The following is a 111,641-nucleotide window of genomic DNA, read 5'->3' on the forward strand; positions in this document are numbered from 1 at the left end:
CTGGTGCAGACGACGGAAAAGATCAGCCAGATCGTCAAGCTCATCAATGACATTGCCGCCCAGACCAACCTTCTGGCGCTCAATGCCACCATCGAGGCAGCGCGTGCCGGTGATGCGGGCAAGGGCTTTGCGGTCGTTGCCACGGAGGTGAAGTCGCTGGCCAACCAGACCGCTTCGGCCACGGAAGAGATCGCCACGCAGATCCAGGCGATGCAGGCCGTCTCCAATCAGGCCGCCATGGCCATCGGCAGCATCGCAGATGTCATCGGCCAGATGAGCCACATCTCAACCGACATCTCCGCTGCCGTGACCCAGCAGAGCGGCGCAACCACCGAGATTTCGCGCTCGGTGCATGAAGTGGCAACCGGCACGCAGAATGTCTCGGAAACCCTGAGCCATGTGTCACGCGGTGCCAACGAAACCGGCGAGAGCGCGCAGGTGCTGCTTGATGTCGCCACCCAGCTGACCCAGCAGACCGGCAACCTGCGCCAGCGCATCGACGCCTTCTTCGCCGAGATCCGCGCCGCCTGAGACAGGCACAGGCAAGACATGAAAAGGGCGGCCTCACCGGGCCGCCCTTTTTTGATTCAGACCACCGCCAGATCGCGGCTGAGGCCGGAGAGGATCTCGCAGCCGGTTGCCGTCACCACCGCCACTTCCTCCAGCCGGATGCCGAAGCGCCCGGGCAGATAGATGCCGGGCTCGATGGTGAAGACCATCCCCTCCTCCAGCATCAGATTGCTGGTGCTGGTGATATAGGGCTGCTCATGCACCTCGGTGCCAAGGCCGTGGCCGGTGCGGTGGGTGAAAAACTCCCCGTAGCCGGCATCCATGATCACCTGACGCGCCGCCAGATCAACGCTGCGGGCGGGCACGCCCGGACGGGCCGAGGCGATGGCCGCCTGAACGGCGGCATCGACCACCTCATGCACCTCCCGGTATCCGGCCGGCGGCTCGCCGAGGCTTGCCATACGGGTGATGTCGGAATTGTAGCCGTCCTTGAGGCCGCCAATGTCCACCAGCACCACATCGCCGCGCTTCAGCCGTGCCTCGCCGGAGTGATGGTGCGGATAGGCACTGTTCGGGCCGATGGCGAGGATGGCAAAGGTGGGCTGCGCACCGTTGGCGGCAAAGGCAGCCTGCACGGCCTTGGCCAGTTCGCTCTCGCTCACGCCTTCGGCCAAGGCCGCACGGGCAGCGGCCTGGGCAAAGTCGGCAATCTTGGCGTTTTCCTTCAAGAGCGCGATTTCTTCGGCGCTCTTGACCATGCGCAGTGCGCCAACGGTGGCGGAGGCAAAGCTGCGGGCGGCGCGCGGCAGCGCATCCACCAGCATCAGCGCGTGGTCGGCACGCATGGTCTCATCCAGCGCAAAACTGCCGGCCTTGGGCGCGGCAAAAGCCAGTGCTTCGGCCAGGGCCTTGTCCGGGCCGGTGTCGTCCTTCCACTCGAAGAAGGGCAGATCCGTGTGCTGGCGGCTGTCTTCGGCATTGAGGGCCGGCATCAGGAAGCAGGCCTGCTTCTGGCCGATGAGGCACAGCGAGGCGCGCTCGTCCGCTGCCGGGACAAAGCCCAGCAGCCAGCGCAGATGCGCGCCGGGCGCCAGCGCCACCAGATCGGTGCCTGTATCTGCCATCTTGCGGCGCAGGCGCGCCAGACGCTCTGCGGCCTGCGGCTTTGCGGATCCTTGCGTCATTCACGCCTCCATCGGCACGCGGGCCATGGCGTCCAGCAGAGCAGCGCGGTGCTCTTCCACCAGCGCCTCCAGCTTCGCCACCCGCTCGGGCGTGAAATGCCCCTCAGCATCCAGAATATTGACCGTGCCCACGACCATTCCGCCATCCGGCACGGGAATGTTCATCGCCGAATGGCAGCCGAGCTGGTTGATGAGGGCATGATCGGAAAAGTAGACCGCAAATTCCGGCGTGGTGTTGGCGATAAAGCTCTTCTGTTCGCCCAGCACGAGATCGGTCCAGCCATCCGAACGCATCGGCTTGGTGCCGGACGCCGGGTATTCGGCCGGATGCGAGGTATAGGCGCGGCGGCTGAGGCCTGCCTTGCGGTCGAGAACCGTCACCGTGAACAGGCGCGCGCCCACGGCGGTGCGGGCAGCCTCATGCAGGGCGGCAAAGACGGTATCGGGGGATGAGGTCATGATGGACTTCCGGGGCGTTGGGATGAGAGAGGATTGAGGAGCGGTGGTGGTGTGGCTGGTGGAACCCTCCCGCCCCTCCATCGTCATCCCGGACGCGCCTGCGCGATCCGGGACCGGTGAGCCGGGGTGGAAGTTGTTTCAAGGAGATACAGCCGGCAGGCCTTGGCTCACCGGTCCCGGATCTCCGCTTCGCTCTCGTCCGGGATGACGATGGAAAGGCTTTTCCGGTGGCCCGGAAGGCAGCACAGCCGCCCTCCGGAATATCTTTCAGGCAGACTGCCTCAGTTCTTGGTCACGAGACGGTAGTAGACGAAATCGGACGTGGCGCCGTTGACGTAGCCCTGCACCTTGCCGTTCATGGCGACCTGCTTGACGGCCTGGAACATGATCACGTAGGGCGATTCCGCCTGCATGGCCTGCTGCAGTTCGCCATACATTTCGAGGCGCTTTTCCGGCGACTTTTCGGTCAGCGCGGCCATGGTCTTCTCGTTGATCTCCTGCGGCGGCATCCAGGCATTGCGCCAGGTGGTCGTCGAAGCATATTTGTCGTCCGAATTGTCCGCGTTGTAGGCGAAGGCCTTGGCGTTGGAATGCGGGTCCATGAAGTCCGGGCCCCAGTAGAGCAGCATGCCCTGATGGGTGCGGGCGCGGTACTTGGTGATCACCTGCGCGCCGGTGCCGGGGATGATCTCGAAGTTGATGTCCGCCGGAGCGAAGGACGACTGCAGCGCCTGCGCCATGTCGGTGAAGGGGCTGGAGTTGATCACATCAAGCTGGATCGTCAGCGGCAGCGTGACACCGCCGTCGGCGAGGATCTGCTTTGCCTTTTCCAGATCATACTTGAACGGCGTGTCATTGACCGCGCCGGGAAAGCCTTCCGGCCAGAAAGCCTGATGCACCATCATCTGACCCTTCAGGAAGGTGCTGGCCATGCCGTCATAATCGACGAGATAGCGGGCAGCCTCCCACAGCGCCTTGTTGGTCAGGGCCTCGGTCTTCTGGTTGAAGGAAATCCAGTGAACGGCGGCCTGCGGATAGGTTTCGACCTTGATGTCGGACTTGCCTTCGAGACCCGACACCTGATCCGGCGTCAGGTTCTTGGCCATGTCCACATCGCCGGATTCCAGCAGCAGGCGCTGGGTGGCGGCTTCCGCCACATGGCGGATGACCACCTGCTTCATGGCCGGTGCGCCGCCCCAGTAATCCGGGTTGGCCTCCAGCGACAGCATTTCGGAAGGCCGGTAGGCGCGCAGCTTGAACGGGCCGGTGCCGGCGGAGTTCTTGTTCAGCCAGGCATTGCCCAGATCGTCATTTTCCTGATGGGACATGACCGTTTCCATGTCGACCACGGAGGCAACACGGGCGGCCAGAACGTTGAGCACGAAAAGCGGCGAGAAGTCACCGGCATAGCGGACGGTGATCTTGCTGCCGTCCACGGTCACCATCTCTTCGATGTTTTCCGGGGTCCAGCCGAGATTGGCGAGAATGAAGGCGGGCGCCTTGTTGAGCACCAGCACGCGCTTCCACGAGCCCAGCACATCCTCGCCACGCAGCGGATTGCCGGAGTGGAACTTCACGCCATCCCGCAGCGTGAAGACGATGGTCTTGTTATCCGCGTCGATGGCCCATTCGCTGGCAAGGCCCGGCGCCAGCGCCGTGGTGTCCGTTGCGTCGTAATGGACGAGCTGGTTGTAGACGTTGACGACATATTCGCCGGAGGAAAACTCATAGGCGGTCGCCGGATCGATGGTGACGATGTCATCGATGTTCTGCGCGACGACGAGGGCCGTGCCCGGTGTTGCGGACTGGGCCGGCAGCGCGGTCAGCGTGGTCAGGGCCGTCAGCGACAACAGACCGGCGGCAAACGCGGTTCTGAAAAGCTTCATTGTCTTCTCCTGAAGGAAGGCAGGTTTGTCTTGGCCGCAGGCATGCCCCCCTACGGCTGTTCGGGGGTTCGGCCAATGAGCCGGGGCGTGTTGCCGGTCCACAAGATGCGGACGGGCCGGTCTCCGGCATTGGCGAAGGAATGGGGCGTGTCGCCCATGAAATGCAGGCTGTCTCCGGCGTTGAGCGTGAAGACCGCTTCGCCCAGCGTCTGGCGTAGCGTGCCTTCCAGCACGACGATCAGTTCCTCGCCCGTATGAGATGTCTGTTCCGAGGCATAGCCAACCGGGATGTGGACGATGACCGACGACAGCGTGCCGCCCGGCAGCACCGTGTTGAGCCGCTCGTAGGACAAGGCCCCCTCGCCCAGCGAGAACAGCTCGCGCTCCCCCGCCCGCGTGACGCTGTTGGCGGGCCGGGGCGTCGCCACGAACCAGTCAATCTCGACGCCCAGCGCATCGGCAATGGCGGCCAGCGTACCCAGCGAGGGCGTCGCCTTGCCGCGCTCGACCTGTGACAGGAAGCCGATGGAAATACCGGCTTGATCAGCCAACTGCTGTAGGGTCAGATCCCCCTTGCGCCGCAACTCGCGGATGCGGCCGCCAAAATGCGGCGTTGGCGCAGCGGTTGCGGCGGCTTGCATCTCCCCGGCGTCCTTGAGGGCGTTGCTCATCACGGATCTCCAAAATTTCTTTGACGCTAGTAAAAAAATTTTGCTACGTCAAAAGAAGTTTAACTGGCAAGGAAAACGCCGTGAGCAACGCCACCCTGACCGGCCGCCGGGGCGCCCTTCCTGCCCGGCTCGCTTCCCTGCTGTGGTTTGCCGCCACGATTGCGCTGACCTTTCTCGGCCTGCTCGCCATCACCTTTGTCATCGGCCGCGTCGTGCCGATTGACCCGGTGCTGGCTGTCGTCGGCGACCGGGCACCGAAGGAAGTCTATGATGCGGTGCGCCTGCAGATGGGCATCGATGATCCGCTGCCCGTCCAGTTCGTCCGCTATGTGGGCGATGTGCTGCAGGGCGATCTCGGCCGGGCGGTGACGACCTCCAATCCGGTGATCGAGGATCTGGCGCGGGTGTTCCCCGCCACCTTCGAGATGGCGACGCTCGGCATCATCATCGGTGTCGCCGTTGGCGTGCCGCTGGGTGTGTGGGCCGCCGCGCGGCAGGGCAGCGTCATCGACCAGATCATCCGCGTCATCGGCCTTGCCGGCTATGCCATCCCTGCCTTCTGGCTTGGGCTTGTCGGTCTCGTGCTGTTTTACGCCAAGCTCAAGTGGGTTGGCGGGCCGGGACGGATCGACATCTTCCTTGATGGCATGGTGACGCCGCGCACCGGGCTGCTGCTGGTGGACAGTCTGATCGACCGCGACATGGACAGCTTCAGAAGCGCCTTCGCCCACATCATCCTGCCGGCCACCATCCTCGGCTTCTTCGCCCTCGCCTATATCGCCCGCATGACCCGCTCCTTCATGCTGGAGCAGCTGGGGCAGGAATTCATCACCACCGCCCGCGTCAAGGGCGCGCCGGAGCGGGTGGTGATCTGGCGCCACGCCTTCCGCCCGATCCGCGTGCAGCTGATCACCGTCATCGGACTGTCCTATGCCGGGCTGCTGGAGGGCTCGGTGATGATCGAAACCGTCTTTTCCTGGCCGGGCATCGGCAACTACCTCACCAACGCCCTGCTCAATGCCGACATGAACGCGGTGCTGGGCGCGACGCTGGTGATCGGCGCCGTCTTCATCTGCATCAACAAGCTGTCTGATGCGCTTTATCTCCTTCTCGACCCGAGGGCCCGCGCATGAGCTCGACCCGCGACTGGCTGCTGGACGAAACGCCCGCCACCCGCCTGCAGGCCCAGCTGGGCCAGGCCTACCGCACCTTGCGCGCGCTCTTGCGCAATCCGCTGACGGTGGTGGGGCTGGTGATCATCCTCACCCTGCTGCTGACGGCCGCCTTCGCGCCATGGATCGCACCCTACAGCCCGATTGAAGGCCAGCTGACCGAACGCCTGCTGCCTCCCTCCGCCGCGCACTGGATGGGCACGGACGAGTTGGGCCGCGACATTTTCAGCCGTGTTGTCCATGGCGCCCGCATCACGCTGTTCATCGTGCTGCTGGTGGCGATCATTTCCGCGCCGCTCGGCCTCATCATCGGCGCCGTCTCCGGCTATTTCGGCGGCGTGGCGGACCGGATCATCATGGGGCTCACGGATATTTTCCTCTCCATGCCCCGGCTGATCCTCGCCCTTGCCTTTGTTGCCGCCCTCGGGCCCGGCATCGAGAATGCGGTGATTGCCATCGCCATCACCGCCTGGCCGGTCTACGCCCGCCTTGCCCGCGCCGAAACACTGACCATCCGCAAGGCCGAATTCATCGCCGCCGTGCGGATGCAGGGCGCGAGCCATGGCCGCATCATCCTGCGTCACATCCTGCCGCTGTGCATGTCCTCCACCATTGTCCGCGTCACGCTGGATATGGCGGGGATCATCCTGACGGCCGCAGGCCTCGGCTTCCTCGGCCTTGGGGCGCAGCCGCCGCTGCCCGAATGGGGGGCGATGATCTCCCGCGGGCGGGCTTTCATTCTGGATCAGTGGTGGGTGGCCACCATGCCCGGCTTTGCCATCGTCATCGTCAGCCTCGGCTTCTGCCTCTTCGGCGACGGTCTGCGTGACGTGCTTGATCCGCGCCAGCGCACGAAATGAGGGACCGGTCATGAGCACGCTTCTCGACGTTCAGAACCTCAAGGTCCGTTTCCCCACCGAGCGCGGCGAGGTGGAGGTGGTCAAGGGCATCAGCTTCTCGCTGGGCCGCGAGCGCCTTGGCATCGTGGGGGAATCCGGCTCCGGCAAGTCCATGACCGGCCGGTCGATCATGGGCCTGATCGGCCATCCGGGCCGCGTCACCGCAGACCGGATGATGTTTGACGGCATTGACCTTACGAAAACCGGTGAGGCCGGATACCGGCGCCTGCGCGGGGCGCGCATGTCCATGGTGATGCAGGACCCGAAGTTCTCGCTGAACCCTGTGATGCGCATCGGCGAGCAGATCGGCGAAGCCCTCGCCTTCCATACCCGGATGAACGCAAAGGCGCGCAAAGCCAAGGTTCTGGAAGCGCTGGAAGCGGTGCGGATCAATGATCCGGAGCGGGTCTATGGGCTCTATCCGCATGAAGTTTCGGGCGGCATGGGCCAGCGGGTGATGATCGCCATGATGGTGATCCTGGAGCCGGACCTGATGATTGCCGACGAGCCGACCTCGGCGCTGGATGTCTCCGTCCGGGCGCAGGTGCTGGAAATCATGGACGATCTCGTCCGCCGCCGGGGCATGGGCCTGATGCTGATCAGCCACGACCTCAACATGGTCTCGCACTGGTGCGACCGCATCCTCGTCATGTTCAACGGCGAAATCGTCGAGGAGTGCGCCGCAGGCAAGCTGCAGGAGGCGAAACACCCCTACACGCAGGGGCTCATCGCCTCCCTGCCCCGCCTCAACGAGACCCGCGAGCGCCTGCCCGTGCTCGACCGCGCGGCACTGGAGAAACTCAAATGATCGGCGTTGAAGGCCTCACGGTTGTCTATGGCGCCACGGCGGTGGTGCGGGATGTCAGCTTTTCCGTCGCCACCGGCGAGAGTTTTGCGCTGGTGGGGGAATCGGGCTCCGGCAAGTCCACCATCCTGAAGGCGCTGGCGGGACAGGTGGACAACTGGTCCGGCGCGCTGACGCTGAGCGGCCTGCCGCTCGGCCACAAGCGCACCAAGGCGATGATGCGCCATGTGCAGATGGTGTTTCAGGACCCCTACGGCTCGCTGCATCCGCGCAAAACGGTGGATGACACCTTGAGCGAACCGCTGGCAATCCATGGGCTTGGTGACCGGGACCAGCGGGTGCTCTCCATGCTGGATGCGGTCGGCCTTGCCCGAAAGTTCCGCTTCCGCCTGCCGCATCAGCTCTCCGGCGGCCAGCGCCAGCGTGTGGCTATCGCCCGCGCCCTGATGCTGGAGCCGGAGCTGCTGCTGCTTGATGAACCCACGTCTGCACTCGACGTGTCCGTGCAGGCGGAAATCCTCAACCTGCTGAAGTCCCTGCGCGAGGAGCGCGGCCTCACCTATCTGCTCGTCACCCACGATCTGCCGGTGGTCTCCTTCCTCTGCGACCGGCTGGGTGTGCTGCGCCATGGCCAGCTGGAGGAAATCGCGCCGGTCTCTGCGCTGAAGGCGGGCGCTCTGACCAGTGCCTATGGCCGCGAACTGGTGGAGCGCAGCGAGGCTTTCTTCGCCGAGATCCGTGCAGCCTGAAACACGCTGCAGACCTGAACGTAAAAGGGCGGCCCGATCAGCCGCCCTTTTTGTTTTCGGAGCCGCCGGAAACCGGCATCAGGCGCCCATCGGCACGCGGGCCATGGCTTCCAGCAAGGCAACCCGGTGCTCTTCGACCAAGGCCTCCCGAAGATTGCGAAAGGGTGTTTCCCGGGGGACGCCGAAGGCAAGCACTTGCAGAACGTTAAGCTTTTTTGGGAAGATTGGCGGGCGAAGGCCGAATTGCCCAGCGTCCGCATCCATGATCTGAACCACACCTTCGCATCGCTGCAAGTTTCCGGCGGCATGACGCTGCCGATGATCGGCAAGCTCCTCTGCCACTTGCAAATTCAGACAACGCAACGCTACGCCCACCTGCTCGACGAACCTCTCCGCGCCAAGGTGGAACATGTGGATCAACTCCTGAACCCCACATTGGAGTATACGCGACTAGCAGAGTTGAAGTCACATCTTACAATGGAGCTCTGCATTGGTTATGCGTTTCGTTGCCGCCGCAGCCCGTGAAGTCGGAGATATGCTGGATCACGCGCAATGTCGGGACAGGCCGCGATACACTCACCAAGTAGCCCAGCGAGATCATTCGGAACAGGAAATAGCGTCGGGTCGATCAGTGCATTGGTCAGCTTCACGAAGGCCAGCGGATGCAGGCGAACGAGCTCGCCGTGCCGGTTCTCCAGCCGCAGAGAATGCGAAATCTGGTACAGTTGGTAAGGGACTATCACATCAAGAATTGCATCGACGGCTTCCGGGAACGCGTCACCGCATTCAAGCGCCATCAGGACGAGATTCTGACTCGTACTCTTGGAGCGCAGGCGAACATCAAGTGGCCAGATTTGCCGGAACAGCGGCCCAACCAATGTTCGCCAGCGTGCTGGCTTGTCGGGGACGTCAACATCAGCATCTTCGTCTTCAGCATTCCCGCCTCCAGCCTTCTCCATCATGCGCCAGAAATTCCATGAAACATTCCGACGCGCGGAGGCAGGCCCAACGGTGAGAGCACGGCGGACTTCTGCGGTGGTGAGGTTGTACTCAGGTGATTCCCCACGCTGGTGCCAAATGGCGACACTGAGCAAATTCGACATCAGCCCTTCGAGTTCATTGTCGGAGAGGTCCTGGCGTTCGAAAGCTGCCAACACTGCGGGCTTGAGCGCATTGAACAGACGCGCCGAGCCAACGCCGCCATGCGCAAAGGAACGCCACAATGATAACGCTTCGGGATGGTCCCAATTGAGACGTGGCTGTAGGCTCATTTCAGTCCATGCAGGATCGATCGCTTCAAGATAGGCTAGCGAACGGGCGAGATAGACACGCGCCAAGAGGCCCGGCCTTCCAGGTGCATTAGCAAGCCGATCAAAGCGAGGCTTGAGCTCAGCATCAAGCCCGCTGTGCCTTTGTGGTTTCGATGTAGTGAGAGCATCCAGCAAGGACCAAGCCAACATACCGCCGGGCCTATTCAGCGATTCCGTTAGAAGGTCGTCGTCGCGCTCCACCTCGGCCGCGCCGTTTTGAGGTGCATAGGCTCGATCGGCGAAGAGATCCCAAAGCGGCAAGAACCGGGGACCGCCGGGCAGATCCGGCACCGACAAGGCCTCTCGTTGCCGCTGCAACCAGGAGGCTGCTGCAGGCAGTAAATCGATAAGCGAGGCTTGGGGCATCCTCAACATCAGATCGGCGAGCGCGAATTGAAAAGGGACGTCGCCCTTGTCATTCGCGGCCCATAGCAGGCTGCGCCACGCCTCTGCGTCCCACTGCCCGTCGTCCGCATCGAGCCGAAGCCCGCGCAGGGCACGCTCCGGATCGGCGGAACAAAACACACGCCAAACATCACCTTGTTCGAAGTGCCTTTCGCGCTGTAGGCGCATCGCCTCCTTCACCAACGCCTCGTCGGCAACATCCGCAAGCAGCTCGGGCTGTCCGTCCGGACCTGAACGCATTTCATGCCAGAAATGGAAATCGTCACGGTCCCCTGCGCTCGGCCTCCAAGTCGGATGTCGCGCAGAAATCTCCCCAATTGCCTGCTGACTCTCAGCTGTCAGCGCCCCACCCGCGAGCTCAATGCGCTTCAAACGTCTGAAAATCGACGAGTCTTGTATGGAGCGCCACTCCTCCTCATTCTCGAAGGCGTCGGCGGAATAGAGATCGCGCGGTGCGCCTTGACGAATCCGGGTTTCGATGGCCAGCCGGTCAGGATTGCCGAAATGCGCCCACCGTGTGGCGAGCAGGCGCATGATTTCCACGCGCGCGTTGCCCCAGAACACTTCATCGTCGAGTTTGATCACGGCAGCCGCTGCCTCTGCAGGCGTGAACGCTGCGTGCTCATGCGCAAACAGTGAAAGCCGGCGGACCAGCAGAAACGGCGAATCCGCCCACGGTTGAACCAGCGCGCGAGCCCGATTGGCATCGCGAGCAACCAAACGATGCCAGACATCCGCCAGCGCCCGTGTGATGGGGTAGAACCCCGATCGGTGAGCGTTCTGCGGATGCCGTGCGACGGAAGGCACGTCGAAATTTGTCGCATCCCAGCCATCTAGAAGGCCAACATCTTGAGCTTCTTCGAGCGCATCCAGCAGCGCCCTGTCCAGCGTACGGAAAAGCGCGATTTCCTGATCGGCATCTTGCGGCCAGGCGGCCAGGATCTCATCGGCCGGCGGGTGTTTGGCAGAATCAAACTCAAAATGTAGCAGATCGTGAAGAGCCTCCGGAGCATCAACGTCACGTACTTCCTCGGCCCAGCGAAACGCCTTTCTGATTTGCAGCCGCGGACGCAGAATCCGGCTTATGAGACGGCGCGCCTCAAAGTCCGCTTCGCCACGCTTTATGTTCGGTGCGATGAGAAACCAGCTGTCGTCGAGAAAGTCGGCGCGCGTCGTCCGTTTGCCGGCAAGCAAAAGCCGCCACGCTCTCGCACGCAGAGGCGTTAGAGCCGCCCGCTCGCGTTCCAGCGCGCGGTTAATATGCCAGCGTGCCTGCTCGTCGAGCGTAGGGAGCCCCGCACAGGCTCTAATCATTGAGGGGTCGTTGATGCGTTTTGCGATCCATTCGCCCGGCAGCAACCTATCTCGATCGAATACGCGCTTTTCGACAAGGACAGGTAGCCATTCCGCAGCTGGCGATAGATCGCCGAGCAACTGACAGGCGTCGCCATGCCCCAGCAGCGCCACGCACTCCTGAAGGGGGCCCTCGGATACGGCGGAGGGAGTCTCCGCCAGAATGGGACGCAGTTGCCCGCTGCGCCACTCAGTGGGGTCTTCCGCGTAATTCCGCCACTCCCGGAGGGAATCATAAAGTGCCGAGTGATCGTCGCCTGCAGCCCTATACAGAATCGGTTCGACCGCCTTCGCGGCCCAGAGCGCCCGAACCAGCTCTTCATTTCCGGGTTCTGAAGAAGCGAAGGCATAGACCTTCTGCAAATCGGGAAATCGCTCGCGGTCAGCCTCCAGAGCTTCGAGCAAATACCGCATGGGAGGGTCGTCAGCTTGATAGCCGACCAGCACAACGGTGTACGCCCGCACCAGATCGTAAATGTAACGAGAGGCCCATCCGGTGCGCAGATAAGCGTCGCCAAACTCTGCACTGGTCAGAACCAGGTCCGTGTCGATCGCGTGAAGCTCGGGTCGAGGATCGCCCAGCCTCCCGTGAAGATGCAATACGCCAGCACACCCAGCAACCTTTGGTTGCGGAATCGCCACACCAGCATGACTGGCCATAGCAGATCGATTTTTCTCAAACCACGCTCTTTCAAACAACGTGTCAAAGTTGGTTGTAAGAATCCGGTTGCGCCCTTCTGCGTCTCGCGACAGTTCCAGCAAAGCTAAATGATTGGCGAGATCGACATTGTCGGGTGGCGTCAGAACATCTCGGACGGCGGACCTAATACGATCTCGCATACCGCGGTTTCGAGGCGCGTCCGATGCCACCAGCCGCCGCTCTAGGCATCGAAGTACTCGGTCATATTGGCCCTCCAGCGCTCCCCCTTCGCGCATCCCCTCCCGTTCCGCTGGATGCAGATTCCAATCTTCGCCCAAGCTCTTATACACGCCTTCAACGAGGCCCCTAAACAGCGGCAAGCCGACGCTGCGCGACACGCCAGCGCCGCACACGAAGATGGTCTGACCCTTTTCTTGAGCCAGAACCAGATCAAGGGGAATTTCTGGGCCGTTCTCAGCAAATCGCATAATCCAGCACCCTATACACGCTTCATCCCCCTCCAGATCGCCGGAACTTTCCACCTCATCGCCCGCTCGTCGGGCGGCGGGAAACTCTCCCGGCCTGTGAACCAACCTTTCATATCGCGCAGCAGTTCGCCCTGACTAGCAGGCATTCCGTGATCATGCACGCGCCAGCGTGTGGCCATCGCCCGCGCCCTGATGCTGGAGCCGGAGCTGCTGCTGCTGGATGAGCCGACCTCGGCGCTCGACGTGTCGGTGCAGGCGGAAATCCTCAACCTGCTGAAGTCCCTGCGCGAGGAGCGCGGCCTCACCTATCTGCTCGTCACCCACGATCTGCCGGTGGTCTCCTTCCTCTGCGACCGGCTGGGTGTGCTGCGCCATGGCCAGCTGGAGGAAATCGCGCCGGTCTCTGCGCTGAAGGCGGGCGCTCTGACCAGTGCCTATGGCCGCGAACTGGTGGAGCGGAGCGAGGCGTTCTGAGAAGCTTCCTCTGATATTGGACTAGTGGAGCCCTGAAACTCCGCCCGGTAGCGGGATGGCGGGACGGTCATGATCCGGCGGAAATGCAGGCGGAAGGTTTCCGGCGCGCCGAAGCCGCAACGGGCGGCGATGACATCGATGCTCTCGCTGCTTGCCTCCAGCAGATGGCAGGCATGCCGGATTCGGGCGCGGATCAGCCAGTCAATCGGGGCCAGACCCGTGGCATCGCGGAAGCGGCGGCTGAGGGTGCGCAGGCTGCAGCAGGCGGCATCCGCCATGCGCTGCAAGTCCCACTCCTGATCCAGCTCCCGCTCGATCCGCTCCAGCAGGGGCGCCAGCGAGCCTTGAGGAAAACGGGCAACGGGCCTTGGCACGAACTGCGCCTGCCCGCCCTCCCGCTGCGCCGGAACCACAAGGCTGCGGGCCAGCGCATTGGCCGCCTGCCAGCCGAAATCCCGGCGGACCAGCGACAGGGACAGATCGATGCCAGCCGCAGACCCTGCCGCCGTCAGCACGGTGCCATCTTCCACGAACAGCACGTCCTCGACGATGTCAGAGGCAGGCGCGACACGGCGCAGGTCCGGAATGTAGCGCCAGTGCGTCGTCGCCCTGCGGCCGTCCAGCAATCCCGCCGCCGCCAGCAGAAAGGCACCGCTGCAGAAGGTGACCAGCCGCGCACCGCGTGCATGCGCTTTCTGAAGCCTGTCCTTGAGGCCGGGCGGCAGCCGGTGATCCCGCCCCGGCCAGCCGGGCACGAGGATGATATCCGCCTCATCAATGAGACTCACCGGTTCGTCCGCCCGCACCGAAACGCCGCCGCTGGCCGAGACAGTCTCCATCTCCACCGCGACTGCGGCAAAACGGTACCACGGCCCCTCAACCTCGGGCTTTTTCGAGGCAAAGACCTCCGTGCAGATGGAGAATTCAAAAAGGCTCAGCCCCTCATAGACCAGCGCCACCGCCAGCGGCGCCTGCTGTGCTGCCTTGCGGCTGATGGCCTGCGCCTGAACACCCATAATGCCCATGATGCCCTCTTTGATCACATGGCATGATCCTACCGGACAATGGCATTCAGGCCAATGGTGACGAAACGGATTTCCGGCAATCTTCAGCCCATCCCAGCCCGGCCCTGCCGCAGTCAGACGCGCCGGAGAAACACGAGGATGAGACGATGCCCAGTTCCGTGACCCAGTTTCCCGCCGCCCCTTCCGCCGAGGCTCTGGCCCATTTCGAGGCACGGCTTGGCTTTGAGACCGATTGCTGGGACGTGCATCACGCCCTTGCCACGGGACAGCAGGACTTCGTGCTGCTGGATGTGCGCAGCCCCGCGCTGTACGAAAGCGGCCATCTGCCGGGCGCGCTCAACCTGCCCCATGGCAAGATGACGGAGCGGCGGATGGCGGAGTTTCCGGAAGGCTCGCTCTTCGTCGTCTATTGCGCCGGGCCGCATTGCAACGGCGCCAACAAGGCCGCCGTCCGCCTCGCCCGGCTCGGCCTGCCCGTCAAGGAACTCATCGGCGGCGTCACCGGCTGGCTGGACGAGGGCTTTGCCCTTGCAAAGGGCATGGAGCCGGGCAGCGTTGCGGAGCTGGAGGGGACGGTGGCTTGAGGCCTACAGGCTCTCACACCGCCTGTGCGGTCAGGCGGCCTGAGCGTTTTTCGTCGGCCAGAACGAGGAAGGAACCGGCAAGGATGAGGGCCGCACCGGGCCAGAGGTAGCCTTCCGGTGCGAAGCCGAAGGCGAGCCAGCCGGCGAGGATGTTGAGCGGCAGTTTCAGGTGATCGAAGGGCTGTACGAAGGCGGCATCTGCGCGGGCATAGGCCAGCGTCAGCAGATAATTGGCGCTGACGGTGAAGAGCCCGGCGCCCAGCGCCAGACCAATGCCCCAGCCCTGCGGCAGCACCGTGCCGCCGTCGGCCAGCGCCATCAGCGCGTTGGCGGGCGTCAGCAGCATCAGGAGGAAGAGGGTCACCGTTTCCGGCTCTTCCTCACCGGTCAGGCGCTTGGTGACAAGCGACGCCCCGCCCCACAGGGCAGCCGCCAGAACCGGCAGAAGGCTGGCCAGAACGAAGTCCTCCGACCAGGGCGCCAGCAAGATCATGCCGCCGGCAAAGCCGGTGAGCGTTGCCAGCCAGCGCAACGGGCTGACGGCCTCTCCCAGGAACAGCCGCGCCCCGGCGATGACGAAGAAGGGCGAGGTCATCACCAGCGCAATGGCCTGCCAGATCGGCACATGGGCCAGACCGAAGGCCCAGGCCTGCACCCCGCCAACGGCCAGCACCACACGCAGGGCATGCAGGCCGGGACGGCGCATGGTGAAGCGCCTCAACCCGCCGCGCAGCACCAGCGGCAGAGCGAAGAGGAAGGCGACGAAGTATTGCCAGAAGGCCGCACTTGAGGCGGGCAGCCCGTGCAGCATCGTCGCGCCCTGCAGGCACAGATTGACGATGGCAAAGGATGCTCCTGCCCCCACCATGCAGGCGGCGGCCGCAAGCGGCTGGCGTGAATAGGTATTTGCGGACATGCACGGCGCTCCAACGCTGTCGTCATGTCCCCGGGGACAATCATGCACATGGCAAGCCGCACCCGTTGCGGCGGGTGGGCCGGCTGGCGCACAAGCTCTCTTTCATCCGGACTATACCGTCGGCTCCGGCATCGCACCGGATCTGCTGACCCTCTCCGGCAAGCCGGAGAGGCGCTCGCGGGCTCCGGGCAGGAACGATCCTGCCTGATACCGCCGGTGGGGAATTGCACCCCGCCCCGAGAACTTCTGTGCCAAGGCATAGACCCGCCTGCCCTGTTGACGCAAGAGGGCAGATCAGGATTTTTCAGTCAGACTGAAAGCCAGCTGCCGATATCAGCTGGCTCGGCGGCGATCAGCGCGGGCTTTTCCGCCTCCAGCTCCTCGCGCGAGCCATAGCCCCAGAGCACGCCGATGCTGCGCAACCCGTTGGCATTGGCGCCGATCAGGTCGTGCTTGCGGTCCCCGATCATGACACACTGCCCGGCCTCGCGCCCCTCCTCAGCCAGGAGATAGGCGATCAGCTCCGCCTTGGCCGAACGGGTGCCGTCCAGCTCCGAGCCATAAACGCGGACGAAATCCGGCATCAGGCCGAAATGCTCGACGATCTTGCCCGCATAGGCATGGGGCTTGGAGGTGGCGACATAGAGGGTGAAACCGGCCGCCGCCAGCTGGCGGGTCAACGGCTCAATGCCGGTGATCAGCTCGTTCTCGAAAAGGCCGGTGGCCGTGTAGCGCTCGCGGTAGAGCGCCACGGCCCGGTCCAGGAGCGCCCTGTCACTGCTGTTGAGCAGAACAGCAAAGCTGTCCCACAGCGGCGGGCCGATGCACCAGCCGAGTTCTTCGGCTGGCGGCACAACGGCGCCCAGGGCTGCGAGGGCATGCTGGATGGACCGCGTGATCCCGGTGAAAGGATCGGTGAGGGTTCCGTCCAGATCGAACAGGACCGTATCGATCCCGCCAGAGGACTGCGTCATTCAAACTCCATGATCACGGCATCCACCGCCAGGCTGTCGCCGGGCTTGGCCTTGATCGAGGAGATAACACAGTCACGTTCGGCGCGAAGCACGTTTTCCATCTTCATGGCTTCGACGATGGCCAGCTGCTCACCAGCCTTCACCTCCTGCCCTTCGGTGACGGCGATGGAGACGACGAGGCCCGGCATCGGGCACAGCAGCAGGCAGGAGGTGTCCGGCGGCAGCTTTTCCGGCATCAGCGCATCCAGCTCCGCCGTGCGCGGGGTCATGACGCGGGCGATGACGGAGAATCCCTGCCAGTCGAGCCGGTAGCCGCTGCGCACCGGGCGCACCTGCACCGTGACGCGCTTGCCGCCCACCGTGCCGTTCCACAACGCATCCCCCGGTACCCAGCTGGAGGTGACCGTCACCGGCGTGCCCTCGCCCACGGCAATGTCCATCTCGATGGGCGTGCCGGGGTAGCCTTCGGTGAGGCGCACGGGGATATAGGCCTTGCCGACCTTCACGGTCCAGGCTTCGCGCACCGCACCAGAATGCGGGCGCAGGCGGCCCGGCAGATGGTCCAGCCGCTCGCGCCGCAGGGTTTCCATGGTCAGCGCCACGGCAGCCAGCGTCTCCAGTGCGGCCGCATCCGGCTCCGCCGGGGCAAAGCCTTCGGGATATTCTTCGGCGATGAAGCCGGTGGAGAGGGTGCCTGCGCGCCAGCGCGGATGGTTCATCAGCGAGGTCAGGAAGGGCACGTTGTGCTGGATGCCATCCACATAGAAGGCATCAAGCGCTTCGGACATGGCCGCGATCGCCCCGGCCCGGTCCGGCGCATGGGTGACCAGTTTGGCGATCATCGGGTCATAGAACATGGAGATTTCCGAGCCCTCGACCACGCCCGTGTCGTTGCGCACGGTCACGCCATCGCTCATTTTTTCCTCCGGCGGGCTGTAGCGCACCAGCCGGCCGATGGAGGGCAGGAAATTGCGGTACGGGTCTTCCGCATAGATGCGGCTTTCCACGGCCCAGCCGTTCAGCTTCACATCGGACTGGCTGATGGAGAGCTTTTCTCCGGCGGCAACGCGGATCATCTGCTCGACCAGATCGATGCCGGTGATCAGTTCGGTCACCGGATGCTCCACCTGCAGGCGGGTGTTCATTTCCAGGAAGAAGAAGCTCTTGTCCTGCCCGGCGACGAATTCCACCGTGCCGGCACTGTCGTAGTTCACAGCCTTGGCAAGGGCCACCGCCTGCTCGCCCATGGCGCGGCGGGTGGCCTCGTCCAAGAGCGGCGACGGGGCTTCCTCGATGACCTTCTGGTTGCGGCGCTGGATGGAGCATTCGCGCTCGCCCAGATAGATCACGTTGCCATGCTTGTCGCCCAGCACCTGAATTTCGATGTGGCGCGGGTTCTGGATGAATTTCTCGATGAACACCCGGTCATCGCCGAAGGAGGATGCGGCTTCCGACTTGGAGCGGGCAAAGCCCTCATGCACTTCACCGGCGTTCCAGGCGATGCGCATGCCCTTGCCGCCGCCACCGGCGGAGGCCTTGATCATCACCGGATAGCCGATTTCCTCCGCGATCTGCACGGCCTCTTCGGGAGACTCGATCACCCCCAGATAGCCCGGCACGGTGCTGACCCTGGCCGCATTGGCGAATTTCTTGGATTCGATCTTGTCACCCATGGCCTCGATCGCCTTGGGGTTGGGGCCGATGAAGACGATGCCTTCCGCTGCCAGCGCTGCCGGGAAGGCGGCGCGCTCGGACAGGAAGCCATAGCCCGGATGCACGGCCTTGGCGCCGGTCTGCTTGCAGGCGGCGATGATCTTGTCCATCACCAGATAGGATTCGGAGGCCGCAGCCGGGCCGATATGCACTGCCTCGTCGGCCATTTCCACATGCAGAGCGTCCCGGTCGGCGTCGGAATAGACGGCTACGGTCCTGATGCCCATGCGCTTCGCGGTCTTGATGACCCGGCAGGCGATCTCGCCCCGGTTTGCGATCAGGATCTTTGAAAACATGCCTCGCCTGCTCCCGCGTCCATCTGGCCCGTTCCGTCGCGTGATGAACGGTTTGCCAGCGATATTTGTCAGCCTTCCTTGGGTTTTAGGCGGGCTGTACCTGCGGCGCAATATCACCAAAGGATGAGCCGGTGCAGCATTGCCAGCCGGCAGGCATCTGCGGCCTCAAAGCCCGGCGCTGGATTTTCCCCGGCCAATCGCCTATCACCCGCTGGCCTGCCGCCCTTATCTGCCGCGGCGCCAGCCTGTGAGCCCTCCATGGATGCCATTCACCTCGAAGATCTTGCCTTCTACGCCTATCACGGGCTCTACGAGGAGGAGATGCGCCTGGGCCAGAGGTTCATCGTCGACATGAGCTGCTGGCTCGATCTCGGGCCCGCCAGCCGCGAAGACGAGTATGACCTTACGGTCTGCTATGGCATGCTGGTGAAGACCATCGAAGGCGTGGTGCTGAACAACCGCTTCAATCTCATCGAGCGCCTGGCCGGGGCGATCATCGAGGCGGTTCTGGCGGCCGACAGCCGGATCGAAAAGGTGCGGGTGCGGGTGCACAAGCCGGGTGCGCCTCTTCCCATTGCACAGGGGCGCGCCAGTGTCGAGCTGGAGCGCACACGCGATCGTTAAGGCGTGCGGGCTGCCCTGCCCTTGCCGCCCGTCTGCGGGAACCTAGGTTCCACCGGGCCGTTATATCTCAAACCGGCAGGTGTTTCCCCGGACTTGCCGCTTCCCTTGAGGGAGCAGAAGGATCGGGTGCGTCTTGATGGAGATGATGATGTCTGGATTCATGCGACATGCGGCCCTTGCGCTGACGGTCCTCGCAGCTGGCACGAGCGTTGCCGCAGCAAGGCCCGACCTGCGGCAGATGACCTGCGCCGAAGCTCAGCAGACCGTGCTGCGCAATGGTGCCGTGGTCTTCACCACCGGGCCTTACACCTATGACCGTTTCGTCGCCAATCACTCCTATTGCGACCGCTGGGAAGAGGCGGTGCCGGTGACCGCTGCCACGCGCGACACGCCGCAGTGCCCGGTGGCCTACAAATGCCAGGAACCGGCCTTCAACAACCGCTTCGGCTGGGATGACTGATCTGCCTTCACACCCGTGACCGGGCAAGGCGCAGGATCAGGCCCATGTCCATGTGGCGGGCCAGATGCCCGGCCAGTTCATCCAGCACTGCGTCAATGGACGCCGTGTAGGAGACTTCCGCTGCCGCCCCGAGGCCTGACAGCCAGGCGGCGCGGAACGCGTCTCCCGTGAAAAGCCCGTGCAGATAGGTGCCCAGCACCCGGCCATCGGCACTCTGCGCCCCATCGTGCCGCAAGCCGCCTGCGCTGTCCTCAAGGCTCAGAACCGGCCTTGCACAATCCGGGCCTGAGGTCTCTCCAAGGTGGATCTCATAGCCGGAGATAGGCACGCCCGTAGGCAGGAAGGTGCCTTTCGCCTCGCGGAGTTTCTTGTCCGCCGTCAGCACCGTTTGCACATCGAGGAAACCGAGCCCCTCAACCGTGCCCGCCCGGCCCTCGATCCCGTCCGGATCGGCAATGGTGCGGCCCAGCATCTGATAGCCGCCGCAAAGCCCGATGATCCGCCCGCCGCGCCGGTGATGGGCGGCAAGGTCGATGTCCCAGCCCTGCGCCCGCAGGAAAGCCAGATCGCCCATGGTGGACTTGGTGCCGGGCAGCAGCACCACATCCGCATCCCCCGGCAGCGGCTGGCCGGGCTGCACCAGCACCAGCGTCACCCCCGGCTCCTGCCGCAGAGGGTCGAGATCATCGAAATTGGCAATGCGGGCGAGAACCGGCACGGCGATCTTCACCGGCCCGTTGCCGAGACCATCCTCAAGACCCAGCGCATCTTCGGCCGGCAGCAGCCCGGCGTTTGCAAACCACGGCACCACCCCGGCTGAGGCCCAGCCCGTGCGGCGGACGATCTCGCCAAGGCCATCATCGAACAGCGACGGATCACCCCGGAAGCGGTTGATGAAAAAGGCACGGATGCGGGCGCGCTCCTGTGGCTCCAGCACCGCATGGGTGCCGACCAGCGAGGCAATCACCCCGCCCCGGTCGATATCCCCGCACAGAAGCACCGGCAGGTCAGCGGCTTGTGCAAAGCCCATGTTGGCAATGTCGCCCTGGCGCAGATTGATCTCCGCCGGGCTGCCTGCCCCTTCCACCAGCACCAGATCCGCCTCTAGCGACAGAAGAGCGAAACTTTCAAGCACCTTCGGCAGCAGCTCGGCCTTGCGCGAGCCATATTCACGCGCCCGCATGGTGCCGAAGCGGCGGCCCTGCACGATCACCTGAGCGCCCGTATCCGTCTCCGGCTTCAGCAGCACCGGGTTCATGTGCACGGTGGCCGGCATCCGGCAGGCCATGGCCTGCAACGCCTGCGCCCGGCCAATCTCGCCGCCATCAACTGTGACAGCAGCATTGTTCGACATGTTCTGCGGCTTGAAGGGGGCAACCGTCAGGCCCTGATTGGCAAAATGACGGCACAGGCCCGCGACGATCAGGCTCTTGCCCACATTCGATCCCGTGCCCTGCACCATCAGGGCGGGCTTGCGCGGCAGTCCTGTCACGTCAGATCCTTTGCGAGGCGCAGGAAGTGCATGCCGCCCTGCTCGAAGCTCTCTCCGTCTTCGCGATATCCCAGGGCGAGATAAAATGTCTTCGCCGTCTGTGTGCTGTTCAGCCGTATTCGGGTGTGGCCCAAGTCCCGGACCCACGTTTCAAGCTCCAGCATCAGCGCGCGGGAGTAGCCCTTGAAGCGGTGCTCGGGATGTACATAATTCAGATGGATCTCCCCTGCGCCAGAAGCCAGCGCAACCGCCGCGACCCCGCCTGCTCCGTCTTCAGCGACGAGGAACCCCTCAGCCTGATCCATCCAGCGGACCATGTTCTCGGCCGTCTTGTTGGCAATCCATGGCGTGTATTTGTCAGGATCGCCGCCATGATCCGCATGGCAAAGCTCGACGATGGACCGGCGCAGGCACTCCGCAACCGCTTCGGCTTCTTCCGGACGAGGACGGCGAATAACGGGCATGGTTTCTCCTAATATTCCACCCCCGCCTGCGGCTTCACGCCGGAGCGGAAGGGGTGTTTCACCTGCTCCATCTCGGTGACGAGATCGGCCACCTCGATCAGCTCATCCTTGGCGTTGCGGCCGGTGATGACGACATGGACGTCTTCCGGCTTCTCATCCTTCAGAAACGCCACCACCTCGGCAATGTCGAGATAATCGTAGCGCAGCACGATGTTCAACTCGTCGCAGAGCACCATCCGGTAGTCACCGCTGGTGATCATCTCCTTGGCCGCATCCCAGGCTTCCTGCGCCGCGGCGATGTCGCGCTGGCGGTCCTGCGTTTCCCAGGTGAAGCCCTCACCCATGCGCTTGACGGTGACGAGATCGGCAAAGCGCTCCAGCGCATGGGTTTCGCCCGTGTCGAGGCGGCCCTTGACGAACTGCACCACACCGACCCGGTGGCCATGACCGAGGGAGCGGAACACCATGCCGAAGCCTGCGGTGGACTTGCCCTTGCCCTTGCCGGTGTGGACGATGGTCAGACCCTTCTCGATGGTCTTGGTGGCCATGATCTTGTCGCGCGCCGCCTTCTTCTTGCGCATCTTCTCGGCATGGCGGGCGTTCAGGTCTTCTTCGGTCTGAATCTCGGTGTCGGTCTCGGTCACGGCGGTCAGGCCCTCATGGCTTGGGATGTGAGCTGGCTGGAGAGGCCAGCATGGACGGAGTTGCGGCGCGGCGTCCAGAGCCCGCGCCGGATCGCTTCGTCAAAACGCTGGAGAATGTCCTCATAGGCGGCAGGATTGGCACGGGCCAGAAACTCCCGCACGGCGGCATCCTCGATATAGGCGGTGTAAAGCTGATCGAAATGATGCTCGCGCACTGCCCTTGTCGTCGCGGCGAAGGCAAAGAGATAATCCAGCGTCGCGGCGATCTCGAAGGCGCCCTTGTAGCCGTGGCGCATGACCCCGGCGATCCACTTCGGGTTCGCCGCCCGGCCGCGCACCACGCGGGAAATCTCCTCCGACAGCGCCCGCACCACCGGCCGCTCGGGCCGCGAATGATCGGTGTGATAGCTGACGGGCGCCTCCCCCGTCAGCGCCTCGACCGTTGCCGCAAGCCCGCCCTCGAACTGGTAGTAGTCGTCGCTGTCGAGCAGGTCATGCTCGCGGTTGTCCTGATTGTGCAGCACCAGATCGACGCCGCGCAGGCGCGTCTCGAAGCGCTCGCGCACCGACTCGCCTTTCGCCCCGCCGCCGTAGGCATAGGAGCCCCAGGCGAGGAAGGCATCGGCGAAATCCTGACGCCCCTGCCAGATCCCCTCATCCATCAGCGCCTGAAGACCGGCACCATAGGCGCCCGGCATGGAGCCGAACACACGGATGGAAGCCTCGGCAAAGGCATCGTCCCGGGCAAGGCCCCTCGCCTGCAGCTCCGCCCGCTCGGCCCGCACCCGCGCCGCCATCGGATTGGCGCTTTCCGGCTCGTCGAGCGCCGCCACCGCCCGCACCGCACTGGTGAACAGGTCCATCTGATGCGGGAAGGCATCGCGGAAGAAACCGGAGATGCGCAGCGTCACGTCGATGCGCGGACGGCGCAGCTCCGACAGGGGGATGATTTCAAAGCCGGTGACACGGCCCGAGCCCGGCTCCCACACCGGCCTTGCGCCGATCAGCGCCAGCGCCTGCGCAATGTCGTCACCACCGGTGCGCATGTTGGCCGTGCCCCAGCAGGTCAGCACCAGCGCCTTGGGCCACTCGCCCTCATCCTGAAAGTAGCGCAGCGCCACTTCCGCCGCCGAAGCCTGACCCAGCCGCCAGGCAATCTCGGTCGGTACGGCGCGCACATCGACCGAATAGAAATTCCGTCCCGTCGGCAGCACATCCGGCCGCCCCCGCGTCGGCGCGCCGGAAGGGCCCGGCGGCACGAAACGGCCATCCAGCGCCGCCAGAACCGCCGCTGTTTCCGCAGATCCGGAGGCGGCGACGGCAGGCCTCAAAGTGGATTCAATCTCCTGAAGAACAGACGATGTTGCAGCCAGTTCCGGACATTTCATTTCCCCGGAGACAAGCCTGACCGCCAGAAGCTCCAACCGCTCCACCGTGTCACCACAAGAGCGCCACAGGGCATCGGACACGCCCGCCAGAAGCTCCGGCTTCAGCCCGGCCCAGGGCATTGAGAAATCGCAGGACAGCGGATCGAACTCCGGCACATCGGCAAGCAGATCACGCGCCAGCGCCCGGATCAGGCTTTCATCCTGAGGCCTGCTTCCACGCGGCACGCGCACCAGCGCCACCAGCAGATCATGCAACAGCCGCCCTTGCGGGCTCTCGCCCAGCACATGCAACCCGTCGCGGATCTGCAATTCCTTGAGGTCACACAGATGCGCATCCAGCCGCGCCAGACGGGTCGTCTCGCACATGTCCGGCGTCAGGCCGATATCCGCATCAAGCCCGTGAACGGAGGCAAGCTCCAGAATGTCCCGCGTCAGCACCTTCTGCCGGCGCGGATCGACGCCGCTGGCGAGGTAATATTCGTCGAGCAGATTTTCCATTTCATTGGCAACGCCATAATTTTCGGCCCGCGTCAGTGGCGGCGTCAGGTGATCGACAATAACGGCGGAAGCCCGGCGCTTGGCCTGCATGCCCTCACCCGGATCATTGACAATGAAAGGATAGATGTTCGGTACCGGTCCCAGCACCGCTTCCGGGTAGCATTCTTCGGACAGCGCCAGCGCCTTGCCCGGCAGCCATTCCAGATTGCCATGCTTGCCGAGATGGACGACGGCATCGATACCGGCCACCTCGCGCAGCCAGATATAAAAGGCAAAGTAGTTGTGCGGCGGCACCAGATCCGGATCGTGATAGGTCGCCTTGGGGTCGATGTTATAACCGCGTGCGGGCTGAATGCCGGCATAGACGCTGCCAAAGCGGGTCAGCGGCAGTTCGAAAGCGCCATCGCGCACAGCCGGATCATTCTCCGGCCCGCCCCAGCGCGCGGTCACCTGCGCCTGCACCGCCTCTGGCAGGGACGCAAAGGCCTTGCGGTAATCCGCAAGCGCAAAGCGCACATCCACCCGGCGCCCGGCGCGCCCATGGATATCATTGGTCACGCCCGCCGTCAGATGGGCCATCAGCATTTCAGAAGTAACCGGCGCATCAACTGGGACGTCATAACCCGCATCCCGCAGGTCCGCGATCAGCGCCGCGCAGGAGGCGGGCGTATCCAGCCCCACACCATTGGCAATGCGCCCGTCGCTGTTGGGATAATTCGCCAGCACCAGCGCGACCTTGCGCGCGGCAGCGGGCTTGCCGCCCAGCTTCGCCCAGTTTGCCGCAAGAGCGGCCACATAGGCCATGCGGCTCTCTTCGGGCCTGAAGAGCACGGGGCGGAACTGGGTGGCGGGATCAAGGATGCCTTCTTCCTTGAAGGAGACCGCCCGCGTCATCAACCGCCCGTCCAGCTCCGGCAGCACCACATGCATGGCCAGATCGCGCACGGAAAGGCCCTGCGTGCTATCGGCCCAGCCCGCACGGGACGAAGAGGAGAACACCACCTGCAGCACCGGGCGGCCCGGCGCATCCAGCGGCGACGGCTGATGCACGCGTCCGCCACTGGAAACGGCAAAGGCCGTCGCATTCAGCACCACGGCAGGCGGCAGCGCCTCGAACAGGGCCGACAGCACCGCAGCCGATTCCGCATCCTTCAGCGAGGCTACGAAGACGGGCAGCACGTTGAGCCCCTGCCCCTCCAGATGACGGCAGAGCGCCTCGGCAGGCGCCGTCTCGCCCGCCTGCACCAGCGCCCGGTAGAAGACCAGCGCCGCCACCGGCCTTGCCGGATCTGCGAAGCGGGCCGTCAGGTCATCGAGCCCCGGTGCGGTGTGGCCGGGCAGGAAGATGCCCGCACGCGGCAGCGGCGCAGGCAGAGGCGGTTCCTGATCCTTGCCAATGAGATGAGCGCAAAACCTCAGCGCATTGCGGTAATTCTCTGCGCCGCCTTCAATGCAGTAGCGCCAAAGCCGCCGCACGGCGTCCACCGGCACGGTGGAGAGAGCGGCCAGATCCTCATCCCACTTGTCGCAGCCCGCAAAGACGGCCAGCTGCAGCCCGCTGCGGTTGACTTCCTCCCGCAGCCGGTCCAGCCCATAGGACCAGTAGCCCGCCCCGCCCAGCAGCCGCAGCACAACAAGCTTTGAACCGGCCAGCGTCTTTTCCGCATAGAGATCGACGGAATAGGGATGGGTCAGCGCCAGAATGCTGGCCAGCCGCAGTGACACCTCCCCGCCAAGGGAGGCATGCGCGGCGGCAAAAGCCGAGAGTTCCGTATCGGCCGCCGACAGGAACACCAGATCCGCCGGGTCCTGCGCGAGGTCCACGGCATCGCCGCCGTCATCAATTCGCCGGGTTTGACTTGCGAGGATATGCATCTGGCACGCCTTCAATAGGCTCAGACTGGGTGTGCCTGTCCCCGCGTCCCGCCCCTTGCGCTTGATGCGTCAGGAGCGGGGCGGCGGGGGTCCACACCGCGAAGGATCAGGCCGCGCGGCCTGCCTGCAGGGAAGCGAGTGCGTCCGTGACGGCGGCGAGATCCAGCCCCTTGAGGCCGATCACCACCAGCTTGCCGGGCGCCTTGGCGCCAGCGGCAAACCAGGCCTCGACACGCGGCCCAACCGCCTGCACCAGCGCAGGCGCGGCCTTGCCGGAGACCGTCACCGCGCCCTTGATGCGCAGCACGCCCTTCAGCGCCATCGCCTGCTTCACCACCGCCTCAACGTCCTTCAGCGAGGCAAACTCGGGCGCTGTGACCACGTAGCTCTCGAAGTCGTCGTGATGGTGATCATGATCATCATGGTCATGGTCATGGTCATGGTCATGGTCATGGTCATCATCGTGATCGTGGTCATCATCATGATGGTGGTGATGATGCGCACGGCGGGCAGCCAGATCATCCTCGGCAGCAGAGGAGCGGCCCAGCAGCACGTCGATGGGCAGCGAGCCCTTTTCAGCGGCAATGATCTCCACCCCGGCGCGGACATCTTCGGCGATATGCTCACGGATATGCTCCAATGCGTGGTCATCCACCAGATCAGCCTTGTTCAGCACCACCAGATCGGCGCAGGCGAGCTGATCGTGGAAAAGCTCTTCAACCGGATTGTCATGATCCAGCGTTTCGTCGGCAGTGCGCTGCGCGGCAAGGGCTTCCTCGTCCAGCACGATCCGCCCTTCGGCGAGAGCTGCCGCATCCAGCACGGTGACAACACCATCCACCGTCACCCGCGTCTTGACGCTGGGCCAGGTGAAGGCCCGCACCAGCGGCTGGGGCAGCGCGAGGCCCGAGGTCTCGATGACGATGTGATCCGGCGGCGTCTCGCGTGCCAGCAGCATTTCCATCGCAGGCAGGAAATCATCGGCCACGGTGCAGCAGATGCAGCCGTTGGTCAGCTCCACCACATCATCGGCAGAGCAGGAAGGGTCGGCGCAGCCATCCAGCAGCGAGCCGTCAAAACCCATGTCGCCGAACTCGTTGACGATCAGCGCAATACGCCGCCCCCCCGCGTTGGTCAGGAGATTGCGGATGAGGGTCGTCTTGCCCGCGCCCAGAAAGCCGGTGATGATGGTGGCCGGGATCTTGGCCACGGCAGGGGTCTGAAAATCGGTCATAGGGAGATATCCGGTTGGGAGGAAGGCTTGAGCACGAGCGGCAGACCGGCGGCCACGAAGACCACCCGGGTGCAGACGGCAGCAAGCTCCTGATTGAGACGGCCCTGCGCATCGCGGAACTGACGCGCCATGGCGTTGTCCGGCACGATGCCGAGGCCCACTTCATTCGAAACGAAAACAACAGGCGCAGGCAGATTGGGCACAAGCGCGCAAAGCGCCTGCGTGGCGGCAGCAAGGTCTGCCCCGGCCATCATCAGATTGGTGAGCCAGAGCGTCAGGCAATCGACCAGCACCGCCCGTCCGGGCAGGGCTTCGCGCCGGAGCACGTCCGTCAGATCCGCGCCGATGCCGCCCTTATCCTCGATGGTGCGCCAGTCCGCCCCGCGGCGGGCGCGGTGCAGGCCGATGCGGGCTTCCATTTCCCCGTCCCATGCGGCGGATGTCGCCACATAGACAGGCTCAAGCCCGCTTCCGAGGATCAGCTGCTCTGCATATCTGCTTTTGCCGGAGCGTGCGCCCCCCGTCACCAGAACGGAAGATGCGGCCCCCAGCCCTTCAGCCTGCGCCATGGTCAACGGCTGGCTTGCGGCATGGCAGCGTCGGGCTCTCTTGCGGACGCGCGGGCGCAATGCGCCCTGCCATCCGCCCGGTCTGGGGGAGTAGAAATCATGTCAGGTCCTCCGGTCCGCCCACCCGGCGGCCTTGGGGTTGCACCACATCAGGCCGGTCTCCTGGCTCGCGGGTCTTCACCTTGCCGCGCCTTCCCGCAAGGACTTCCTTGCAGTGGCATGAGGCGGCAAGATTCTCCGCTGACAGTTGCGGGGGCAGCTGCGGCTTTGGAGCCCCGGATTGAGTCGCTCCGCACCGCATTCCCGTTTCATCCCCTTGGGCTTGGCCCGCCGGGGAACCTGATCCTCTCCTTGTAACGGCTTGGCGGCACCTCAGCAAGGACGCCCTTTGGGCACCTCTGCGGCGCAATCGCCGCCCCCTTATCCCGGGCAATGGGTGCAAGCACCGGCACGGATGGGTTATCCACTGGCCCAAGCCGTTGAAAGACCGCAGATTTCCGCCAAAGCCGCCCCTGTGGAAAACTTTCTTGAAGAAAGGGCTTGGCAAATGCTCAAGGCCTTTGTTATACGCCTCTCACCGACGGCGGCGCACACAGCCGCCACCGCAAAGGGCACTGCCCTTCTGGTGATCCGCGATAGCTCAGTTGGTAGAGCGTTCGACTGTTAATCGAATGGTCGCAGGTTCGAGTCCTGCTCGCGGAGCCAACCTTTTCTCTTCCCTGGATAAAATCCAAGGCTTGCCAGCAACGGCAAGGCTTTTTGCGTTTGTGCGGCAGACTGCGCCTCACGCGGGCTTGCGGTGGAGCAGCCAGAGGAAATACGGCCCGCCGATGAAGGAGGCGAGGATGCCGGCGGGGATCTCGTAGGGAAAATCGAGCGTGCGGCCCAGCCAGTCGGCGCTGACCATCAGCGCTGCGCCGATCGCTGTAGCACAGACGATCCGCAGCAGCGCACGCCCCGGCGCCACAGAGGCCGCAATATGGGGCGCGATCAGGCCGATGAAGCTCAACGGGCCGGTGATCAGCGTTGCGGCGGCCGTCAGCAGGGCCGAGAACGCCAGAAGCACGGTGCGCGAGCGGCGGGGCGAAAGGCCCAGCGCGCGGGCTGTTGTGTCGCCCAGCGGCAGAATGTCGAGCCAACGCCCCATCAGCGGCAGCACCAGCAGCACAACGAGCAGGATGCCGGAAGCGGCAAGGGCCGTCAGTCCGGCGGCGCGGTAGGTCGGCCCCATGGACCAGGCCAGCACGAAGACCGCGCGCGGATCACCGCTGGCCAGAATGAAGGATATGAGCGCGGCGGCAAACGTGCCGATGGCAATCCCGGCCAGCAGCACCGGCCCCGGTGCGTGGCCGGACTTGCGGGTGATGGCCAGCACGAAGAGGAAGGCGAGCACCGCCCCGCCCGCTCCGCCCCCCAGCAGCAGGAGCGGAGAGAAGGAGCCGGTCAAAAGCAGCACCCCGGTGATGCCGAGCCCTGCCCCGGAACTGACGCCCAGCCCCTCGGGACTGGCGAGCGGATTGCCGGTCATCGCCTGAATGAGCCCGCCTGCCAGCGCCAGCATGGCCCCGGCGGCAGCAGATGCCAGCACCCGCGGCCAGCGCCCTGCCACCATCTCTCCGGCTGACAGGGCGCCCGGATGCAGCTGGCTGGTGAGGGAAAAGACCGTGAGCGCGGCAAGACAGGCCAGAGCCAGCAGCAGGACGAGGCGCTGACGGCTGGCGGCCGGAACGGATGGCGCCGGCATGTGTGAACCGCCGATGCGGGTGCTCGCAGGCATGCGGCGCAGGAGCACCAGCAGCAGAACGGCTCCGGCCATCGCCGTGGCTGTTCCCGTGGGCACTTCGGCAATCATGCCGGACAGCGCCAGCACCATGCTGTCGGCAAGCAGCAGCAGCGCCGCGCCGATGATGGGCGCAGAGACAAAACGCCCGGCAAAACTCCGGACACCGGCAAGTGCCGCCAGATGCGGCGCGGCAAGGCCAACGAAGGCAATCACGCCTACCCGCACCACCACCAGCGCGGAGAGACAGCAGGCCAGCGACAGGGCAACAAGCCGGATCGTGCGGATGGAGAGGCCCAGGCTGCGGGCGCTGGCATCATCGAGCCCGGCAACCGTCAGCGGCCTGAGCAGCAGCGCCAGCAGCGGTACGCAGACCGCAAGCCTGACGGACAGGGCCGAGGCATCGGAAAAATCATTCTGCACCAGCGAGCCGCTGGCCCAGATGAAGACCGAGCGCAGGTATTCATGCTGGAACAGGGCCAGCACAACGGAAGCCGATCCGGCAAAGAAGCTGACGATCATGCCGCACAAGAGCAGGGTCACCGGCGAAAAACCGTGCCGGGAGGCAAGCATCCCCACCAGCGCCAGTGCAGCAAAGCCGCCCGCCAGCCCCGCCGCCTCGCGCTGCCACATGGCGAGTGCGGGCACGAGCAGCGTTGCCGCCATGATGCCAAGCTGTGCACCGGAAAGAAGACCAAGGGTTGCCGGTTCCGCCAGCGGGTTCTTCAGTACCTGCTGAAACACCACTCCCGCCAGCGCCAGGGCGGCCCCGGCCAGCACCGCCACAGCAAGGCGCGGCAGCAGCGCATAATGCAGATAGATTTCCCCGAAGACAGCCGGGTCCGGATCAAGCAGCGCCGCGCCCAGCGCAGACAGGGGCACATGGGCGCTGTAGGACAAAAGGGTCAGGACGGCGGCAGGCACCAGCAGCGCCGCAAGAAGCAAGGGAAGACGAAGCGTCATGAGGTCTGCAGGGCCTTGGTGACAATACCGGCAAAACGCAGGGCGGACGGCAAAGCTCCGAAGACCCAGACCGGTGGAATGCTGACAACGCGCCCTGCCCGCACCGCCGGGATGGCCCGCCACAACCCGCTGGCGGCGAGCGCTTCCGGCGGACCAGGCTCGATGATGACGATGCGTGCTTCCGGGTTGGCGGCAATCGCGTCGAGGCCTGCGGTCGAGAAGCCCCAATGACTGCCGCTGTGCTGCCAGGCGGATGGCAGGCCGAGACGGCCCAGCACGTCATGAAAGAGACTGCCGGGGCCGTAGATATCGGCGAGCCGGTCACTGGCGAATTTCAGGATCAGCAGAGGGCGGCCATCATAGGACTGAAGCTCGTTCCGCAAGGCTGTGAACTGGAACTCGGCCTGTTCCAGATAGGCGCGCCCCGCTTCCTGAAGCTGCAGGCGGGCGGCAATCGCCTCAAGTCCCTCTTCAGCCCGTTTCAGCGGCTGGCGCTCCGGCGTGTAAAGCGGCAGGGACAGCACGGGCGCCACAGGCTCCAGCATGGCCGCCGGAACGCCATAGCCGGTCTGGGTGACAATCAGGTCCGGCCGGAAGACCCTGAGCTGTTCCATATTGGGCCAGGAGCGCAGGCCCAGATCCATGGTGCCCTCCGCCAGCGCCGGGCTGACGACACGCGCGCCATAGAGCGGGGCTTCCGCCACCGCGGCAGGTGCCACGCCCAGCGCCAGCAACGTTTCGGCCCAGGCCCAGTCCAGCACGGCGATGCGCGGCAGCTCCTCCCCTGCCCGGCCGGTCCGGCCCTGAAACGGCAGGGAGGCAAACCCAAGCAACGCGGCGGCAAATTGCCGCCGCGTCAGAGCATTGGTTCCAGATGTCCTCCGCTCCGGCATTACCAGCTGTATTTCAGCGTGGCATAGACCGTGCGGCCCTCGCCCCAGTAGCAGCCCGTCGTGCTGAGACAAGTGGAGACATACTTCTTGTCGAAGATGTTGCTGACATTGAGCGAGGTCTTCAGCCCGGCGAGCTTCGGATCCACCTTGCCGAAGTCATAGCGCAGCGCCGCATCAAACAGGGTGTAGTCCGGCACATCGAAGGCGTTGGCGTTGTCGCCGAATGTCTGCCCCATGTAGCGGGCGCCGCCGCCGAAGCTGAGCCCGCCCCAGACCTGATCGGACTGGACGGTGTAGTCCAGCCAGAGCGATGCCTGGTGCTCGGGCACGAAGGCCAGACGCTTGCCCTTGTTGCTGGTGCCGCTGGAGGTGGCATTGTCGCGGGTGATCTCGCTGTCCGTATAGGCATAGGAACCCGTGAGCGAAAGGCCGGAGGCGAGCTCGGCCTTGCCTTCCAGCTCGATGCCGCGCATGCGCACCTCACCGGTCTGCACGCGGAAGCTCGTGTTGACCGGATCAGGCGTGAGCACGTTCTGCTGCGTCAGCTGATAGACCGACAGGGTGATGAAGCTGTTCATGCCATTGGGCTGGAACTTGATACCAGCTTCGAACTGTTCACCCGTGGTCGGGTTGAAGGGTGAACCGCTGCGGTCCGTGCCGCTAGCCGGGTTGAACGAGGTGGAGTAGCTGGCATAGGGCGACAGGCCATTGTCGAAATTGTAGACGAGGCCCGCCCGCCAGGTGAACTTGCCGTCCTGCTGGTTCACCGGGGTGTTGGTTGTGGCTGTCCGGGTGCGCGTGTCAGTGTTGGCCCAGTCATAGCGCCCGCCCAGCGACAGGACGAAGTTGTTCCACTCGATCTGGTCCTGCGCATAAAGCCCTGCCTGCGAGCGCTGCTGGTCGATCCAGGTCGCCGTCGCAGGGCGGGAGATGCTGGTTGCCCCATAGACCGGATTATAGGCGTTGAAGGGCGTATAGATCACCGAAAGCGCCGATTCTTCAAACGAGCTGTCCTCGAAGGAGTAATCGAAGCCGAACAGCATCGTGTGCTTCGCACTGCCGGTGCTGAACCGCGCAATGGCGTTGTTGTCGACCGTGAAGAGGTTCGAGGTTTCCGGGAAGGCCCAGGCATAGCGCAGCAGCGAGGATGGGTTGCAGCTGGCCGCAGACAGGCAGAAGGCCTGCACGCGCTGTGTATCGGTATCGACGAAGCCATAGCGCAGGTTCTGCCTGAACGACCATGTGTCGTTGAACTCATGGCTGAATTCATAGCCGATGAAGGCCTGCTCGTTTTCGAACTTGTCATAGCCCGGTTCGCCGACGAAGGCGTTGCGCGGCAGGGCGGAATAGGTGCCGGTGTACAGCGTGCCATTGGCAGGCAGAGCCGGAGCACCGCCGCCGCCGGGGGAGTCGATCTTCTGGTATTCGCCCAGGACCGTCAGTGTCGTGGCATCGAACAGCTTGAAGGTGAAGGACGGGGCGATGTAGCCCTTCTTCTCTTCCACGTGGTCATACTGGGTGTCGCTGAGGCGCCCCACGCCGACGATGCGGTAGAGCACGGCACCGTCCTGATCGAGCTTTCCGCCAAAATCGAAGGCGGTCTGGAACCGGTTGTGGCTGCCATATTGCAGCTCGACTTCCCGGATTTCCTCGTTCCGGGGCCGCTTGCTGACCATGTTCAGCATGCCGCCGGGCTGGCCCTGACCATAGAGAACCGAGGCAGGCCCCTTCAGCACTTCGGCGCGCTCCAGCCCATAGGGCTCGATCCTCGGCTGGGAATAGCCGCGTGCACCGAAAGGCAGGCGCAGGCCGTCCTTGTAGCGCCCCGGCGTGAAGCCACGCACCGTCAGCCAGTCATGGCGCACATCCGTATCGGCGTACTGAGCGACAACGCCCGGCGTGTAGCGCATCGCCTGCGTGATGGTCGCAGCGCCCTTCTCCGCCATCTCGTCACGGGTCACGACATTGACGGCTTGCGGCGTGTCCCTGAGTGACGTTCCGGTCTTGGTCGCCGTCGCGCTCTGGGTGGCGACGATGCCATTGACCGGGCCCCAGGCATTTTCGCCCTCGATGGTCACCGTCTGCAGCTGTGTCGCGCCATCCACCGTGGCGCCCGTGGCAGCGGCTGCGGCCGGATCAACAATGGTCACCGTGTTGGCGGCGGTAAAGCGGTAGGACAGGCCGGTTCCAGCCAAAATCCGGTTGAGCGCTTCGGAGGGCGTCAGCGTGCCGGAAACGCCCGGCGACGTCTTTCCCTGCACGAGAGCTGCCGGATAGAGCACCTGCAGATTGGAGCGGTCGCCAAAACGGGAAATCGCCGTGCCCAGCGGGCCTGCCGGAACGGAGTAACTGACAGTGGCCGCCTGCTGCGCCGCTGCCGGGCCGGTGTAGATCACACTTGCGGTGAAAACCGCCGTTGACGCCAGAAGCGCCAACCCCAAACCGCTCATCCGCGCTGCCCGCGCCCCGGATGCCCTTTGCCCAAACTGCTTTGCCATGACCCCTGTCCAACTCTTGCATTTGCATTTTGTCCGGGCGCGAACGCACCCGTCTGATGCAAGGACGGTTTCAAAGGCCAGACACCTCACCCCCAAAGTGGAAAATAATTATCAGGTTTCTTTTCCCGCTGTGTCCACCCGGTCAGACCGGGTGCAACACGACCAGCCAGGGCGAGATCTGGAAGCTTCTCACCGGCAGCGTCTGGCGGATCGCCTCCAGAACGCCGTCCGGATTGCGGATGTCGAAGATGCCGCTGACACGCATGTTCAGAAGGCGGCTGTCCGTCACCCGGATCGTGCCGGAGCGGTAACGGTTCACATCTGCCAGCACCTGCCGCAGCGGCCTGTCTTCAAAGATCAGCTTGCCGCGCCGCCAGGCGATTTCCGCTTCCATGTCGACGGGCCGGATCTGGCCCAGATGCACATCGTCATAGGTGACAAGCTCGCCCGCCTTCACGACGGTATCCGACTTGTCCGGCCCAACCACCGAAACGGCGCTTTCCTCCACCGAAACCGTGACAGCACCGCTCCATTCATGAACAACGAAACGGGTGCCCAGTGCGGTTGTGGAACCGGCGGCCGCCAGCACGGTAAAGGGGCGGCCGGGATCTTTGGCCACATCGAAGAAGGCGCGCCCGCGCAGCAGACGGATGCTGCGAAGGGTATCGCTGAAATCCAGCGCAATGGCGGTATCTGCATCAAGGTCCACCCGGCTGCCGTCCTCAAGCATCAGGCTGCGCTGTTCGCCGGTGCCGGTGAAGTGATCGCTCGTCAGGAAGTCCGGCGGACCGGCAACCGCCACCACACCGGCGGCAGCCAGCGCTGCGGCACCGGCGAACAGGAACGCACGGCGCGAGGCAAAGCCCTTCCGGGCGGAGGCCGGAACCATGGCCCCGGACATGTCCAAGGCCTCGCGCGGATCCGCAATCCGGCCGAGATCCTGCCAGATGCCGCCGAGCCGCGCATATTCGGCCCGGTGCAGCGGATCGGCGGCCATCCAGCTTGCATGGCCGGCGCGGTCCCCCTCTCCCGCGTCACCGGAGTTGAGACGGACGAACCAGCTCAGAGCCTCATCGCGAGCTCTCTGCTGTCTGTCTGTATTCGTTGAACCCATCATGGCCACCGGCTGTTTCCCCGTGCGCGGCCGCACGGCACGCCCTTGCGCGCATATCCTTCCCATAGACGGATTCGGTAGCGCCTCACCTCACCCATATCGCGCATCTTTTTGCCGGATTCAGTCAATGAGTGTACCCATCCGGTCGCGCAGATGCGCAAGCGCCTTCATGATCAGCTTCTCGACAGCACTTTTCGTGATGCCCAGTTCAGCGGCAATCTGCGTGTGGGTCAGACCATCGAACTTGTGCATCAGGAGCACCTGCTTCTGGCGCGGCGGCAGCTCAGCTATGGCTTCCTGCAGGCGCACGAGGCGCTGGCGGTAGTCGGTGATCTGCTCCGGCGAAGCGCTGTCATCCACGGCAGCGGCCAGTTCCTCGCTGGGCGCATAGCCCACCGCAGAGCGCTGCCCGCGCAGCCGGTCGGTTGCAACATTGTTCGCCATGCGGAAGAGATAGGACCGCGGATTGCGGATGTCGCTCTCGGCGGGAATCGCTTCAAGCCGCAGATAGGTATCCTGCATCACATCCTGCGGATCGAGATCACGGCCGAAGCGGCGCGAGAGATGGCGCGACAGCTCCGTGTAACTGGACACGAAGCAGTCAAGCATACTCTTCTTCTTGTCTTCGGCCATGCAGGAACCAATCGGGGCAGGAACCAGTCAGGAGCTTCGCCGCTCACGCACAGGCCCGAACGGACAGAAATCTCTCACGGCAGCGTTTGGGGTTATTCCCGCTGCCGTGTTCCGTCTTTAGCAAAAGTCTACTTTAAAAATCCAGTTTTATAAGCAGCTGCATGGGAACTGTTGAGCAGACCTGCCGGGAAAGCCCGCAAGGCCGGTTTTCAGCCCCTTCAGCCATCCTTCCGCTGCGTTTCTGCCCCCTGCCCTGCGGCCTGCAGGATCCGCGCGCGCAGCCAGCGCAGGGCCGGGTCCCTGTCGCGGCTCTTGTGCCAGATCTGAACGTAAGGCACGGGCGGCAGCGGAATGGGCGCCGGCAGAATGATCAGATGATCGTCCAGAACAAGGTCCCGCAGGCTGCCTCTGGCGACCGTGAGAATGAGGTCCGTACCCGCGATCAGCTCCGGTGCGACGCCCCAGTGCGGCAGCACCAGCGCCAGCCGGCGGGTGTGGCCGGAACGGGCCAGCGTTTCGTCCACCTCGTTGATGGTGTCATCACGCATGGCGACCATGGCATGAGGCCGCGAGAAATATGCCGCAGCATCTAACGGCTTTCCCTCCAGCGTCCGCCGGTCCAGCAGGCAGGCATAGTCATCGTTGATGATCAGCTCCGACCTGACCTGCGGCGGCAGAACGGGAAACACCCCGAGCCCGAGATCCAGATCACCATCGCAGACACCAGCCGCCATGGCTTCACGGCTGAACTGGCTGATCGCAAGATCGATGCCCGGCGCATGCTGCCGCAGATCGCGCACCAGATGCGGCAGCAGCATGGCCCCGCCATAATCCGACATGGACAGGCGGAACCGGTGGCGGGTGCCTTGCGGGTCGAAACCCTGCGGCCCCAGCACGCCGCGCACCCCGGCCAGCGCATCGGCCAACGGCTGGGCGATTTCCAGCGCCCGGATGGTCGGAACAAGGCCGCCGCCCTGGCGCACCAGCAGCGGATCCCCCAGCAGCTCCCGCAACCGCGCAAGGGCGTGGCTGACGGCGGGCTGGCTCATGTTCAGCCGGGCGGCGGCGCGCGAAACATGGCGCTCCGTCAGAAGCGCATCCAGCACCACCAGAAGATTGAGATCAACCGACCTCAGATTATGCAGCTGATGCATGTCTATCCGCCTGATACGAATTTCACATTCGCAAGGACTATATCTAAACCGGGGCCGAAGTTCATCAGAAAGGACAGTCCGATGCAGTTTCCAGCCCCCTTCACCCTTCTTGGCGCCGCCCTTCTGGCAGGGGCAGTCGTCCCCTTCCAGGCCGGAGCCAATGCCGCGATGGGCCGTGCCCTCGGCCATCCCCTCTGGGCCACGGTGGTATCGCTTGGTGTGAGCATGCTCTGCGTCATTCCGGTGATGCTGGCCATGAAGGTTCCGTTCCCCAGCCTTGGCAACCTTGCCGGACAGCCCAAATGGATCTGGACCGGCGGCCTTGCCGGGGTCATCTACATCACGGCCGCAATTCTGGTTGCACCGAAACTTGGGGCCGCCGGTTTCATGACCGCCGTGATTGCCGGGCAGCTCGCCGCCTCGCTTCTGGTCGATGCCTATGGTCTCATGGGCTTCAGCGCCCGCGATATTTCGCCCTCGCGCCTCATCGGCATCCTGCTCGTGGTGGCCGGAGTTGCGCTGATACAGAGTACCTCTTTCCTGAAGGTCACGCCTGTATCCGGCAGCGGAAGCTGACACAGAAGAGCGGCCGCAATCACCGGGTACTCACCTGAGGCTTAGTATGAACGCGTTCAATAAAAATTCAGTCAACATGGTTTTCCGATTGACCACCTACCGGCCCAACTGTAAACGCGTTTATTGAACTAATTCATTAAACGCGATCAGGTAACATCATGCCAAGACCCGCAATGACTGATGAAGAGCTTGCTGCCGTTCAGGCCCGCATTCTGGCTGAAACCGCACGCATCGTTGCTGCCGAGGGCTATGCCGCCCTGTCCATGCGCAAGCTGGCCGAAGGCCTCAACCTGACGGCAGGAGCGCTCTACCGCTACTTCCCGACGAAGCAGCATCTGATGATCGCCTATTGCTCCAGTGCAATCGAGACGCTGAACGAGCGGACCTTTGCCATTCATGGCATGGACCTTCCCTCGGTCGAAATCCTGCGCAAACTGATCATGGCCTATTCAGAATTTGCCCTGGAAGATACCGACAGGTTCCGGCTCATGTTCCTTGATCTGGAGATGAGCCACCAGATGGAAATCGCCTTTGCTGACGATAAGCTGACCGGCTACGAACTGCTGAAAGCACGGATGGCGATCGCAATGGAGGAGGGAGCCATCCGCCGCATGGATCCGGGCCATGCAACCCATCTCCTTTGGAGTGCGGTGCATGGTGCCGTCGTGCTGCTGCTCAACGTGAAGGACCTGGATCTTGGCGATCCGTGCAGCCTGATCCGTGATGCAGCCGAGATGGCCCTGCGCGGCCTTGCCCCGGACAGCGCAGGTGCCGAAACCCGCGAGACACGGGCAGCCTGACGCCATCAGGGCCTGGCTGCGGCACTGCGGTCAGATCTTGTAGTACTCACGGTACCATTTCACGAATTTTGCCACGCCTTCGCGCACGCCCGTGCGGGGGCGGTAGCCGGTGAGCGTCTGCAACAGGCTGGCATCGGCCCAGGTGGCGGGCACATCACCGGCCTGCATCGGCATCAGCTTGCGCTCCGCCGTGCGGCCGGTCGCCTCCTCAATGGCGGCGATGAACTCGGTCAACTGCACGCTTTCCGAATTGCCGATGTTGACGACGCGCCAGGGAGCGACCGGCGACAGGCTGTCGCCTTCCGGAACGCCTGCGCCCTCTTCGGGCCGCACCGGGGCTGCATCGATCAGGAGGCGGATACCCTCCACCAGATCCTCCACATAGGTGAAGTCCCGGCTCATGTCGCCGTAGTTATAGACCTCGATCGGATTGCCTTCGAGGATCGACTTGGTGAACTTGAACAGCGCCATGTCCGGGCGCCCCCAGGGGCCATAGACCGTGAAGAAACGGAACATGGTGATGGGCGTGCCATAGAGATGGGCATAGGAATGAGCCATCACCTCGCAGGCCTTCTTGGTCGCCGCATAGAATGACATCTGGTGATCGGCCTTCACCGTCTCCTGAAACGGCATGTCCGTGTTGGCGCCATAGGCCGAAGAGGTGGAGGCGATCAGCAGGTGCTGCGGCGGAAAGGCTCTCGCGGCTTCCAGCATCTCGAATGTGCCGGCAATGTTGCTGTCGAGATAGGAGCGCGGCGCCTCGATGGAGTAACGCACACCCGCCTGGGCGGCCAGATGCACGACAACATCCGGGCGGTTGGCCTCGAACAGCGAGCGCACCAGGTCCCCATCCTCGACGCGGCCTGTGACGGCGGTGAAGTGCTCGTTCTGCAGCAGCATCTGGTGACGGCGCTCCTTGAGCCGCACGTCGTAGTAATCCGTCATGGCATCGAGGCCAATAACGCGGAACCCCTCTTCCAGCAGCCGGGTGCAGAGAAAATATCCGATGAAGCCGGCCGAACCCGTCACGAGCGCAGTACGCATGATTGAAACCCTTTGAAGAAAAAGCTGAAAGCAGCAGCAAAATATGCAGCGCCGGAGCCGTCATAGCATCCGGACAGCCCAGAGCCAAGGATTAGCACCGCCGGACCGGCCAGTCCAAAAGCAGAAAGCGCCAGCCTTGCAGCCAGCGCTTTCCGTAGTGTTCAATTCCCTTGCCCGGTCAGGCGACGGCGCGGGCCAGTGCGCAGCGCGACCACAGGGCATTCAGCGCGCCGACCAGATGGTCGATATCGGCATCCGAATGGAACGGCGTCGGCGTGATGCGCAGCCGCTCGGTGCCCTTCGGCACGGTCGGGTAATTGATCGGCTGGACATAGATGCCGTAGTTGTCGAGCAGGATGTCCGAGATCCACTTGCACTTGGACGCATTGCCGACCATCACCGGAACGATGTGGCTGGGATTGTCCATATGCGGGATGCCGCGGCGGTCCAGCAGGCTGCGCAGACGGGCCACGCGGTCCTGATGCGCCTCACGCTCGGCCGTGCTCTGCTTCAGATGACGGATCGAAGCCGTGGCGCCAGCGGCCAGTGACGGCGGCAGCGCGGTGGTGAAGATGAAGCCGGACGCGAAGGAGCGCACGAAGTCGCAGAGCTGGCGCGAGCCGGTGATATAACCGCCCATCACGCCAAAGGCCTTGCCAAGCGTGCCTTCGATCACCGTCAGACGGTCCATCAGACCTTCGCGCTCGGCAATGCCGCCGCCGCGCGGGCCGTAGAGACCGACCGCATGCACCTCATCCAGATAGGTCATCGCGCCATAGCGCTCGGCCACGTCGCAGATTTCCTTGATGGGGGCGATGTCGCCGTCCATCGAATAGACGCTCTCGAAGGCAACGAGCTTGGGGGCCGCCGGATCATCGGCGGCAAGCTTGCGCTCCAGATCTTCCGGGCTGTTGTGCTTCCACACGCGCTTTTCGGCGCGGCTGTGGCGGATGCCCTCGATCATCGAGGCATGGTTCAGCGCATCGGAATAAACGATGCAGCCGGGGATCTTCGAGGCCAGCGTACCGAGGGCTGCCCAGTTGGACACATAGCCCGAGGTGAAGATGAGCGCCGATTCCTTGCCATGCAGATCTGCGAGCTCATGTTCAAGCTGGACATGGTAGTGGTTGGTGCCCGAGATGTTGCGTGTGCCGCCAGCGCCCGCACCGCAGCTGTCGATCGCATCCTTCATGGCGGTAACCACATCCGGATGCTGGCCCATGCCAAGATAATCGTTGGAGCACCACACGGTCACTTCGTGGGTGGAGCCATCTTCGCGGAAACGGGTCGCCTTGGGAAACTCGCCTGAATGACGCTTCAGATCAGCGAATACGCGATAGTTGCCGTCCTCCCGCAAGCCGTCCAGCGCCTGCGCAAAGAAGCTCTCGAAGTCCATGGCGTATTCCCTCTTCTTCTCAAGCAGACGCATTCCACGTCCGCCATTGGCGTCCTGCAAGCCCTTGTGTCCGGAGCCGGTCATCATCTGGCCAGCCCTCCCAGGCGGATCTGATAAGGGGAAGTTGCCCCGCCCCACTCACGCGTCCTGTGATCCGAAGCCTGACAGCCTCGAGACCTTGCACCATGTAGCGCAAGGTAGCGCCCTAACACATAGTTTAAAATGCCGCAGGCTGTCATTATTCTAATTCCGGGTTACAGAATTCTTTTTAGGAGAAGAGCCCGGCCGGTCAACTCTGAGACACCTGCCCCGCCGCCCTCTCTTCCGGCGATTGTTCCGGAACCTTAGCCTCCCGCCCGCGTTAACACTTTGATCTGGGACAAGCCGGGCATCACGGCAAGTTGATGCTCACGTCTTTTCCCGGCCAGAAATAACAGCACCGCTGAAAACAGGAGCAAAATCAAGGAACTGAGCCAGACCGGAAGCATGAAGCCCCGGCCGCAGCCAATCAGGAAAGATCAGAAACCACGTCATTTTGTGATTCGGATAACATCTATCTTAAGGGAAATGGCGTAATAATGGCTGCATCACAGCAACCGGATGAGCAAGGCACCTGTCAAAAAGACGAGGTGTACTTCAGACCTTAAAAAACCGGTGCCGTGATCTGTGTTCAGACGTGACTGTCATGCCGAGGGAGGCAAAAATGACGCATCGTCTCATGAAGAAAGCCATCATTCCGGCAGTTGCCATCATGCTTTCTGCCGCCCCGCTCGCGCTTGCCGCCCCCAAGTCGGAACGGCATCTGCTGCCCGAGGACAACCTCTCCGTCACGCTCGCCAGCCTTGGCGCCGGGCCTGCGGCCGGTGAGGACACCTCCATCTGGGTTGGACCGGTCGACATTCAGGGCCGCAAGGTCATCTGGGTCGAACTGATCGACTCCGAGGGCGAAGTCATCTACGCGTCAGAAGTCGCGCAGAACGAAACCCATCTCCTTCCCGATGGCCGCGCCATCGTCGTGAGCCCGCTCAATGCGCCGGAAGGCACGCTTGCCGTGGCCAAGGACGAATCGCGTGTCCCTTCGGAAACCGGCCAGATGATCACCCGCCGCGTGGTGGATGATGAGGAAGGCAAGACTGCCGTCGAACTGGTCCAGACACCGCCGCAGCAGCCGTCCATTCTGCTGCAGCTGGCAAAGGCCGGCGAATCCGTGTGGCACGGCATCGTTGCCTTCTTCCAGGGCGCAGCCGACTCGGTCCGCGTTGCCTGGAACTGGATCGTGGATACGGTTGCCGTCTGATACCAACGCCCAATGAGCTTGTTTCATTGAAGATTGGTCACGTCCCTGCGCGCAGGGGCAAGCCTTCGCGTCATGCGCCAGCATCGCCAGATCTGGCGTGAGGGCTGAGGTCAGCCACTGGCCCTGCCGGATCCTCTCCGGCAGGCAGCATGATCAGAACAGCGGCGGCTTGGGCCGCGGGGCGGGTACGGTGCCCATTGCACCCTCAGCTTGTTCGCCGGTGCCTGCCGCGCCGCCGCCGAGTGTGTCTGCGCCCTCTTCCACCACAGTGACCGGGGGACCGGAATAGCCGGCCGGAGGCGGCACGGTGGAGGTCTGGCGGCAGTCGGTCAGCCACACGTCATAGACAGCATGCTCGACGCCATGCAGGCCCGGGCTTGCGGCAAACATCCAGCCGGAAAAGATCCGCTGGATCTCGTTGTTCAGCGTCACTTCATCCACCTGCACGAAGGCCGTGGTCAGCGGATTTTCGGTCTGCGGCCGGGTGTGACAGACGCGCGGCGTCACCTGAAGCGCGCCGAACTGCACCGTCTCGCCGATATAGACATCAAAAGACGTGATGCGCCCGGTGATCTTGTCGAGCCCGGAGAAGACAGCCACCGGGTTCTCGATGACATCCGCGCGGGCGGGCACAGCGGCAAGGGCGCAGACAAGGGCGCCAGCAAGGGCTGTGCCGAAGACCGGCTTGCTCTTCATCCTGTTGATTTGCCGCATGATTGTCCCTGGCAAGTCCCTGAGTTTGGCGGGCGTAACACCCGATTGCGGCTGCCGGAAGGCAAGCCCTTGCGCGGCAACGGTTTCAGCCGCCGCGCAAGACTGTTTATCAGCCCAGCGACGCCAGACGGCTGACGGCCGTCTGCACCTGCGTCTTGCGGGCGGAAAGCTCGGCCAGCTTCTCGCGCTCGCCCTCGACAACCTCTTCCTTTGCCTTCTCGACAAAAGCCGGGTTGGAGAGCTTCTTCTCGATGCGGCCGATCTCGTCCTCGAGCTTGCCGAGCTCCTTGGCAAGACGCGCCTTTTCGGCGCCAAGATCAATCACACCGGCCAGCGGCAGGCAGACCGTGGCATCGCCCACAATGATCTGTGCCGCGCCCTTCGGCAGCTCGTCCGCCAGCGTCAGGTTTTCGGCGCGGGCAAGGCGCAGGATGGCGGCCTCGTGGGTCTTCACCCTCGCAACCGTCACATCGCCTGCACCGACCATCACCACCGGGATCTGCGCACCGGCCGGAACGTTCATTTCCGAGCGCACGGAGCGGATTTCGGAGATGAGGCCGACGAGCCAGTTGATCTCTTCGGCGGCCGCCGCATCGGCCAGCGCGGGAGCCGGCCAGCGGGTCAGCATCAGGATCTGGTCCGGAGCACCGGTTTCCTCGCCGAGACGCGCCCACAGCTCTTCGGTCAGGAAGGGCATGAAGGGGTGGAGGATCTTCAGGATCTCGTCCAGCGTCCAGGCTGCGGTCGCGCGGATTTCCGCCTTGGCGGCTTCATCCGTGCCGTTGAACACGGGCTTGGCCAGCTCCAGGAACCAGTCGCAATAAGTGTTCCAGACAAAACGGTAGACGCCATTGGCCGCATCGTTGAAGCGGTAGGCCTCCAGTGCCTCGCGCACTTCCTCGGCGCAGCGGCCGACTTCCGTGGCGATCCAGCGGTTGAGCGTATGGCTGGCGCGGGCCGGATCGAACCCGGCGACGCGCTTGCAGCCGTTCATCTCGGCAAAGCGGGCCGCATTCCACAGCTTGGTGGCAAAGTTGCGGTAGCCGCCGACACGGCTGGTGGCCAGCTTGATGTCACGGCCCTGCGCTGCCATGGCCGCCAGCGTGAAGCGCAGCGCATCGGCGCCGAACTCGTCGATCAGCTGCAGCGGGTCGATGACGTTGCCCTTGGACTTCGACATCTTCTGCCCCTTCTCGTCACGGACGAGGGCATGGATGTAGACGGTCTCGAAAGGCTCGGTCTTCATGAAGTGCAGCGACATCATCATCATGCGGGCGACCCAGAAGAAGATGATGTCGAAGCCGGTGATCAGCACTGACGTCGGGAAGTAGCGGGCCAGTTCCGGCGTCTTGTCCGGCCAGCCGAGCGTCGAGAATGGCCACAGCGCAGACGAGAACCAGGTGTCGAGCACGTCCTCGTCGCGGTAGAGCAGAACGCTCTCCCCTGCCCCGGCTTCCCAGGCGGCCAGCGCCTGTTCCATGGCCGCCATTTCAACCGGCTTGCCATAATGGGCAGCGGCTGCCTTCAGCGCTTCGGCTTCCGTCTTCTCGACGAAGATCTTGCCATCGGGACCATACCAGGCCGGGATCTGATGGCCCCACCACAGCTGGCGCGAGATACACCAGGGCTGGATGTTCTCCATCCACTCGTAATAGGTCTTGTCCCAGTTGGACGGCACGAACTTGGTGCGGCCCTCGCGGACGGAGGCAATCGCAGGCTTGGCCAGCGTCGCGGCATCCACGTACCACTGATCGGTCAGCATCGGCTCGATCGGCACGCCGCCACGGTCGCCATGCGGCACCATGTGGGTGTGATCCTCGATGCGATCCAGCAGCCCCTGCTCCTCCATCTGCGCGACAAGCGCCTTGCGTACGGCAAAGCGGTCCTGCCCGTGGAAGGCGGCGATGGTGGCATCCAGCATCTCAGACGCCGGCACACCGGCGAGGAATTCGGCATTCTCGGCCAGAATGACCCGTGCCTCACGGTCGAGAACCGAAATCATCGGCAGATCGTTGCGCTTGCCGACCTCGAAATCGTTGAAGTCATGCGCCGGGGTGATCTTGACTGCGCCGGAACCGGCGGTGGGATCGGCATAGTCATCACCCACGATCGGCACGCGGCGGCCGACCAGCGGCAGGATGATGTGCTTGCCGATCAGGTCCTTGTAGCGCGGATCTTCCGGGTTCACGGCAACGGCGGTGTCGCCCAGCATGGTTTCCGGACGGGTGGTGGCCACAACGATGTAATCGCGGGTCTCATATTCCGTCGCATTGCCTTCGTCATCGAAGGCCACCGGATGCTGATAGGTGGCACCGCCTTCCAGCGGATAGCGGAAGTGCCAGAGGTTGCCCTTGATCTCCTGCTGCACGACTTCCAGGTCGGAAATCGCGGTCAGCAGTTTCGGGTCCCAGTTGACGAGACGCTTGTCCTTGTAGATCAGGCCCTCGCGGAAGAGCGACACGAAGACTTCCAGAACGGCAGCCGACAGGCCCTCATCCATGGTGAAGCGCTCGCGGTCCCAGTCACAGGACGCGCCAAGGCGCTTCAGCTGATTGAAGATCATGCCGCCGGATTCGCCCTTCCAGCTCCAGACGCGCTCGATGAAGGCGTCACGGCCCATGTCGCGGCGCGACGGCTCCTTGCGCTCGGCCAGCTGGCGCTCCACCACCATCTGCGTGGCAATGCCTGCGTGATCCATGCCCGGCTGCCACAGCACGTCCTTGCCGCGCATGCGCTCGAAGCGGATGAGGATGTCCTGCAGCGTGTTGTTGAGCGCATGGCCCATGTGCAGGGAGCCCGTCACGTTCGGCGGCGGGATCACGATCGTATAGGACGGGGCGCCATCGGCGGCACCGGCACCGGCGCGCGAGGCTCCGGCCTTTTCCCACATTTCGGTGATCCGCGGCTCGACGGCCGCTGCGTCATAGGTCTTGTCAAGCATGAGGGCTTCTCGGGACTTTCCGTTATCTGGGCCTGTGTAAATCGGATGGCGGGCAGCGAGTCAACATCCTGAGCGGAATGGGGCCTGAAGAGAGGCAGAAATGGCAACGCCGCCCGCAGGCGGCGTTCCGGTCATGCATGGCACATAACAAGCCGCCGCAGATCAGCGCTTGCGTACCACGCGTTCGATTTCCTGGCGAACGAGACGTTCCACCATGACAGGCAGGTTCTGATCCAGCCAGCTCTTCAGCATCGGGCGCAGCATCTCCTTCACCAGATCCTCCAGCGTGCGGGCATTGGCCGACAGGATGGTGCTGGACAGGTTCTCGAAAGCGGCACTGACAGCTGCTCCCGCCATGTCCGAGACAAGCGGCGTTTCCTCGTCCAGCGGATCGAGATTGTCCATGGAAACGGGCGAAAGGCCTTCGGCAGCAGACGAGCGGGCCGGCTGCGGCGCGAGCCTTGGTGCCGGAGCCGGCTCATCCCCGTCTTCCATGAAAGCGATGTCACCGGCGTCATCGTCCATCGTATCGGGCATGCCCTCAACCATGGCGAAGGGGTCGTCTTCCTCTTCTTCCTCGACGGCCAGTTCCTCGGTCAGCTCCAGAACATCTTCATCGGCAAGGTCTTCGTCGGCCTCGAAGGCCGCGATGTCATCATCGATGGCAGCATCGCCGTCATCATCATCATCATCATCGCCCGCCATGTCGAACAGCTTGTCCAGGTCATCCTGCGACATGCCGGCTTCTTCTTCCTCGGGCATTTCATTGACTTGCGGCATTTCGGCTACGAGCTCCGGGGCTGCTGGTGCAGTCTTCTTGGCGGCAGGGGCTTCCTCGTCGGAAATGATCCGGCGAATGGAGGCGAGAATTTCCTCCATCGAGGGTTCCTGTGCCTGACTGGCCTTCGACATGAGTTCCCCCAGAACTGGTTACAAACGCACTGGACCGAAGTTCCAAAAGTTACGATTCGGTTAAGGATATTATGCTGAGTCGCCTGTCAACATCATAGGTCACCAGTTCAGCACAGCCAGCTTATCCCCTTTTAATAGGAAAAACTTGCCGGGTTGACCAGCCTTCTCAATGGAAAACGCGCCCCGGAAGGGCGCGTTCTCTGAATTCCTGACGATTTAGCAAATCAGTTTCGAATCATCAGCGGCCGTCTGGCGTGCGCATGCCAAACCACTTGTCGCGAACCTTGCTGTAGTGTTCGGTGGGCTCGTAGCGGGCCACCTGCAGGTTCAGGAATTCCGCATCAAGACGGCCCATGGCGGATAGCAGCTGATAGGCGCTGACGATGCGGTTACGCTGCGCGGTCACCAGATTTGAGCGCTGCGTGATCAGCTCGCGCTGGGAATCGAGCACGTCGAGCGTGGTGCGCTGACCGACGCGCTGCTCCTCGATGACACCCTGCAGGGCGAGCTGCTGCGCTTCCACGGCAGCCTGAGCCGCAGTGATCGAAGCCTCGGCCGCCTGATAATCGCCCCAGGCAGTGATCACGTTGGCACGGATCTGATTGCGCAGAACGTCCAGCTGGATTTCGGCCTGGCCGAGTTCTTCCTTGGCCTGACGCACGCGGGAAGACAGGGCGCCTCCCTGATAGAGCGGAACGGAGACGCGGCCAAGGACGGAGGCGGAATTGACGGTGCTGACCGACTGGGACGGCTTCCAGTCGCGGCCGATGGAGCCTTCCAGCGTGACGGTGGGCAGCTGCTCGCCTTCAATCGTCTTCACATTGAAAGCTGCCGCATCAACCTGATGCTGCGCCTGGCGCAGAAGCGGCTGATACTCTTCGCCCAAGCGGATCGCTTCTTCGACTGAACGCGGCATCAGCCTGCCGACCGGGGTCGAGGCCGAAAGGTTGCGGGCCTCGATGCCCACGACCTGCTCATAGACGGCGCGGCTGGCATTCAGGTTTGCGATGGCCGAGTTGAGGTTGGCCTGAGCTTCCGCGTGACGCGCTTCCGCCTGGGACACATCGGTGCGGGTGCCCTCACCCACCTCGAACTGATCCTTGGACGCGCGCACCTGCTCACGCAGGAACTCAACCGAGCTGCGCTGCAGGGCAACGAGCGCCGTGTCGCGGATCACATTCACATAGGCCTGTGCTGCGGACAGCAGCACATCCTGCTCGGTCGCGTTCAGGCTTTCGCGCTGTGCACGGACGAGAGCTTCGGCCTGCTTGGTCGAGTTCACCGTCCGGAAACCGCGGAACAGAGCCTGCTGAATCGACAGCGACATGGACGCATTGTTGCGGATGTTGTCGGGGCCAATTCCAGTAGAGGTACGGGTCGAGCCAACGGAGGCATTGGCCGTAATTGTCGGACGCCAGTTTGCCAGAGCTTGAGGCACACGCTCATCCGTCGCACGGAGCGCAGCGCGGGCTGCGTTCAGGGTCGGATTGTTGGCATATGCCAGTGCCAGTGCCTCGGAAATGCTCTCAGCCTGAGCCGTGGAAGAAAGCGCGAAGGCATTGAGACCAAGCAAAGCAGCAGAAAGGGTTATACGAAAACGCACTGAAAACGCCCCTTGTATGTACGGGCCCCCACCCGTGCTGTCATTTGGCGGGGAGTATACCCAGCTGCAACGCCCTGCCTACCCCTCACCGAAAATTAAGAATCTGTTTCTGTCCGGCTGAGGCAGCGTTGCAACAGGTAACGTCATACGTAAAGCGCCCGAAAACTGCAGATTTTCAGCAGCTTCCGGGCGCGAGACTTGAACGGCGTTCAGATATGTGTGTTCTCAGAAGACGAATTCGGGGGCCTTACCGAAGCCGGGCAGAGTATGCGCGCTGGCGTTGAAGCCAAAGCGGGCACCAATCACCGACCCGGAGTTCTGATAGACACGGGCAAGGCCGGCCCCGCCACGCCCTTCGATGGCCACGAGCCGCCCGCCTTCCTTCAGCTGGCTGGCCAGTTGCTCCGGAATGAAGTCAACGGCGCCATCCAGAAGGATCACGTCATAAGGGCCTTCCGAAGCGCAGCCCTCAGCGAGCTTGCCTTCCACGACGGCGGCATTCTCAATGCCCAGGCTGACGAGGGTCTGGCTGGCGCGGGCCGCAAGCCCGGCATCCTCTTCCACCTGGACCACCGTTCCGGCGATCCCTGCGAGCACAGCGGTGCTGTAGCCGGACGCTCCGCCAACAACGAGCACAACATCATCCGCTTTCACTTCGGCAAGCTGGATCAGTTTGCCGAGCACATGCGGCTTCAGGAGATAGCGCGGTGCCCCTGTGTCGGACACGAGCGTGTCTTCATCGATATAGGCAACCGGCTTCTTCGAACCTGCCACGAACAGCTCACGCGGGACGGATTCCATCGCGTCGAGGATCCGCAGATCCGTGACATCATTGGTTCTGAGCTGGTTATCCACCATTCGCGTGCGGGATTGCGCGTAGTCACCCATCGCGTGCCTCTTTCGATTTCTGGCGAAAGCCTCTCCAACTTTCTTGCCTGATCCATTACCGGGCGCAGGCAGGCGTGACAAGGGGCAGATCGGCGCAGCCCCCTGCCTTCTCGGTGCATTCAAGCAGGCCTCTTCTGCATGGGGCCGGGGCCATGATGCGCCTCACCCTGCGTTCTCCGCCGATTGCGGCCCTGCCCGCCAGCACAGATGCAACTGATCAAGGAAGGGAAAACGCAAAGAGGCCGCTTGACAGGAAAGAGGCGGTAGTCGAAAAGACGCGCCAAGGCCTCGTGGCGGAGTGGTTACGCAGCGGATTGCAAATCCGTCCACCCCGGTTCGATTCCGGGCGAGGCCTCCATCCCCCTTTACACCTCATAAAAGACAGTCAGGTTACAGCGCTCAGCCTTGCGCTTCGAGCAGAGCCGTGGCTTCGTCAGCTGTCATGGGCATGCCGAGAAAGTAGCCTTGCGCCTCCGGGCAGCCAATTGCCCGCAGTGCCTCAACCTGTGCTTCCCGTTCGACGCCTTCGGCGATGACCCGCAGCTTCAGCTTCTGCCCGAGTGTCACCACGGTCTCGGCAATCCCCCGGTCGCTTTCGTCCCTGTCAATGTGGCGGACAAGGGCCTCGTCAATCTTGAGCCGGGAGACGGGGAAACGTCTGAGAGAAGCTAGGCTGGAGTGCCCTTTGCCGAAGTCGTCGATGGCGAGACCAACGCCCAGCGCGTGCAACTCGGCCATGACGGCCACCGCCCGCTCCACGTTCTGCATCAGAACGCCTTCGGTGATTTCCAGCTCCAGCAGCCCCGGCCGCAAACCTGCCTGTTTCAGGGCGCCCATGACGGTCTGGGTCCAGTCCGGATCACTGAACTGCTGCGGCGCGATGTTGATGCTGATCTTGAAGCCGGAGAACCCCTGCTCCTGCCAGAGCCGCGCCTGCTCCACGGCCTGGCCCAGAACCACGTGGCCAAGTTCACAAATCAGCCCCGCCTCCTCCATCAGCGGCACGAAATAGCGCGGCATGATGAGGCCTTCGAAGGGATTTTCCCAGCGCACCAGCCCTTCAAAACCGGTAATCCGGTTCTCCACGAGATCGACCTGCGGCTGGTAATGCAGGATGAACTCATTGTTGCGCAGCGCACGGCGTATCCCTTCAAGCATCTGAAGCTTGCAGGACGACGTCTGCCCTTCGACGGGAGAATACAGGTGAAACGTGTTCCGTCCGGCGCGTTTGGCCGTGTACATCGCGGTATCGGCACACTGGACCAGCGCGGCAGCCTCCGTCGCATCATCTGGATAGCAGGCAGCACCCATGCTGCTGGTGACGTGAAAAGACTGCCCGGCCAAATGCACCGGCAAAGACAGCTTTTCCCGCAGACCGCGCAGGAATGGGGGCAATTCCTCAGGCGAGGCAATCGAGCCCTCCAGGATCAGCACAAACTCATCGCCGCCAAGGCGCAGCACCTTGCCACGGTCCTGGACCTCATCGCTCAGCCTTGCTGCAATGGAAAGCAGAAGCCGGTCACCGGCGGCATGGCCGAGACTGTCATTGACGGTCTTGAAATTGTCGAGATCGACAAAGACCACCGCCACACGTTCATCCGGCAGGTGCACCCTGGCCAGCGCCGCGTCGATGAAGCTCTCCAGCTGGCTGCGGTTCGGCAGGCTGGTCAGCGGATCGTGGTGGGCGAGAAAGCGTATCTTCTCCTCGGCCCGCTTGCGTTCAATGGCAATGGCTGCGATCCGGGCCGTGTCGGCGATCAACCGGTCTTCCACGGGTCCCGGCACGCCCGGGGTCTGCTTGTAAATGGCGAATGTGCCGAGCACCCGATTGTCCAGCGACATGATCGGTGTGGACCAGCAGCAGCGCAGCCCGAATTTCGTGGCGAGCGGATGATAGTCAGCCCAGAGCGGGTCGGCCTGAATGTCGGCAACTGTCACGGGTTTGCATGTGTAGGCCGCAGTGCCGCAGGAGCCGACGCTGGGGCCGATCTCGACACCATCAATCGCATCGCAATAGGCCTTCGGAAGGCTGGGCGCCGCACCGTGGCGCAGATGGCGGCCATCCTCATCCAGAAGCAGGACGGAACAGATGGCACCGTCCAGTTGCCCCTCGATCAGACGGACCATGCATTCCAGAACATCCGAGAGAGGGGCGCTGGAGGCAATCATCTCCAGCACATGCGCCTGGGCATCGCGCAGGCCATCGGCCTTGCGCCGCTCGGTGATGTCGCGGCAGACACCGAAGAGGCCAACGATGTTCCCGTCATCGTCCCGGAGAGGATATTTCGACGACGCAAACCAGCGGCGGGCACCATTGGGTTGAATGATGCATTCCTCCTTGTCGATCAAGGGAATGCCGGTGCGCAAAACCTGCCTCTCATCCCTGAAAAAGCCCATGGCCACAGGAAAGGGATGCAGCTCGAGATCCGTCTTGCCGATCAGGCTGTCCGCCGACTCCAGCCCAAGATCGGCTGCAATGGCACGATTGGCGAGCACAAACCGGCAGCGGGTATCCTTGACGAACAGGTAGTCAGCCACCTGATCAAACATGGTGCGCAGCCAGACACGTTCCTGCAGAAATTTTTCCCGTACCTGCAAGCCGGATTTGTGCATGGAACCATCCTGCTCCGGCTGAGTTTCCAGCAAACCGGACATCTCTGCGTGGTCAGTATTGTCAAAATTACCACGCCCAGAAATTACAGGATTCCATTTGGAATTCATAATACTTCCCCTGAGGCAATCCGAGTCATGCTTCAGCATCATCGACAACCTAAAGTCATAAACTTAAATGAACCGCAAAACATCAACTTGGTGACGTCAATTTGTATAAATTCAGACTTAATGCCAAGGCTTTCGATGCTGCCGCATCACGCCTTGAAATTGCTCAGGCGCCGCACGGGCTTGACCGGCGCTCGATGAGCTTGACTCATCGAGCGCCGGTATAAGTTCCGGAGCCGTGACAGGAGCACACTCAGACAAGGGCCGAGGGCGGCCGCCAGGGCAAAAAAACTTTTGCCGGGCGCTCCGATCGGGTTATCTCCAGCTCACGAAGGCTCCACCGGCAGGGCCACAATCCAATCAAGAGAGCATGATGAAACACGGCGGCGATCTGTTTCAGGCCATGGCAACCTATGGCGGGGCGGAGGAAGACTGGCTGGACCTCTCCACCGGCATCAATCCGCATGCCTATCCGGTGCCTGCCAGCCTGCCGGCCTCCGCATGGACCCGCCTGCCCGCGCATGCCGCGCAGGAAAGCCTTCTGAAAGCAGCCCGTGCCGCCTATCAGGTGCCCGCGCATCTCGGCCTTGCCGCGGCACCGGGCACGCAGGTGATCCTGCCGCATCTGCCGGCCCTTCTGCCCGAAGGCAGCATCACCATCGCAGGCCCCACCTATTCCAGCCACGGCGATGCCTGGCGGGGCGTCGGACGGCAGGTGAGCGAAGCTTCAGACATTTTCCACGAGAGGCCGGAAGGCCGGATCGCCCTCATCGTCAGCCCCAACAATCCCGATGGCCGCTGGCATGAACCGCAGGCGCTTCTGAAGCTTGCCAGAGACATGCAGCAGCGCGGCGGCTTTCTGGTGGTGGACGAAGCCTTTGCCGACGTGGATCCGTCCCGCAGCCTGCTGCCGCATCTGACGGAAGAGCCGGTGCTGGTGCTGCGCTCCTTCGGCAAGTTCTTCGGTCTTGCCGGATTGCGCCTCGGCTTTCTGGCGGGGCCTCGGAACATAACGGATGTACTCGCCCGGCGCCTGGAAAGCTGGTCCGTCAGCGGTCCGGCGCTGGAAGTCGGTACGCAGGCCCTGCGGGATCTGGACTGGCAGGCCGCCATGCGCAAGACGCTGGCGCAGGAAATGGCCGCACTTGAAGACGTGCTGCGGGCCGCAGGTCTTGCGATCCGCGGCGGCACTTCGCTTTACGTGCTGGCAGAGCATCCGGGCGCCGCCCGCCTGCATCAGGCGCTGGCGCGGCATCATATCTGGGCGCGCGCCTTCGACTATGCCCCGGCCTGGCTACGCTTCGGCCTGCCCGGCTCGCCGGAAGGCCTTGCCCGTCTGCAGCAGGCACTCGCCAAAGCCATGGCATCGCGCGAAGAGGCAACATCGTGCTGAGTGATCCGCTGGCGCTCTGGCTGCTGCTGGGGGCCATAGCCCTTGATGCCGTCATCGGCGATCCTGACTGGCTGTGGCGGCGCCTGCCGCATCCGGTGGTATGGATCGGCAAGCTGATCAGCCTTATGGACCGCAGCCTCAACCGCGAAAGCTGGCCTGCCGCCTTGCGCCGTATGGCTGGCCTCCTGACGCTTGTCCTGCTGGTGGCCGGGGGGACGAGCACCGGTTTTCTGCTGCAGGCAGGCCTTTCCGCCCTACCCTATGGCGAGGCCGGGATCATTGTCATCGCCGCCGTGTTCCTCGCCCAGAACAGCCTCTATGTGCATGTGAAGGCCGTCGCCGATGGCCTGCGTAACGGCGGGCTGGCAGGCGGACGCCGGGCCGTGTCGATGATCGTCGGGCGCGATCCGGAGCAGCTGGACGAAAGCGGCGTTTCCCGCGCCGCCATTGAATCCTGCGCCGAGAACTTCTCCGATGGCGTTGTGGCTCCCGTCTTCTGGTTCGCCGTACTGGGCCTGCCGGGGCTCATCGCCTACAAGGCCGTCAACACGGCCGATTCCATGATCGGACACAAGACGGCCCGGCATCAGGATTTCGGCTGGGCTTCGGCCCGCTTTGATGACCTGATCAACCTGCCCGCCTCACGGCTTTCGGCCCTGTTCATCGCGTTCGCCGCCCCTCTGGTCACTGGTTCGCCCTTGCGGTCCCTTGCCACAGTTCGCCGGGATGCCGGGCTGCACCGCTCTCCCAATGCGGGTTGGCCGGAGGCGGCGATGGCCGGGGCCCTTGGCGTCGCACTGGCGGGCCCGCGCGCCTATGCCACCTACCGGGTGGAAGACCCCTTCATGAACCCGCAAGGGCGCAGGGATGCAGGCGAAGCCGACATCCGCCGGGCCCTGCATGTGCTTGCAGGGGCTTGCGCAATCGAGGCTTTGCTGCTTCTCATCATGGCTCTGGCATTATCCTGATGCCATGATCCATGAAAACACTGGCCGGACCGTGAGATGATCCCGTTTTCCGCAGCTGCCGAGAATAACAAGACCCCCATCCTCGAAATCCTGAAAGACGCCTTTGCCGGGTCAAGCCGTGTGCTGGAAATTGCCAGCGGCACAGGCCAGCACGCGGTGCATTTCGCCAAGAACCTGCCGCATCTCGTCTGGCAGCCCAGCGATCTGCCCGAGCATCTGGCGGGGCTTGAACAGCGGATCGTTGAAACCGACCTCGACAACATCGGGGAACCGCTGGAACTCGACGTGCTGGACCTGCCTTGGCCGACGCCGGACCGGGAGGCGGACGACGCCTTCGACGCGATCTACACCTCGAACAGCCTGCACATCGTCAGCTGGGAGGGCGTCGAAGCCTTCTTTGAAGGGGTTGGCGAAACGCTGGCAGAGGGCGGCACGCTCGCCATCTATGGCGCCTTCAAATATGGCGGTGCCTTCACCACGCCCAGCAACGAGGCCTTTGACCAGAGCTTGCGCAAGAAGGACCCGAAGAGCGGGTTGCGCGACTTTGAAAAAATCGACGCCCTCGCCCGCGCCATCGGCCTGACGCTCCTCGCCGACCATGCGATGCCGGCCAACAACCAGCTGCTGATCTACCGGCGAGGCTGAGGGGCACAGCCCCTCCCCCCACTCTGCGCCGCCCCGGGCGGAGCGAAGCGCTTGGCCGGGGTGACTCAGTGCCTGCTGCCAGAGGGCGAGCCCCATTAGGGCTCGCGTCTGTTGTTCAGAGTGGAATGTTGTCGTGCTTCTTCCAGGGCAGCTCTTCCTGCTTGGAGCGCAGGAGGGCAAGGGCACGGGAGACACGCTTGCGGGTGGAATGCGGCATGATCACTTCATCAATGTAGCCGCGCTCGGCTGCGACGAAGGGATTGGCGAAACGGTCCTCGTAATCCTTGGTGCGCTTGGCGATCTTGTCCTTGTCGGACAATTCCGAGCGGTAGAGGATTTCGACCGCGCCCTTGGCGCCCATCACCGCGATTTCAGCGCTCGGCCAGGCGTAGTTGATGTCGCCGCCGATGTGCTTGGAACTCATCACGTCATAGGCCCCACCATAGGCCTTGCGGGTGATGACGGTGATTTTCGGCACCGTTGCCTCCGCATAGGCGAACAGCAGCTTGGCGCCGTGCTTGATCAGCCCGCCATATTCCTGCGCCGTGCCCGGCAGGAAGCCCGGCACATCGACGAAGGTGACGACCGGAATGTTGAAGCAGTCGCAGAAGCGCACGAAACGGGCGGCCTTGCGGCTGGCGTCGCTGTCCAGCACCCCGGCCAGCACCATCGGCTGGTTGGCGATGATGCCCACGGTGCGCCCTTCGAGGCGGCCGAAGCCGGTGATGATGTTCTTCGCAAAGCCCGCCTGGATCTCGAAGAAATCCCCCTCGTCCAGCGTCTTCATCACAAGCTCCTTCATGTCGTAGGGCTTGTTCGGGTTATCCGGCACCAGCGTGTCGAGGCTCATGTCAATGCGGGAGGGATCGTCATGGCAATCCACCTCCGGCACATCGGCCAGATTGTTCATCGGCAGGAAGTCGATGAGGCGGCGCATTTCCAGAAGCGCCTCCACATCATTTTCGAAGGCGCCGTCCGCGATGGAGGACTTGGTGGTGTGGATGCTGGCACCGCCCAGTTCTTCTGAGGTCACCGTCTCGTTGGTCACGGTCTTCACCACATCCGGGCCGGTGACGAACATGTAGGACGTATCGCGCACCATGAAGATGAAGTCGGTCATGGCCGGAGAATAGACGTCACCGCCCGCGCAAGGGCCCATGATCAGCGAGATCTGCGGAATGACGCCGGAGGCCGTGACATTGCGCTGGAACACCTCGCCGTAACCGGCCAGCGCTGCCACGCCTTCCTGAATGCGCGCGCCGCCGGCATCGAACAGGCCGATGATGGGCGCGCGGTTCTTCAGAGCCATGTCCTGGATCTTGATGATTTTTTGGGCATGAGTCTCGGACAGCGAGCCGCCGAAGACCGTGAAGTCCTTGGAAAAAACATAGACGACACGGCCATTTACGGTGCCCCAGCCGGTGACGACGCCATCGCCCGGGATATGCGCCTCGTCCATGCCGAAGTCCGTGCAGCGGTGCTGCTTGAACATGTCGAATTCCTCGAAGGACCCTTCGTCCAGCAGGATGTCGATCCGCTCGCGCGCCGTCAGCTTGCCGCGCCCGTGCTGGGCGTCGATGCGGCGCTGCCCGCCTCCCAGCCGCGCTGTCTCGCGCCGGTGCTCCAGTTCGGCCAGGATATCCTTCATCATCCGCCTCTTCAGAAAAAAACATCTGCCGCAGGGTCTACCACGTCAGAGCCAAAGACGAGAAGTCAGCACAAAGAAGGACCTTTGCCGTCAACGCCGGGAACATTGCACAACTTCTAGGCACATGAGCGTGAAGATTGTTCTTTTGCAGCCTGCGCGGATTTGCCATGCTTGCCTAAATGAACAGCAATAACGGCGGGGTACGGAATGGCGCCAGAGCGGGAGGTCTTCAATGAGATGCTGGGGGCAGACGGGCGGCCGAGGCCGGCCTACGCAAGACTGGCCGAATGGCTCGACAGCCAGCCGAAAAACTTCCTGACGCGCAAAAGCCGGGAAGCAGAAACAATCTTCAGGCGCCTTGGCATCACCTTTGCCGTCTATGGCGCCCAGGAGGCGACGGAACGCCTCATCCCCTTCGACCCCATCCCGCGCATCATCTCCGCCGCCGAGTGGCGCCGCCTGTCGGCCGGCATCGAGCAGCGCGTGCGTGCCCTCAACGCCTTTCTGCATGACATCTACCACCGGCAGGAGATCATCCGCGCCGGGCGGCTGCCGGCCGAACTGATCCTGCAGAATGATGCCTTCCTGCCGGAAATGGTGGGCTTCACTCCGGCCCGGCGCGTCTATTCGCACATCATCGGCACCGATCTGGTGCGCGTTGGCGAGAATGACTTCTACGTCTTGGAAGACAACACGCGCACGCCCTCCGGCGTCTCCTACATGCTGGAGAACCGGGAAACCATGATGCGCATGTTCCCGGATCTGTTCCAGATGCACCGGGTGGCGGCAATCGAGCAATATCCGGATCTTCTGCGCCAGACGCTGGAGAGCGTTGCGCCCGACACGACGCGCAAGGAACCGACGATCTGCATCCTGACGCCGGGCATCTACAACTCGGCCTACTTCGAGCACGCATTCCTCGCCGATCAGATGGGCGTGGAGCTGGTGGAAGGGCGCGATCTCTTCGTCGACAATGGCAAGGTCTGGATGCGCACCACGCGCCAGCCCAAGCAGGTGGACGTGATCTACCGGCGCATTGACGATGCCTTCCTCGATCCCCTCACCTTCCGCCCGGATTCCATGCTGGGCGTGCCGGGGCTCTTCGACGCCTACCGGGCGGGCACGGTCACCATCTGCAACGCGCCGGGCACCGGCATTGCCGATGACAAGGCCATCTATGCCTATGTGCCGGACATCATCGAGTTCTACACCGGCCAGAAGCCGATCCTGAACAACGTGCCGACCTGGAACTGCTCGCGGCCGGACGACTTTGCCTATGTGCTCGACAACCTCGCCGATATCGTCGTCAAGGAAGTGCATGGCTCGGGCGGCTACGGCATGCTGATCGGCCCCACCGCGTCCAAGCGCGAAATTGCCGCCTTCCGGGAGATCCTGAAGGCCAATCCGAAGAACTATATCGCCCAGCCGACCCTGTCGCTGTCTGCCTGCCCCACCCATGTGGCCTCCGGGGTTGCCCCCCGCCACGTGGACCTGCGCCCCTATGTCCTGATCGGTGATCAGGTGCGGATCACCCCCGGCGGGCTGACCCGCGTGGCGCTGAAGAAGGGCTCCCTGGTCGTGAATTCGAGCCAGGGCGGCGGCACCAAGGATACCTGGGTTCTGGAGGACTGATCATCATGCTCGGCCGCACAGCCGCCTCCCTTTTCTGGATGTCGCGCTACAAGGAGCGCTCCCACAACACCGCACGCCTGCTGGAAGCGGCATGGCGCACCGCCATGATCCCGCAACAGGGCATGAACGAGGCCGAAGACTGGCGCTCAGCGCTGGCAGGCTCGGGCTGCGAAGCGGCCTTCATGGAGAAATCCGGCGAGGTGACCTCGCGCGCGGTGACGAATTTCATGCTGTTCGACAAGGAGAACCCCTCCTCCGTCCGCAACAGCCTGGAGATGGCCCGCAACAACGCCCGCGCCGTGCGCACCGGCATCACGTCCGAACTCTGGGAGGCAATCAACACCACATGGATCGAGTTCAGCGACGTCAAGCCCCACACGCTGGCGCAGGACAAGCTGCCGGAGTTCCTCACCTGGATCGGCCAGCGCGCCATGCTGTTCCGCGGCGCGCTGCTGGGTACGCTGCTGCGCGATGACGGTTATTCCTTCTCGCAGCTTGGCCATTTCGTCGAGCGGGCGGACCATACGGCCCGGGTGCTGGATGCCAAATACTGGATCCTGCTGCCCGTCACCGACATGGCCGGCAAGGGGCACCATCACCAGTGGTCCTCGATCCTGCGCGTCATGTCCGGCCTCAGAAGCTACCGCTTCGCTTTCCCCAATGCGGAGCTGAAGGCGGCGAATATCGCCGAGTTCCTGATCCTGCGCCGGGAAATGCCGCGCTCGCTGGCGCACAGCTACGACTGGCTCAACAGCACGATGAATGATCTGACCGCCTATTACGGCGAGCAGATGCCGAGCGCTCCCCTCGCAGGCACGATGCAGGAACAGCTCAGGACCGGGCACATGCGGGATATCTACAGCAAGGGCCTGCATGAGTTCCTGGTGGACTTCACCCTCCGGAACAACGCTTTCGCCGATCGGGTCGCCCGTGATTACAATTTCGCCTGACCGAAGAAGAAGGCCGAAGCCAGGAGACAGCATCCGATGCGCCTGACAGTCCGCCACACGACGCATTACCGTTATGACACCCCGCTTGCCAATGCGATGCAGCAGCTGCGGCTGACCCCGCCATCCTGCGCGGGCCAGACGATCCTTGACTGGCGCATCGAGGCGCCGGGCATGGACCGGGCCACCACCTACCGGGATGCCTTCGGCAATCTGGTGCATATGGTCTCCAGCAGTGAAGCGCTGGAGGCCGTCACCATCACCGCCTCCGGCACGGTGGAAACCACCGACCTCAACGGCGTTCTGGGTGAGGAACCCGTGGAGACGCCGGTGCGGATCTACACCCGCGTCACCCCGCTGACAGAGGCCAACAACGCCATCCGCAAGCTCTCCGGCCTGCTGACGCCGGAAGACCAGATCGGCGGCTGCCATGCCCTGATGCATGCGATCCGCGACAAGGTGGCCTACAAGGTGGGGGTCACCGAAACCCATGCGACGGCCATTCAGGTGCTCGCCGCCGGGGAAGGCGTGTGCCAGGACCATGCTCACATCTTCATCGCCGCCGCCCGTGCGGCCGGGGTGCCCGCCCGCTATGTCTCCGGCTATCTGCTGCTGGACGAGGATCAGGAGTCCGAAGCTCATCACGCCTGGGCCGAGGCTTATGTCGAGGGGCTCGGCTGGGTCGGCTTTGACGTTTCCAATGCGATTTGCCCGACCGAGCGCTATATCCGCTTGACGGCTGGGCTGGACTCGCGTTCCGCTGCTCCGATACGCGGCATCCGGTTCGGCGGCATGGAAGAAAACCTCAATGTCGAGGTGGATGTCACCCGCGCCGGAAGCCAACAGCAACAATAACAGGCCGAAGCGGCCGGATGATGAAGCGGACCCCCTTGCCGTGACTTACTGCGTTGGCCTGAAACTTGACCGTGGTCTTGTGTTTGCCGCCGACACCCGAACCAATGCGGGTGTCGACAATATCGCCACCTTCAAGAAGCTGCATGTCTGGGAAGAGCCGGGCGAGCGTGTCTTCACCCTGCTGACGGCCGGTAATCTCGCCATCACCCAGTCGGTGGTGTCGATCCTGTCCGAACAGATCGCCTCGCCCACCCTCAGCAAGACCAATCTGATGAATGCCGGAACCATGTTCCAGGCAGCCCGGCTTGTCGGCCAGGCCGTGCGGGATGTGCGATCATTGGATGGCGAGGCACTGGCGGCCAATGCGGAAAGCTTCTTCGTCACCTTCATCTTTGGTGGCCAGATCAAGGGCGAGGAACCCCGCCTGTTCCAGATTTACTCGGCCGGCAATTTCATCGAAGCGACCTCGGACACAACGTTCTTCCAGATCGGTGAGAACAATTACGGCAAGCCGATCCTCGACCGCGTCTCCCGCCGCGACATGCGCCTTGGTGAAGCTGCCAAGATGGCGCTGCTGTCTTTCGATTCCACCCTGCGCTCGAACCTGTCGGTGGGCCTGCCCATCGACCTGATGCTCTACAACACCGACAGCTTCACCGCCCACCGCCAGAAGCGCATCGACCGCGACGATCCCTATTTCCAGGCCCTCTCCACCGGCTGGTCCAACGCCCTGCGCAAAGCCTTCACGGAAATTCCTGAATTCGAGATCTGAGGCGCCGGAAGCCGGACCGTACCGGCTGTGCCTTGGGCATTCTGCCTATCTTCCTGCGCCGTCCCGGCCTTGTGCCGGGACCTGTCAGGGACGAGTGGCATCAGATTGAAAATAGAAGAACTTGACCGGAAGTGCGCCCATCACAGGCCCCGGCACAAGGCCGGGGCGGCGCGGAGTGTGGGGAGAGGCTGTGCTTTACTCTGCAGCCGCAAGTCCTGAAGCCGCAACCCTACGCCCCCGGCACTGAGTCACCCCGGCCAAGCGTAGCGCGAGCCGGGGACCACTCGCTTGCAGAGCTTTCAAGTTTGTTCCAGCGGTGAGGCGGAGAGCCGAGCCAGTCCGCCGCGCCGCTCTGGTCAATGGCATCTCTCTGCGAGCGAGTAGACCCCGGATCTTCGCTGCGCTTCGTCCGGGGCGACGCGGAGAGGGTGGTGAGCAGAGATGGCCCACTCACACACAGATTCAAGCGGTTGAGAAACGGATTCAACTGCGCGGCAATCAGATTCAACGGGTTCGGAAACTGATTCAAGAAGCTGCGAATTTGATTCCGGTTAAGCCATCAACAACATGAAATAAAACACTTTTTCCTATCCATGACCAAGGATCAGCGCGGCGGCGTGGAACTCGGTCTTCTTGTAGGTGCGGATGCGGCGGGCCTCGGTGTCTTCGCCCCAGAGTTCGGCGTTCCAGTCCTCGTCCACATGGGCAGCGGCCCAGAGGTCTCCGGCGCCGTGGTTGCGGCGGGCGAGAAGCAGGGCGATGACGGCCGAACCAGTGACGCTGGTCACCGTGTGCAGGGCTGCGAGTTCCAGCGCCGTGAATCCGTCCAGAGTCTTGCGGAAAGCGGCCACCAGCGCCTCGTCCTGCGGCACATGCATGATGCCGCCGGACAGGCGGAAACGGCCGCCGAGTTCGGCTTCTGCTGAGGCCAGCAGCGGGTCCCAGATCTGGCGCTGGCGTTCGGTCAGCCGCTCCGGCTCGCTGGCGCGGTAGCACAGGGCATCATTGCCGGCGTAACGGGCGATCTCATCGGCGACTTCCGCAAAGCGGTCCCCGACCGCATCGATCGCCGCATTGGCGATACGGGTCAGCGGCATGATGCCGGGGTTGATCACCTTTTCCTGCGCGTGCCATTCTGCAGCAACTGCGGCAGCAAGGCGGGCATCGGGCAGAAGCAGCGGCTTGCGGCCCGGCGTCTTCACCGCGCGGCCATCCAGCAGCACTGCGTGGCCACCCTCAGCAGGGGCGGAAGAAGCAACATCATAGAAGCGCTTCGGCAGCTCCCGGCGCGAGAGTTCCTTGGCCCGCTCGACCGGATCATATTTGGCAAGGTCCGAGTGGATCTCTTCAAAGATATCGCGCATCAGAGCGTCTCCAGTGTCCAGCCGAGGCAGCGGGCAATCGCGCCGTCGATCTCGTCAAATTGGTCAATCACCGCGTGGGCTTCTGCCCCATGCAGCAGGTCTGCCGTGTGGTAGCCCCAGGACACGCCGACGGCGAGCGCACCGGCGGCACGGGCCATTTCCATGTCAAAGCTGGTGTCGCCGATCATCACTGTGCGCAGGGGCTCGGCGCCCGTTTCGCCCATGGCCCGCAGTACCATGTCCGGATGCGGCTTGGAGGGGCTGGTGTCGGCGGTCTGGATGGTGATGAAGCGGCCTTCCAGATCATGCAATTTCAGCATGTGGTCCACACCGCGCCGGGCCTTGCCGGTGGCGATGCCCAGCAGCACGTCTTCGCGCGCGCCAAGGCGCAGGATGGCCTCGCGGGCGCCCGGATAGAGCGGATCATGATCCAGCCCCGCCTCACGGCGGCTGCGCTTGGAGGCCCGGTAGGCCTCGGACATCATCCCCACCTTGCCGCGGTGATCGGGGTCCACCAGACGGGCGAAGGCCTGTTCCAGCGACAGGCCGACGATGGACAGCGCCTCCTTGCGGCCCGGCATCGGCAGGCCGGCGGCGGCAAAGCCGACCTCTAGCCCGTGCAGGATGGTCTCCTGGCTGTCGATCAGCGTGCCGTCGCAGTCAAAGATCACAAGATACATGGGCAGGCAGGGTCCTCATACCAAGTCTTTTGATGCTGACGCATCACGCCTTGAAGTTGCTCATGCGCCGCACGGGCTTGACCAGGTCTCAATGAGCGAGGCTCATCGAGACCTAGTATCAGTCTTCCTCGTCCAGCTCCGGAACATAATCGGCCACATCGAAGCCGAGCAGGTTCCAGGTCTGCTGCATGTGCGGGGGCAGCGGCGCGGAGACGTCGATCCTGCCGTGACCCGAGGGGTGCGGGATGATGATGCGCCGGGCCAGGAGGTGCAGGCGGTTCTGGATGCCGCCGGGCAGTTCCCAGTTCTCCACGTTGAAATACTTGTCGTCCCCGATGATCGGGTGATGAATATGGGCCGCATGAGCGCGCAACTGATGGGTACGGCCGGTCACCGGCTTCATGGTCACCCAGGACAGCTTCTGCGCCGACTGCTCCACCACATTGTAGAGCGACACCGCGTGCTGGGCCTCGTCCTCGCCATGACGGGCAATGCGCATGCGCTCCTCGCTCTCGTCACGGGCGAGATAGGTGGAGATGCGGCCCTGCTTGGGCTTCGGCACGCCGGCGAGCATCGCCCAGTAGATCTTGCGGGTATTGCGGTGGCGGAAGGACTTGGTCAGTTCCTGCGCGGCAAGGCGGGTCTTGGCGACGAGGATGATGCCGGAGGTTTCCCGGTCCAGCCGGTGCACGAGGCGGGGCTTGTTGCCCTTGCTGTCGGTGAAGGCATCCAGCATCCCGTCGAGATGGCGGCGCAGGCCCGAACCGCCCTGCACGGCAAGACCAGCGGGCTTGTTCAGCACCATCACCATGCTGTCCTCGAACAGCATCATGTCCTCGATGGCCTTGCGGTCGTCATCGATGAGCTTGGTGGACTTCGGCCGGGCGTTTTTGCGGTCGTCCGCCTCGATCTCGATGCCGAGCGGCGGAATGCGCACGCTCTGGCCGGAGGCAAGGCGGGTGGCGCTTTCTGCGCGCTTGCCGTCGACGCGCACCTGACCGGTGCGCAGCAGCTTCTGCAGGTGGCCGAAGCCAAGGCCCGGGAAATGGACCTTGAACCAACGGTCGAGGCGCATGCCAGCCTCATCGGCGGACACGGTCTTGAGTTCAATAGCGGACATATGGGTCTCGTTCTGGCGCTTGCCCGGCTTGGAGCGGGTATCCGGGACGGCCAACGCGGCACGTCAAACCGGCCCGGCAGGGCGCAGCTGTTGTTGTGCTCCTCTTAAGCGTCCTTGGCCCGCAAGGGAAGAGATTTCGCATCCCGGGCGCGTCACAAGGCCCGAAAGGCCGGAGTTTCAGGCTCCGACACTGCGGGCAATGGCGAGACCGGCAAAGACTGCGAGGATGGACAGGAGAACCGACAGGACCACATAGAGCAGCGCCAACTGCACCGCCCCCTTCTCCCACAGCAGCGCCATGTCCAGCGAGAAGGCGGAAAAGGTGGTGAAGCCGCCCAGAATTCCGGTCGCCACGAAGAGCCGCAGCCCGGCCGAGGTGCCGGGATTGTAGCGCAGCAGCCAGCCAATGAAGAGGCCCATGATCAGCGATCCGGCCACATTCACCGTCAGCGTGCCATAGGGAAAATTCGGCCCGAACCAGCGCAGGGTCAGGAGGTTCATCCCGTGCCGGAGCGCCGCACCAATACCGCCGCCGAGCGCGACGATCAGAAAACTGCCCATTCTTTCAACCTTCCTGCGGAAGCGGCTCCTCCGCTTCCGTAACGCCGGCCTCACTGATCCGTTCCTCGATCAGGCGCCGCACCGCTGGAATCAATTCGGGATCCGCTTTCAGATGCGCGGCCTCTTCATCGACGATGGCCAGAAACAGATTGCGCTTCAGCCGCTGTTCTTCGGCCGGGGCAAGCACCCGGCTGCCGATGGAGGAGCGGACGATGCGCATCAGCCGGTCCGCCGCCGTCAGCCGGCCCCAGAGATAGTCATGCTCACGCCAAGAGCGGTTGAAGAAGGCGCCGAAGGTGTTGAGCGCCGATCCCTTCAGCACGAATCCCTCATCCAGCAGGGAACTGGCGTCCCGCGGGCTGATCCGGTCGATCAGCGTTTCGTTGACTTCCGAAAAATCGGTGCGCTGAAAGACGGGCAGCGTCACCAGATCATAGAAGGCAAAGCCCACATAGGCGCGCGTCAGATCCTGCCGCAGGCCCGGCACCAGATAGGTGAAGGTCATCACCGCGAAAATGTCATCCTGCAGCCGGTCGAGATCCCCCAGCCGCATGTGGGCACGGATCGCAGCAAGGGCCATCTCCATGGCCTCAGGCCCGTCATCCGTGGCAAGCACAGCCGCCAGATCGCACAAACTCTCAGGATAGGCCGCCGCGTTCCAGCAGCGCAGCAGCATGTCGATCTGTTCGTAGAGTTCCCGCTTCAGAGCATCCAGATCATCCGGCTTCTGCACCGCCACGTCCTGGCTGCGGGACTGGTAGAAGCTGTTGAGGCGCCGCACCACGAAGCGCAGGCGGCGGATGCGGTAATCCACATCGAGCCCCTTCAGCAGGCTGATCATGGCCTGCGAGGAACCGAAATTGCCCGCCTCCATGGCCTCCGGCAGACCTGCCTTGAGGCGGGAAAGCACATTGTCCAGATCAAGCTCTGCCCCTGCCCTTGCGGCCAGCTCGCAGATCAGCCCCGCCAGCCGCTCGGCCAGCGCCTCCACCTTCAGGGTCTGATAGCTGAGATAGGCATAGCCGGCCTGCACATGAGCTGCCTCATTCGCCTTCACCCGGCAGCGGGTCAGCTCATCGATGGTCAGCGGCTGGCTGGAAGCGGCCGGCAGGATGCGCCCGACCTCCGCCTCCACCAGCGGATCGGTGGCGGCAATCACCTCGGCCAGGCGCCGTGCCCGCCGGTTGCGCGCCTCGATAGCCTTGAGGTCATCGCCCACGGGTTCGTTGCGCGGGATATGGGCAAGAGAGGACAGGATCACCCGGAAGAAGCCGGGAACCGTATCATTTGCCCCGTTCGGCCCGACGCCCTTGCCGTTGAAGGGCACCGGGTCCACATAAACCAGCCGCCGGGCGACTTCGCGGGTGGCGGGCCGCTCGTCTATCGCCTCGATCACCGGACCGAAGGGCTTGTTCATCACCACGCTGCCATCGACAAAGCAGCGCCGCTCCACATCTTCGACTGACCCGCCGATCGTGCTGCGCAGGAATTCCTCCCGCGTTTCCCAGGTCTCGCTCCGCTCTGCCAGCAGCCTGTCCATTTCCCCAACGGTCGCCGGGGGGAAAGCGCCGGGGAAGGAGGAGGTGGCGCGGGCGGCAAAGACGAGGCCGGGAATGTGGCGGGGCGTAAAGCTGCTGTCCAGAACGCCCGGCATGCGGTGATGACAGGAAAAGCGCAGAATGCGCCGGTGCTCGCGCTCCTCGATGAAGGCCGGTTCATCAATGTGGATGCGCTGCCGGCGGCCGTAATAGTCGGTCAGGGTGACGAACAGCTCCAGCTTCTGTCCACGCGGCACCAGCGTTGCGCCCTCGCGCCAGCTGGCGTCCATGGCGTGGCAGGCATCCAGCATCCAGCCGCAATAGCGCGAACCGGAAAACGGCGGGGTGAACCAGCGCGACTGGGTGAGCAACCGCAGTTTTTCCCGTGTTTCCGGGCTATCGATCTGCGCCCTGAGGCCCGAGGTGATCAGCCGGTCGATCACCGGCGACATGCCGCTCTTGAGGTAACGGGTGATGCCGTCCTGCGGCTGCGCCAGGCGCGTCACATCGGCGTTCTCAAGCCAGAGGTCGCGGTGGGCATCCAGCGGCAGATCATGGGCAATGGCACGGGCGAGCATCACCCCGTTGACGCCGCCTGCCGATGCCCCGGCGATGGCATCCACCACCACGCGGACATTCACGTCAGGCTCATAGGCCCGCAGCAGGTCGAGATAGGCAAGTGTGGACGGGGACAGGGTTCCGGCTGCCATCTCCTCCGCCGCTTCCTGCCGATCGCGCGAGGCATTGAGGCTGGAGGCCTTGACGAGATTGAGGACTTCGCGGCTGACGCCATGCATGTAGATGGCAAGGGAAACGCCGCCGTAGAACACGAGCGCGAGGCGGATCTCGATCTGCTTCATGGGCGAATCCCCGGACCGACAGGCCGCCAGCATCGCGCAGCCGCCCTCCGACGGCAAGGCGAAGTTAGGAGGGTGTTACCGTCTCACCCGCCGCCGCGCTCACGGCGGAGCCTCGACCAGTATTCGAGCCGCTTGCGCAACTCGCGCTCGAAGCCGCGCTCCACCGGATCATAGAACACCTGACGCCCCATGCTTTCGGGGAAATAGTCCTGACCGGAGAAGGCATCCGGCTGATCGTGGTCATAGGCGTAGCCGTCGCCATAGCCTTCGGACTTCATCAGCTTGGTCGGGGCGTTGAGGATATGCTTGGGCGGCAGCAGCGAGCCATGGCTCTTGGCCGCCCGCACCGCCGCCTTGTAGGCCGTATAGACCGCATTCGACTTGGGCGCGGTCGCCAGATAGACCACGCATTGCGCCAGCGCCAGTTCGCCTTCCGGGGAGCCGAGCATCTGATAGCCATCGCGCGCCGCATTGGCCTGCGTCAGCGCCTGAGGATCGGCAAGGCCGATGTCCTCCACCGCCATGCGGATCAGGCGGCGGGCGAGATAAAGCGGGTCCTCGCCGCCATCCAGCATACGCGCGAACCAGTAGAGTGCCGCATCAGGGTCCGAACCCCGCACCGACTTGTGCAGGGCGGAAATCAGATTGTAATGGCCGTCCTGGCTCTTGTCATAGATCGGCGCCCGGCGCTGGACGATCTCCTGCAGGCGCGCTGCGGTGAAGACTTCCCCCTCCCCGGCTGCACGCCAGACATCTTCCGCGAGCGTCAGGGCAGAACGGCCGTCGCCATCGGCCATGCGCATCAGCACGCCGCGCGCTTCTTCATCAAGCGGCAGCGGCTTGCCCTCCTCCTGCTCGGCCCGTGACAGCAGACGCTCCACCGCCTCCCGGTCGAGCGAGCGGAAGGTCATCACGTGCGAGCGCGACAGGAGCGCGGCATTGAGCTCGAAGGACGGGTTCTCGGTCGTCGCCCCCACCAGGGTGATGGTGCCGTCTTCCATCACCGGCAGGAAACTGTCCTGCTGGGCGCGGTTGAAGCGGTGGATCTCGTCCACGAACAGCAGCGTGCCCCGCCCGCCCATGCGCCGGGCACGGGCGGCCTCAAATACTTTCTTGAGGTCGGCAACGCCGGAAAAGATCGCCGAGATCTGTTCAAAGCCCAGATCCGTTTCCGCTGCCAGCAGCCGGGCGACGGTGGTCTTGCCGGTGCCCGGAGGCCCCCAGAAGATTAGCGAGCCAAGGCTGCGGTTGCGCAGCATGCGCGACAGGGTGCCATCGGGGCCCAGCAGATGGTCCTGCCCCGCCACATCCTCAAGCCGCTTCGGGCGCAGCCTGTCCGCCAGCGGGCGCGGCCCGGCGGGTTGGGAGGCAAGCATCTGCCCGGAAGCGGAAAAGAGGTCACTCATGACGGATCAACTGCATGGTCAGCCGCGCAGGGCCAGACGTGTCGTCTCCCCGCCCCGCTTGATATCGAGAAGCCAGAACCTTGCAGGGCGGCGCAGCATCCGGTCAAGCTCTGCTGTGGTGGTGACCTTCTGTTCGTTCACACCTACGATGATATCCCCCGGCCGCAAGCCCACCCGGTTGGCAGGCGAGCCCTGTGCCACTTCGCTGATCACGACGCCCTCGTCCATGGTGTCGAGGCGCAGTTCATCCGAGACGGCCGGGGAAAGATTCAGCACGGTCGCGCCCGCAAAAGGCGAATAGGCCTCGATCCGGCGGGCATCGCGCGCCGGGGTTTCGGGCGCAGCCGTCAGCGCCACATCGGCTTGCAGTTCCGATCCGTTGCGCAGGAAGGTGAATTTCGCCGCACCGCCCAGCTGCCGGGTGGCAAAACGGTAGCCGAAGGAGTCAGGGTCGAGCACTTCGGCCCCATCCACCGCCGTCACAAGGTCACCGACCTTCAGCCCGGCCGTGTCTGCCGGGGAGCCCGGGAACACCTTGGTGACCAGCACGCCGCGCGGCCGGTCGAGGCCAAGGGCTTCAGCAATTTCCGCCCCAACCACCTGAACCGTCGCTCCCAGCCAGGGCCGCTGCACCTTGCCGGACGTCTGCGCCGATGTGGCGACGAAGCTCACCATATTGGCGGGGATCGCAAAGCCGATGCCGATGGAGCCGCCGGAACGGGAGAAAATCGCGGTGTTGATGCCGACCAGCCGTCCGTGCATGTCGACCAGCGCGCCGCCCGAGTTGCCCGGGTTGATGGCGGCATCGGTCTGGATGAAGAACTGATAGTCGGTCACGCCCACCTGCGTGCGGGCCAGAGCCGAGACGATGCCCTGCGTCACCGTCTGGCCGACACCGAAGGGATTGCCGATGGCCAGCACCATGTCACCGACTTCCAGCCCGTCCGAATCGGCAAATTCCACCGTCGGGAAATTGCCGCCTTCGCGGATCTTCAGCACGGCCAGATCCGTCCGCTCGTCCTTGAGGATGATGTCGGCATCGAACTCGCGCCGGTCGCTGAGTGCCACGCGCACCTCGTCGGCATTCTCGATGACGTGATTGTTGGTGATGATGATGCCTTCGGGGGCAATGATCACGCCCGACCCGAGGGAAGACTGCACCCGCCTGCGCTGGCCGCCGGGGGCGTTATCGGGCACGCCGAAGAAACGGCGGAAGAAGGGATCATCCAGAAAGGGCGAAACCTGCCGCTGCTCCACCATGCGCGTCGCATAGACGTTGACGACTGCAGGCGCCACCTTCTTCACGACCGGGGCAAAGGACAGCGTCACTTCCGCTTCACTCTTTGGAACCTGCCGTTCCTGGGCAATGGCGGTGCCGGCAGCGCCGGGCACGGCAATGGCCCCCAGAATCAGGGTGCAAGCCAGCAAGCGGGTGAAACAGGCCCGAAGGCTGTGGCCCGCGAACGGGGCATGGCTGTGGGACAAGGCCATCATCAAAGCTCCCTCAAAATGCAGAATCCGGCCCGAAGGCCGGATTCGATACATGCCAGATAGGAAGCCTGTCCCGCAATGCCAAGCCTTATAGCCCGGCATTGCAGTCTGACCGGCTCAGGCCGAGCGGACCTGCGACAGGAAGGAGCGGACCTCCTCGTCGAGGTGGCGGGCCTGGCTGGTCAGTTCGCTGGCCGAGGCCACGAAGCCATCGGCAGCGGTGCCGGTGCGCTCGGTCACGTCGTTCACGCGGCGGATGTTGCTCGTCACCTCTTCGGTGCCGCGCGCTGCACGCTGCGTGTTGTCGGCGATGCCCTGCGTTGCGGCGCTCTGCTCCTCGACGGCGGAAGACACCTCGGTCACCGACATGGTGATCTCACCGATGGTCTCCTGGATCTCGGCGATTGCGGCAACGGCATCATCCGTGGCGCTGCGGATCGCGTCGATCTGCTGCTGGATTTCGCCGGTCGCCTTGCCGGTCTGCGAGGCCAGTTCCTTCACTTCCGACGCCACGACCGCAAAGCCGCGGCCGGCCTCGCCCGCACGCGCCGCCTCGATGGTGGCGTTGAGGGCAAGGAGGTTGGTCTGATCGGCGATATCGGAGATCAGCGTCACCACCTCACCGATGCGGTTGGCAGCTTCCGCCAGCGACCGCACGGTGGTGTTGGTGGCCTGAGCGCGGATCGTTGCCGTCTGGGCCACGCTGGACGAGCGGGCGATCAGTTCGGAGATCTGGCGGATCGAGCTCGACAGCTGGTCCGAAGCCGAAGCGATCGACTGCACTTCTTACATGGCCTGGTTGGACATGTCAGCCGCACGAGACGCGCTGTCGCCAGCCGACTGCGTCATTTCCTGCACTTCGCGGGCCGCGGACTGCAGGCTCTGCGCCGAACGGGAGACGGTTTCCACCACGCGGCCAACGGATGCCTCAAATTCGGCAGCCAGACCGGAGAGCATTTCCTTGCGCTGTTCGGCCTGCGAGCGGGCGGCAATCGCCTCTTCCTGCGCACGGCGCTCCTGCTCGGCAGCCGCATTCTCGCGGATCTGCAGAACGGCACGGCCGATCTCACCGATTTCATCACCGCGGCGGGCCGCAGAAATGTCCTGCGACAGGTTGCCGTTGGCAATGGAGGTCAGGGCCTGAACGAGCACCTGCAGCGGCTTGGTGATGGTGCGGGAGAACAACAGGGCCACGACCGCCACGATACCCAGCGTGATCAGCGTCAGCATGATCATCCGGTCACGCATGGCCGTGACGGCACTCAGCGTTTCTTCAACGGTCTTGTCCGCCACAACGGCATAGGTCTGGCCCATGAAGTTGATCGGCTCGGCGAGAACCATGCGGTCCAGCCCATCCTTGCCGGTCACTTCACCGGTGGAGCCCACGCCGCGCAGGGCGTCCTCAATCGGCTTGCCAGAAACCTGGAACTTGAGGGCGGTCGGATAGTCCAGGGCCGGCATCGTCGTCAGCACCATGCCGCCCTGCGCGACCAGATAGGTCTGCCCCGTTTCGCCAAGGCCCTTCCGGTCGGCCAGAACCTTGTCCAGCATCGGAGAGGTCACGCGCATGGCGATGACACCCAGATACTTGCTCTCGCCAAACTCGTTCACATAGACGGGTTGTGCCAGGAACATCGACGGGATGGCATCGGCGCCATATTCACTGAAGCCGGTTGCCACCTGAGTGCCTGCGGGCTGGCCCGCAGCCAGCTTGAACGCCTCGCCCAGACCGGTCGCGGCCAGCGAACCGTCGGTGACGGACTGAAGGAAGTCGTCGCCCTTGGTCACGGAGTAGAGAACGAGGCCGTCATTGGTGATGCCGTAGATATCGCCGTAGCCGCCAGCCTTCCAGGCCGACAGGAACGAGCCATGCAGCTCGCCATGGCGCCAGGAATACATGGTCTTGTTGGTCTTGCCGTTCAGTTCGGCACGATCAGCGGCGGCGCTGCCGGCAGCCTGATAGTAGCTGCGGATCGAATCCATATCCGTGGTCAGATTCGCACGCGTGCTCGCCAGATCCTTCATGACCAGGGTCGCCGCAGCGCCCGAGGCCAGATTGGACAGATCCGACTGAATACCATCGAGCTTGGCGGACAGCAGAGCGTGACGGGACTGCACCATCAGGCTGAGCTCGGAAACGCCCGCCTTTTCAAGGCCGTCGCGGCCGGTTGTATAACCGATCACCCCAACCACTGCACAGGAAACCAATGCAAGGCCAACAGTGACAGCAGGTATAATCGTGGAAAGACGTAAAAAGCCCCGGCTCTTGACGCCGGCATTCTGACTTCCGCTCATAGCGCACCCAGCTCCATGGAAAGGAAAAGTGGACGCAGCATCTCCTTAATGATCTTAAGAACAAGATAATTTTGACAAGTGATCTGAGCAGACACACAAATTCAGCAGAAAATATCGACAAAAAGCAAAAGGCGGGCACAGGGCCCGCCTTTCACGTTTTTTATACTTCCGAAACCTTACGCTGCGTTTTCAGCAGCCTGTTCCGCTTCGTGACGGGCACGGTCGGCAGCGCCGCGTGCAGACATGTCACGGTCAACCAGCTCGATCACAGCCATCGGTGCGCTGTCGCCGTAGCGGAAGCCAGCCTTGACCACGCGGGTGTAGCCACCGTTGCGCTCCTTGTAACGGCTGGCGAGCACGTCAAACAGCTTGCGGACCATGGCAACGTCACGAACCTGCGAGATCGCCTGACGGCGGGCATGCAGGTCGCCGCGCTTGCCGAGGGTGACAAGCTTGTCCATGATCGGCTTCATTTCCTTGGCCTTCGGCAGCGTCGTGACGATGGCTTCGTGTTCAATCAGCGAGGCCGCCATGTTGGCGAACATCGCAGTACGGTGGCTCGTGGTGCGGCCGAGCTTGCGGCCGGATTTACCGTGGCGCATGGCCTTCTCCTTTAGACGTTAAGCGGGCATCCTCTGCGGGACTGCCGCCCTGTTGTTCTGCCAGGGGCGAAACCGCCCCTTAGTACTGATGGTCCTCGTAGCGCTTGGCGAGGTCCTCGATGTTCTCCGGCGGCCAGTTGGCCACGTCCATGCCCAGATGGAGACCCATCTGTGCGAGAACTTCCTTGATCTCGTTAAGCGACTTGCGGCCGAAGTTCGGCGTGCGGAGCATTTCCGCCTCGGTCTTCTGGATGAGATCGCCGATATAAACGATGTTGTCGTTCTTCAGGCAGTTTGCCGAACGAACGGACAGCTCGAGCTCGTCGACCTTCTTGAGAAGGGCCGGGTTGAATGCCAGTTCCGGAACGCTGTCTTCTGCAATCTCGCGCTTCGGCTCTTCGAAGTTGACGAAGATCGAAAGCTGGTCCTGCAGAATGCGTGCCGCGTAAGCCACCGCATCTTCCGGCTTCACCGAACCATCGGTTTCGACCGTCAGCGTCAGCTTGTCATAGTCAAGAACCTGGCCTTCACGGGTGTTTTCCACCTTGTAGGACACTTTCTTGACCGGGGAGTACAGGCTGTCGACCGGGATCAGACCAATCGGAGCGTCCTCAGGACGGTTCCGCTCGGCTGCCACGTAGCCCTTGCCGGTGTTGACCGTAAACTCCATGCGGATTTCCGCGCCCTCATCGAGGGTGCAGAGCACGAGTTCCGGGTTCAGCACTTCAACGTCGCCAACCGTCTGGATGTCACCAGCCGTCACGACGCCAGGCCCCTGCTTGCGCACAACCATGCGCTTGGGGCCCTCGCCTTCCATGCGGATCGCGATTTCCTTGATGTTCAGGATGATGTCCGTCACATCTTCGCGCACGCCCGGAATGGACGAGAATTCGTGCAGAACGCCGTCGATCTGCACAGCCGTTACAGCAGCACCCTGCAGCGAGGACAGCAGGATGCGGCGCAGGGCGTTGCCGAGCGTGAGGCCATAGCCGCGCTCAAGCGGCTCGGCGACCACGGTGCCGGTCGTGCGCGGGTTCTCACCCGGCTTCACTTCCAGCTTGTTCGGCTTGATCAGCTCTTGCCAGTTCTTCTGAATCGTCACGTTCTTACCTCGTCGGCTGTCCCGCCGGAGCTCGCCGGCCATTCTTCGCCATTGGAGGAAACCAGGTATCTGAAAGTCAAAAGACCTCAGACGCGGCGGCGCTTGCGCGGACGGCACCCGTTGTGCGGGATCGGCGTCACATCGCGGATCGACGTGATGAGGAAGCCGGCAGCCTGCAGGGCGCGCAGAGCCGATTCACGGCCCGAACCCGGACCACGAACTTCGACTTCGAGCGTGCGCATGCCGTGCTCGGAAGCCTTGCGGGCTGCGTCTTCTGCAGCAACCTGAGCTGCGTACGGGGTCGACTTACGCGAACCCTTGAAGCCGAGAGCACCAGCGGACGACCAGGAAATCGCATTTCCCTGCGCGTCGGTGATGGTGATCATGGTGTTGTTGAACGTGGAGTTCACGTGTGCCACGCCAGAAGAGATGTTCTTGCGTTCGCGGCGGCGCACGCGTGTCGTGTCCTTAGCCATTCTTGATTCCTTGGTTTGATCTCTGCACCGCCGTAATACCGGCGGCTACACCAGCCGATGAGGCAGATTACTTCTTCTTGCCAGCGATCGGCTTCGCCGGGCCCTTGCGGGTCCGCGCATTCGTATGGGTGCGCTGGCCACGGACCGGCAGGCCGCGGCGGTGACGCAGGCCGCGGTAGCAGCCAAGGTCCATCAGGCGCTTGATGTTCATCGCGGTCTCGCGGCGCAGGTCACCTTCCACGAGGTAGTCGCGGTCGATGGTCTCGCGGATCGCCAGCACTTCGGCGTCAGACAGCTGATTCACGCGGCGCTCCGGCGCAATGTTCACCTTTTCGATGATTTCCTGCGCGAACTTGGCACCAATGCCGTGAATGTACTGAAGCGCGATGACAACGCGCTTGTTCGTCGGGATGTTAACGCCAGCAATACGTGCCACGTGCGTCTCCATATCTTGCGGCTTATGTGCCGCGGTTGCATTTCCCCGCGTCCGGTGGAGCCCGGCCCTTGCGGGAGTTTGTTGGCTGGCTTTGACCAGCACAGAATGTGCCGGCCCCGGTGTTTCCGGGATCGGCACATAATCTTGAGGATTAGAGCGCGGTGTTTACCGGCTCTCAACCCGTTCGTCAAGCTTCGAAAGAACGGCAGCAATGGCAGCCGTCACATCATCGATCGGCTGCATGCCATCGATGACCGTGAGAAGACCGTTCTTCTCGTAGTAGGGAATGACCACGGCCGTATCGCGGTTATAGGCTTCAAGACGCTGCTTGAAGACTTCCGGATCATCATCCTTGCGGACCGGCTGGCCGGCGGCCTTCGCCTCTTCCGCACGGTTGATGATTCGCGACACGAGCCTGGACTGGTCCACCCGCAGCTCGATCACCGCATCGAGACCGATGCGGTTTTCTGCGAGCATCTGGTCCAGAGCCTCGGCCTGGGCCAGCGTGCGCGGGAAGCCGTCGAGGATGAACCCCTTCTGTGCGTCCGCTTCACCAATCCGGTCACGGATGATGCCGACAACGATCTCGTCGGAGACGAGCCCGCCAGCGTCCATCACCGCCTTGGCTTTGAGGCCAACCTCGGTTCCGGCTGCGACGGCGGCACGAAGCATGTCGCCGGTCGACAGTTGCGGAATGCCATGTTTGGCAACAAGCCGGGCCGCCTGAGTACCCTTCCCTGCACCGGGAGGTCCGACCAGAATCAACCTCATCTACGCTTCCCCCTGAGCTTTGCTTTCTTCACCAGTCCCTCGTACTGGTGCGCAAGCAGATGGCCCTGGATCTGGGAAACGGTGTCCATCGTGACGCTCACAACGATCAGCAGCGAGGTTCCTCCGAAATAGAACGGAACGCCCGTCGCGGAAATGAGGAATTCGGGTAATAGGCAGACCGCCGTGATGTAGATGGCGCCCAGTACCGTAATGCGGGTCAGCACATGGTCAATGAATTGAGCCGTACGCTCGCCCGGACGAATCCCCGGAATGAATCCGCCGTGCCGCTTCAGATTGTCCGCCGTTTCCGACGGGCTGAACACGATGGCCGTGTAGAAGAAGCAGAAGAACACGATCATTGCCGCGTAGAAGATCATGTACAGCGGCTGTCCATGACCAAGCAGCGTCGTCACCGTCGTCAGCCAGGCCGGACCGCTGCCCGCGGAGAACCCGGCAATGGTTGCCGGAATGAGCAGAAGCGACGAGGCGAAGATCGGCGGGATGACGCCCGCGGTGTTGAGCTTGAGGGGCAGGAAAGACGTGTTGCCCTCAAACATCTTGTTGCCAACCTGGCGCTTCGGATACTGGATCAGAAGCCGGCGCTGCGCCCGCTCCATGAACACGATCAGCGCAATGACGCCGATTGCCAGAATGAGAAGCACCGGAATGAGCCAGCCCGCGATTGCGTCCTGACGGCCCAGCTCGAACAGCGATACGAGCGCTGTCGGCAGACCGGCCACGATGCCGGCAAAGATGATCAGCGAAATGCCGTTACCGATGCCGCGCGAGGTGATCTGCTCACCCAGCCACATCAGGAACATGGTGCCGCCCGTCAGGCTGAGAACAGCGGAAAGACGGAAGAACCAGCCCGGATCGGTCACCACATTGGCCGAACCCTCAAGCCCGACCGCAATGCCGTAGGACTGCGCAATCGCCAGAAGCACCGTGCCGTAGCGGGTGTACTGGTTGATGACCTTGCGGCCCTGCTCCCCTTCCTTCTTCAGCGCCTCAAGCGTCGGAACGACGGTCGTCATCAGCTGCATGATAATGGAAGCGGAGATATAGGGCATGATGCCCAGGGCGAAGATCGCCATACGCTCGACGGCGCCGCCGGCGAACATGTTGAACATGCCGATCACACCAGACTGAGCCTGGCTGAAGGCCTGTGCAAAAGCGGCCGGATTGATCCCGGGCAGCGGGATGTAAGTGCCGAACCGATAAACCAAAAGCGCCCCCAGCGTGAACCAGATGCGCTTCTTGAGTTCTTCAGCCTTCGCGAAAGCCGAGAAATTGAGATTTGATGCCAGCTGTTCGGCAGCGGATGCCATGCCGTTCTCCGGAGGTTGCTGTCCGAGAAAAAGGGCGAAGCCCAGGCCTATTCGGCCTGAGCTCCGAGGATCACGACCTTGCCGCCGGCCTTCTCGACAGCCTCGACAGCCGTCTTGGAAGCGCCAGCAACTTCGAAGGTCACTGCGGCCTTCAGCTCGCCATCGGCCAGGAGGCGGACGCCGTCCTTGACGCGCTTGACGATGCCGGCAGCCTTGAGAGCCTCAACCGTGATCGAAGCCTTGGCATCCAGCTTGCCCTCGTCGAGAGCAACCTGCACGCGGCCGAGCGACACGATGTTGAAGTCCTTGGCAAAGATGTTGGTGAAACCGCGCTTCGGCAGGCGGCGATGCAGCGGCATCTGACCACCTTCAAAGCCCTTGATCGCCACGCCGGAACGGGACTTCTGACCCTTCACGCCGCGGCCACCAGTCTTGCCCTTGCCAGAGCCGATACCGCGGCCAACGCGGGTACGGTCCTTAACGGAACCAGGATTGTCCCGCAGGTCATTGAGCTTCATAGTCTTCTCTCCTGCCCTCACGCTTCGTCAACGATGCGGACGAGGTGCGGAAGCTTGCGGATCATGCCGCGCACTTCCGGAGTGTCCTTGAGCGTCGAGCGGCGGTGCATCTTGTTCAGGCCGAGGCCGATCAAGGTTGCCTGCTGCTCCTTGGGACGGCGCAGCGGGCTGCCGATCTGCTCGACCGTTACGGTCTTTTCGGTGTTCGCCATGGAACTACCCCTCGTTCAACTGGTTACCGGGGTGCCGGGCTTCAAGCCTCGGCACCTGCCGGAACCGTTTCGTCGTTGTCGCGGCGGCGGCCCTGAAGCACCGAGACCTTGAGGCCGCGACGGGCCGCGACAGCACGCGGGCTGTCTTCCTTGGTCAGGGCGGCAAAGGTTGCGCGCACCATGTTGTACGGGTTCGAGGAGCCAAGCGACTTGGCAACCACGTCCTGGACGCCGAGCGTCTCGAACACGGCGCGCATCGGGCCACCCGCGATGATACCGGTACCAGCCGGAGCTGCACGCAGGATCACCTTGCCGGCGCCATGACGGCCCTCGACATCGTGATGCAGCGTACGGCCCTCGCGCAGCGGCACGCGAACCATAGCACGCTTGGCAGCTTCCGTTGCCTTGCGGATCGCTTCCGGCACTTCGCGAGCCTTGCCGTGGCCGAAGCCGACGCGGCCCTTCTGGTCACCCACGACGACGAGCGCGGCAAAGCCGAAACGACGGCCACCCTTGACCACCTTCGCGACGCGGTTGATGTGTACGAGCTTGTCGACGAACTCGCTGTCGCGCTCTTCGCGATCGCGCTCCCGTGTGTCCTGTCTCGCCATATTATTCGTCTTCCGTTCTTCAGAGCGCCAAGCGCTGGTCAGAATTCAAGTCCGCCCTCGCGGGCTGCATCTGCAAGCGCCTTGATGCGCCCGTGATACATGTACCCGCCACGGTCGAACACGACCTGCTTGACGCCAGCGGCCACAGCGCGCTCGGCGACAAGCTTGCCGACAGCTGCAGCCGCAGCCACATCGGCGCCCGTCTTCAATGCGCCCCGCACGTCCTTTTCAAGCGTGGAGGCAGAGGCAATGGTATGCCCCTTGGCGTCGTCGATGATCTGGGCATAGATCTGCTTCGACGAGCGGAATACGGAAAGGCGCGGACGACCGTTCGCCACCTTCTTGATCGAACGGCGCACGCGGTCGCGACGACGCTCGAAAGCAGTTTTGCTGTTCGCCATGATCCGGGTCCGTTACTTCTTCTTGCCTTCTTTGCGAACGATGAACTCGCCCGCATAGCGAATGCCCTTGCCCTTGTACGGCTCGGGGCCACGGTATTCGCGGATGTTAGCCGCGACCTGACCGACGACCTGCTTGTCGATGCCGGAGATAAGAATCTCGGTCGGCTTCGGGCACTTGACTTCAATTCCCTCCGGGACCTCGTAAACGACGTCGTGGGAGAAGCCAAGGGCGAGCTGGACATTGCGGCCCTGCATCTGAGCACGGTAACCCACACCGGTGATCTCGAGCTTGCGTTCGAAGCCCTGGCTCACGCCGGTGATCAGGTTCTGGATCATGGTCCGGGTCATGCCCCACATGGAGCGTGCCGGCTTGCTGTCATTACGGGGATCAACCTGGATCCCGGCATCCGTCATTTCGGCGAGCACCAGATCGTTGAGCACGAAGGACAGCTGGCCCTTCGGTCCCTTGACCTCGATGGTGCGGCCGTTGATCGTTGCCGTTACCCCGCTCGGCACGGGGACTGGCTTTTTGCCAATACGAGACATCTGATCAACCTTGTCACATAAATAGGAAGGTCACTGCCGCGTCAGAAGACGCGGCAGAGCACTTCACCACCAACATTCTCATCCCGCGCCTGATGGTCGCTCATGACACCACGGGGCGTCGACAGGATCGACACACCAAGGCCATTCGCGACATGCGGAATGTTCTTTACCGACGAGTACACGCGACGGCCCGGCTTGGAGATACGTTCGATCTCACGAATCACCGGTACACCATCGAAATACTTCAGTTCGATCTCAAGCTCGGACTTGCCGTCCTCGAATTCGACCGTCGTGTAGCCACGGATGTAACCTTCCTTGGCCAAAACATCAAGCACATGCGCACGCAGCTTCGAATGAGGTGAGGACACCTTGTTCTTGCGGCGCAGCTGCGCGTTCCGGATGCGGGTGAGCATATCACCCAACGGATCGGAAATTGCCATCGCAGCCTCTCCTTACCAGCTCGACTTGACCAGGCCCGGGATCTTACCCAGGGAGCCCAGCTCACGCAGCGCAACGCGCGACATCTTCAGCTTGCGGTAGAAGCCGCGCGGACGGCCGGTGACTTCACACCGGTTGCGCACGCGGTTCGGTGCCGAATTGCGCGGCAGTGCCGCGAGCTTCAGACGGGCGGCGAAACGCTCTTCCAGAGACAGCGTTTCATCCTTGGCTGCGGCCTTGAGAGCAGCACGCTTTGCAGCGTACTTCAGCACAAGGCGCTCGCGCCGCTTGTTCTTCTCGATCGCGCTCTTCTTCGCCATCGTTTTTCCTCGTTCCTTTCCCGTATATCCGCGTTACTTGCGGAACGGGAAGTTGAACGCGCGCAGCAGTTCGCGCGCCTCTTCATCGGTGTTGGCCGTGGTGCACACGACCACGTCCATACCCCAAATCTGGTCGACCTTGTCGTACTCGATTTCGGGGAAAACGATGTGTTCCTTAATGCCCATGGCGTAGTTGCCACGGCCATCGAAGCTCTTCGGGTTCAGACCGCGGAAGTCACGAACGCGCGGAAGCGCGATGGTGATCAGACGGTCGAGAAACTCGAACATCTGTTCGCGGCGCAGCGTCACCTTGGCGCCGAGGGGCATGCCCTCACGCACCTTGAAGGTGGCGATGGAGTTCGCAGCCTTGGTGATCACCGGCTTCTGACCGGCGATGAGCGCCAGGTCGTCCGCAGCGATGCGCACCTTCTTGCTGTCTGCAACTGCCTCACCGACGCCCATGTTGAGAACAACCTTCTCAAGCTTGGGGATCTGCATCGGGTTGGTGTAGTTGAACTTTTCCTGCAGCTGCTTGCGCACCACTTCATCGTAGTGCGTCTTGAACCGCGGCACGTAGGTCTCAGCCATCGATCAGGTCTCCCGAACGCTTGGCCACACGGACCTTGCGGCCGTCTTCCTGCACCTTGAACCCGACGCGAGTCGGCTTGCCATCCTTCGGATCGGCTACAGCCAGGTTGGAAACGTGGATCGGGGCTTCCTTTGCCACGATGCCTGCTTCCTGGGTCTGCGTCTGGCGCTGGTGGCGGCGAACGACGTTGATGCCGCGCACGAGAGCCTTGTTGTCCGTCGGCAGCATCTGCAGCACTTCGCCGGTCTTGCCCTTGTCACGACCGGCGAGCACGACAACCGTGTCGCCTTTTTTAATTTTCGCAGCCATCAGAGCACCTCCGGCGCGAGCGAAATGATCTTCATGTGGTTCTTTGCACGGAGCTCGCGCGGCACCGGCCCAAAGATACGGGTGCCGATCGGCTCCTTGTTGTTGTTGACCAGGACCGCCGCATTGCGGTCGAACCGGATCACGCTGCCGTCGGGACGGCGAATGTCCTTCGCCGTACGCACGACGACCGCCTTCATCACGTCGCCCTTCTTGACGCGGCCGCGCGGGATAGCTTCCTTGATGCTGACGACGATGATGTCGCCAACGCGGGCATACTTCCGCTTCGAGCCGCCGAGCACCTTGATGCACATGACACGACGGGCGCCGGAATTATCCGCCACGTCGAGGTTTGTTTGCATCTGAATCATGACTTGGCCGCCTTGTTCTCTCTACGGCGCACCTGCCACGGGCGCCGGATGCTCAACAGAGCCGTGGTCTCAGGAGACCACGGTCCAACGTTTGGTCTTGGAGATCGGCGCGCACTCTTCGATCTGAACCGTGTCGCCGACCTGATACTTGTTCGCTTCGTCATGCGCCCGGTACTTCTTGGACCGGCGCACCGTCTTCTTGAGCAGCGGGTGAGTGAAGCGACGCTCCACCTTCACCGTCACCGTCTTGTCATTCGCGTTGCTGACCACGGTGCCCTGCAAAATGCGTTTCGGCATTGAGGCCTCCTTACGCGGTTGCGGTCATGCGCTTATCGCGCATGATCGTCTGGATCCGGGCGATATCCCGGCGGATCTGCCGGAAACGACCAGTGTTTTCGAGCTGACCGGTGGCCTTCTGAAAGCGCAGGTTGAACTGCTCCTTCTTCAGTGCCTCGAGTTCCGTACGGAGCTCGTCGAGGGTCTTTGCCCTTACATCATTTGCCTTCATGGCTCAACTCTCCTCGACTGCCTTACTCGGCGATCCGCTGTACGAACCGGCACTTGATCGGCAGCTTGGCAGCAGCCAGGCGCATTGCTTCGCGGGCAACGTCTTCCGGCACGCCGTCAATCTCGAACATGATACGGCCCGGCTTGACACGGCAGGCCCAGTAGTCCGGGGCACCTTTACCCTTACCCATGCGGACTTCCGCAGGCTTGGAAGACACCGGCACATCCGGGAAAATCCGGATCCAAACACGGCCCGCACGCTTCATGTGACGGGTCATTGCACGACGGGCTGCCTCGATCTGGCGGGCGGTGACACGCTCCGGCTCCACGGCCTTCAGACCGAATTCGCCGAAGTTCAGGTCAGTACCGCCCTTCGCCATGCCGTGGATGCGGCCCTTGTGCTGCTTGCGGAACTTAGTTCGCTTCGGTTGCAGCATCGTTCTTCTCTCGTTCTTGCGTTACACGGGCGCTGCCTTTTCAGGCAGCGCGCTCGCGACCACGATCACGGCGCTGGCCGCGATCACCCTGATTCGCATCCGAGCTTTCGGTCGCGCGGCGTTCAGACGCCATCGGATCGTGCTCGAGGATCTCGCCCTTGAAGATCCAGACCTTGACGCCGCAGGCGCCATAGGCGGTGTGAGCGGTCGCTGTGCCATAATCGATGTCGGCGCGCAAGGTGTGCAGCGGCACACGGCCTTCACGATACCACTCGACGCGTGCGATTTCCGCACCACCCAGACGGCCGCCGCAGTTGATGCGGATGCCAAGGGCGCCCAGACGCATGGCCGACTGAACGGCACGCTTCATGGCGCGGCGGAATGCAACACGGCGTTCCAGCTGCTGGGCGATCGAAGCGGCAACCAGGGTCGCGTCGATTTCCGGCTTGCGCACTTCAACGATGTTGATGTGCACTTCGGCGTCGGTGATCGCGGCAAGCTTCTTGCGCAGCTTGTCGATGTCCGCACCCTTCTTGCCGATGACCACACCCGGACGGCCGGAATGAATGGTCACGCGGCACTTCTTGTGCGGGCGTTCAATCACGATCTTGGAAACCGCAGCCTGCTTCAGCTCGTTCATCAGATATTCGCGGATGCGGAAATCTTCATGAAGCAGCTTGCCGTATTCGCCCTTGTTGGCGAACCAGCGGGAGTCCCAGGTGCGGTTGATCCCGAGGCGCATGCCGATCGGGTTAACTTTGTGTCCCATCAGGCAGTCTCCTCGACTTGACGAACAACGATGGTCAGGTTCGAGAACGGCTTCTCGATCCGGCCAGCGCGGCCACGTGCACGGGCATGGAACCGCTTGATGACAAAAGCCTTGCCCACATGGGCTTCGGCAACCACCAGGCTGTCCACGTCCAGGTCGTGGTTGTTCTCGGCATTCGCAATCGCGGACATCAGGGTCTTCTTGACGTCACCAGCGATGCGCTTGCGGGAGAACGTCAGATCCGCCAGAGCGGAACTTACCTTCTTGCCGCGGATTGCAGCCGCCACGAGGTTCAGCTTCTGCGGGGAAACGCGCAGCATGCGCGTGACCGCCTTGGCCTCGTTGTCGGCGAGCGTCCGCTCACGCTTCGGCTTGCCCATCGTTACTTCCTCTTCGCCTTCTTGTCGGCGCCGTGCCCATAGTAGGTCCGGGTCGGCGAGAACTCGCCGAGCTTGTGACCAATCATTTCTTCAGACACCAGCACCGGAACGTGCTTCTGTCCGTTGTAGACGCCGAAGGTCAGGCCAACGAACTGCGGCAGGATCGTCGAGCGGCGGCTCCAGGTCTTGATGACCTCGTTCCGGCCGGTTTCGCGAACCTTGTCCGCCTTCTTCAGCAGATACCCGTCGACAAACGGACCTTTCCAGATCGAACGTGTCACGATCCGTACCTCTTACTTCTTGCGAGCATGACGGCTGCGAACAATGAACTTGTCCGTTGCCTTGTTGCTGCGCGTGCGCTTGCCCTTCGTCGGCTTGCCCCAGGGGGTCACCGGATGACGGCCACCCGAGGTGCGGCCTTCACCACCGCCGTGCGGATGGTCGATCGGGTTCATGGCCACACCGCGAGTGTGCGGGCGGATGCCGAGCCAGCGCGAACGTCCGGCCTTGCCCAGGTTGATGTTGCCATGGTCCGGGTTGGACACGGCGCCGATGGACGCCATGCAGGTGCCCAGAACGCGGCGCTGTTCACCGGACATGAGACGCAGGATCGTGTAACCCTGGTCACGGCCGACGATCTGAACGAAAGCACCGGCGGAACGGGCGATCTGACCGCCCTTGCCCGGCTTCAGCTCAACGTTGTGGACAATGGTGCCGACCGGAATGGAAGCCAGCGGCATTGCGTTGCCCGGCTTCACGTCGACGGACTCACCAGCCACAACCATGTCGCCAGCAGCAAGACGCTGCGGGGCCAGGATGTAGGCCAGCTCGCCATCCTCGTAACGGATCAGCGCGATGAAAGCGGTGCGGTTCGGATCGTATTCCAGGCGCTCAACAGTCGCCGGAACGTCGAACTTGCGACGCTTGAAGTCCACCAGACGGTAGGAGCGCTTGTGGCCACCACCGCGGTTCGGTGCCGTCAGACGGCCGCGGTTGTTGCGGCCGCCGGTCTTGCTCAGGCCTTCGGTCAAGGTCTTGACCGGCTTGCCCTTCCAGAGATCGGCACGGTCCACCTGAACCAGCTGGCGCCGGCCGGGGGACGTGGGGTTGAAGGTCTTGAGTGCCATAATTGTCGTCCCAGCCTTAGAGTCCGGTCGTCACGTCGATCGAGTGACCCTCGGCGAGCGTCACAATGGCCTTCTTGTAGTCGGACTGCTGTCCGATGCGGCCGCGGAAACGCTTCACCTTGCCCTTGCGGACCAGAGTGTTCACCGCAGTGACCTTGACGCCGAACAGGGCTTCAATCGCTGCCTTGATTTCCGGCTTGGTTGCCGAGTTGGCAACCTTGAAGACCACCTTGTTCTCTTCCGAGGCCATGGTCGCCTTCTCGGTGATCACCGGGCTGACGATCTTGTCGTAGTGAGCGATCTTGCTCATTTGAACCGCTCCTCGATAGCCGACACAGCAGCCTTGGTTAGAACCAGGGTGTTGCGGCGCAGGATGTCGTAGACGTTGATGCCCTGAACCGGGAGCACGTCAACAGCCGGAATGTTGCGGGCGGCGAGTGCGAAGTTCGCATCCACCTCTGCACCATCGATGACCAGCACGTTGGCGAGGCCCAGCTTGCTGAACTTTTCCTTCAGCAGCTTGGTCTTGGCTTCAGCGGCCTTGGCGTCCTCGACAACGATCAGCGAACCGGCCTTAACCTTGGAAGACAGCGCATGGGCGAGGCCCAGGGCGCGAACCTTCTTCGGCAGGTCGTGGCCATGGTCACGGACAACCGGACCAAAAGCCTTGCCGCCGCCGCGGAACTGCGGAGCCTTGCGGTTGCCGTGACGGGCGCCACCGGAGCCCTTCTGACGGACGAACTTCTTGGTCGTGCCGGAGACTTCGGCACGGCCCTTGGCCTTGTGGGTACCAGCCTGGCGCTTGGCAAGCTGCCAGCGCACAACGCGGTGGATCAGATCCGTGCGCGGCTCGAGACCGAAGATCTCGTCCGACACCGTGATCGAACCGGCGGCCGAACCTTCGAGGGTTTTGACCTCAAGTTCCATCACTCACTCTCCTTGCCCGTGGCTGCCTCGGCAACGGCCCGGAAAGCACCCGGGACCGGCACGCCTTCCGGCAGCGCCTTCTTGACGGCATCGCGAACCAGGATCCAGCCGCCCTTGGCACCGGGAACAGAGCCCTCGACCATGATCAGGCCGCGCTCGACGTCCGTGCGGACAACCTTGAGGTTCTGCGTGGTCACACGGGCATCACCCATGTGGCCGGCCATCTTCTTGCCCTTGAACACCTTGCCCGGGTCCTGACGCTGGCCGGTCGAACCGTGCGCGCGGTGGGACACCGAGTTACCGTGAGAAGCGCGGCCACCACCGAAGTTGTGGCGCTTCATGGAACCGGCAAAGCCCTTACCGATCGAGGTGCCGGTGACGTCGACAAACTGACCTTCCACATAGTGGTCGGCAGTGATCTCGGACCCGACTTCGATCAGGTTGTCCGGGCTCACGCGGAACTCAGCCAGCGTGCGCTTCGGTTCAACCTTGGCAACCGCGAAATGTCCGCGCATCGCCTTGGGCGTGTTCTTGACTTTGGCAACACCGGAGCCAAGCTGCAGTGCGGTGTAGCCATTCTTTTCTTCAGTGCGGTGAGCAACAACCTGGCAGTTTTCGAGCCGCAGTACAGTGACCGGCACATGCTCGCCAGCCTGGTTGTAAATGCGGGTCATGCCCACCTTCTGAGCGATCACTCCAGAACGCATTGGCGTAAACCTTTCGATCCGACTCAGAGCTTGATCTCGACGTCCACGCCAGCTGCCAGGTCGAGCTTCATAAGAGCGTCGACGGTCTGCGGCGTCGGATCGACGATGTCGAGGAGGCGCTTGTGAGTGCGCATCTCAAACTGATCGCGGCTTTTCTTGTCGATGTGCGGACCACGAAGCACGGTGTACTTCTCAATCCGCGTCGGCAGCGGCACGGGACCCCGTACCTGCGCACCGGTCCGCTTCGCCGTGTTCACGATCTCCCGGGTGGAAGCATCGAGAATACGGTGATCGAATGCCTTGAGGCGGATCCGGATATTCTGACCGTTCATTTCAGATTTCCCGATAAGACTGGGCCCCGCCGTCCGCCTGAAGCGGCGGCGGGGGCACCCGCCGATTACTCAATGATGGAAGCGACAACGCCGGCGCCGACGGTACGGCCACCTTCGCGGATAGCGAAGCGCAGGCCGTCTTCCATGGCGATCGGAACGATCAGCGTCACGACGACCGAGATGTTGTCGCCCGGCATCACCATTTCCGTGCCTTCCGGCAGCTCAACGATGCCCGTCACGTCCGTCGTGCGGAAGTAGAACTGCGGACGGTAGTTCGTGAAGAACGGCGTATGACGGCCGCCTTCTTCCTTCGTCAGGATGTAGGCTTCGGCCTTGAACTTCTTGTGCGGCTTAACCGAACCCGGCTTGCACAGAACCTGACCACGCTCAACGTCCTCACGGCCAACGCCACGGATCAGCGCGCCGATGTTGTCGCCTGCCTGACCCTGGTCCAGAAGCTTGCGGAACATCTCAACGCCGGTCACGGTCGTCTTCTTGGTGTCGCGGATGCCGACGATCTCGACTTCCTCACCCACCTTCACGATGCCGCGCTCGACACGGCCGGTCACCACGGTGCCACGGCCGGAGATCGAGAACACGTCTTCGATCGGCATCAGGAACGGCATGTCGATCGGACGGTCCGGCGTCGGGATGTACGCGTCAACGGCGTCCATCAGAGCGCGGATGGCGTCACGGCCGATGTTGGCGTCGCGGTTTTCAACCGCAGCCAGAGCCGAGCCCTTGACGATCGGAATGTCGTCGCCCGGGAAGTCATACGAGGACAGCAGCTCGCGCAGCTCCATCTCGACGAGATCCAGAAGCTCTTCGTCGTCGACCTGGTCGACCTTGTTCATGAACACCACCAGAGCCGGCACGCCGACCTGACGGGCGAGCAGGATGTGCTCGCGGGTCTGCGGCATCGGGCCGTCAGCGGCCGAGCACACCAGGATCGCGCCGTCCATCTGGGCAGCACCGGTGATCATGTTCTTGACGTAGTCGGCGTGACCCGGGCAGTCAACGTGAGCGTAGTGACGGTTTGCCGTCTCATACTCAACGTGTGCCGTCGAGATCGTGATGCCGCGCGCCTTTTCTTCCGGCGCTGCGTCGATCTGGTCATAGGCCTTGGCAACCGCGCCGCCGGTCTCAGCCAGCGTCATCGTGATCGCCGCGGTCAGCGTCGTCTTGCCGTGGTCAACGTGGCCGATCGTGCCAATGTTCACGTGCGGCTTCGTGCGCTCAAACTTTTCCTTCGCCATCGGATTACTCCGCTTTCTCTAGTTCTTTAATGTCGGTCGGTGGTTCAGGCGTACTTCGCCTGAACCTGGTCAGCAACGGCCTGCGGCACCTGCTCGTAATGGTCGAACACCATCGAGTACTGCGCACGCCCCTGCGACATGGACCGCAGGTTGTTCACGTAGCCAAACATGTTGGCAAGCGGGACCATCGCGGTGATCGCGGTCACAACACCACGGTCTTCCGTGCCGTTGATCTGGCCGCGGCGGGAGTTCAGGTCGCCGATCACGTCGCCCATGTAGTCAGCCGGGGTCACGACCTCGACCTTCATGATGGGCTCGAGCAGCTTCGGACCGGCCTTTGCGATTGCTTCACGGAAGCCGGCGCGGGCAGCGATTTCGAAGGCCAGAACCGAGGAGTCCACGTCGTGGTAGGCACCGTCGGTCAGGCTCGCCTTGATGTCGACCATCGGGAAGCCGGCGAGCGGGCCCGAAGACATCACGCTCTCGATACCCTTGGTCACGCCCGGGATGTATTCCTTCGGAACAGCACCACCGACGATCTGGCTCTCGAAGGCATAGCCTGCACCCACCTCGTTCGGCTCGATGACGAGCTTGATGCGGGCGAACTGGCCGGTACCACCGGTCTGCTTCTTGTGGGTGTAGTCCACTTCGGCGCGGCGGGTGATCGTCTCGCGATAGGCCACCTGCGGAGCACCGATGTTGGCTTCCACCTTGAACTCGCGGCGCATGCGGTCGACGATGATGTCGAGGTGAAGTTCACCCATGCCGGCGATGATCGTCTGGCCGCTTTCCTCGTCGGTCTTGACGCGGAAGGACGGATCTTCAGCTGCCAGGCGGTTGAGCGCGAGGCCCATCTTTTCCTGGTCGCCCTTGGTCTTCGGCTCGACGGCGATCTCGATCACCGGCTCGGGGAATTCCATGCGCTCAAGAATGACCGGCTTGGCAGGATCGCAGAGCGTGTCACCCGTGGTGGTGTCCTTCAGACCGGCGATGGCAACGATGTCGCCTGCATAGGCAACGTCGATGTCTTCACGGCTGTTGGCATGCATCTGCATCATGCGGCCGACGCGTTCCTTCTTGTCCTTCACGGTGTTCTGCAGGGACGTGCCCTTGTTCAGAACGCCCGAGTAGATGCGGCAGAAGGTGAGCGAACCGACGAACGGGTCGTTCATGATCTTGAACGCCAGCATGGACAGGGGCTCTTCGTCGCTCGACTTGCGGAGGATTTCCCCCTCGGTCTTCGGATCGATGCCCTTGATGGCCGGAACGTCGAGCGGGCACGGCAGGTAGTCCACCACGCCGTCGAGCAGCGGCTGAACGCCCTTGTTCTTGAAGGCCGAGCCAGCGAAGATCGGAATGAACTCGCCGCTGATGGTGCCCTTGCGGATGAGTGCCTTCAGCGTGTCGTTGTCCGGCTCGTTGCCTTCCAGATACGCTTCCATGGCAGCTTCATCGACTTCGACAGCCGTCTCGATCATGGCATCACGGAATTCCTGAGCCTTGTCAGCCAGGTCAGCCGGGATCTCGACTTCGTCCCAGGCAGCGCCCAGGCTTTCGTCGCGCCAGATCAGCGCCTTCATCTTGATCAGATCGACCACGCCGGCGAACTCGCTCTCGGCGCCAACCGGGATCTGTACGCACAGAGCCTTGGCACCCAGACGGGTCTTGACCATCTCGACGCAGCGGTAGAAGTCCGCACCGAGCTTGTCCATCTTGTTGACGAAGATCATGCGCGGCACGCGGTACTTGTCCGCCTGACGCCACACGGTTTCAGTCTGGGGCTCAACGCCAGCGTTGGCGTCGAGAAGGGCAACGGCACCGTCCAGCACGCGCAGGGAACGCTCCACCTCGATGGTGAAGTCCACGTGACCCGGGGTGTCGATGATGTTCAGGCGCTTTTCATTCCAGAAAGCGGTGGTCGCGGCGGACGTGATCGTGATGCCGCGTTCCTGTTCCTGCTCCATCCAGTCCATGGTGGCAGCGCCATCATGAACTTCACCGATCTTGTGGCTATTGCCTGTGTAATACAGGATGCGCTCGGTGGTCGTGGTCTTGCCGGCATCGATGTGAGCCATGATGCCGAAGTTGCGGTAGTCCTCGATTTTGTGCGTGCGAGACATGACGTCAGCCCTTTTCCAGGATTACCAGCGGTAGTGAGAGAAGGCGCGGTTCGCGTCCGCCATGCGGTGCGTGTCTTCGCGCTTCTTCACTGCGGAACCACGGTTGTTCGCGGCGTCGAGCATTTCGCCCGACAGGCGGTCCACCATGGTGGTTTCGTTGCGGTTGCGGGCTGCAGTGATCAGCCAGCGGATCGCCAGTGCCTGACGGCGGTCCGTGCGGACTTCCACCGGAACCTGGTAGGTCGCACCACCGACGCGGCGGGAGCGGACTTCCACCTGCGGCATGACGTTTTCGAGAGCCGCATGGAACACCTCGATGGGGTTCTCACGGGTCTTCTTCTCGATGATGTCGAAGGCACCGTAAACGATGCGCTCGGCCACGGACTTCTTGCCGTGATACATGATCGAGTTCATGAACTTCGTAACGACGATATCACCGAACTTGGGATCCGGAATGATCTCGCGCTTTTCTGCGCTGTGACGACGGGACATGCCGCGCGCTCCTTACTTCGGCCGCTTGGCGCCGTACTTCGACCGGCGCTGCTTACGGTTCTTGACGCCCTGGGTGTCGAGCACGCCACGGATGATGTGGTAGCGAACGCCCGGCAAATCCTTGACGCGGCCGCCGCGGATCATCACCACGGAGTGTTCCTGAAGGTTGTGGCCTTCACCCGGGATGTAACCGATGACTTCGAAGCCATTCGTCAGGCGCACCTTGGCAACCTTACGAAGTGCCGAGTTCGGCTTCTTCGGCGTCGTGGTGTATACGCGGGTGCAAACACCACGCTTCTGCGGGCAGGCCTCCATGGCCGGCACCTTGTTCCGCTTCGGCGGGTCTTTCCGCGGCTTGCGGATCAGCTGGTTGATGGTCGGCATTCTGTGCCCTTTACCTCTGCCATCCAAAAATTCGTACGCTACCCTGCTTTTCACTGACTACGTGACAAACGTAATCGCGCCTCAGCCATGTTCGCACATGGGAGGCGCTGCGAAAACCAGAGGACCACGAGGTTAATCGCGGTCGTGCAATCGACGCTTATTCGCCTTTTTGAACCCGGCAGCGTTTAAGTATTCAGGTTCCTTGCGTAGACCGCTGGAACACATCAGGACTTACCGCCTGCCCTTGGGATGGGCGGACACTACTCACGGCGCCCCCTGCCGTCAAGGGAAATCTCGGATTTCTGCGGGATTGCCCTGCCCTGCTGCGCCTTGGCCGCGGCACGGGCTGAATCTGCGCATTTCCGCATCTTTTGTAACGCCAATGCGCGCAGTATTGTAATTAAATTATACAGCCCAGACATCCTGCAAGGCCTGGCCCTATGCCGGTTAACCGTGCCTTGCGAATCCTGCAGGGCTGTCCTGCAGCCTGCTGAGCCGCAGAAGCCCCGAATCCCCGGCGGTTTTCCCGAAAACCGGGACTCACTGCACGGTGAGCCGGTTGTTTGCCCGTTAAGGAATCAGAACAAGGGAATCAAACCACTCTGCCCTGCCCCGGTGCCGCTTGCGGGACCAATCAGGCCACTGCCGCCTGGCAGGGCTGCCAAACCTTCCTGCGGGAACGGTAAACACGGTGCAAACCCGTTCCCTCAAATGCACAGGGACGGCAGCTGGCCTGTTGCCCTCTGCCGTCCCCGGTCTTCTGACTGCGATTGCTGCGTCAATCGCGGAAGGTGATCACCGCCACGTTGCCCGACAGAGCGTCCTGATAGGCGCCTTCATAGGTCGGGTCATCCGGCTCGCCTTCCAGCACGCCGATCTGGTCGAGCTCGGCCTCGGCAAAGCCCTCCCCTGCCAGCGCTTCCAGCGTCTTGCGCACGGCGCTGTCGTCATCGGGGGCGGTCAGCATCACATGGATCGGCACCGCATCTTCCGGCCCGCCGTCCTCGCTGTCCCAGACCCGGCCAATCACCAGGAAGACCGTCGGCTCCAGCGGAGCATCATCGTCATTGCCAGCCATCACGGCCTCCTTCTTGATAAACGAAAGGCCGCACGGGTGGCGGCCTTTCTGGTTCATGGGTCCGGGGCCGCTTACTCGGCGGCGCCGGACAGATCCTCCAGCAGGCCTTCTGCGGCGCTGTCGCCCGAGCGCTTGCGGCGCTCGTCGAGGATCAGGTCGTCGCGGTGGGTCGCGATCTGACGGATGCGCTTCATCACGCCGCCGGTACCGGCCGGGATCAGACGGCCGACGATGACGTTCTCCTTCAGGCCGACCAGCGGGTCGATCTTGCCGTTGACGGCGGCGTCGGTGAGGACGCGCGTCGTCTCCTGGAAGGAGGCTGCCGAGAAGAACGACCGGGTCTGCAGGCTCGCCTTGGTGATACCCAGGAGAACCGGCACGCCCTTGGCCGGGGTCTTGGCGTCGTCGATGGCACGCTCATTCGCCTCGTCGAAGTCGAGCTGGTCGACCTGCTCGCCCGAGAAGAACTCGGTCTCGCCCGGATCCGTGATCTCGACCTTCTGCAGCATCTGGCGAACGATCACCTCGATGTGCTTGTCGTTGATCACCACGCCCTGCAGACGGTAGACTTCCTGGATCTCGTTGACGAGATAGGCCGCGAGCGCTTCCACGCCCTTGACCGCCAGAATGTCGTGCGGCGCCGGGTTGCCGTCGAGGATGTACTCACCCTTCTCGATGACATCGCCTTCCTGCAGATGGAAGTGCTTGCCCTTCGGGATCAGGTACTCGACCGGCTCCAGTGCCTCGTCATGCGGCTCCACGATGATGCGGCGCTTGTTCTTGTAATCGCGGCCGAAGCGGATGGTACCGCTGATTTCCGCGATGATGGCGTGGTCCTTCGGACGGCGCGCCTCGAACAGTTCCGCCACGCGGGGCAGACCACCGGTGATGTCCTTCGTCTTGGCGCTTTCCAGCGGGATACGTGCGAGCACGTCACCAGCCTTCACCCGGTTGCCCGGCTGCACCGACAGAATGGCGTCCACCGAAAGCAGCAGGCGGGCGTCGCCACCACGGGCCAGCTTGCAGATCGAGCCATTGGCGTCCTTGACGACAACCGCCGGCTTGAGATCCTGGCCGCGATGCGACGTGCGCCAGTCGATGACGACACGCTTGGTGATACCGGTCGCCTCGTCAGTGGTTTCCTGCACCGAAGCGCCGTCCACCAGGTCTTCGAAGTCGACCACACCATCCACTTCCGACAGCATCGGACGGGTGTAGGGGTCCCACTCGGCGATACGCTGGCCGCGCTTGACCGCATCGCCATCGTCCACCAGCAGCTTGGCGCCGTAGGTAACGCGATGGACAGCGCGCTCGTTGCCGTCACTGTCAACGACGATGAGCGACATGTTGCGCACCATGGCAATCAGGTTGCCATCGCTATCGCGGGTGGCGGCGCGGTTGCGGATCTTGATCGTGCCATCGACGTTGGATTCGATGAACGAGCTGTCCACCACCTGTGCCGTGCCACCGATGTGGAACGTGCGCATGGTCAGCTGGGTGCCCGGCTCACCGATCGACTGAGCGGCGATGACGCCGACAGCTTCACCGATGTTGACCGGCGTACCACGGGCAAGGTCACGGCCATAGCAGGTGCCGCAGACGCCCGTGACGGTCTGACAGGTCAGAACCGAACGGATCTTGATCTGCTGAACCTTGGCAGCCTCGATCAGCTCCACGTCCTTCTCGTCGATCATGCGGCCCTTCGGCACGATGATCTCGCCGGTTGCGTGGTTGTAGACGTCTTCTGCCGCCGTACGGCCGAGAACGCGCTGGCCAAGGCTTGCGATGACCTGACCGGCGTCCACGATCGCCTGAACGGTGATGCCGTTCTCGGAGCCGCAGTCGACTTCAAGGATGATCGAGTCCTGAGCCACGTCCACGAGGCGGCGGGTCAGGTAACCCGAGTTCGCCGTCTTGAGCGCGGTGTCAGCCAGACCCTTACGGGCGCCGTGGGTGGAGTTGAAGTACTCCAGAACCGACAGGCCTTCCTTGAAGTTCGAGATGATCGGGTTTTCGATGATCTCGCCCGACGGCTTGGCCATGAGGCCGCGCATGCCGGCAAGCTGCTTCATCTGGGCCGGAGAACCACGGGCACCCGAGTGGGACATCATGTAAACCGAGTTCATCGGCTTCTGACGGCCCGTCTCCTGATCGATCTGAACCGCCTGAATGCGCTTCATCATCTCATCAGCGATGCGGTCGGTGCACTTGGCCCAGGCGTCAACCACCTTGTTGTACTTCTCGCCCTGAGTGATCAGGCCGTCGTTGTACTGCTGCTCGTATTCGGCAACCATCGCGGCCGTCTCGCCCACCAGCTTCTGCTTGGTGTCCGGGATCACCATGTCGTCCTTGCCGAACGAGATGCCGGCGCTGCACGCATTGCGGAAACCGAGCTGCATGATGCGGTCGCAGAAAATGACCGTCTCCTTCTGACCGCAGGCGCGGTAGACGGTGTCGATCATGCGCGAGACTTCCTTCTTCGTCATCAGCCTGTTGCAGGTGTCGAAGGGAACCTCGTGATGCTTCGGCAGCAGTTCGGCAATCATCATGCGGCCCGGCGTCGTCTCGAAGATGCCGGAGGTCGGGTTGCCGTCAGCGTCGATCGAGCGGAAGCGTCCGCGGATCTTCGTGTGCAGCGTGATGACCTTGTTGGCCAGCGCGTGCTGGATCTCGCCCATGTTGCCGAAGGCCATGCCTTCGCCCGGCTCCTTCTCTGCCATGATCGACAGATAATAGAGACCCAGAACGATATCCTGAGACGGAACGATGATCGGGCCGCCGTTGGCCGGATGCAGGATGTTGTTGGTCGACATCATCAGCGTGCGGGCTTCCAGCTGGGCTTCCAGCGAAAGCGGCACGTGCACGGCCATCTGGTCACCGTCGAAGTCGGCGTTGAAAGCCGAGCAGACGAGCGGGTGCAGCTGGATGGCCTTGCCTTCGATCAGTGTCGGTTCGAACGCCTGGATGCCGAGACGGTGCAGCGTCGGCGCACGGTTCAGAAGAACCGGGTGCTCACGGATGACCTCGTCGAGGATATCCCAGACTTCCGGACGCTCCTTCTCCACCAGCTTCTTGGCCTGCTTGACGGTCGAGGAGAAGCCCTTCGCGTCGAGACGCGAATAGATGAAGGGCTTGAACAGCTCGAGAGCCATCTTCTTCGGCAGGCCGCACTGGTGCAGCTTCAGCTCCGGACCCACGGTGATCACCGAACGGCCGGAATAGTCGACGCGCTTGCCGAGCAGGTTCTGACGGAAGCGGCCCTGCTTGCCCTTGAGCATGTCGGACAGCGACTTCAGCGGACGCTTGTTGGCACCGGTGATGACACGGCCGCGGCGGCCGTTGTCGAACAGGGCGTCAACGGACTCCTGCAGCATGCGCTTTTCGTTGCGGATGATGATATCCGGCGCACGCAGCTCGATCAGGCGCTTCAGACGGTTGTTGCGGTTGATCACGCGGCGGTACAGATCGTTCAGATCCGACGTCGCGAAACGGCCGCCGTCCAGCGGAACAAGCGGGCGCAGATCCGGCGGGATCACCGGAATCACGGTCATGATCATCCATTCCGGACGGTTGCCCGACTCGGTGAAGGCTTCGATGACCTTGAGGCGCTTGGCCAGCTTCTTCGGCTTCAGCTCGGTGGTCGCTTCGGCGATCTCGACGCGCAGCTTCTCGCTTTCGCGCACCAGATCCAGCGACATCAGCATCTCGCGGATGGCTTCCGCGCCGATCATCGCCGTGAAGGCGTCCTCGCCGTACTCGTCCTGGGCGCTGATATACTCTTCCTCGCTCAGCAGCTGGTTCTGCTTCAGCGGGGTCAGGCCCGGCTCGAGAACAACATAGTTCTCGAAATAGAGCACGCGCTCCAGATCCTTCAGCGTCATGTCCAGCAGAAGGCCGATGCGGGAGGGCAGCGACTTCAGGAACCAGATATGCGCAACCGGGGCGGCCAGCTCGATGTGGCCCATGCGCTCGCGGCGCACGCGGCTCAGCGTCACTTCGACGCCGCACTTCTCACAGATGACGCCCTTGTACTTCATGCGCTTGTACTTGCCGCACAAGCATTCGTAGTCCTTGATCGGGCCAAAGATACGGGCGCAGAACAGACCATCACGCTCAGGCTTGAACGTGCGGTAGTTGATCGTCTCCGGCTTCTTGATCTCACCATAGGACCAAGACATGATCCGCTCGGGGCTGGCGAGAGAAATCCGGATCTGGTCGAAGGTCTGCGCAGGAGCCTGCTGGTTGAACAGGTTCATGACCTCATGATTCATGGGCTCTCTCCTTCGATGCACGGATGGGGAGCGGGCCGTGCCCACTCCCCTTTTCCTGCACTGTACGTCCTGTTTCAGTCTTTTTCATGCCCGCAGATCACTCTGCCGCGTCTGCCGCGGGCTCGTCGGTAATTGCGGTAAGGTCAGACTGCTGAAGTTCCACGTTGAGACCCAGCGACCGCATTTCCTTCACGAGAACGTTGAAGCTCTCCGGAATGCCGGCCTCGAACGTGTCATCACCACGGACAATAGCCTCGTAGACCTTCGTGCGGCCCGCAACGTCATCCGACTTCACGGTCAGCATTTCCTGCAGCGTGTAGGCAGCGCCATATGCTTCAAGGGCCCACACCTCCATTTCACCGAAGCGCTGGCCGCCGAACTGCGCCTTGCCACCCAGCGGCTGCTGGGTCACGAGCGAGTAAGGTCCAATCGAACGGGCGTGGATCTTGTCGTCCACGAGGTGGTGCAGCTTGAGCATGTAGATGTAACCCACGGTGACCTTGCGGTCGAAGGTTTCACCCGTCCGCCCGTCGTAGAGGGTCGACTGGCCGCTGGCGTCAAGGCCAGCTGCGTCGAGCATCTCCACGATGTCCGGCTCATGCGCGCCGTCGAAGACCGGCGTTGCAATCGAAACGCCCTTCTTCAGCTGTTCGGCAAGACGCAGGACGCTCTCGTCATCGTAACGCTTAACCGCATCGCCCTTGATGTTGTCGCCGTAGAGTTCGTGGATCTCGCCCTTCAGAGCTTGGATCTCACCCGTCTTGCGGTACTCATCATAGAGCTCGCCGATCTTGCGGCCCATGCCTGCGCAGGCCCACCCAAGGTGGGTCTCGAGGATCTGGCCGACGTTCATGCGCGACGGCACGCCCAGCGGGTTGAGCACGATGTCGACATGCGTGCCGTCCGCCAGGAACGGCATGTCCTCGTTCGGGTTGATCTTGGAGACCACGCCCTTGTTGCCGTGACGGCCGGCCATCTTGTCGCCCGGCTGGATCTTGCGCTTCACGGCGACGAAGACCTTGACCATCTTCATGACGCCCGGGGGCAGCTCGTCACCGCGCTGCAGCTTCTCCACCTTGTCGATGAAACGCTGCTCGAGGCGCTTGCGGCTTTCGTCATACTGGCCACGCAGAGCTTCCACTTCGCTCATGAACTTTTCATCGTCCATGGCAAACTGCCACCACTGCGAACGCGGGTATTCGCCAAGGACATCACCGGTCAGGTTGGTGTCCTTCTTGAAGCCCTTCGGGCCGGCAATGGCGGTCTTGCCCAGCAGCATCTCGGCCAGACGGCCATAGACGTTGCGGTCAAGGATTGCCTGCTCGTCGTCGCGGTCCTTGGCCAGGCGCTCGATTTCCTCGCGCTCGATGGCCATCGCACGCTCGTCCTTCTCGACGCCGTGACGGTTGAACACGCGCACTTCCACGACCGTGCCGGCAACGCCGGGCGGCAGACGCAGGGAGGTGTCGCGGACGTCCGAAGCCTTTTCACCGAAGATGGCACGCAGAAGCTTTTCTTCCGGCGTCATCGGGCTTTCGCCCTTCGGCGTGATCTTGCCGACGAGGATGTCGCCCGGCTTCACTTCGGCGCCGATGTAGACGATGCCGGCTTCGTCGAGGTTCTTCAGCGCTTCTTCCGAGACGTTCGGAATGTCGCGCGTGATTTCTTCCGGTCCGAGCTTGGTGTCACGGGCGGCGACTTCAAACTCTTCCAGATGGATCGAGGTGAAGACGTCATCGGACACGATGCGTTCGGACAGGAGGATGGAGTCCTCGAAGTTGTAGCCGTTCCACGGCATGAACGCGACGAGCACGTTGCGGCCGAGGGCCAGATCGCCCAGATCCGTCGACGGGCCGTCAGCAATGATGTCACCCTTGGAGATGACGTCACCGACGCGGACCAGCGGACGCTGGTTGATACAGGTGTTCTGGTTGGAACGCTGGAACTTCATCAGGCGGTAGATGTCGACGCCCGACTTGGACGGATCGAGATCTTCCGTGGCGCGGATAACGATACGGGTCGCATCCACCTGGTCGACCACACCGCCGCGGCGGGCACCGATGGCAGCGCCGGAGTCACGGGCCACGATCGGCTCCATGCCGGTGCCGACGAACGGCGCTTCGGCGCGCACCAGCGGCACGGCCTGACGCTGCATGTTCGAGCCCATGAGCGCGCGGTTGGCGTCGTCGTTTTCCAGGAACGGAATGAGCGCGGCAGCGACCGAAACCAGCTGCTTCGGCGACACGTCCATCAGGTCCACGCGGTCGGACGGAACGAGCATGTTTTCACCGGCATGACGGCAGGTGACCAGCTCTTCCACCAGACGGTTGCCCTCGTCGAGGACAGCGTTGGACTGGGCGACGTAGTGCTTGGCTTCTTCCATGGCCGAGAGATAGACGACCTCGTCGGAGACGATGCCATCGCGCACCTTGCGGTACGGGCTCTCGATAAAGCCGTACTTGTTCACGCGGGCGAAGGTCGCCAGCGAGTTGATCAGACCGATGTTCGGGCCTTCCGGCGTCTCGATCGGGCAGATACGGCCATAGTGGGTCGGATGCACGTCGCGGACTTCGAAGCCGGCGCGCTCACGCGTCAGACCGCCCGGTCCAAGAGCCGACAGGCGGCGCTTGTGCGTCACTTCGGACAGCGGGTTGGTCTGGTCCATGAACTGGCTGAGCTGCGAGGAGCCGAAGAACTCGCGCACGGCAGCTGCGGCCGGCTTGGCGTTGATCAGGTCCTGCGGCATGACCGTGTCGATGTCGACAGAGCTCATGCGCTCCTTGATCGCACGTTCCATGCGCAGCAGGCCGACGCGGTACTGGTTCTCCATGAGTTCGCCGACCGAACGCACACGGCGGTTGCCGAGGTTGTCGATGTCGTCGATCTCGCCCTTGCCGTCGCGCAGGTCGAGCAGCAGCCGGATCACGGCCAGGATGTCTTCCTTGCGCAGGGTGCGCACGGTGTCCGGGCAGGTCAGGTCGAGGCGCATGTTCATCTTGACGCGGCCGACCGCAGACAGGTCGTAACGCTCGGCGTCAAAGAACAGCGACTGGAACATCGCTTCAGCGGAATCCAGGGTGGGCGGCTCGCCCGGACGCATCACGCGGTAGATGTCGAACAGCGCATCTTCACGGCTCTCGTTCTTGTCCGCAGCAAGCGTGTTGCGGACATAAGCGCCGGTGTTGATGTGGTCGATATCGAGAACGGTCAGGTCCTCGTAGCCGCGCTGGATCAGCTCGTCGAGCAGCTTGGCGCTGATCTCGTCACCGGCTTCAGCGTAGATCTCGCCGGTCACGAAGTCGACGACGTCCTCGGCCAGATACTGGCCGTGCAGGTCTTCGTCGGTCACCTTCAGGGCCTTGACGCCCTTTTCGGTGAGCTGCTTGATCGTGCGTGCGGTGACCTTGCGGCCGGCTTCGATCACGACTTCGCCGGTGTCGGCGTCGATCAGATCGTAGGAAGCCTTGTTGCCCTTGAGGCGGTCGCCGTCGAACGGCATGCGCCAGGAACCCTTGCCCGCGCGCGAATATTCGATGCGCTGGTAGAAGGTGTTCAGGATCTCTTCGCCGTCGAGGCCGAGGGCCATCAGCAGGGAGGTGACCGGAATCTTGCGGCGGCGGTCGATACGCGCATAGACGATGTCCTTGGCGTCGAACTCGATGTCGAGCCAGGAACCGCGGTACGGGATCACGCGGGCAGCAAACAGCAGCTTGCCGCTGGAATGGGTCTTGCCCTTGTCATGATCGAAGAACACGCCCGGGGAACGGTGCATCTGGGACACGATGACGCGCTCGGTGCCGTTCACGACGAACGTACCGTTCTCGGTCATGAAGGGGATGTCCCCCATGTAGACGTCCTGCTCCTTGATGTCCTTGACGGACTTGGCGCCGGTGTCTTCATCGACATCGAACACGATCAGGCGCAGGGTCACCTTCAGCGGGGCAGCAAAGGTCATGCTGCGCTGACGGCACTCCTCGACGTCGTACTTGGGCTGTTCGAATTCGAACTTGACGAATTCAAGCAGGGCCGTTCCGGCAAAATCGGAAATCGGGAAAACAGAGTTGAAGACCGCCTGGAGGCCTTCATCGGGACGGCCGCCCTTGGGCTCCTCAACCTGCAGGAACTGGTCGTAGGAAGCCTTCTGAACCTCGATGAGGTTGGGCATTTCCGTTACATCGCGGATCGATCCGAAGAATTTCCGGACACGCTTGCGACCGTTGAACGTTAGGGTCATTGTCGCTCCTCGTTCGTATCGCCTTGGGTGACGGCTGTCCGCAACGCCCCTTGTCCAATCGGGCAGCTTCGCCCGGGCGCTTCGGATAACCGTCCCCTATTCGGGACTAATGCCCCGGAAACGGGTTATACCCGCCGGGGCCAGGAAACGGTCCCGGTTGCCCGGGACCGCCTTGGATCTTTCGATCCTATTACTTGAGCTCGACCTTGGCGCCAGCCTCTTCGAGCTTCTTCTTGAGGTCTTCGGCTTCAGCCTTGGAGACCTGCTCCTTGACAACCTTCGGAGCGCCTTCGACGAGCTCCTTGGCTTCCTTCAGGCCGAGGCCGGTGATGGCGCGGACTTCCTTGATCACGTTGATCTTCTTGTCGCCAGCGTCAGCGAGAACGACGTCGAATTCGGTCTGCTCTTCAACAGCAGCAGCCGGAGCAGCAGCAACGGCAGCAACAGCCACCGGAGCTGCGGCGGACACGCCCCACTTCTCTTCGAGCATCTTGGACAGCTCAGCAGCTTCCATGACGGTCAGGGCGGACAGATCTTCAACGAGCTTTTCGAGGTTAGCCATTTCTTATGTACCTTACGTTCGAACCAAATGCTTGGTTACAGACAGTGTATTGCTTAGGGGGCGCCTTATGCGGCCTCGTCCTTCTTGGCATACGCGCCGAAAACGCGGGCGAGCTGCCCGGCCGGTGCGTTGACAACCTGGGCGATGCGGGATGCCGGGGTCTGGATCATGCCCACCAGCTTTGCGCGCAGCTCATCGAGCGACGGCATCGTGGCGAGAGACTTGACGCCTTCCGCATTCAGGTTGGTCTTGCCGAGAGCACCGCCGAGGATGACGAACTTGTCCGTCGTCTTGGCGAATTCCACCATGGCCTTGGGAGCCGCGACCGGATCTTCCGAATAGGCGATCAGGGTCGGGCCCGTGAAGAGGCCATTGATGTGCTCAAGGTCAGTGCCTTGAAGGGCAAGCTTTACAAGGCGGTTCTTTGCAACCTTTACGGTGCCGCCGGCGTCACGCACTTTCAACCGCAGCGCGGTCATCTGTGCAACCGAGAGACCCGCATAGTGCGCGACGACCACAACCGAAGTGCTACCCAGCTCTTCGTTGAGGGCGGTCACGAACTCGTGCTTTTCCGCTCTTTCCACTTGCCTACTCCATTTGATGGCGTTTCCGCCACCGGTTTGCCTTTGCCGCCAGCTTGACGGTGCGGGGAAGCCCCGTACCGCGTCACAGGCGACGCTCAGGGTTTCCTGTCCCCTCACCTCGCTTGGAGCGCGGCAAGGCATCTGGTTCGAACCGTTGCAAAACCCGGCAAGCCGGAAACAAACTGGTTCTCACCCATCTATGCAGGCCCATTCGGCTTAGACCGGTTTCCCGGCACCTGCAGTCTCGGACAGGGATGATCCGGTACGGGACCGGACCAGTGCCTCCCGGCAGAACCGGGAGGAACCTCTTGGATGCGGTGCGGGCCGGAGCGTCAACTCCAGGCCGGTCACGCCGCTGCGGCCAGCGCGAAACCCGGCAGTAAGCCCTGCCGGGTCTGCAGCATCAGCCGTTGATCGAAGCCAGGTCGACCTTGACGCCCGGGCCCATCGTAGACGACAGGGCAACACGGCGCATGTACTGGCCCTTGGAACCGCTCGGCTTGGCCTTCTGGACGGCATCCACGAGAGCGCGGATGTTCTCGACCAGGGCGTCCTGGGTGAAGGAGACCTTGCCAACGCCGGCGTGGATGATACCAGCCTTCTCGACGCGGAACTGCACGGCGCCGCCCTTGGCGTCACGCACGGCCGAAGCCACGTCCGGGGTCACTGTGCCGACCTTGGGGTTCGGCATCAGGCCGCGCGGGCCAAGCACCTTACCAAGACGGCCGACCAGCGGCATCATGTCCGGGGTTGCAATGCAGCGGTCGAAGTCGATCTTGCCGCCCTGCACTTCGTTGACCAGCTCTTCGGCGCCAACGATGTCTGCGCCGGCAGCCTTGGCTTCTTCAGCCTTGTCGCCACGGGCAAACACGGCGACGCGAACGGTCTTGCCGGTGCCGTTCGGCAGCACGCAGACGCCGCGGACCATCTGGTCAGCGTGACGCGGGTCAACGCCGAGGTTGATCGCAACTTCGATGGTTTCGTCGAACTTCACCTTGGCGCGGTCCTTGAGCAGGGTCAGGGCTTCGCCGAGGGCGTAGGTCTTGTTGCTGTCGATGCCTTCACGAGCAGCACGGATACGCTTGCCAATCTTCGCCATGATCTTACTCCGTGACCTCGAGGCCCATCGAACGGGCAGAACCCTCAACCATGCGCATCGCCGCTTCCACGTCGTTCGCGTTGAGGTCCTTCATCTTGGCGGTGGCGATTTCACGCACCTGCGCCTTGTTCACCTTGCCAACCGTGCCGCGGCCCGGGGTCTTGGAACCGGACTTCAGACCAGCAGCCTTCTTCAGGAAGAAGCTGACCGGAGCGGTCTTGATCTGGAAGGTGAAGGACTTGTCGGAGAAATAGGTGATCACGACCGGGCACGGAGCGCCCTTCTCGATATCCTGGGTCTGCGCGTTGAACGCCTTGCAGAATTCCATGATGTTGAGGCCGCGCTGACCCAGCGCGGGACCGATCGGGGGCGACGGCGTAGCGGAGCCGGCTGCCACCTGCAGCTTGATGTAACCTTCGATTTTCTTCGCCATTATACTCTCCTAGCGAGTAAGCCGGATAAACCGGCATTCAGGAGCGGGTGGTCTGGCTTGACACGCCCGGCGTAGGCGCGCCTTACCTGCCACCCTCTTCTGCGCGAAGGCCATGATGGCCTCCATGCAGCTTTGGCCGCCCGTGGGCGGCCAGCTTGATCAGACCTTGTCGACCTGACCAAATTCCAGTTCGACCGGCGTCGGGCGGCCAAAGATCGACACGGCAACCTTGAGGCGCGCGCGCTCTTCGTCCACTTCCTCGACGAGGCCGGAGAAGGAGGCAAACGGGCCGTCCGATACGCGGACCTGCTCGCCAACCTCGAAACTGACCGACGGCTTCGGCCGGTCGACACCTTCCTGAACCTGGCTCAGGATGCGGCGCGCCTCGGCCTCCGAAATCGGAACGGGCCTCTGCTCGGAACCGAGGAAGCCACTGACCTTGGGGGTGTTCTTGATCAGATGGAACGCCTCGTCGGTCATGTCCATCTTCACCAGAACGTAGCCCGGGAAGAATTTGCGTTCGGCATCGACCTTGCGCCCGCGGCGCACTTCGACGACCTTTTCCATCGGAACGAGGATTTCCTCGAACAGGTCAGAAAGCCCCTTCTGGGCAGCTTTCTCGCGGATGGACTCGGCTACCTTCTTCTCGAAATTGGAGTAGGCATGCACAATGTACCAGCGCTTGGCCATGACCTCAGTTCCGTTTCCTGTCTCGTGAAACCTTGCAGGCGTCAACCGCCCACGCCGAGGAGCAAGCCAATGCCCCAGCTCATCAGCTGATCCGCCAGAAGAAAGAAGATGGAGGCAAGCACCACCATCACAAAGACCATGACAGTCGTCACGGCCGTTTCCTTGCGGGTCGGCCAGGTCACCTTGGCAGCTTCGGAGCGAACCTGCTGGATAAACGTAAAGGGATTGCTCTTGGCCATTCCGGTTCCGGTCTTGTCACGACGAGCGGGCGCGCAGAATCATCCGCGCGCCCCGCCCGAGTGGTCCTCAATAAGGCCTCGGCGGCCAATATTCAAGAACAAAATGGCAGGGGCAGCAGGGCTCGAACCCGCGACCTGCGGTTTTGGAGACCGCCGCTCTACCAACTGAGCTATACCCCTGCACGGACGGGACCTGAAGTTCCGTCCAAACCTGTTCTTATCTCCGGTTCAGGCAACCCGCAAGGGGTTGTTCAAGTCCGGAGGGGAAGGCGCCGGATGAGCCGGCGCCCGCCATCATCACTCGATGATCGATGCCACCACGCCGGCGCCGACGGTACGGCCACCTTCGCGGATAGCGAAGCGCAGGCCGTCTTCCATGGCGATCGGAACGATCAGCGTCACGACGACCGAGATGTTGTCGCCCGGCATCACCATTTCCGTGCCTTCCGGCAGCTCAACGATGCCCGTCACGTCCGTCGTGCGGAAGTAGAACTGCGGACGGTAGTTCGTGAAGAACGGCGTATGACGGCCGCCTTCTTCCTTCGTCAGGATGTAGGCTTCGGCCTTGAACTTCTTGTGCGGCTTAACCGAACCCGGCTTGCACAGAACCTGACCACGCTCAACGTCCTCACGGCCAACGCCACGGATCAGCGCGCCGATGTTGTCGCCTGCCTGACCCTGGTCCAGAAGCTTGCGGAACATCTCAACGCCGGTCACGGTCGTCTTCTTGGTGTCGCGGATGCCGACGATCTCGACTTCCTCACCCACCTTCACGATGCCGCGCTCGACACGGCCGGTCACCACGGTGCCACGGCCGGAGATCGAGAACACGTCTTCGATCGGCATCAGGAACGGCATGTCGATCGGACGGTCCGGCGTCGGGATGTACGCGTCAACGGCGTCCATCAGAGCGCGGATGGCGTCACGGCCGATGTTGGCGTCGCGGTTTTCAACCGCAGCCAGAGCCGAGCCCTTGACGATCGGAATGTCGTCGCCCGGGAAGTCATACGAGGACAGCAGCTCGCGCAGCTCCATCTCGACGAGATCCAGAAGCTCTTCGTCGTCGACCTGGTCGACCTTGTTCATGAACACCACCAGAGCCGGCACGCCGACCTGACGGGCGAGCAGGATGTGCTCGCGGGTCTGCGGCATCGGGCCGTCAGCGGCCGAGCACACCAGGATCGCGCCGTCCATCTGGGCAGCACCGGTGATCATGTTCTTGACGTAGTCGGCGTGACCCGGGCAGTCAACGTGAGCGTAGTGACGGTTTGCCGTCTCATACTCAACGTGTGCCGTCGAGATCGTGATGCCGCGCGCCTTTTCTTCCGGCGCTGCGTCGATCTGGTCATAGGCCTTGGCAACCGCGCCGCCGGTCTCAGCCAGCGTCATCGTGATCGCCGCGGTCAGCGTCGTCTTGCCGTGGTCAACGTGGCCGATCGTGCCAATGTTCACGTGCGGCTTCGTGCGCTCAAACTTTTCCTTCGCCATCGGCGTCGCTCTCTATCTGTTACGCAGTTCAGTCGTCAGGTTCGAGGCGGGACGCTTTCCGGCGGCACCGGCAGCCATTCCAGGCGCCGCGGCCAATACGAATTGCTTCCCGTTCTTTCCAGGACCCTGAGCGAGCGAAGCCCGCACCGGTCAATCTGATCGGCACCCAGTGATGGAGCGGGTGAAGGGAATCGAACCCTCGTCATCAGCTTGGAAGGCTGCTGCTCTACCATTGAGCTACACCCGCTGACCCGGACTTCGGGAGACGATGGTGGAGGAGGTTGGATTCGAACCAACGTAGGCTTAGCCAACGGATTTACAGTCCGTCCCCTTTAGCCACTCGGGCACTCCTCCATTCCGTCGAGCCTCTGTCCGAAGCAGTCAGGATGGCTTCACAGACCGCCCCGTCCAACCGGCCGGGGTGTCCTGTGGCGCGTGTTATGCAGATAGGGTTCCCTGCTGTCAACGCCGATTTGGATTTCTTTCAAGAAAATTCGCCGTCAGCCGATTTTCCGCTTCGCCGGTTCTGCGGGGCAGCTCCCGCCGCCCTAGGGTTTCCCTGCCCTTCCAGCGGTTTCATGAAGTTTTGCACAGGCTTGGCCGGATATGCGCCGTCTTTGCTGCATTGCGGCGCCGGTCTCCCGGCCGCCTGTGGATGAAGCCTTCAGCCTGTCACTGCCCGAGAATCTGCAAGCGCATTCGGCCGTGTCAGCCGCCTCCCTCTTCCCCCTCCTGCATATAGAGAGTAGGAGAGCGGCATGAGCGAACATTCTTCCGGCCCGCAGCGCGGGCGCCCCTTCACCAGCAAGGCCCGTCCCGGCAAGGGACAGGGCTTCGTCAAGCCCGCCCCGCGCCGCCCCGGCCTGCCGCCGGAGGGCCCTGTGCTGCTTTACGGCCTGCACACCGTGGAAGCCGCCTTCCGCAACCGGGACCGCCGCCGCATCCGTCTCTATGCAACGGAGAATGCGGTGAACCGGCTCGAGGAGCGCGGCGTCAAGATTGACGTGCCCGTTGATATCCAGATGCCCCGCGCGCTCGACCGCATGGTCACCCGCGATGCCGTGCATCAGGGCATGATTCTGGAAGCCGATCCCCTGCCCGCCTATGGGGTGAAGGAACTGAAGGGCGCAAGGCTGGTACTGGCGCTCGACCAGGTGACCGATCCGCATAATGTGGGTGCGATCCTGCGCTCTGCCGTGGCGCTTGCCGCCGATGCCGTTGTCACCACCGAGCGCCACGCGCCGGAGGAAGGCTCCGTGCTCGCCAAGTCCGCGTCCGGCGCGCTGGACATGATCCGGCACGTGCGGGTGAAGAACCTCGCCAAATTTCTGGAAGAGATGGGTGAGCAGGGCTTCTTCCGCGTCGCCCTCGACAGCGATGGCCCGGCGACGCTGGAAGAGACCACCTTCGGCAGCAAGACCGTGCTGGTGCTGGGCTCTGAAGGCAAGGGCGTGCGCCCCGGCGTGCGCGCCGCCTGCGACACAACGGCCCGTCTCGACATGCCGGGCGAGATCCGCTCGCTCAACGTGTCCAATGCCGCCGTTCTGTCGCTCTATCTGGCCCGGAGCAAGATGGGGCTTTGATCGTCTTGCGCGGGAGGCTCTCCCGCGCAAAAACTCTGCAGCTGATCTTATGCGGCCTGCTGATGGGCCGCGCTGCGCCTGTGCAGGAGGCCGGCCAGCCGGTCCGCCTCCAGCAGCACCCGGTTTACCGGGCCGCCCTCGCACAGGATCATCGCATCGATCAGCGCCGGATGCACCGGGTCGGCCAGCGCGGCACGCACCATGGCCAGCACCCTGCCCTCCTGATCGGACAGGCTGGTGCGGCAGCAGGGGCAGCCCGGATCACGGAAGCGGAACGTTGTCTGGCGCACGGCGCGGATCGCCCGCATCAGCCGCATCACCGCCACCGCAACCTCTCCGCCGAGCCCAGCCCCGAACCCGGCCTGCGCCGTCAGCAGCGCCTGCTCCCAGGCCTGGCTCTGCGGCCGGGCATAGGACAGGCAGATCAGCCGCAGCACCTGCACCACCGTCTGCTCGTCGGACGAAAGCACACTGACCGCCCCGCCCGGACAGGAAGGGGCCTGCGGGTGCGCGTCTGCGGTCTTGCGGGGCTCGGTGCTCATGGTGCTTTCTGCCTTGTCACGCGTCAGCCTTCACGGCACGCGGCGTTTGTTTCCGGTGAAATGCCCCGGCCTCAGGCGCCGGTCACGGCCTCGAAGCCCTCGAAGCGCGGCGGACCGGCGTAAAGGTCCTTGTTGGAGCCGGCGTTACGGTGCGCCTCGCGGAACTGCTCGGACTTGGTCCAGGCCAGAAAATCCTCACGGCTTTCCCAGACCGTGTGGGACGCATAGAGCGTGATGCCTTCGTCCTCATCGGCCGCCCCTTTGAGCAGATGAAAGGTCCTGAAGCCCTTCATCTCGTCGAGGTGCGAATCCCGGCCCTTCCACACGGCCTCGAAAGCCTCTTCCTGACCTGCCTTCACCTTGAAGCGGTTCATTGCCACAAACATGTGTCTCTCCCTGCGCAGCCGCCGGACAGTCTTTTGCGGGCGGCATAAAATACCTGAGTAGATAATTCATATTTACAGGCGGGCCGCAGGTCAAGCCCCGGCCCTGCGGCCTGCCGCCGCGCAAGACGGTTTCGCCGGTGGAGAACCTGCCTGCCCCTTGGCAAGGCGGGCGGGCCATGCTAGATCGCATGTAATGTTATTACATTATAAGAACGCCACTCCAGACCCACACGAGCGAACCATGACCAAACGCCTTCCCGTCACCGTGCTGTCCGGTTTTCTGGGCGCCGGAAAGACCACGCTTCTCAACCACATCCTCTCCAACCGCGAAGGCCTTCGCGTTGCTGTCATTGTCAATGACATGAGCGAGGTGAACATCGACGCCGCCCTCGTGCGCGATGGCGGGGCCAACCTTTCGCGCACCGAGGAAACCCTTGTGGAGATGACCAACGGCTGCATCTGCTGCACCTTGCGCGACGACCTTCTGGTGGAAGTGCGGCGCCTGGCAGAGGCTGGCCGCTTCGATTATCTTCTGATTGAATCGACTGGCATTGCCGAGCCGCTGCCCGTTGCCTCCACCTTCGAGTTCCGCGACGAGAACGGCGAGAGCCTGTCCGACCTTGCCCGGCTCGACACCATGGTCACGGTGGTGGATGCGGCGAGCCTGCTCAGCCATTTCGGCTCGCTCAGCCTGCTGGATGATCTGGGCGAGTCCCTTGGCGAGGACGACACCCGCACCCTGATTGACCTTCTGGTGGACCAGATGGAATTTGCCGATGTCATCGTGCTCAACAAGGTGTCGAGCGCAACGCCTGAGGCGCTGGAGGCTGCCCGCAAGATCATCCGCTCGCTCAACAGCGAGGCGCGCGTGATCGAGGTGGACCATGGCCAGGTGCTGCTTTCGGATGTGCTGGGCACCGGACGCTTCGACTTCGAGCGCGCCCACACCCACCCGCTCTGGTACAAGGAGCTGAACGGCTTTTCCGATCACGTGCCGGAGACGGAGGAATATGGCATCCGCTCCTTCGTCTACCGCGCCCGCCAGCCTTTTGATCCGGAAAAGCTGCAGGCCTTCATCAACCGCAGCTGGCCCGGCGTCGTGCGCGCCAAGGGCTTCTTCTGGCTGGCGACCCGGCCGGAATTCGTCGGCGAGCTGAGCATGGCCGGCGCGCAGGTGCGCACCGAAAAACGCGGTCTGTGGTGGTCCGCCGTGCCCAAGACCCACTGGCCGGATCACCCGGACTGGCACAAGGCCATGGCGCCCTACATGGACGCCGTGTGGGGCGACCGGCGGCAGGAACTGGTGTTCATCGGCACGGACCCGATGGATGAGGAAGCGCTGCGCCGCGACCTCTCCGCCTGCCTCGTGCCCGCATCGTCCTTTGCCCCGGCCAACTGGCGCAATCTCAAGGACCCCTTCCCCGCCTGGGGCCGCGCCGCGGCTTGATGCCCTTTCCGGCGGGACAGCATTCTGCCCCGCCGGGCCTTCCCCTTCCTGCCGGCCTTTCCTCACCAGTGGAAAAATTGCATCAAGGCGGATGCACATCCGCCAAACCCATGCTAAAAGCCGCGAAAGATGCCGGTATAGCTCAGCAGGTAGAGCACCTGATTTGTAATCAGGGGGTCACGGGTTCGAACCCTGTTGCCGGCACCATATTTTTCAATGACTTACGCCAAGACAAACCAGAACGCAGCGGGAACATATGCCACCTGTGCGACCTGAAAAAGTCGCACGTGCGACTTTATGTTCCTGAGCCGTTCATGCAGAAGGCTTAGTGCGTCACTTCCAAAGCTGAGCGGTTGGCTCTGAACAACGCAGAATTGACAGTCTCCTGCATGAGTGCACACTGAGGCACCTCATGCGGAAAGATGAAGCTATGGCCGATGATCATGTTCCAGGGAACGTCATTCATTACGCAAAGCAGCTTATGGAAATAAGGTCAAAACCAAGAAAGCAGTGGGAACAGCAAAAAACCTTCTGCATAATTGCTGCTGCTGCGTTTTTGCTCAGCCTATTCTTTCCAAACTACAAGGATCAAACGCATCCGGAATTCATCAAAGGCGCGGCATTGGCGGTGCTCATGATTACAGGGTATCTTTGGTATGTATGGAAAGGAGAAGAAGACAGGAAGGCAGAAAAAATACTTAGGATCGAAGAAATAATCAAAGAAAAAGGCTACAAGGTTGACATGTTCACAGGCTCTATTTCAAAACTATGATCAGTCAACGGACAGGCTCAAGACGGTCAACTCGCCCGCCATCGAACTGATCGAAGATGTTAGGCGTCCTCTTTGATTTTAGATTTTTATCTTGAAACTGATTTTCTGGCTCAATTTCCATGAGCGAACACACATCAACAAGGCAATGCATTGTCTTTCCTGTCCACCTGTCATGAACATATAAGCCCCAATTACCTGAGACTATATAATCATACCGGAAGAACTGAAATAACAGGGCTCCACTCAGCCATAGTGACACCACAATGAGCGAAAGCAGAATCTTGATCGCCATGCTACAGCCTTTTGCCTGAAATCAATGTCGCTGCACGGAGCAGGAAGAGCGTCCCCAACTAGGTTCCCTCTTCTCTTTCGTCATGGTCGGGCTTGTCCCGGCCATCTACAAACTATTGACTTTTATAGATCCTCGGCACAAGGCCGAGGATGACGACGGTGAGGCCGAAGGTTTGTCAGCAATCAGCAATATGACGGCAGCTCCCGGGGATGGGAGCTGCCGCTTCGCACGCAGACTGGTCGATGGGGAACTCAGCCGTTGCGGTAGGTGTAGCTGTAGCCGTTGATGGCGGGGGCGCCGCCGAGGTGGGCGTAGAGAACCTTGGAACCGGCGGGGATCTTGCCCTTGCGGATGAGGTCGATCATGCCCTGCATGGACTTGCCCTCATAAACCGGGTCGGTGATCATCGCCTCGGTGCGGGCAGCCATGCGGATGGCTTCGTTGGTCTCGGCGCTCGGCACGCCATAGGCCGGATAGGCGTAATCCTCGACGATGACGATCTCGTCCTCACGCACCGGACGGCCCAGTTCCACCAGATCAGCGGTACGGTCGACGATCTCGCGCACCTGGGAGCGGGTCTGCTCCGGTGTGCCGGAGGCATCGATGCCGATCACCCGGTCGGCTCGGCCATCGGCAGCGAAGCCAACGATCATGCCGGCCTGGGTGGAGCCGGTGACGACGCAGACGATGATATAGTCGAAGCGGATGCCCATTTCGGCTTCCTGCGCCCGCACTTCCTCGGCAAAACGCACGTAGCCAAGGCCGCCATAGGGATGGACGGAGGCGCCGGCCGGAATGCCGTAGGGCTTGCCACCGGCGTCCTTCACCGACTGCAGCGCATCCTCCCAGCTCTTGCGGATGCCGATGTCGAAGCCGTCATCGACGATGCGGCTGTCCGCGCCCATCAGGCGGGTGAGAAGAATGTTGCCGACGCGGTCATAGACGGCATCTTCATGCGGCACCCAGCTTTCCTGCACCACCACGCACTTGAGGCCGAGCTTGGCAGCGGTCGCGGCGACCATGCGGGTGTGATTCGACTGCACGCCGCCGATGGACACGAGCGTATCTGCCCCCGAGGCCAGCACGTCCGGCACGATATATTCCAGCTTGCGCAGCTTGTTGCCGCCGAAGGCAAGGCCGGAGTTGCAGTCATCACGCTTGGCGTAGATCTCCACGGCGCCGCCCAGTTCCGCCGACAGGCGGTCCAGCTTTTCGATCGGGGTCGGGCCGAAGGTCAGGGGGTAACGTTCGAATTTATCCAGTTTCAGCATTGCCTGCTCCACTCTTGAAAGGTGGCGGAACGCTAGCAGGAAGGTTATGAAAGGTGCTTGCAATCTTTGGCCTTCAATGATCGTCTAATTGCAGATATAGAGCTTTCAGATAACGATTATTCCGGATTTGATCTCTGTAATGAAAGAGTCTTTCACTCTTGAATCCCTCGACCGCATCGACCGCAAGATCCTGCATCTGCTGCAGCAGGACGGGCGCATGTCGAACGCGGATATTGCCGCAGCGGTCAATGTCAGTCCCGCCACCTGCCACCGGCGCATCCGGCGGCTGTTTGACGAGGGATATGTGCGGGACGTGCGGGCGGTAATCGATCCGCAGAAGGTCAG

107 protein-coding genes, 6 tRNA genes, 2 pseudogenes and 2 riboswitches (2 of these 117 cut by a window edge) are annotated in these 111,641 nt (G+C 62.9%); of the genes and pseudogenes, 27 read left to right on the forward strand and 88 right to left on the reverse strand.

The features are described 5' to 3' along the window. A protein-coding gene (locus ACVNHC_RS06570; RefSeq protein WP_457166775.1) for a methyl-accepting chemotaxis protein crosses the window boundary here: on the forward strand, nucleotides 1-531 show its final stretch. It extends 1,431 nt beyond the left edge of the window; only the last 531 of its 1,962 coding nucleotides appear in the window; its start codon lies off the left edge, out of view; its stop codon occupies nucleotides 529-531. Nucleotides 532-587: 56 nt separating this feature from the next. On the opposite strand, the gene ACVNHC_RS06575 is transcribed toward ACVNHC_RS06570, so the two are convergent. The 4 genes from ACVNHC_RS06575 to ACVNHC_RS06590 form a co-directional block, all read right to left on the reverse strand. Next, a complete protein-coding gene (locus ACVNHC_RS06575; protein WP_457166776.1) occupies nucleotides 588-1,694 on the reverse strand; it encodes a M24 family metallopeptidase in 1,107 nt (368 codons plus the stop codon). Continuing rightward, nucleotides 1,695-2,153: a GAF domain-containing protein gene (locus ACVNHC_RS06580; protein ID WP_123195637.1), complete on the reverse strand. Its 459-nt coding sequence runs from the start codon at nucleotides 2,151-2,153 to the stop codon at nucleotides 1,695-1,697. Nucleotides 2,154-2,434: 281 nt separating this feature from the next. Continuing rightward, nucleotides 2,435-4,039, reverse strand: coding sequence for an ABC transporter substrate-binding protein (locus tag ACVNHC_RS06585; RefSeq protein ID WP_457166777.1), 1,605 nt, complete (start codon nucleotides 4,037-4,039; stop codon nucleotides 2,435-2,437). A 50-nt stretch (nucleotides 4,040-4,089) separates the two neighbouring features. Further along, complete coding sequence (locus ACVNHC_RS06590; RefSeq protein ID WP_457166778.1) at nucleotides 4,090-4,710, reverse strand: helix-turn-helix domain-containing protein; 621 nt, start codon at nucleotides 4,708-4,710, stop codon at nucleotides 4,090-4,092. Nucleotides 4,711-4,790: 80 nt separating this feature from the next. Between ACVNHC_RS06590 and ACVNHC_RS06595 the strand changes: the two genes are divergently transcribed. The 5 genes from ACVNHC_RS06595 (at nucleotide 4,791) to ACVNHC_RS06615 (ending at nucleotide 8,860) form a co-directional block, all read left to right on the forward strand. Beyond that, nucleotides 4,791-5,843 (forward strand): ABC transporter permease, encoded by a 1,053-nt coding sequence (locus ACVNHC_RS06595; RefSeq protein ID WP_457166779.1) that lies wholly within the window; start codon nucleotides 4,791-4,793, stop codon nucleotides 5,841-5,843. Beyond that, a complete protein-coding gene (locus ACVNHC_RS06600; protein WP_374629288.1) occupies nucleotides 5,840-6,742 on the forward strand; it encodes an ABC transporter permease in 903 nt (300 codons plus the stop codon). Before ACVNHC_RS06595 ends, ACVNHC_RS06600 begins: the two co-directional genes overlap by 4 nt. A gap of 10 nt (nucleotides 6,743-6,752) precedes the next feature. Beyond that, nucleotides 6,753-7,589 (forward strand): ABC transporter ATP-binding protein, encoded by an 837-nt coding sequence (locus ACVNHC_RS06605; protein WP_457166780.1) that lies wholly within the window; start codon nucleotides 6,753-6,755, stop codon nucleotides 7,587-7,589. Then, on the forward strand, nucleotides 7,586-8,335 hold the full coding sequence (locus ACVNHC_RS06610) for an ABC transporter ATP-binding protein (protein WP_457166781.1): 750 nt from the start codon (nucleotides 7,586-7,588) through the stop codon (nucleotides 8,333-8,335). The genes ACVNHC_RS06605 and ACVNHC_RS06610 overlap by 4 nt, the downstream gene beginning before the upstream one ends. Nucleotides 8,336-8,461: 126 nt before the next feature. Continuing rightward, entirely contained in the window at nucleotides 8,462-8,860 is a 399-nt protein-coding gene (locus ACVNHC_RS06615) for a tyrosine-type recombinase/integrase (RefSeq protein WP_374629291.1), read from the forward strand. Here the strand turns inward: ACVNHC_RS06615 and ACVNHC_RS06620 are convergent. Beyond that, nucleotides 8,830-12,531: an SIR2 family protein gene (locus ACVNHC_RS06620; RefSeq protein WP_374629292.1), complete on the reverse strand. Its 3,702-nt coding sequence runs from the start codon at nucleotides 12,529-12,531 to the stop codon at nucleotides 8,830-8,832. The genes ACVNHC_RS06615 and ACVNHC_RS06620 overlap by 31 nt on opposite strands. Before the next feature lie 162 nt (nucleotides 12,532-12,693). Between ACVNHC_RS06620 and ACVNHC_RS06625 the strand changes: the two are divergent. Then, nucleotides 12,694-13,005, forward strand: a pseudogene (locus ACVNHC_RS06625) (AAA family ATPase); the annotation flags it as partial. Here ACVNHC_RS06625 and ACVNHC_RS06630 read toward each other — a convergent pair. Further along, nucleotides 12,966-14,030 carry a helix-turn-helix domain-containing protein gene (locus ACVNHC_RS06630; protein WP_457166782.1) on the reverse strand — a complete coding sequence of 355 codons (1,065 nt, stop codon included), beginning with the start codon at nucleotides 14,028-14,030 and terminating at the stop codon, nucleotides 12,966-12,968. The pseudogene ACVNHC_RS06625 and the gene ACVNHC_RS06630 overlap by 40 nt on opposite strands. Before the next feature lie 146 nt (nucleotides 14,031-14,176). Here ACVNHC_RS06630 and ACVNHC_RS06635 point away from each other — a divergent pair, with 146 nt between their 5' ends. Continuing rightward, complete coding sequence (locus tag ACVNHC_RS06635; RefSeq protein WP_457166921.1) at nucleotides 14,177-14,614, forward strand: rhodanese-like domain-containing protein; 438 nt, start codon at nucleotides 14,177-14,179, stop codon at nucleotides 14,612-14,614. Nucleotides 14,615-14,627: 13 nt separating this feature from the next. Here the strand turns inward: ACVNHC_RS06635 and ACVNHC_RS06640 are convergent, their stop codons facing one another. The 3 genes from ACVNHC_RS06640 to ACVNHC_RS06650 form a co-directional block, all read right to left on the reverse strand. Next, nucleotides 14,628-15,530, reverse strand: a complete 903-nt coding sequence (locus tag ACVNHC_RS06640) for a DMT family transporter (protein WP_457166783.1) — start codon at nucleotides 15,528-15,530, stop codon at nucleotides 14,628-14,630. A gap of 90 nt (nucleotides 15,531-15,620) precedes the next feature. Continuing rightward, nucleotides 15,621-15,778, reverse strand: a riboswitch (FMN riboswitch). Between the two features lie 60 nt (nucleotides 15,779-15,838). After that, nucleotides 15,839-16,504, reverse strand: coding sequence for an HAD family hydrolase (locus ACVNHC_RS06645; RefSeq protein WP_457166784.1), 666 nt, complete (start codon nucleotides 16,502-16,504; stop codon nucleotides 15,839-15,841). Beyond that, nucleotides 16,501-18,513, reverse strand: coding sequence for an acetyl-CoA carboxylase biotin carboxylase subunit (locus ACVNHC_RS06650; protein WP_457166785.1), 2,013 nt, complete (start codon nucleotides 18,511-18,513; stop codon nucleotides 16,501-16,503). The genes ACVNHC_RS06645 and ACVNHC_RS06650 overlap by 4 nt, the downstream gene beginning before the upstream one ends. A 258-nt stretch (nucleotides 18,514-18,771) precedes the next feature. On the opposite strand from ACVNHC_RS06650, the gene folB reads away from it, so the two are divergent. Further along, complete coding sequence (folB, locus tag ACVNHC_RS06655; RefSeq protein WP_457166786.1) at nucleotides 18,772-19,137, forward strand: dihydroneopterin aldolase; 366 nt, start codon at nucleotides 18,772-18,774, stop codon at nucleotides 19,135-19,137. A 148-nt stretch (nucleotides 19,138-19,285) separates the two neighbouring features. After that, nucleotides 19,286-19,597, forward strand: coding sequence for a hypothetical protein (locus tag ACVNHC_RS06660; RefSeq protein WP_244284743.1), 312 nt, complete (start codon nucleotides 19,286-19,288; stop codon nucleotides 19,595-19,597). A 7-nt stretch (nucleotides 19,598-19,604) separates the two neighbouring features. Here ACVNHC_RS06660 and ACVNHC_RS06665 read toward each other — a convergent pair whose 3' ends face one another. The 6 genes from ACVNHC_RS06665 to cobU all read right to left on the reverse strand — a co-directional run bounded on the left by ACVNHC_RS06665 (nucleotide 19,605) and on the right by cobU (nucleotide 27,761). Continuing rightward, on the reverse strand, nucleotides 19,605-21,059 hold the full coding sequence (locus tag ACVNHC_RS06665; RefSeq protein ID WP_457166922.1) for a cobyric acid synthase: 1,455 nt from the start codon (nucleotides 21,057-21,059) through the stop codon (nucleotides 19,605-19,607). 26 nt (nucleotides 21,060-21,085) lie between these two features. Next, nucleotides 21,086-21,553: a GNAT family N-acetyltransferase gene (locus tag ACVNHC_RS06670; RefSeq protein WP_457166787.1), complete on the reverse strand. Its 468-nt coding sequence runs from the start codon at nucleotides 21,551-21,553 to the stop codon at nucleotides 21,086-21,088. A gap of 8 nt (nucleotides 21,554-21,561) precedes the next feature. Further along, complete coding sequence (cobO, locus tag ACVNHC_RS06675) at nucleotides 21,562-22,197, reverse strand: cob(I)yrinic acid a,c-diamide adenosyltransferase (RefSeq protein ID WP_055456822.1); 636 nt, start codon at nucleotides 22,195-22,197, stop codon at nucleotides 21,562-21,564. A gap of 5 nt (nucleotides 22,198-22,202) precedes the next feature. After that, nucleotides 22,203-25,958 carry a cobaltochelatase subunit CobN gene (gene cobN, locus ACVNHC_RS06680; protein WP_457166788.1) on the reverse strand — a complete coding sequence of 1,252 codons (3,756 nt, stop codon included), beginning with the start codon at nucleotides 25,956-25,958 and terminating at the stop codon, nucleotides 22,203-22,205. 106 nt (nucleotides 25,959-26,064) lie between these two features. Next, on the reverse strand, nucleotides 26,065-27,192 hold the full coding sequence (gene cobW, locus ACVNHC_RS06685) for a cobalamin biosynthesis protein CobW (RefSeq protein ID WP_457166789.1): 1,128 nt from the start codon (nucleotides 27,190-27,192) through the stop codon (nucleotides 26,065-26,067). Continuing rightward, nucleotides 27,189-27,761 (reverse strand): bifunctional adenosylcobinamide kinase/adenosylcobinamide-phosphate guanylyltransferase, encoded by a 573-nt coding sequence (gene cobU, locus ACVNHC_RS06690; RefSeq protein WP_457166790.1) that lies wholly within the window; start codon nucleotides 27,759-27,761, stop codon nucleotides 27,189-27,191. Before cobU ends, cobW begins: the two co-directional genes overlap by 4 nt. Nucleotides 27,762-27,896: 135 nt before the next feature. Continuing rightward, nucleotides 27,897-28,119: riboswitch (cobalamin riboswitch) on the reverse strand. 271 nt (nucleotides 28,120-28,390) lie between these two features. Here cobU and ACVNHC_RS06695 point away from each other — a divergent pair. Next, nucleotides 28,391-28,466 (forward strand) — tRNA-Asn (locus tag ACVNHC_RS06695). 79 nt (nucleotides 28,467-28,545) lie between these two features. Here the strand turns inward: ACVNHC_RS06695 and fhuB are convergent. From fhuB to ACVNHC_RS06725, 6 genes are all read right to left on the reverse strand, one after another. Further along, entirely contained in the window at nucleotides 28,546-30,504 is a 1,959-nt protein-coding gene (gene fhuB, locus ACVNHC_RS06700; protein ID WP_457166791.1) for a Fe(3+)-hydroxamate ABC transporter permease FhuB, read from the reverse strand. Then, the gene (locus tag ACVNHC_RS06705) at nucleotides 30,501-31,337 is read right to left on the reverse strand and encodes an ABC transporter substrate-binding protein (protein WP_457166792.1); all 837 of its coding nucleotides are present in this window, start codon (nucleotides 31,335-31,337) and stop codon (nucleotides 30,501-30,503) included. Before ACVNHC_RS06705 ends, fhuB begins: the two co-directional genes overlap by 4 nt. A gap of 59 nt (nucleotides 31,338-31,396) precedes the next feature. Beyond that, complete coding sequence (locus ACVNHC_RS06710; RefSeq protein ID WP_457166793.1) at nucleotides 31,397-33,895, reverse strand: TonB-dependent siderophore receptor; 2,499 nt, start codon at nucleotides 33,893-33,895, stop codon at nucleotides 31,397-31,399. Nucleotides 33,896-34,037: 142 nt separating this feature from the next. After that, complete coding sequence (locus ACVNHC_RS06715) at nucleotides 34,038-35,012, reverse strand: FecR family protein (protein ID WP_457166794.1); 975 nt, start codon at nucleotides 35,010-35,012, stop codon at nucleotides 34,038-34,040. A 117-nt stretch (nucleotides 35,013-35,129) separates the two neighbouring features. Further along, entirely contained in the window at nucleotides 35,130-35,618 is a 489-nt protein-coding gene (locus ACVNHC_RS06720) for an RNA polymerase sigma factor (RefSeq protein WP_457166795.1), read from the reverse strand. Nucleotides 35,619-35,860: 242 nt separating this feature from the next. After that, nucleotides 35,861-36,796 (reverse strand): LysR substrate-binding domain-containing protein, encoded by a 936-nt coding sequence (locus tag ACVNHC_RS06725; RefSeq protein WP_082206113.1) that lies wholly within the window; start codon nucleotides 36,794-36,796, stop codon nucleotides 35,861-35,863. Nucleotides 36,797-36,877: 81 nt separating this feature from the next. On the opposite strand from ACVNHC_RS06725, the gene ACVNHC_RS06730 reads away from it, so the two are divergent. Next, the gene (locus ACVNHC_RS06730; RefSeq protein ID WP_457166796.1) at nucleotides 36,878-37,372 is read left to right on the forward strand and encodes a DMT family transporter; all 495 of its coding nucleotides are present in this window, start codon (nucleotides 36,878-36,880) and stop codon (nucleotides 37,370-37,372) included. Nucleotides 37,373-37,545: 173 nt separating this feature from the next. Continuing rightward, nucleotides 37,546-38,172, forward strand: coding sequence for a TetR/AcrR family transcriptional regulator (locus ACVNHC_RS06735; RefSeq protein WP_050474690.1), 627 nt, complete (start codon nucleotides 37,546-37,548; stop codon nucleotides 38,170-38,172). A 30-nt stretch (nucleotides 38,173-38,202) separates the two neighbouring features. Here ACVNHC_RS06735 and ACVNHC_RS06740 read toward each other — a convergent pair whose 3' ends face one another. Beyond that, nucleotides 38,203-39,216 (reverse strand): SDR family NAD(P)-dependent oxidoreductase, encoded by a 1,014-nt coding sequence (locus ACVNHC_RS06740; protein WP_123194012.1) that lies wholly within the window; start codon nucleotides 39,214-39,216, stop codon nucleotides 38,203-38,205. A 178-nt stretch (nucleotides 39,217-39,394) separates the two neighbouring features. After that, nucleotides 39,395-40,612, reverse strand: a complete 1,218-nt coding sequence (gene hemA / locus ACVNHC_RS06745) for a 5-aminolevulinate synthase (RefSeq protein WP_050474748.1) — start codon at nucleotides 40,610-40,612, stop codon at nucleotides 39,395-39,397. A 703-nt stretch (nucleotides 40,613-41,315) separates the two neighbouring features. Between hemA and ACVNHC_RS06750 the strand changes: the two genes are divergently transcribed. Then, nucleotides 41,316-41,909: a hypothetical protein gene (locus ACVNHC_RS06750; protein WP_208977387.1), complete on the forward strand. Its 594-nt coding sequence runs from the start codon at nucleotides 41,316-41,318 to the stop codon at nucleotides 41,907-41,909. A 153-nt stretch (nucleotides 41,910-42,062) separates the two neighbouring features. On the opposite strand, the gene ACVNHC_RS06755 is transcribed toward ACVNHC_RS06750, so the two are convergent. The 6 genes and pseudogenes from ACVNHC_RS06755 to ACVNHC_RS06780 all read right to left on the reverse strand — a co-directional run bounded on the left by ACVNHC_RS06755 (nucleotide 42,063) and on the right by ACVNHC_RS06780 (nucleotide 48,967). Further along, the gene (locus ACVNHC_RS06755; protein WP_123195633.1) at nucleotides 42,063-42,605 is read right to left on the reverse strand and encodes a DUF2155 domain-containing protein; all 543 of its coding nucleotides are present in this window, start codon (nucleotides 42,603-42,605) and stop codon (nucleotides 42,063-42,065) included. 127 nt (nucleotides 42,606-42,732) lie between these two features. Further along, nucleotides 42,733-45,564, reverse strand: a complete 2,832-nt coding sequence (locus tag ACVNHC_RS06760) for a valine--tRNA ligase (protein ID WP_457166797.1) — start codon at nucleotides 45,562-45,564, stop codon at nucleotides 42,733-42,735. Between the two features lie 162 nt (nucleotides 45,565-45,726). Continuing rightward, nucleotides 45,727-46,344 (reverse strand): PopZ family protein, encoded by a 618-nt coding sequence (locus tag ACVNHC_RS06765; protein ID WP_457166923.1) that lies wholly within the window; start codon nucleotides 46,342-46,344, stop codon nucleotides 45,727-45,729. 42 nt (nucleotides 46,345-46,386) lie between these two features. Beyond that, nucleotides 46,387-46,476 (reverse strand): annotated as a pseudogene (locus ACVNHC_RS06770) (PopZ family protein); the annotation flags it as partial. Between the two features lie 238 nt (nucleotides 46,477-46,714). After that, nucleotides 46,715-48,079 (reverse strand): TolC family outer membrane protein, encoded by a 1,365-nt coding sequence (locus tag ACVNHC_RS06775; protein ID WP_247647843.1) that lies wholly within the window; start codon nucleotides 48,077-48,079, stop codon nucleotides 46,715-46,717. A gap of 225 nt (nucleotides 48,080-48,304) precedes the next feature. Beyond that, nucleotides 48,305-48,967 (reverse strand): protein-L-isoaspartate O-methyltransferase family protein, encoded by a 663-nt coding sequence (locus ACVNHC_RS06780; RefSeq protein WP_050474685.1) that lies wholly within the window; start codon nucleotides 48,965-48,967, stop codon nucleotides 48,305-48,307. Nucleotides 48,968-49,251: 284 nt separating this feature from the next. Here ACVNHC_RS06780 and ACVNHC_RS06785 point away from each other — a divergent pair. Continuing rightward, nucleotides 49,252-49,325 (forward strand) — tRNA-Cys (locus ACVNHC_RS06785). A gap of 41 nt (nucleotides 49,326-49,366) precedes the next feature. Here the strand turns inward: ACVNHC_RS06785 and ACVNHC_RS06790 are convergent. Further along, nucleotides 49,367-51,580, reverse strand: coding sequence for an EAL domain-containing protein (locus ACVNHC_RS06790; protein WP_457166798.1), 2,214 nt, complete (start codon nucleotides 51,578-51,580; stop codon nucleotides 49,367-49,369). Between the two features lie 475 nt (nucleotides 51,581-52,055). On the opposite strand from ACVNHC_RS06790, the gene cobD reads away from it, so the two are divergent. Genes cobD through ACVNHC_RS06805 form a run of 3 tightly spaced genes read left to right on the forward strand, consistent with a single transcriptional unit; the run spans nucleotide 52,056 to nucleotide 54,691 of the window. Next, complete coding sequence (gene cobD, locus ACVNHC_RS06795) at nucleotides 52,056-53,078, forward strand: threonine-phosphate decarboxylase CobD (protein ID WP_457166799.1); 1,023 nt, start codon at nucleotides 52,056-52,058, stop codon at nucleotides 53,076-53,078. Beyond that, the gene (gene cbiB, locus ACVNHC_RS06800; RefSeq protein WP_457166800.1) at nucleotides 53,072-54,046 is read left to right on the forward strand and encodes an adenosylcobinamide-phosphate synthase CbiB; all 975 of its coding nucleotides are present in this window, start codon (nucleotides 53,072-53,074) and stop codon (nucleotides 54,044-54,046) included. The genes cobD and cbiB overlap by 7 nt, the downstream gene beginning before the upstream one ends. Nucleotides 54,047-54,082: 36 nt before the next feature. Then, entirely contained in the window at nucleotides 54,083-54,691 is a 609-nt protein-coding gene (locus ACVNHC_RS06805; RefSeq protein ID WP_457166801.1) for a DUF938 domain-containing protein, read from the forward strand. A 115-nt stretch (nucleotides 54,692-54,806) separates the two neighbouring features. On the opposite strand, the gene ACVNHC_RS06810 is transcribed toward ACVNHC_RS06805, so the two are convergent. Further along, nucleotides 54,807-56,339, reverse strand: coding sequence for an acyl-CoA carboxylase subunit beta (locus tag ACVNHC_RS06810; RefSeq protein WP_050474744.1), 1,533 nt, complete (start codon nucleotides 56,337-56,339; stop codon nucleotides 54,807-54,809). A 207-nt stretch (nucleotides 56,340-56,546) separates the two neighbouring features. On the opposite strand from ACVNHC_RS06810, the gene ACVNHC_RS06815 reads away from it, so the two are divergent. Genes ACVNHC_RS06815 through ACVNHC_RS06830 form a run of 4 tightly spaced genes read left to right on the forward strand, consistent with a single transcriptional unit; the run spans nucleotide 56,547 to nucleotide 60,545 of the window. Then, complete coding sequence (locus tag ACVNHC_RS06815) at nucleotides 56,547-57,971, forward strand: circularly permuted type 2 ATP-grasp protein (protein WP_019965835.1); 1,425 nt, start codon at nucleotides 56,547-56,549, stop codon at nucleotides 57,969-57,971. Nucleotides 57,972-57,976: 5 nt separating this feature from the next. Further along, entirely contained in the window at nucleotides 57,977-58,921 is a 945-nt protein-coding gene (locus tag ACVNHC_RS06820; RefSeq protein ID WP_094462893.1) for an alpha-E domain-containing protein, read from the forward strand. A gap of 36 nt (nucleotides 58,922-58,957) precedes the next feature. Beyond that, nucleotides 58,958-59,773, forward strand: a complete 816-nt coding sequence (locus ACVNHC_RS06825; protein ID WP_457166802.1) for a transglutaminase family protein — start codon at nucleotides 58,958-58,960, stop codon at nucleotides 59,771-59,773. Nucleotides 59,774-59,813: 40 nt separating this feature from the next. Then, nucleotides 59,814-60,545, forward strand: coding sequence for a peptidase (locus tag ACVNHC_RS06830; RefSeq protein ID WP_457166803.1), 732 nt, complete (start codon nucleotides 59,814-59,816; stop codon nucleotides 60,543-60,545). 587 nt (nucleotides 60,546-61,132) lie between these two features. Here the strand turns inward: ACVNHC_RS06830 and ACVNHC_RS06835 are convergent. The 53 genes from ACVNHC_RS06835 to ACVNHC_RS07095 form a co-directional block, all read right to left on the reverse strand. Beyond that, nucleotides 61,133-61,909: an ATP12 family chaperone protein gene (locus tag ACVNHC_RS06835; RefSeq protein WP_457166804.1), complete on the reverse strand. Its 777-nt coding sequence runs from the start codon at nucleotides 61,907-61,909 to the stop codon at nucleotides 61,133-61,135. Beyond that, complete coding sequence (locus ACVNHC_RS06840; RefSeq protein ID WP_457166805.1) at nucleotides 61,909-62,589, reverse strand: HAD-IA family hydrolase; 681 nt, start codon at nucleotides 62,587-62,589, stop codon at nucleotides 61,909-61,911. The genes ACVNHC_RS06835 and ACVNHC_RS06840 overlap by 1 nt, the downstream gene beginning before the upstream one ends. Nucleotides 62,590-62,707: 118 nt before the next feature. Next, the gene (locus ACVNHC_RS06845) at nucleotides 62,708-63,709 is read right to left on the reverse strand and encodes an RluA family pseudouridine synthase (RefSeq protein ID WP_457166806.1); all 1,002 of its coding nucleotides are present in this window, start codon (nucleotides 63,707-63,709) and stop codon (nucleotides 62,708-62,710) included. Between the two features lie 177 nt (nucleotides 63,710-63,886). Then, entirely contained in the window at nucleotides 63,887-64,270 is a 384-nt protein-coding gene (gene crcB, locus ACVNHC_RS06850) for a fluoride efflux transporter CrcB (RefSeq protein WP_162544281.1), read from the reverse strand. Between the two features lie 4 nt (nucleotides 64,271-64,274). Next, nucleotides 64,275-66,668, reverse strand: coding sequence for a patatin-like protein (locus ACVNHC_RS06855; RefSeq protein ID WP_457166807.1), 2,394 nt, complete (start codon nucleotides 66,666-66,668; stop codon nucleotides 64,275-64,277). A gap of 83 nt (nucleotides 66,669-66,751) precedes the next feature. Further along, nucleotides 66,752-68,074, reverse strand: a complete 1,323-nt coding sequence (locus tag ACVNHC_RS06860) for a replication-associated recombination protein A (protein ID WP_457166808.1) — start codon at nucleotides 68,072-68,074, stop codon at nucleotides 66,752-66,754. An 18-nt stretch (nucleotides 68,075-68,092) separates the two neighbouring features. After that, the gene (locus tag ACVNHC_RS06865; protein WP_457166809.1) at nucleotides 68,093-69,568 is read right to left on the reverse strand and encodes a DegQ family serine endoprotease; all 1,476 of its coding nucleotides are present in this window, start codon (nucleotides 69,566-69,568) and stop codon (nucleotides 68,093-68,095) included. A gap of 114 nt (nucleotides 69,569-69,682) precedes the next feature. Next, a complete protein-coding gene (locus ACVNHC_RS06870; RefSeq protein WP_457166810.1) occupies nucleotides 69,683-70,348 on the reverse strand; it encodes a methyl-accepting chemotaxis protein in 666 nt (221 codons plus the stop codon). 3 nt (nucleotides 70,349-70,351) lie between these two features. Next, on the reverse strand, nucleotides 70,352-71,749 hold the full coding sequence (locus ACVNHC_RS06875) for a HAMP domain-containing protein (protein WP_457166811.1): 1,398 nt from the start codon (nucleotides 71,747-71,749) through the stop codon (nucleotides 70,352-70,354). 287 nt (nucleotides 71,750-72,036) lie between these two features. Then, a complete protein-coding gene (gene rplQ, locus ACVNHC_RS06880) occupies nucleotides 72,037-72,462 on the reverse strand; it encodes a 50S ribosomal protein L17 (RefSeq protein ID WP_026355984.1) in 426 nt (141 codons plus the stop codon). Nucleotides 72,463-72,541: 79 nt separating this feature from the next. Continuing rightward, the gene (locus ACVNHC_RS06885) at nucleotides 72,542-73,606 is read right to left on the reverse strand and encodes a DNA-directed RNA polymerase subunit alpha (protein WP_019965848.1); all 1,065 of its coding nucleotides are present in this window, start codon (nucleotides 73,604-73,606) and stop codon (nucleotides 72,542-72,544) included. Nucleotides 73,607-73,650: 44 nt separating this feature from the next. Next, complete coding sequence (gene rpsK, locus ACVNHC_RS06890; protein ID WP_019965849.1) at nucleotides 73,651-74,040, reverse strand: 30S ribosomal protein S11; 390 nt, start codon at nucleotides 74,038-74,040, stop codon at nucleotides 73,651-73,653. A 67-nt stretch (nucleotides 74,041-74,107) separates the two neighbouring features. Further along, nucleotides 74,108-74,476 (reverse strand): 30S ribosomal protein S13, encoded by a 369-nt coding sequence (gene rpsM / locus ACVNHC_RS06895; protein ID WP_026355986.1) that lies wholly within the window; start codon nucleotides 74,474-74,476, stop codon nucleotides 74,108-74,110. Nucleotides 74,477-74,641: 165 nt separating this feature from the next. Continuing rightward, nucleotides 74,642-75,247: an adenylate kinase gene (locus ACVNHC_RS06900; protein ID WP_050474673.1), complete on the reverse strand. Its 606-nt coding sequence runs from the start codon at nucleotides 75,245-75,247 to the stop codon at nucleotides 74,642-74,644. After that, nucleotides 75,244-76,575, reverse strand: coding sequence for a preprotein translocase subunit SecY (gene secY / locus ACVNHC_RS06905; protein WP_050474672.1), 1,332 nt, complete (start codon nucleotides 76,573-76,575; stop codon nucleotides 75,244-75,246). Before secY ends, ACVNHC_RS06900 begins: the two co-directional genes overlap by 4 nt. A gap of 47 nt (nucleotides 76,576-76,622) precedes the next feature. Further along, the gene (gene rplO / locus ACVNHC_RS06910) at nucleotides 76,623-77,093 is read right to left on the reverse strand and encodes a 50S ribosomal protein L15 (RefSeq protein WP_050474671.1); all 471 of its coding nucleotides are present in this window, start codon (nucleotides 77,091-77,093) and stop codon (nucleotides 76,623-76,625) included. Between the two features lie 17 nt (nucleotides 77,094-77,110). Continuing rightward, nucleotides 77,111-77,305, reverse strand: a complete 195-nt coding sequence (gene rpmD, locus ACVNHC_RS06915; protein ID WP_019965854.1) for a 50S ribosomal protein L30 — start codon at nucleotides 77,303-77,305, stop codon at nucleotides 77,111-77,113. A 41-nt stretch (nucleotides 77,306-77,346) separates the two neighbouring features. Next, nucleotides 77,347-77,916, reverse strand: a complete 570-nt coding sequence (gene rpsE / locus ACVNHC_RS06920) for a 30S ribosomal protein S5 (protein WP_019965855.1) — start codon at nucleotides 77,914-77,916, stop codon at nucleotides 77,347-77,349. Nucleotides 77,917-77,954: 38 nt separating this feature from the next. Further along, nucleotides 77,955-78,317 carry a 50S ribosomal protein L18 gene (gene rplR, locus ACVNHC_RS06925; RefSeq protein WP_019965856.1) on the reverse strand — a complete coding sequence of 121 codons (363 nt, stop codon included), beginning with the start codon at nucleotides 78,315-78,317 and terminating at the stop codon, nucleotides 77,955-77,957. Nucleotides 78,318-78,329: 12 nt separating this feature from the next. Continuing rightward, complete coding sequence (gene rplF / locus ACVNHC_RS06930; RefSeq protein WP_026355988.1) at nucleotides 78,330-78,863, reverse strand: 50S ribosomal protein L6; 534 nt, start codon at nucleotides 78,861-78,863, stop codon at nucleotides 78,330-78,332. 41 nt (nucleotides 78,864-78,904) lie between these two features. After that, nucleotides 78,905-79,303, reverse strand: a complete 399-nt coding sequence (gene rpsH / locus ACVNHC_RS06935; protein WP_019965858.1) for a 30S ribosomal protein S8 — start codon at nucleotides 79,301-79,303, stop codon at nucleotides 78,905-78,907. 12 nt (nucleotides 79,304-79,315) lie between these two features. Further along, nucleotides 79,316-79,621 (reverse strand): 30S ribosomal protein S14, encoded by a 306-nt coding sequence (gene rpsN, locus ACVNHC_RS06940; RefSeq protein ID WP_019965859.1) that lies wholly within the window; start codon nucleotides 79,619-79,621, stop codon nucleotides 79,316-79,318. 33 nt (nucleotides 79,622-79,654) lie between these two features. After that, a complete protein-coding gene (gene rplE / locus ACVNHC_RS06945; RefSeq protein ID WP_050474670.1) occupies nucleotides 79,655-80,209 on the reverse strand; it encodes a 50S ribosomal protein L5 in 555 nt (184 codons plus the stop codon). Then, complete coding sequence (rplX, locus tag ACVNHC_RS06950; RefSeq protein ID WP_019965861.1) at nucleotides 80,202-80,519, reverse strand: 50S ribosomal protein L24; 318 nt, start codon at nucleotides 80,517-80,519, stop codon at nucleotides 80,202-80,204. The genes rplE and rplX overlap by 8 nt, the downstream gene beginning before the upstream one ends. Then, nucleotides 80,519-80,887 carry a 50S ribosomal protein L14 gene (rplN, locus tag ACVNHC_RS06955; RefSeq protein ID WP_013652493.1) on the reverse strand — a complete coding sequence of 123 codons (369 nt, stop codon included), beginning with the start codon at nucleotides 80,885-80,887 and terminating at the stop codon, nucleotides 80,519-80,521. Before rplN ends, rplX begins: the two co-directional genes overlap by 1 nt. Nucleotides 80,888-80,956: 69 nt before the next feature. Further along, nucleotides 80,957-81,184: a 30S ribosomal protein S17 gene (gene rpsQ, locus ACVNHC_RS06960; RefSeq protein ID WP_019965862.1), complete on the reverse strand. Its 228-nt coding sequence runs from the start codon at nucleotides 81,182-81,184 to the stop codon at nucleotides 80,957-80,959. Between the two features lie 10 nt (nucleotides 81,185-81,194). Further along, nucleotides 81,195-81,395 carry a 50S ribosomal protein L29 gene (gene rpmC / locus ACVNHC_RS06965; protein ID WP_019965863.1) on the reverse strand — a complete coding sequence of 67 codons (201 nt, stop codon included), beginning with the start codon at nucleotides 81,393-81,395 and terminating at the stop codon, nucleotides 81,195-81,197. 22 nt (nucleotides 81,396-81,417) lie between these two features. Beyond that, a complete protein-coding gene (rplP, locus tag ACVNHC_RS06970) occupies nucleotides 81,418-81,831 on the reverse strand; it encodes a 50S ribosomal protein L16 (RefSeq protein WP_019965864.1) in 414 nt (137 codons plus the stop codon). A gap of 40 nt (nucleotides 81,832-81,871) precedes the next feature. After that, nucleotides 81,872-82,600, reverse strand: a complete 729-nt coding sequence (rpsC, locus tag ACVNHC_RS06975; protein ID WP_019965865.1) for a 30S ribosomal protein S3 — start codon at nucleotides 82,598-82,600, stop codon at nucleotides 81,872-81,874. Continuing rightward, the gene (gene rplV, locus ACVNHC_RS06980) at nucleotides 82,600-82,980 is read right to left on the reverse strand and encodes a 50S ribosomal protein L22 (RefSeq protein WP_019965866.1); all 381 of its coding nucleotides are present in this window, start codon (nucleotides 82,978-82,980) and stop codon (nucleotides 82,600-82,602) included. The genes rpsC and rplV overlap by 1 nt, the downstream gene beginning before the upstream one ends. Before the next feature lie 2 nt (nucleotides 82,981-82,982). Further along, nucleotides 82,983-83,261: a 30S ribosomal protein S19 gene (gene rpsS / locus ACVNHC_RS06985; protein ID WP_019965867.1), complete on the reverse strand. Its 279-nt coding sequence runs from the start codon at nucleotides 83,259-83,261 to the stop codon at nucleotides 82,983-82,985. A 12-nt stretch (nucleotides 83,262-83,273) separates the two neighbouring features. After that, a complete protein-coding gene (rplB, locus tag ACVNHC_RS06990) occupies nucleotides 83,274-84,107 on the reverse strand; it encodes a 50S ribosomal protein L2 (protein ID WP_019965868.1) in 834 nt (277 codons plus the stop codon). A gap of 16 nt (nucleotides 84,108-84,123) precedes the next feature. Then, nucleotides 84,124-84,417: a 50S ribosomal protein L23 gene (locus tag ACVNHC_RS06995; RefSeq protein ID WP_019965869.1), complete on the reverse strand. Its 294-nt coding sequence runs from the start codon at nucleotides 84,415-84,417 to the stop codon at nucleotides 84,124-84,126. Beyond that, nucleotides 84,414-85,034, reverse strand: a complete 621-nt coding sequence (gene rplD, locus ACVNHC_RS07000) for a 50S ribosomal protein L4 (protein WP_019965870.1) — start codon at nucleotides 85,032-85,034, stop codon at nucleotides 84,414-84,416. The genes ACVNHC_RS06995 and rplD overlap by 4 nt, the downstream gene beginning before the upstream one ends. Then, on the reverse strand, nucleotides 85,034-85,741 hold the full coding sequence (rplC, locus tag ACVNHC_RS07005; RefSeq protein ID WP_050474669.1) for a 50S ribosomal protein L3: 708 nt from the start codon (nucleotides 85,739-85,741) through the stop codon (nucleotides 85,034-85,036). The genes rplD and rplC overlap by 1 nt, the downstream gene beginning before the upstream one ends. 23 nt (nucleotides 85,742-85,764) lie before the next feature. Beyond that, the gene (gene rpsJ / locus ACVNHC_RS07010) at nucleotides 85,765-86,073 is read right to left on the reverse strand and encodes a 30S ribosomal protein S10 (RefSeq protein WP_013652482.1); all 309 of its coding nucleotides are present in this window, start codon (nucleotides 86,071-86,073) and stop codon (nucleotides 85,765-85,767) included. A 65-nt stretch (nucleotides 86,074-86,138) separates the two neighbouring features. Then, a complete protein-coding gene (gene tuf, locus ACVNHC_RS07015) occupies nucleotides 86,139-87,329 on the reverse strand; it encodes an elongation factor Tu (protein ID WP_058900184.1) in 1,191 nt (396 codons plus the stop codon). 44 nt (nucleotides 87,330-87,373) lie between these two features. Next, nucleotides 87,374-89,449, reverse strand: coding sequence for an elongation factor G (fusA, locus tag ACVNHC_RS07020; protein WP_457166812.1), 2,076 nt, complete (start codon nucleotides 89,447-89,449; stop codon nucleotides 87,374-87,376). Between the two features lie 21 nt (nucleotides 89,450-89,470). Then, entirely contained in the window at nucleotides 89,471-89,941 is a 471-nt protein-coding gene (rpsG, locus tag ACVNHC_RS07025) for a 30S ribosomal protein S7 (protein ID WP_019966690.1), read from the reverse strand. A gap of 12 nt (nucleotides 89,942-89,953) precedes the next feature. Beyond that, on the reverse strand, nucleotides 89,954-90,325 hold the full coding sequence (gene rpsL / locus ACVNHC_RS07030) for a 30S ribosomal protein S12 (protein WP_019966691.1): 372 nt from the start codon (nucleotides 90,323-90,325) through the stop codon (nucleotides 89,954-89,956). Nucleotides 90,326-91,103: 778 nt separating this feature from the next. Beyond that, a complete protein-coding gene (locus ACVNHC_RS07035) occupies nucleotides 91,104-91,403 on the reverse strand; it encodes a hypothetical protein (protein ID WP_050475501.1) in 300 nt (99 codons plus the stop codon). A 71-nt stretch (nucleotides 91,404-91,474) separates the two neighbouring features. Then, nucleotides 91,475-95,674, reverse strand: coding sequence for a DNA-directed RNA polymerase subunit beta' (gene rpoC / locus ACVNHC_RS07040; RefSeq protein WP_058900186.1), 4,200 nt, complete (start codon nucleotides 95,672-95,674; stop codon nucleotides 91,475-91,477). A 97-nt stretch (nucleotides 95,675-95,771) separates the two neighbouring features. Beyond that, nucleotides 95,772-99,908, reverse strand: a complete 4,137-nt coding sequence (rpoB, locus tag ACVNHC_RS07045; RefSeq protein ID WP_058900187.1) for a DNA-directed RNA polymerase subunit beta — start codon at nucleotides 99,906-99,908, stop codon at nucleotides 95,772-95,774. A gap of 190 nt (nucleotides 99,909-100,098) precedes the next feature. Beyond that, nucleotides 100,099-100,470, reverse strand: coding sequence for a 50S ribosomal protein L7/L12 (gene rplL, locus ACVNHC_RS07050; RefSeq protein WP_019966695.1), 372 nt, complete (start codon nucleotides 100,468-100,470; stop codon nucleotides 100,099-100,101). 65 nt (nucleotides 100,471-100,535) lie between these two features. Continuing rightward, the gene (rplJ, locus tag ACVNHC_RS07055) at nucleotides 100,536-101,054 is read right to left on the reverse strand and encodes a 50S ribosomal protein L10 (protein WP_050475500.1); all 519 of its coding nucleotides are present in this window, start codon (nucleotides 101,052-101,054) and stop codon (nucleotides 100,536-100,538) included. 403 nt (nucleotides 101,055-101,457) lie between these two features. After that, a complete protein-coding gene (rplA, locus tag ACVNHC_RS07060) occupies nucleotides 101,458-102,153 on the reverse strand; it encodes a 50S ribosomal protein L1 (RefSeq protein WP_019966697.1) in 696 nt (231 codons plus the stop codon). 4 nt (nucleotides 102,154-102,157) lie between these two features. Continuing rightward, entirely contained in the window at nucleotides 102,158-102,586 is a 429-nt protein-coding gene (gene rplK / locus ACVNHC_RS07065) for a 50S ribosomal protein L11 (RefSeq protein ID WP_019966698.1), read from the reverse strand. A 159-nt stretch (nucleotides 102,587-102,745) separates the two neighbouring features. Further along, nucleotides 102,746-103,276 carry a transcription termination/antitermination protein NusG gene (nusG, locus tag ACVNHC_RS07070; RefSeq protein WP_430512646.1) on the reverse strand — a complete coding sequence of 177 codons (531 nt, stop codon included), beginning with the start codon at nucleotides 103,274-103,276 and terminating at the stop codon, nucleotides 102,746-102,748. Nucleotides 103,277-103,317: 41 nt separating this feature from the next. Beyond that, nucleotides 103,318-103,515 (reverse strand): preprotein translocase subunit SecE, encoded by a 198-nt coding sequence (secE, locus tag ACVNHC_RS07075; RefSeq protein ID WP_019966700.1) that lies wholly within the window; start codon nucleotides 103,513-103,515, stop codon nucleotides 103,318-103,320. A gap of 104 nt (nucleotides 103,516-103,619) precedes the next feature. Beyond that, a tRNA-Trp gene (locus ACVNHC_RS07080) sits at nucleotides 103,620-103,695 on the reverse strand. A gap of 117 nt (nucleotides 103,696-103,812) precedes the next feature. Then, nucleotides 103,813-105,003, reverse strand: coding sequence for an elongation factor Tu (gene tuf, locus ACVNHC_RS07085; RefSeq protein WP_058900184.1), 1,191 nt, complete (start codon nucleotides 105,001-105,003; stop codon nucleotides 103,813-103,815). Between the two features lie 173 nt (nucleotides 105,004-105,176). Further along, nucleotides 105,177-105,250: transfer RNA gene (locus ACVNHC_RS07090), tRNA-Gly, on the reverse strand. Nucleotides 105,251-105,272: 22 nt separating this feature from the next. Next, nucleotides 105,273-105,357, reverse strand: a tRNA-Tyr gene (locus ACVNHC_RS07095). 404 nt (nucleotides 105,358-105,761) lie between these two features. Here ACVNHC_RS07095 and ACVNHC_RS07100 point away from each other — a divergent pair. Beyond that, a complete protein-coding gene (locus tag ACVNHC_RS07100; RefSeq protein WP_058900188.1) occupies nucleotides 105,762-106,586 on the forward strand; it encodes a TrmH family RNA methyltransferase in 825 nt (274 codons plus the stop codon). A 47-nt stretch (nucleotides 106,587-106,633) separates the two neighbouring features. Here the strand turns inward: ACVNHC_RS07100 and ACVNHC_RS07105 are convergent, their stop codons facing one another. Further along, nucleotides 106,634-107,128, reverse strand: a complete 495-nt coding sequence (locus ACVNHC_RS07105) for a hypothetical protein (RefSeq protein WP_457166813.1) — start codon at nucleotides 107,126-107,128, stop codon at nucleotides 106,634-106,636. Nucleotides 107,129-107,199: 71 nt separating this feature from the next. Further along, the gene (locus ACVNHC_RS07110; RefSeq protein ID WP_457166814.1) at nucleotides 107,200-107,514 is read right to left on the reverse strand and encodes an antibiotic biosynthesis monooxygenase family protein; all 315 of its coding nucleotides are present in this window, start codon (nucleotides 107,512-107,514) and stop codon (nucleotides 107,200-107,202) included. Between the two features lie 241 nt (nucleotides 107,515-107,755). Between ACVNHC_RS07110 and ACVNHC_RS07115 the strand changes: the two genes are divergently transcribed. The 3 genes from ACVNHC_RS07115 (at nucleotide 107,756) to ACVNHC_RS07125 (ending at nucleotide 109,733) form a co-directional block, all read left to right on the forward strand. Then, nucleotides 107,756-108,961 carry a GTP-binding protein gene (locus ACVNHC_RS07115; RefSeq protein WP_457166815.1) on the forward strand — a complete coding sequence of 402 codons (1,206 nt, stop codon included), beginning with the start codon at nucleotides 107,756-107,758 and terminating at the stop codon, nucleotides 108,959-108,961. Nucleotides 108,962-109,092: 131 nt separating this feature from the next. After that, a tRNA-Thr gene (locus ACVNHC_RS07120) sits at nucleotides 109,093-109,168 on the forward strand. A 223-nt stretch (nucleotides 109,169-109,391) separates the two neighbouring features. Next, nucleotides 109,392-109,733: a hypothetical protein gene (locus ACVNHC_RS07125; RefSeq protein ID WP_122519805.1), complete on the forward strand. Its 342-nt coding sequence runs from the start codon at nucleotides 109,392-109,394 to the stop codon at nucleotides 109,731-109,733. 4 nt (nucleotides 109,734-109,737) lie between these two features. Here ACVNHC_RS07125 and ACVNHC_RS07130 read toward each other — a convergent pair whose 3' ends face one another. Beyond that, the gene (locus ACVNHC_RS07130; protein WP_163001239.1) at nucleotides 109,738-110,025 is read right to left on the reverse strand and encodes a hypothetical protein; all 288 of its coding nucleotides are present in this window, start codon (nucleotides 110,023-110,025) and stop codon (nucleotides 109,738-109,740) included. A 251-nt stretch (nucleotides 110,026-110,276) separates the two neighbouring features. Then, nucleotides 110,277-111,296, reverse strand: a complete 1,020-nt coding sequence (locus tag ACVNHC_RS07135; RefSeq protein ID WP_019962500.1) for a 1-aminocyclopropane-1-carboxylate deaminase — start codon at nucleotides 111,294-111,296, stop codon at nucleotides 110,277-110,279. Between the two features lie 139 nt (nucleotides 111,297-111,435). On the opposite strand from ACVNHC_RS07135, the gene ACVNHC_RS07140 reads away from it, so the two are divergent. Continuing rightward, nucleotides 111,436-111,641: the 5' end (the start) of an Lrp/AsnC family transcriptional regulator gene (locus ACVNHC_RS07140; protein WP_457166816.1), read on the forward strand. 274 nt of this gene lie beyond the right edge of the window; the window shows 206 of its 480 coding nt (coding positions 1-206); its start codon is at nucleotides 111,436-111,438; its stop codon lies off the right edge, out of view.

The organism is Pannonibacter sp. Q-1, from assembly GCF_054073275.1.

Coding starts and splice junctions, on each gene's coding strand:
- rpsC (WP_019965865.1), bottom strand. CDS start 82,600: ATGGGACACAAAGTTAACCCGATCGGCATGCGCCTCGGGATCAACCGC.
- rpsE (WP_019965855.1), bottom strand. CDS start 77,916: ATGGCGAGACAGGACACACGGGAGCGCGATCGCGAAGAGCGCGACAGC.
- ACVNHC_RS06885 (WP_019965848.1), bottom strand. CDS start 73,606: ATGGCCGGCGAGCTCCGGCGGGACAGCCGACGAGGTAAGAACGTGACG.
- ACVNHC_RS06665 (WP_457166922.1), bottom strand. CDS start 21,059: ATGGTGCAGGGCACGGGATCGAATGTGGGCAAGAGCCTGATCGTCGCG.
- rplA (WP_019966697.1), bottom strand. CDS start 102,153: ATGGCGAAGATTGGCAAGCGTATCCGTGCTGCTCGTGAAGGCATCGAC.
- rplB (WP_019965868.1), bottom strand. CDS start 84,107: ATGGCACTCAAGACCTTCAACCCCACGTCCCCCGGCCGGCGCCAGCTG.
- ACVNHC_RS06820 (WP_094462893.1), top strand. CDS start 57,977: ATGCTCGGCCGCACAGCCGCCTCCCTTTTCTGGATGTCGCGCTACAAG.
- rpsJ (WP_013652482.1), bottom strand. CDS start 86,073: ATGAACGGTCAGAATATCCGGATCCGCCTCAAGGCATTCGATCACCGT.
- ACVNHC_RS06585 (WP_457166777.1), bottom strand. CDS start 4,039: ATGAAGCTTTTCAGAACCGCGTTTGCCGCCGGTCTGTTGTCGCTGACG.
- ACVNHC_RS06815 (WP_019965835.1), top strand. CDS start 56,547: ATGGCGCCAGAGCGGGAGGTCTTCAATGAGATGCTGGGGGCAGACGGG.
- ACVNHC_RS06580 (WP_123195637.1), bottom strand. CDS start 2,153: ATGACCTCATCCCCCGATACCGTCTTTGCCGCCCTGCATGAGGCTGCC.
- ACVNHC_RS06730 (WP_457166796.1), top strand. CDS start 36,878: ATGCAGTTTCCAGCCCCCTTCACCCTTCTTGGCGCCGCCCTTCTGGCA.
- ACVNHC_RS06750 (WP_208977387.1), top strand. CDS start 41,316: ATGACGCATCGTCTCATGAAGAAAGCCATCATTCCGGCAGTTGCCATC.
- ACVNHC_RS06840 (WP_457166805.1), bottom strand. CDS start 62,589: ATGTATCTTGTGATCTTTGACTGCGACGGCACGCTGATCGACAGCCAG.
- ACVNHC_RS06760 (WP_457166797.1), bottom strand. CDS start 45,564: ATGCTTGACAAGACCTATGACGCAGCGGCCGTCGAGCCGCGGATCACC.
- rplK (WP_019966698.1), bottom strand. CDS start 102,586: ATGGCGAAGAAAATCGAAGGTTACATCAAGCTGCAGGTGGCAGCCGGC.
- ACVNHC_RS06765 (WP_457166923.1), bottom strand. CDS start 46,344: ATGCCGCAAGTCAATGAAATGCCCGAGGAAGAAGAAGCCGGCATGTCG.
- ACVNHC_RS06630 (WP_457166782.1), bottom strand. CDS start 14,030: ATGGGCATTATGGGTGTTCAGGCGCAGGCCATCAGCCGCAAGGCAGCA.
- ACVNHC_RS07115 (WP_457166815.1), top strand. CDS start 107,756: ATGACCAAACGCCTTCCCGTCACCGTGCTGTCCGGTTTTCTGGGCGCC.
- rpsQ (WP_019965862.1), bottom strand. CDS start 81,184: ATGCCGAAACGCATTTTGCAGGGCACCGTGGTCAGCAACGCGAATGAC.
- fhuB (WP_457166791.1), bottom strand. CDS start 30,504: ATGACGCTTCGTCTTCCCTTGCTTCTTGCGGCGCTGCTGGTGCCTGCC.
- rpsN (WP_019965859.1), bottom strand. CDS start 79,621: ATGGCGAAGAAGAGCGCGATCGAGAAGAACAAGCGGCGCGAGCGCCTT.
- rpsH (WP_019965858.1), bottom strand. CDS start 79,303: ATGGCAATTTCCGATCCGTTGGGTGATATGCTCACCCGCATCCGGAAC.
- ACVNHC_RS06640 (WP_457166783.1), bottom strand. CDS start 15,530: ATGTCCGCAAATACCTATTCACGCCAGCCGCTTGCGGCCGCCGCCTGC.
- ACVNHC_RS06790 (WP_457166798.1), bottom strand. CDS start 51,580: ATGCACAAATCCGGCTTGCAGGTACGGGAAAAATTTCTGCAGGAACGT.
- ACVNHC_RS06720 (WP_457166795.1), bottom strand. CDS start 35,618: ATGCTTGACTGCTTCGTGTCCAGTTACACGGAGCTGTCGCGCCATCTC.
- rpoB (WP_058900187.1), bottom strand. CDS start 99,908: ATGACCCTAACGTTCAACGGTCGCAAGCGTGTCCGGAAATTCTTCGGA.
- ACVNHC_RS06650 (WP_457166785.1), bottom strand. CDS start 18,513: ATGTTTTCAAAGATCCTGATCGCAAACCGGGGCGAGATCGCCTGCCGG.
- ACVNHC_RS06725 (WP_082206113.1), bottom strand. CDS start 36,796: ATGCATCAGCTGCATAATCTGAGGTCGGTTGATCTCAATCTTCTGGTG.
- folB (WP_457166786.1), top strand. CDS start 18,772: ATGGATGCCATTCACCTCGAAGATCTTGCCTTCTACGCCTATCACGGG.
- cobN (WP_457166788.1), bottom strand. CDS start 25,958: ATGCATATCCTCGCAAGTCAAACCCGGCGAATTGATGACGGCGGCGAT.
- ACVNHC_RS06590 (WP_457166778.1), bottom strand. CDS start 4,710: ATGAGCAACGCCCTCAAGGACGCCGGGGAGATGCAAGCCGCCGCAACC.
- ACVNHC_RS06805 (WP_457166801.1), top strand. CDS start 54,083: ATGATCCCGTTTTCCGCAGCTGCCGAGAATAACAAGACCCCCATCCTC.
- ACVNHC_RS06995 (WP_019965869.1), bottom strand. CDS start 84,417: ATGAGCAAGATCGCTCACTACGACAAGATCGTCAGCCCGGTGATCACC.
- rpmC (WP_019965863.1), bottom strand. CDS start 81,395: ATGAAGGCAAATGATGTAAGGGCAAAGACCCTCGACGAGCTCCGTACG.
- rplL (WP_019966695.1), bottom strand. CDS start 100,470: ATGGCTAACCTCGAAAAGCTCGTTGAAGATCTGTCCGCCCTGACCGTC.
- ACVNHC_RS06660 (WP_244284743.1), top strand. CDS start 19,286: ATGTCTGGATTCATGCGACATGCGGCCCTTGCGCTGACGGTCCTCGCA.
- rpmD (WP_019965854.1), bottom strand. CDS start 77,305: ATGGCGAACACCGAAAAGACCGTAACGGTCGAGCAGATCGGCAGCCCG.
- fusA (WP_457166812.1), bottom strand. CDS start 89,449: ATGTCTCGCACGCACAAAATCGAGGACTACCGCAACTTCGGCATCATG.
- ACVNHC_RS06900 (WP_050474673.1), bottom strand. CDS start 75,247: ATGAGGTTGATTCTGGTCGGACCTCCCGGTGCAGGGAAGGGTACTCAG.
- tuf (WP_058900184.1), bottom strand. CDS start 105,003: ATGGCGAAGGAAAAGTTTGAGCGCACGAAGCCGCACGTGAACATTGGC.
- rpsK (WP_019965849.1), bottom strand. CDS start 74,040: ATGGCTAAGGACACGACACGCGTGCGCCGCCGCGAACGCAAGAACATC.
- ACVNHC_RS06825 (WP_457166802.1), top strand. CDS start 58,958: ATGCGCCTGACAGTCCGCCACACGACGCATTACCGTTATGACACCCCG.
- rplD (WP_019965870.1), bottom strand. CDS start 85,034: ATGGAACTTGAGGTCAAAACCCTCGAAGGTTCGGCCGCCGGTTCGATC.
- rplQ (WP_026355984.1), bottom strand. CDS start 72,462: ATGCGCCACGGTAAATCCGGCCGCAAGCTCGGCCGCACCACGAGCCAC.
- rplC (WP_050474669.1), bottom strand. CDS start 85,741: ATGCGTTCTGGAGTGATCGCTCAGAAGGTGGGCATGACCCGCATTTAC.
- secY (WP_050474672.1), bottom strand. CDS start 76,575: ATGGCATCCGCTGCCGAACAGCTGGCATCAAATCTCAATTTCTCGGCT.
- cobW (WP_457166789.1), bottom strand. CDS start 27,192: ATGACCGATTTTCAGACCCCTGCCGTGGCCAAGATCCCGGCCACCATC.
- ACVNHC_RS06715 (WP_457166794.1), bottom strand. CDS start 35,012: ATGATGGGTTCAACGAATACAGACAGACAGCAGAGAGCTCGCGATGAG.
- ACVNHC_RS07100 (WP_058900188.1), top strand. CDS start 105,762: ATGAGCGAACATTCTTCCGGCCCGCAGCGCGGGCGCCCCTTCACCAGC.
- ACVNHC_RS07035 (WP_050475501.1), bottom strand. CDS start 91,403: ATGGCTGGCAATGACGATGATGCTCCGCTGGAGCCGACGGTCTTCCTG.
- ACVNHC_RS06635 (WP_457166921.1), top strand. CDS start 14,177: ATGCCCAGTTCCGTGACCCAGTTTCCCGCCGCCCCTTCCGCCGAGGCT.
- ACVNHC_RS06575 (WP_457166776.1), bottom strand. CDS start 1,694: ATGACGCAAGGATCCGCAAAGCCGCAGGCCGCAGAGCGTCTGGCGCGC.
- ACVNHC_RS07105 (WP_457166813.1), bottom strand. CDS start 107,128: ATGAGCACCGAGCCCCGCAAGACCGCAGACGCGCACCCGCAGGCCCCT.
- rpsL (WP_019966691.1), bottom strand. CDS start 90,325: ATGCCGACCATCAACCAGCTGATCCGCAAGCCGCGGAAAGACCCGCCG.
- ACVNHC_RS06845 (WP_457166806.1), bottom strand. CDS start 63,709: ATGTCCGCTATTGAACTCAAGACCGTGTCCGCCGATGAGGCTGGCATG.
- tuf (WP_058900184.1), bottom strand. CDS start 87,329: ATGGCGAAGGAAAAGTTTGAGCGCACGAAGCCGCACGTGAACATTGGC.
- cobU (WP_457166790.1), bottom strand. CDS start 27,761: ATGGCGCAGGCTGAAGGGCTGGGGGCCGCATCTTCCGTTCTGGTGACG.
- rplN (WP_013652493.1), bottom strand. CDS start 80,887: ATGATTCAGATGCAAACAAACCTCGACGTGGCGGATAATTCCGGCGCC.
- ACVNHC_RS06600 (WP_374629288.1), top strand. CDS start 5,840: ATGAGCTCGACCCGCGACTGGCTGCTGGACGAAACGCCCGCCACCCGC.
- ACVNHC_RS06855 (WP_457166807.1), bottom strand. CDS start 66,668: ATGAAGCAGATCGAGATCCGCCTCGCGCTCGTGTTCTACGGCGGCGTT.
- ACVNHC_RS07125 (WP_122519805.1), top strand. CDS start 109,392: ATGGCCGATGATCATGTTCCAGGGAACGTCATTCATTACGCAAAGCAG.
- ACVNHC_RS07130 (WP_163001239.1), bottom strand. CDS start 110,025: ATGGCGATCAAGATTCTGCTTTCGCTCATTGTGGTGTCACTATGGCTG.
- ACVNHC_RS06620 (WP_374629292.1), bottom strand. CDS start 12,531: ATGCGATTTGCTGAGAACGGCCCAGAAATTCCCCTTGATCTGGTTCTG.
- ACVNHC_RS06835 (WP_457166804.1), bottom strand. CDS start 61,909: ATGCGCGATATCTTTGAAGAGATCCACTCGGACCTTGCCAAATATGAT.
- ACVNHC_RS06670 (WP_457166787.1), bottom strand. CDS start 21,553: ATGCCCGTTATTCGCCGTCCTCGTCCGGAAGAAGCCGAAGCGGTTGCG.
- rplF (WP_026355988.1), bottom strand. CDS start 78,863: ATGTCTCGTATTGGCAAAAAGCCAGTCCCCGTGCCGAGCGGGGTAACG.
- ACVNHC_RS06610 (WP_457166781.1), top strand. CDS start 7,586: ATGATCGGCGTTGAAGGCCTCACGGTTGTCTATGGCGCCACGGCGGTG.
- rplR (WP_019965856.1), bottom strand. CDS start 78,317: ATGGCGAACAGCAAAACTGCTTTCGAGCGTCGTCGCGACCGCGTGCGC.
- hemA (WP_050474748.1), bottom strand. CDS start 40,612: ATGGACTTCGAGAGCTTCTTTGCGCAGGCGCTGGACGGCTTGCGGGAG.
- rplO (WP_050474671.1), bottom strand. CDS start 77,093: ATGAAGCTCAATGACCTGCGGGACAATCCTGGTTCCGTTAAGGACCGT.
- ACVNHC_RS06645 (WP_457166784.1), bottom strand. CDS start 16,504: ATGACGCAGTCCTCTGGCGGGATCGATACGGTCCTGTTCGATCTGGAC.
- ACVNHC_RS06755 (WP_123195633.1), bottom strand. CDS start 42,605: ATGAAGAGCAAGCCGGTCTTCGGCACAGCCCTTGCTGGCGCCCTTGTC.
- rpsG (WP_019966690.1), bottom strand. CDS start 89,941: ATGTCCCGTCGTCACAGCGCAGAAAAGCGCGAGATCATTCCGGATCCC.
- rplP (WP_019965864.1), bottom strand. CDS start 81,831: ATGCTGCAACCGAAGCGAACTAAGTTCCGCAAGCAGCACAAGGGCCGC.
- cobD (WP_457166799.1), top strand. CDS start 52,056: ATGATGAAACACGGCGGCGATCTGTTTCAGGCCATGGCAACCTATGGC.
- ACVNHC_RS06810 (WP_050474744.1), bottom strand. CDS start 56,339: ATGAAGGATATCCTGGCCGAACTGGAGCACCGGCGCGAGACAGCGCGG.
- secE (WP_019966700.1), bottom strand. CDS start 103,515: ATGGCCAAGAGCAATCCCTTTACGTTTATCCAGCAGGTTCGCTCCGAA.
- ACVNHC_RS06605 (WP_457166780.1), top strand. CDS start 6,753: ATGAGCACGCTTCTCGACGTTCAGAACCTCAAGGTCCGTTTCCCCACC.
- nusG (WP_430512646.1), bottom strand. CDS start 103,276: ATGGCCAAGCGCTGGTACATTGTGCATGCCTACTCCAATTTCGAGAAG.
- ACVNHC_RS06735 (WP_050474690.1), top strand. CDS start 37,546: ATGACTGATGAAGAGCTTGCTGCCGTTCAGGCCCGCATTCTGGCTGAA.
- rpoC (WP_058900186.1), bottom strand. CDS start 95,674: ATGAATCATGAGGTCATGAACCTGTTCAACCAGCAGGCTCCTGCGCAG.
- rplE (WP_050474670.1), bottom strand. CDS start 80,209: ATGGCTGAGACCTACGTGCCGCGGTTCAAGACGCACTACGATGAAGTG.
- ACVNHC_RS06780 (WP_050474685.1), bottom strand. CDS start 48,967: ATGGGTGACTACGCGCAATCCCGCACGCGAATGGTGGATAACCAGCTC.
- ACVNHC_RS06865 (WP_457166809.1), bottom strand. CDS start 69,568: ATGATGGCCTTGTCCCACAGCCATGCCCCGTTCGCGGGCCACAGCCTT.
- ACVNHC_RS06710 (WP_457166793.1), bottom strand. CDS start 33,895: ATGGCAAAGCAGTTTGGGCAAAGGGCATCCGGGGCGCGGGCAGCGCGG.
- ACVNHC_RS07110 (WP_457166814.1), bottom strand. CDS start 107,514: ATGTTTGTGGCAATGAACCGCTTCAAGGTGAAGGCAGGTCAGGAAGAG.
- ACVNHC_RS06860 (WP_457166808.1), bottom strand. CDS start 68,074: ATGAGTGACCTCTTTTCCGCTTCCGGGCAGATGCTTGCCTCCCAACCC.
- rplX (WP_019965861.1), bottom strand. CDS start 80,519: ATGGCTGCGAAAATTAAAAAAGGCGACACGGTTGTCGTGCTCGCCGGT.
- rplV (WP_019965866.1), bottom strand. CDS start 82,980: ATGGGCAAGCCGAAGCGTGAGCGGACGCTCGCCGACAACGAGGCCAAG.
- ACVNHC_RS06740 (WP_123194012.1), bottom strand. CDS start 39,216: ATGCGTACTGCGCTCGTGACGGGTTCGGCCGGCTTCATCGGATATTTT.
- crcB (WP_162544281.1), bottom strand. CDS start 64,270: ATGGGCAGTTTTCTGATCGTCGCGCTCGGCGGCGGTATTGGTGCGGCG.
- ACVNHC_RS07135 (WP_019962500.1), bottom strand. CDS start 111,296: ATGCTGAAACTGGATAAATTCGAACGTTACCCCCTGACCTTCGGCCCG.